This window comes from Brevibacterium sp. AGC70 (assembly GCF_057334195.1).
The window spans coordinates 26,495-125,339 of the sequence record NZ_JBHFIH010000006.1; the positions used below are offsets into that span (position 1 = coordinate 26,495).

A 98,845-nucleotide genomic window follows, 5' to 3' on the forward strand; every position below is an offset into this window, starting at 1 on the left:
GGGATATGTCGCCCGGGGCCCCCACGGCACCGTCACGACGGCAGCGGACCCGAGCGGCGACCAGCTGCTGCGGATCGCCGCCGGTGACAGGTCCGCTTTCGAAGAACTCTTTGTGGCACAATCACGCATACTCATGGCAGTGATCCTGCGGATTGTGAGAAGTCAGTCGCTCGCTGAGGAGGTGCTCCAGGAATGCTTCACCGAAGTGTGGACCCGGTGCTCCGGGTTCGACCCACAACGCGGGACAGGCAGAGCATGGCTGATCACGCTGGCTCGTCGGAGAGCCATCGACTGCGTCCGCAGTGTTCAGGCCCAACAGGATCGCGACTACGCCGACGGTCTGAAATCGTCGGCGGAAGAGGGCGAGCAGGTCGAACAGACGGTCATCGACAGATCCGAGTCGGAGAGAACCGCCACAGCGCTGAAGATACTTCCCCCGGACCAGGCACAACCCATCGTCATGGCCTTCTACCAAGGCCTGACCCACGCTGAGATTTCGGAGAATCTCAAGGTGCCCCTCGGCACCATCAAGTCACGAATCAGAGACGGAATGAAGAAGCTGCGAGAAGAGTTGGAGGTAAGCCGATGAGTGCCGATCGCGACTATCTGGCTGCCGGGCTGGCTCTGGGTGGACTCAGCGAAGCTGAGCTTGCCGAGGCCCAGGCTCTCGCAGACGCCGACGCTGAGTTCCGCTCCGAGGTCGCCGAGTATGAAGACACCATGGCGCTCATGGCCGAATCCGATGCAGAAGCGTCTGAATCCTCAGCCACAGATGCCCCTGAACCCATCAGTGCAGCCGCCCGGAATGCAATTCTCGCCATCCCGAACACACATGCTCAGGAGGATGCGGCCGCGAAACCACCGAGCCTGGAACAGGCTGGTTCTGAACAGCAGCAGACTCGGTCATCAGCACCGACTCAGCTCAACGCTCCGGCTCAACCCGCATCACAGGCAGACAATCAGTCGCACTCGGACGGGCCACCGCCTGCAGATCTGGCCGAGCGCCGTCGGAAACGCAGCGCCTGGGTGCCGATGGCTGCAGCCGCTGCCGCTGTCATCGTCGCCGCCGGTGTCGGAGTGAGTTCCTGGCAGAAGCAGAACGAGCTGGAAGACGAACTGGCAGCTGCTCAACAACAGCTCGACGACTCAGCTCGGCTCATGGAAGCCGGCGATCTGAAAACCAGCACGGCCGAGCTGCCCGAGGGCGGATCGGTCACTGTGGCTTCGTCCGAGAAGGAACAGCTCATTCGCCTCAGTCCTCGCGATGTCGAAGTCTCTCCTGCAGGAAAATCCCTGCAGATGTGGGTCATCGGCGATGAGGGCCCCGAGAGTGTGGGGCTGATGTCGAACGCACCGGTGACCATCGCCGATGAGCCTTTCGCCAAAGGAAGTCTGTTCGGCGTCACTGTGGAGCCCAAGGGCGGTTCGGACCAGCCGACCACCGATCCGATCGTGGCCATCGGCCTGTAGACAATGGCCATTGTTCAGATGTCTGGAGGCATCGGCTCTTCCTGAAGATCGGAAGGCTGGAACCTCAAAGCAACGGATGGGTCCGAGCGTGGTTGGTGACGCTCTCGAAGGCCTGTGCCACCTCGAGCACTCGCTTATCGGCGCCGACGGGGCCGATGATCTGCAGTCCCACCGGCAGCCCCGTTGAGGAGAATCCAGCCGGCACGCTGATCGCGGGGCATCCCGTTGCTGAGATCAGGCTGGTCGCGTAAACCCACGCCATGTAATCGCTGATCGGTTTGCCACTGAGGCTGTCCGGATAGTCGAGGTCGGCGGCGAAAGGTTCCACCTGACTTGTGGTCGTCACCAGCACGTCGTGGCGCGAGAAATAGTCCTGCATCGCCACCCACAGTCGAGCACGAGCGTCGTCAAGCGCGAAGAGATCGTCCACGCCCAAGTTCAACCCAGCTTGAATGTTGTCCCGGAGCGAATTTTTCATCTCGTGCGCATGGCCCTCAACGAGATGTCCATAGTTCTTAGCGAATTCGTAGGCCCTGGCCACGCGGAACACCTCGACAGCATCGTCGAGCGTTGGTGCTTCGTAACTCAGGTGGGCACCCAACCCGGTCAGCACAGGACCTGCTGCTCCGACGACCTCAGCTACCTCGTTTTCGACCTCGACCTGGCCACCCAGATTCGGCGCGAATCCGATCGCCCATCCCGACAAGTCCTTCCCCGAATCCAGCGTCGAGAACCCTCCCGACTCCACGCGCGCAGCTGGTCCCATGCGATCAGGTCCGCTGCAGAGGTCCATGAGCATGGCGATATCGGCAACCCTGCGAGCCATGAATCCCGCTTGGCTCAGCCACTCCCACGGGTTGTCTGGAGACACATGCGGTATCCAGCCGTTGGAAGGGCGCAGGCCCACGATATTGTTGAACCCAGCTGGCAGGCGCAGTGACCCGCCCGTATCCGAGCCGTCTCCCGCTGCCTGGACTCCGCAAGCAATCGCTGCCGCGGCGCCGCCGGACGAACCGGAGGCGGACAGAGCGGTGTCATAAGGGTTACGAGTCGTCCCGAACACAGGGTTGGTGGTGTGGGCGCCCGCCGCGAATTCAGGCACATTGGTTTTGCCTGTGCTGATCACGCCTGCCGACTTCAGTCTGGACACGATGAGGGCATCCCGGTTCGGCACGTTCTCAGCGAAGATCGGGGAGCCGAATGTCGTCCGCATCCCAGCCGTCTCGTGAGTGTCCTTATGCGTCATCGGGATGCCTGACAAGAGAGGAAGGTCCGAACCTCGGGCTCTGAGCTCGTCAACCTCCGTCGCCGAGGCGAGCGCACCGTCTGCATCGACTGTGATCACCGCGTTGACACGAGGATTGATCTCGTCAATGCGGAGTAGATGCGCCTCGACCAGTTCTCGAGAACTCAATTGACGTGTTGCAAGTGCATCCGCAAGTTCAGCGAGGGACATCCATCGGATGTCCGATTCAGCACCAAGCGACACTAGCGGCGTCCGGCCAACAGTCCGACGCAGACGCCGAGCAGGGCCGCACCGGCGCCCACGGCTGCGCCCACCAAGAATTCGCTGCCTCGCGCAGACGTTCCGAGCACTGACCCGGCAGGTTCAGCCACCGGCGTTGCCGGACCTGCAGGTGCTGCAAGACCAGCAGATGCTGCGGGCACTGCAAGGACTTCGGGAACATCGGCTGTGGCTGCAACCGCTGGCTCCTCGACTCCTTCGCGAATGGCCCGATCGATGTCTTTGAAGAATTTTGTGGCGATGCGTTTTGCCACGCCGGACAGCATTCGCTGGCCGACGCCGCCGATGGCTCCCCCCAGAACGGCATCGGCTTCCCAAGTGACCTCGGTACCACCGGCTTCGCCAGGTGCCAGCGCCACGGTGATATCGGCACCAATGGTCCCCGGCCCGCCAGAACCCTTGGCGGTGAGGACGAACGACGCCGGGGGCTGCTCTTGCGAGAACGCCACCGAGCCTTTGTAGGTGCCTTTGATCGCCGCCACACCCATGGTCAGAACCACTTGATAGGTCTGGTCGTCTACCGGAGTGAAGCCTTCGACTCCCGGAATGGTGGCCGCGAGGATCCGGGGGTCGTGGAACGCAGCATAAGCGGTGTCAGGATCGGCAGTCATCTGAGCTACGGAAGAGATGTGCATGTGGTGCAGTCCTTACTTGTGTCCGGGAGTGGATGGGGGTGCAGAATCGGCAGATCCGAGGCCTCCGGCTTTCAGTCCGGGTACTTCACCGGCCGCATGCTTATTCCGCAGTTCCCAGAGTGTGGAAGGATCGAGTGGCATGGCACGGATGGGGAAGCCTTCAGCGTCTTCGATGGCAGATGCGATTGTCGTGGCTGTCGGAATTGTTCCGGCCTCTCCTGCACCTTTGATGCCCAGGGGGTTGAGCGGGCTGGGGGTCTCCAGATGATCGGTCTCAACGTAGGGAATCTCAGACGCGAAGGGCATGAGGAAGTCCATGAAGGAAGCATTGAGCAGCTGCCCGTCCTCGTCGTAGGCCATCCGTTCGTAGAGCGCTCCTCCCACACCTTGGGCCACACCGCCATGGACTTGTCCTTCGACGACCATCGGGTTGATCATCGGCCCGCAGTCATGAACGACGCAGTAGCGAAGGATCGTGATGTCGGCAGTCTCAGGATCGGTTTCGACGATCGCGGCATGCATGCCGTTGGCCACGGTGGAGCGCAGCGGCGAGAAGAACTCCTGCTCTTCCAGTCCCGGCTGCTCGCCCGGCTTCACCGAGGGTTCTTCTGCGTTGGACTCCTTGGCGAACTGAGTTGCGGCCTTGGCGCTCTCGTCAAACGCGTATCGCAAGGGATTCGACAGAACAGACACCGCGGCCAAGGGCATGGCGGCACTGGGGTCGCCCTTGACGGAGATGATCCCATCAACGATCTCCAGATCCTCCGGATCAGCCTCCAGAGACTCGCCGGCAATCGTCAATGCCTTGGCCTTGACCTTCTGAGCCGTCAGGTGCAGGGCGTTGCCTGCCATCACGGCTCCCCGCGATCCCCAGGTCCCGACCGAGTACGGAAGTTTGCGGGTATCTCCTGTCGCCACATGCACGGTGTCGATGGGGACACCGAGAGCATCGGCGACGATCTGAGCGAATACAGTCGCATGCGCCTGTCCGTGGGTCGTCAGCCCAGTCCAGACGTTCACCCGTCCAGAGGACTCGACCTCGATATGACCACCTTCATAAGGACCGGCACCGGTGCTCTCCACATAGCATCCGATCCCCAGACCGACCTTGCGGCCCTCGGCTCTGGCCTGGTCCCGAAAGGCTTCGAATTCGTCCCAGCCGACGAGGGCCTTGAGCTTGTCGAGGGAGGTCACAAAGTCACCCGAGTCCAGACAGCCTTCCGCACCGTCTTGCATGGTCACTCCCATCGGATGGGGGAACTCACGGACGAAGTTGTTCAGACGTACCTGTGTGCGATCCATTCCAAGTTCGTCGGCGATGGCGTCGACGGTGCGCTCCATCATAAACACCGCATGGGCGCGACCGGCGCCTCGATAGGGAGTGACCATGACAGTGTTGGTGTACAGAGACCAGTATTCGACTCGATAGTTGGCGATGTTGTAGGGGCCCATGACATGCGTCGACGTGTTGAGCGGGACGATGACGCCGTAAGGAATGTAGGCCCCGTTGTCGTGCCAGAACTTCACATCCAGGCTGAGAATCCGACCGTCATCGTCGAACCCGACTTTCACACTCTGAGTCTGTGCTCTCTCATGCGCCGAGGAGATGAAATGTTCGCGCCGGTCCTCGGTCCATTTCACCGTCGTTCCAAGTGCCCTGGCGGCACACGCCACGGCCAGCTCTTCCGGCCAGGGGTGATTGATCTTGACTCCGAAGGCACCGCCGACATCGGGGGTGATGACTTCGACCCGAGTCAGGGGGATCTCCAGCCGCGCTGCCAACGCGGCTCTCAACCCGGTGCTGGTCTGGGTCGAGGAATGGACCTGGAGACTTTCGTCCTCCCGATTCCAGGCTGCGATGACGCCTTTGCCTTCCATCGGCATGCATGCGCTGCGCTCGAACTCCAGGTCAAGGTCGAGAGTATGTGGGGCCCGGTCCAACCCCGAAGCAACGTCCCCGACCTCTTGGACGTAGTGGGCTGCCACGTTGTCGTCCATTCCTGCGTGAACGATCCGCTGCCCCTCACGTGACTGTTCGACACCGACGATCGGGTCAAGGAACTCATAGTCGACCTCGATCCTCCCGGCCGCGTCTTCAGCGATATAGCGGTCGCGGGCGATGACCATGACGATCGGTTCGCCGACGAAGTTCACGTGGTCTGGGGCCAGGGCGTAACCGGTGTGAGGTGCCACGATGGATGGGTGGGGGATCAACATGGGCAGGCGATCTGCTGCCTGACCGGGCAGATCTTCGTGGGTCCAGACTGCGATGACACCTTCGACGTCGATGGCGCCCGTGACATCGATATCGACGATGTCAGCGTGGGCATGGGGGCTGCGCACGAAGGCCGCAGCCACGCTGCCGTTGGCCAGATCATCAAGATATCGACCATTGCCGGTGACCAGTCGGGGGTCTTCCCGACGTTTGATCTTCAGGCCGAACATACGTGTGGTCATTGAGACACTCCAGCATCTTCGTCGTCACAGCAGCCCTGGCCACATCCGCCACGCAGTTCGGCCGTACGCTGCACTGCCTTGACGATGTTCTGGTAGCCGGTGCACCGGCAGAGGTTGCCGGAGATCGCCTCCCGAGCCTCTTCTTCACTCGGGTGCGGGTTTTCGTTCACGAAAGCGTCGATGGTGGTGATGAATCCCGGAGTGCAGAAGCCGCATTGCAGCCCGTGGGAGTCGATGAAGGCCTGCTGCACGTCGGCAGGGTTTTCCGGATCGTCTCCGATTCCTTCAACAGTGGTGACTTCATGACTCTGTGCGCTGGCGGCAAAGATCAGACAGGACCGGATCGGATCGCCGTCGAGCTGCACCGTGCAGGCACCGCAGACCCCGTGTTCGCAGCCGACATGGGTACCGGTCAGCTCCAGGTCCTGACGCAGAACGTCGGAGAGAAGTTTGCGATCCGGCACATCGAGGACATGATCTTTGCCGTTGACGCTCAGCCGGATGGTCGATCTCGGTTCGGCTGCTGCCTCAGCAGCGCTCATCTGGGTCATCGTGCTTCCTTCTCCTTGCTTGTCACTGCTCACTGTCCACCGCTGAGGGCTGACGCACCACGAGCGCTGTTGGGCCTGCTCAATCGCTTGAGCAGGCGTCCGGCGAGGACTCCGGTGAGATGCCGGCGATAGTCGGCGCTGGCGTGGATGTCTCCCTCCGGGTCAATGAAATCCTTGATCGCCGAGGCGACGGCGTCGACGATCGTATCCACACGATCCACTGGGGTGCCGGCGACGATGTCGTCGAGTTCAATGATGTCCGGGGTGTCCGTGACTGACACGAATCCCGCCTTCAAGCCTGTGATCGTGGCCGTTGTGCCTGCAGCCCCGGAATTGGCTGAGTCGACATTGTCGACAAAGCCAGCTCGGTCGGATGCGCTGGCAATGTCAGCATCGTCGGTCGACATGATCAGTCCGACCCCGGCCAGCCCGTAGTCACCGCTGCGGCGCGCCAGTTCGTCGAATCCGGCCCTCTGTCCTGGTTGCAAGGAGGGGAAGATCGCCTCGGTGATGAGCTCCTCGGGTTCCAGACTGGTTTCCAAGGGACCGACGTTGAGTTCGTCTGCGGTGAGTGTGCGGGTTCCGGTCAGGCTCCTGACCTTCACGCGGCCACCCGTCAGCGCCAGAATCATCGGCATCTCACCGTTCGGGTCGGCATGTGCAATCGAGCCGACCGTGGTTCCCCGATTCCTTATGGCCGGGTGAGCGACGTGTCCGAGTGCTTCACCGAGAATCGGATTCGCGCAGGCGGCGCCCGGATCGCGCTCGAGTCGTCGGTGACTCACGAGCGCACCGACCGTAATCTCCGCCCCCGTTGCTGTGAGTCCGTCGAGCCCCTCGACGGCAGTGATGTCGATGAGGTTCTTCGGAGATGCCAGGCGCATATTGAGGACCGGAACCAGGCTCTGTCCCCCGGCGATGATCTTTCCATCTGATGCATGCGCTGCGAGCAGCTCCAGGGTGTCCTCAATGGTCTTCGGACGGTGAATCCTCAGAGGAGAAGGCTTCATTGTCTCAGTCACTCATCTTTCATTCTGCGGAGCTTGCGATCTTGTTCGAGGTCAGCGGTGACCCGGGCCCTCTGCCCTTCGCCTCCAATGTTGAGCCCAGCGCCATCAGCCGGATCATCCAGCAGCTCTTTCGGCGCCAGCCAACGCGCAACATGGTACATGACCAGCATCGATATCGTTCCCAGGGCAATTCCGGAGAGGACGAAGTCGTCAGTGAACTCCAGGCTGACGTCACCGATGGCGATGATCAGTCCAGCCGCGACCGGGACGATGTTGAGTGGGTTGGCGAAGTTGACTCGGTTCTCGATCCAGATCTTCGCACCCAGCATGCCGATCATTCCGTAGAGGACGACCGTGATGCCGCCGAGGACTCCGCCCGGAACCGATGATATGAGTGCACCGAACTTCGGTGAGAAGCCGAAGCAGATGGCAACAAGGGCAGCCACCCAGTAGGCAGCGGTGGAGTAGACGCGCGTGGCCGCCATCACTCCGATGTTCTCGGCATAGGTTGTCGTCGGTGAGCCTCCGACCGAGGTGGCGACGACAGCGGCGACACCGTCGCCGAGGACCGCGCGACCCATGTATTTGTCGAGCTTCTCACCGGTCATCTCCTCGACTGCTTTGACGTGTCCGGCGTTCTCTGCAACGAGGGCGATGATGCCCGGCAGCATGACGACGATCGCTGCCGCGTTGAAGACAGGAAGGTGAACTCCGACGACACCTGCAGCAGTGTCAGTCATGGGCGGGAAACCGATCCACGCGGCTGACTCGATGGCGGAGAAGTCCACGCGGAAGTGCGTGGTCACTTCTCCGGCTGCTGCGCTGAACGAGGTGATCTGACCGAATATCTTGTCGAAGAGCCAGGAGACTCCGTAGCCGAGGATGAGGCCGAGGAACACTGCGATGCGACCAAGGAACCCTCGCGCCCAGACGGAGAGGAAGACGATGAAGACCATGACGATGACCGCGACCCACTGGTCCTGGGGCCAGTAGGTGTTCGCGACGACCGGGGCCAGGTTGAAGCCGATGAGCATCACCACTCCGCCGGTGACGACGGGTGGGAGAACCTTGGTCAGCGCGGATGCCCCGATGTAGTGGATGAACACACCGACGAGAGCGAGGATGACGCCAGAGATCATGATCGCACCGGTCACCTCGGCGGGGGTGCCGCCCTGTGCGGTGACAGCGGTGACGCCTCCGACGAACGCGGCGGAGGTGCCCACGTAGCTGGGCACCTTGCCCTTGACGATGAGGAGGAAGATGATGGTGCCGAATCCCGACATCATGACGGCCAGCTGGGGGTTGAGCCCCATGATGATGGGGAAGACGAAGGTGGCCCCGAACATGGCTACCACGTGCTGAGCACCAAGGCCGATCGTTCGACCCCAGGTCAGACGTTCGCTGGGTTTGACGAACTCGCCTGGGGCGACGGTCTTGCCATCCCCGTGCAACGTCCATGAGAACATCGACATGTGTTTCTCCTCATCGTTGAGAAAGGCCCGGTGCAGACATTTCGACACGTGTGTTCCTGCAGCCGCCGGTCACGAAACATCTCGACTGACACCCCGACTCTATTGGGATGCTGAGGCACACATCACGTCAGATCCTGCCAAATATACCCAGGGCTCGTCGGCAGTCTTTGCTAAGGAAGCTTGACGATCTGCAAGGCCAAGGACAGCGAGAGGCGGAGGTTGGGATCTTCGGTGAACGGACCGACCATGTGTTCGAGCTTGGTGATCCGGTATCTCAGCGTGTTGTAGTGGAAGAACAGCGACCGTGCCGTTTCGGCCACATTGAGGTTGTGATCGAGCAGCGCCTGCAACGTGGTGCGCAGCCCTTCGTACTCTTCTTTGTCGTCTCCTGCCAGTGGGCCGAGGACCTCGCGCGCAAAGCTGCGCAGCTCTTCCTTCTTCGTCACCTGAAGGAGCAGCCGGTAGACACCTAGGGAGTCGTAGTGGCTGAGTCCCTGACCACGCTCGAGCTGGCGTCCGACCTCGAGTGCGCGCATCGCCTCCTGATAGGCCGCCGCCAGACCGGACACGTCTGCCGCGGGACGTGAGATACCGACCGAGAACTGTCTCCTGCCTCCCCCGCCATATCCGCGCACATCCGTGATGAAGGACTTCAGCCGTGCTGTGATGTCGTCCGCATTCTCTGCCGAGAGCAGCAGGATGACCTGATCTCCTGAACCGACGACCGCAGCAGCGGGATCGTCCTGGGACACGACTTTCGTCCAGGCGTCGGCGAAGAGGGACTGCATCGTCCGCTTGTTCTCAGCATCCGTCTGGTCCGCTTCCGAATCCACCTCGGCGACTGCAACATTGATGGGTCGGGCCAGGTCCCAGCCCAGCGAGTCGGCATGGGAGAGCACTCGGTCTGTGGAGGCAATATGGCCTCGCAGCACCTCGAGGACGAAGTCTGTGCGGTATTTGCTTTCGACCGCAGTGATCGCCTTCTCCCGGGTGATGACAAGCGCCGCGGCTGCGGCGGCCTGTTCTATGAGCCGGAACTCGGGAGCCTTGAGCACGCCTTCGCCGAAGGCAACGATGCGGCCCAGAGTCTTGTCTCCACCTTCGATGGTGCAGTTGCCCCACACAGATGTCCGGCCTGCGCGGGTCCGGCCGCTGCGTTCCAGGCCCGCGGGTTCGTCCTCAACTCGGAAACGGCCAGACTTGTCGAAGCAGACCAGGCTCACCAGATCCTCGTCGACCACTGATTCACCCTCGGTGAACATCGAATGAGTCCGCAGGCAGCGCACCCGACCGTCCAATGTGGTGACCGCGGCGGCCACACCAATCCGCTCTGCCACCATCTGACAGACGTCTTCGAGGTCGCCGTCGTTGATGACGACGTCGACGAGTTCCCGCATCGTCTGTTCCGTCTTCCGGATCAGTTCGGCCCGGCGATCAAGGTTGCCCGACAGCACTTCATGCATGATCTCGTCGAACCCGACACCGTCACCGAGGTGGATGATCGGCAAACCGATCCGGTTGGCCTCCGCGATAGCGGAGTCGGGAATCTCGGTGAGATATCGCCCCGGTTTGATGCAGACGGCGGACACGCCACTGCCCTCAAGAGTCGTCAGGAGCTGGGCGATCTCTTCGGGCCGGTCCCGCAGCGGATAGGCAGTGGTGAGGAGCAGTTCGCGGGGCTTCACCCAGGGAATGATGTCGGGGACTTCCATCACGTTGGTCAGTTCGACCAGGCGATCAAGCCCCTGTCCACCCGCAACGATCTCGCCGCTGCGCATACTCGGCAATCCCAGCACGTCACGTACGGACAGGCAGGCTGAAATCGAGACACTCTCATCGTCTGGCAAATTTTGATGCATATATAGGCCATCCTTGGCACCATTTGACATGCATTGACGATAGCAGGTCACGATAACCTGTCGAAATGAGGTCCATGTCACACACTCTTCCAGCAGCGGCTTCGCCTCTGCCGTTCCTGGACCCGGACGACGTCACCGCGCTGGAGTCGATTTTCGCGAGCTCACAAGAAGTGTCCTCATCAGAGGTGACCGTTGACGCAACGGTCATCGGACTGTTTCCGACCGGCTTCTACATCGGAGTCGATGCTCACCGGCGCGGGACACATGTACTTCCCGTGATGGGCCCGGATGCCCTGCAACTGCCGACAGGACTTCAGGTACCCCAGCTGACTGCGGACCACCTCGGCAGGCTTCGGCCTGAGATGCCGGCCACCGTCACCTTCTCGACGGCATCGGCCCACTCGAGAGTGGAACGGATCGAATCCGCGAATCTCAGGTGCGCAGCCGTCAGAACATGGCGTCCCAGCCGAATCGAGCCCCCGGATCTCAGCGATCCTCGACCATGTTCGCCTGGCGTGGTCGCCTCGGTCCAAGATCGCCTGAACCCGGGTCTCAGCGATCTTGCCCTCCGGTCGGTCAATCTCGTCCGGGCCCTGGAATCCGGTGTGGTTGCGGACGTCGACTCATTCGCCCACGCCCTCCTGGGCTACGGTCCCGGAAGCACCCCATCCGGTGATGACGCACTCTGCGGGATCGCCCTTGCCTTGCGCTGGACTTCGCAGTCAGCGCTCAGCTCGTGCCAGCACTCGCTGTTGGCCAGCAGTCTGTCCTACCTTGCACTCGAAGAGCGAACCACAGCCGTCTCTGCCTCACTTCTGCGTGCTGCTCTCGAGGGCTACTGCATTCCGGAGATCGAGCGCGCCATCGCCGACATCGCCCGACTGATCCGCGCCGAGAAGTTCTCCGGCAACGGCCACCGCACCACACCGCCGCTTCAAACGTTCGACGAGGCTCACGGTCTCGATGAGGTGTTAGCGAACATCAACCGGATCGGTCATCACTCCGGCCATGATCTTCTGACCGGATTCCTCGCGGTACTCACACCTGCTGCCGAACTCACTCTCGTTTCACCACTGGAAGGAACCATCCATGCCGACGACTCTTGATATCAGGTCAGGCCTCTACTACGACTCTGTGGCTCTCATGCAGGTCTCTGCGCAGGTCAAGGCCACCGAAGGTGTAGACGCGGCGCTCATCGGCATGGGCACCGAGCTCAATGTCGGGCTCATGCGCGATGCCGGTTTCGACATTCCCGATTCGGCTGCCCCCAACGATCTGGTCATCGCGATCAGCGCCAGCGACGAAGCTGCGCTCGCGTCCGGTCTCGCCGCCGTCGATGAAGCCTTCACCCGCATTGCCGACACCGCCGCACGCTCGCTGGGGCCAACGGGAGCGGAGCAGCCTCCCCTGACTGTCGAGTCAGCGGTCGGGCGCACCGGCTCCAACCTGGTCGTGGTCTCCGTGCCCGGCGACTATGCAGGCATCGAAACCATTGCCGCTCTGGATGCGGGCAACTCGGTGCTGCTCTTCAGCGACAACGTCGATGTCGACACCGAGGTCGCACTCAAGCACCGAGCCACCGAGGCGGGCCTCATCGTCATGGGCCCCGACTGCGGGACGGCCATCGTCGCCGGGGCCGGGCTCGGTTTCGCCAACGAGGTGAAGCCGGGCCGGATCGGGATCGTCGCCGCTTCGGGCACTGGTGCGCAGCAGGTCTCAACCCTGCTTGATGCCGCGGGGGCAGGGATCTCCCAGCTGATCGGCACCGGCGGACGCGATCTGGCACGCGAGGTCGGCGGACTCAGTGCCAAACAGGCGCTCAAGGCTCTGGCCGGCGACAAAGACACCGACCATGTCATCATCGTGTCGAAACCCGCCGACGCCGAGGTGGTCGCTGAGATAGAGGTGTTGGCAGCCGATCTGGGCATCGGTGTCAGTTGGGCTGTGCTCGGTCCCGAGCGCACCGATCTCACAGCAAGCGTCGAAACTGCTCTGGACAGCTGCGGCTTCAATGTCCCCACCTGGCCCTCCTGGGGAACGACCGGCTCCTCAGAGGACCTGCAGCAGGGACCTCTGGTGGGGCTGTTCTGCGGGGGCACCATGGCCGATGAAGCCATGCTCATCGCGGCCGAAACTCTGGGACCTATCACCTCGAACATCCCCCTCGGCGGGGCTGAGAAGATTGCCGGTGCCGAACTGCCCACGTCCGCGCACACGGTCATCGACTTCGGTGATGATGGGATGACTCAGGGTCGCGCCCACCCGATGATCGACCCCAGCCTCCGTCTCGGGGCCATCGCCGAGGCGGGAAACAGCGCTGGGGTCCTCCTCCTCGATCTGGTCCTCGGTCATGGAGCCCACGCGGCTCCAGCGGAAGGTCTCTCCGGAGCCATTTCCGCAGCTCGCTTGGCCGCAACACAGGCTGGACGGGAGTTGCCGGTCATCGTCAGCCTCATCGGCACCCAGTCTGATCCTCAGGACTTCTCTGCCACGGTCGGCTCGCTCGTTGGGGCCGGCGCTGAGGTCTACGTCTCGAATGCTCAGGCGACTCGGCGGGCGGTCTCCCTCATCGCCCCGCTCAACCAGGCCGAGTGCGACAACGCTCCTGCACAGTCAGGACCCTCTTCCCACGGGGCACCGGCGACGACGGAGGCAGCAGCGAACTCTGCGGCGACGAGCGATGCGTCGGCGAGGAGCGATGTGCCGGCGACGAAGCTGAGCGAGCTGCTCTCGGCCGAACCGAAAGTCGTCAGCGTCGGCCTGTCACTCTTCGCCGATGCGCTGCGCGCACAGGCCGTTCCCGTCGTCGAAGTACCGTGGCAGCCACCCGTCGGTGATGCGAACAGGCTCTTCTCCGTGATGAGCGACCCTCGTCGACTGGCCGCCAATGCCCAAGCGTTGGAGGCCATGCTCAATGCCGGTGCCCAGCTCGTCGGCCTACGGCCGGCCCGTGAATGTCTGGGCCTTGCCGAGAACGAGTTCCTGCATTCGGGACCTCCCCTGGAGTTTGAACGGGCCTCGGGCCCCATGCGCGGAGCATTGGCCGGCGCTGTGGTCTTCGAAGGGCTGACCGACACCCTCGAAGAGGCTGAAGCCGGGCTCGCCGATGGACGATTCAGCATGGCACCGTGTCATTCGAAGGATGCTGTCGGGCCGATGGCAGGAGTGATCAGCCCGTCGATGTGGATGTTCGAACTCATCGACCCTGTGTATGGCAATCGCGCCTACTGCTCCCTCAACGAGGGCTTGGGTAAGGTGCTGCGGTACGGTGCGAACAACGACGAGGTGCTTGACCGCCTGCACTGGATGCGCGACATCTTGGGACCCGTGCTCGCACAGGCGGTCGCCGCACACGGACCCATCGACACGAAGTACTATGTTTCGCAGATGTTGGCATCCGGCGATGAGGGCCACAATCGCAATCGCACGGCGACGCTGCTGTTCCTCCGAGATCTGATGCCGGATCTGCTGGCACTGGACTTCGCCACCGCTGACCTCGCCGAGGTGTGCAGTTTCCTGGGCGCCAATGACTACTTCGCGCTCAACCTGGTCATGCCGACCTGCAAACTGGCGATGGCTGCGGCGAAGGGCATTCCCGGATCCTCACTGGTCGTGACCATGGCTCGCAACGGCACCGATTTCGGCATCCAACTTTCAGGTACCGGCGACGAATGGTTCACCGGACCGGCCCAGGTCGCTGAGGGACTGTACCTGGGCGACTTCGGTCCAGAAGATGCCAATCCCGACATCGGAGACTCGGCGATCACAGAGACCGCCGGCATCGGAGGACTGGCCATGGCCGCGGCTCCGGCGGTGGTGCGTCTCGTCGGTGGCGATGTGGCCTTCGCGGTGGAGACGACGCGGAGAATGTACGAGATCACCGCTGGTGAGCACCCGATCCACCAGATTCCGATCCTCGAATTCCGCGGTGTTCCCAGCGGAATCGACCTGGTCAAGGTGCTGCGAACGAATGTGCTTCCGCAGATCAACACGGGCATGGCCGGTCGCATAGCCGGTGTCGGCCAAGTAGGTGCCGGACTCGTCAATCCTCCGATGGACTGCTTCACCAATGGTCTCGAGTCTCTGGGACGGTAGTTCGCTTCAGCCTCGGTCATCGAGCCCAGCGAGCATTCGCTGGGTCCGGTGACTACGAGTGAATAGGTCCGGTTGTCCTCCGCAGCGAACGGCCGGTTCCTTGGGCGAACTCAAGCAGCACCTCGGCGAAGATGGACACTGCAGTGGCCTCCGGCGAACGGGCCCCGAGATCGAGGCCGATCGGACCATGGATTCGATCGATCTCTGCAGCGCTCGCCCCCGCCAGTGACATAGCATCGACTCGCAGCTTGTGGGTGCGACGACTTCCCAACGCACCGATGTATCCGGCCACGGACCTTGCCGCTTCGAGGAGCACTGGAACGTCGAACTTCAGATCGTGGGTGAGCACTGCGATGACCGTGGAACCTTCGATTCGCCCGGCCCGGACCTCTTCGGCCAGGTATCGATGCGGCCACGAGACGATGACCTCGTCGGCATCGGGGAACCTCTCCGGAGTTGCGAAGATCGGTCGCGCATCGCACACCGTCACCTGATAGCCGAGGAATTTCCCGAGTTGAGACAAAGCCGCCGCATAGTCGATCGCCCCGAAGATGATGAGACGCGGAGGCGGATCCGAGGTGGTCACGAAGATCCGTGTTCCCGCGCCGAGGCGCATTCCAGTGGAGTCGTATTCACGCACTCCCGATCGGCCTTGGGTGATCATCGCCCCAGCATCGGTGGTGACGTGCTCATCGAGTCGCGGGTGCCCGAGAGTTCCACTCCGGCGCCACTCAGCTCCAGCCTTGGCTGCCGCACCATGTCGGCCGGCAGATGAGGGCACGCCAGCCGCGCCCTCTGCGGGTTCGATGAACAACATGCGACCCGTGTCATCAGCGTCAACGACACCCTCGGAAGCCACAGAGTCTTCGGCCGCCCGGCCGAACACCTCGTCGGCTGAAGTCTCACGGATCATCGGCAGTTCCAGGGCGAGCGCGGCCGGACGAGATTCCTCAAGCGCACGCATATAAGCAGCCAGCGGCACCGTCGTTGCCTCATTGACGACCGGGATCACCAGTGCCTCGATCTGCCCGCCGCAGGCAAGGCCCACAGCGTATGCCTCGTCGTCGCTGGTGCCGTAGTGCGACAGCCTGGCCTGACCTGTGGTCAGTACCTCGAGGGCGAGTTCGTGGACGGCGGATTCGACGCATCCCCCGGACAGACTGCCGACCGTCTGACCATCGGAGGCCACCGCCATCATCGCTCCGGCCGGGCGGGGTGCCGATGCCCAGGTTTCGACGACGATGGCTACTGAGAACCGGCGGCCGACCTGCAGCCAATTCAGCAGTGTCTGTTCCAGCTCAGCCATTCGTCATCGTCTCCTTCACTGCTCTCTGGCCCGCGCTTGCCGTATCCGGATGTCGGCTCAATCCATCCTTGCTCGTTCAACCCCGGCCCTGCCTCGCCGTATCCCGTCTCACGCTGGAGGCGATGTTCTCGGCCACTGCCTGCCAACCGTCAACGGTGGTGGCGGGAAGCATCACCTGCGCGTGTTCCTCAGCGATCCGCATACCCCGCACCTCCGGAGTGAAGCCGACACGTCCCGCACGAGGATTCACCCAGATGAATCGGTGGCTCAGTCTCCCCAGCCGTGCGCACGCGCGGAGCAGTTCGGAGCAGTCGCCCTGTTCCCAGCCATCGCTGATGAGGACGAGCACCGATCCGCGGATCGCCTCTCGATGTCCCCCGTTGAGCAGGGTGAGCAGTCCTTCGCCGAGGCGGGTCCCGCTGGCCAGGTCGGGAATCGCCTCCTGCGCCGCCAGCAGTTCACGGTCATTCAACGGTGCAGAGAAGTGATGGTCGACTCGAGTGAGACGAGTTCCCAGGGTAAAGCTTCGTGCCTTGAGTCTTGGCGTGGCTCGAGCCAGGAATCTGATGAGTGCCGGCAGCCATTGCTTCATCGAGGCTGATACGTCGACGATGATCGTGACGTCTCGATCGCGTTCTCGGCGGGTTGACCGCGGCAGACGCGAGAGTTCTTCCTGCCGAAGCAGGGTCCTCACGATCTGGTTCGCATCGATTCTTCCGAAACTGCTGCGCCTGTCTGCATACGCACTGCGACGTGGGTTGCGAAAAGACAGGCCATCGATCAGACGTACCGCCTCCGCCGCATGTTCTCCGTTGCCGAGGTCGGTGGTGCGCAGGACCTCGAGCCGGCTGGCGGCGGCTTGGAGCGCCATTGTCTGGTCTTCGACGTGATCCCATTTCGCCGAGTCACTCGACTCTTCGCTGGGCTCCGGAGTCGGGATCGACACCTCGTGAGGGCCCGGTGCCACTCGTTGTCGCCCGGTGAGGCCGAAATGCTGGTTGAAGAGGGCATCGTGGATCGGAATATGTTTCTGCTCCGTGCAGATCAATGACCGCGAGGCAGCACGAACCTGGGTTGGGTCCAACAGGTCGATGTGGGCAAGTGCGCTGGCCAGAGTCCGGATCCTGTCTGCACCGGCAGGCAGTCCATGCCGGCGCAGGCGTGAGCCGAAGCGCATCAGCTCGGCGGTCAGGTCGCTCATCACTGGTCGACCAGACTGTTCGAACTCAGACCGCTGAGATCATCGGCATCTTTGAGAACTGCGGAAATCGTCGACCGCACGGCTGCCTCGTCGAGTTCACTGATTCCCAGCGCCGCGAGCGCGCGGATCCAGTCGATGGTCTCCGAGGTTCCCGGAGGTTTGATCAGGGTCTGCGACCGCAGACGATTAGCAGCTCGCACTACGGCGGCCCGCAGCGCTTGGGAAGAAGCCGGGACATGATGAGCGAGTATTCTCTCCTCAGTCTGGGCATCAGGTTGGGAGAACCAGTGGTAGACGCAGCGGCGTTTGAGGGCGTCGTGAAGTTCACGTGTGCGGTTGGAGGTCAGGATCACCAAGGGCGGGGTCGGCGTGTGGATGGTGCCCAGCTCGGGAACTGTCACAGACCAATCTGAGAGGACCTCAAGCAGGAGAGCGTCGAATTCGTCGCCGGCACGGTCGATCTCATCGATGAGCAGCACAGGACGCCGAGGTTGAGCATCAGCTCCCTCGTTTCGTGAACTTTCGATCGCCTGGAGGATAGGTCGCCTGAGCAGGAACGGCAGGCTGTGGAGTTCATCGTCGAGGCGTGTGGCATCGAGCCGTTGGGCCGATGCCTTCGCCGCTACTTCGATGGTCCGGACGTGGAGAATCTGTTTGGCGAAGTCCCAGTCGTAGAGAGCATGGGTCGCGTCGAGTCCCTCGTGGCACTGCAGACGAATCAGTTCGGTGCCGTGGACTTTGGCCAGGGCCTTGGCCAGGCTGGTCTTACCGACTCCGGGCGCTCCTTCGCACAAGAGTGGCTTATCGAGTGCTCCCGCGAGGAAGCTTGCGGTGGCAAGGGAATCGTCGGCCATGTACCCCACGTCTCCCAGAGCCTTCGCCAGATCGAGGGCGCCGGTGTAGTCAGGCATGATCACTCATTCCGGTCGTGGGCAGAAGCAATCCTTGCGCTTGTGCATCTGCCGGAGTATCGACATCCCTGTTCCCCGTGACTCCAGGCGCCAACAGATCTCCGCACTCGATGTCGAGAACCTGACCCGACAAATCCCTGAACAGACTCCTCGCCCCTCTATCCTCGTGACAGGCCGCGATCGCCTCCGAGATCAGGTCCCTGCCGATCATCACAGGATGCCCGAGTTCCGCATTCCACATGCAGCGCGCCAAAACCTCGGTGCCGGAGTGCTCAAGCAAACGACGGTAGGCCTCGACAGGAGTCTCGGGAAGGTCGACCAAGGTCACGATGGCCGCTACGGCATCGGCGGCGACTGCCCGCAGGCCCACCTGCAGCGATGAGCCCATCCCCGCGGCAAAGTCAGGGTTCTCGACCACACGTGCGTTGGCCGGCACCAGGGGTCTCGCCACATCGACAGACGCCCCGAGAACCACGATGATCTCCAGCGAGTCCTCGGACTGCTGCACCTCGCCCCCAGCATGCGCTGCAGCCATCGTGTGCACATGGTGTTCGAGCAACGAGGTCCCCACACGCAGTCGCAGCAGCGCCTTGGGCACACCCATCCGACTGCCGCTGCCGGCCGCCAACACGATCATGCTGACCTTGCGCTTCATCGCCCTCACCATGGTTATCGATTCTAGGCGCGTTCTGCCAAGGTCGAACCTCGGGCAGCCACGGTCACACCGTCGTCAACAGGTGTGACCACGGTTCCGGAGCTGCCTGCCACAGCCTCGGGGAGATTGTCGAGAGCAGCGATGACACCCATCGGTCCACCCTCGTCGACGAAGTTGAGAACAGCATCGACCTTGGGACCCATCGAACCCGAGGCGAAGGTGCCTGTGTCCTTGAGCTCGCGCAACTGGGCGTTCGTGACTTTCGTGATGTCGCGAGCCTCGGGAGTGCCGAATCCCGCGACGGCACAGGGCACATCGGTGGCGATGATGAGCCGATCGGCCTTCACCGAGCGTGCCAGCTGCGCCGCACTGAGGTCCTTGTCGATGACTGCGGAGACTCCGTTGAATCCTTTCTCATCGGGGATGACTGGGATTCCGCCACCGCCTGCCGCGACCACGACCGCCCCGGAATTCGCCAGGAACTCGATCGTCGGGGTCTCGAGGATCCGCACCGGGCGAGGCGATGCCACAACCCGACGCCACCCTCTGCTGCCGAAGTCCTTCCATGTCTGCCCCAGCTCTTCCATCGCAGCCGCATAGTCCCGAGGCTGGTAGGAGCCGATCGGTTTGACCGGATCAGTGAAGGCCGTATCGTCAGGGTCGACGACGGTTCGGGTCACCAGTGCAACGACGCTCTTGGCAATCCCTCGAGAATTCAGCTCCTTCTCGATCCTGCTCACGATGGTGAAGCCGATGGTGCCCTGAGTCTGGGCCCCGCACCAGTCGAGGCTGACCGGGGGCAGCTCCGCGACGGCGAGCTCGTTCTTGCGCATGATGTTGCCGACCTGTGGCCCGTTCCCATGGGCGACGACGAGTTCGTGTCCGTCTTCGATGATATCGGCGAGATGGACGGCCGCCTGAGCGATGGCACGGCGCTGGCTCTCCGGTGACGCATCACCATCGGAGGAAGTCATCGCGTTGCCGCCAAGGGCGACGAGGACTCTCACAGCCAGTCCACCTCGGGTGCCCTGGCACCGTCACCAGCCAACTCGGCGTAGCCTGGCCCCCTGTCGAAGAAGGGTTCGTTGACTCCACGTTCGGTGAGCAGGCGTGCACGCAGCGACTCTGAAGCCGCCTCGTCGACGGTGGCGTTCTCGATTCCGTCCGGGCCCTCGGTGACGATGACACCATAGGACTCTTCGGCCGCTGCGATGCTCACCTTGCCCCACTGGACGTCGCGGACGACTTCAGCGAAGGGACGCTGGAGCGGGTCTCCCCAACCGCCGCCACCGGTTGTGCGGATCCGCACGACCTCGCCGGCGCTGATCGGCTCGTCATCGGCCAGCGCATCGATTTCGCGTTCGTTCGCTCCACCCGGGTCGATGGTGACCTGGAAGGGCTGACCGGCCTTACCGCCTTTGACTCCCCAGCAGGCAAGGATCGACCGGTCGGCGATCGACATGAAATGACCATCGCGCAACATCCTGATGTGCTTCTCGTAGCCGAGTCCGCCACGGTAACGACCAGCCCCGCCGGAGTCGACGGACAGGCCGAGGCGTTCAACGCGAAACGGGAACCTGGATTCTGTGAACTCTGTCGGCAGGTTCCGGGAATCGGGGACCACGTGGATCGTATCTTCACCGTCGGAGTAGTAGCGTCCACCGGAGCCGCCGCCGAGGACCTCACGCATGAGGTAATCGTTGCCGTCGCGGTCCTTGCCGTAGACGCCCGTGTAGCGGATGGTCTCCTGGTCGGCAGGCATCTGCCCGTCTACTGCCTTCGCCACCACGCCTGCCAGTACGCCGAGGAGGCGCAGGATGACGAAGGTGCGTGCGTTCGTGGGGCCTGGGAACTCGGGCGTAAGCAGGGTCCCCTTCTCTGGGAAACGCATCTCGATGAGGGGGACGATTCCCTCGTTGACGTCGAGTTCGCCCATGCGTTCGGGGCTGTCGGCGAGGTTGCGCAGGATCGGTGCCAACCACTTCTTGAGGAAGTTTCCGCCCACATAGTCACCACAGTGGTTGATCGGCCCTGCAGCTTGAGCCGCGGTGCCGGTGAAGTCGATGATGAGACGAGGACCGTCGTCGGGGCCGCCAGTTGAGGTCTTGGTCAGGGTGATCCTCTGTGTGTGCAGCATCGGGTCGGAGACTCCGTCGTGTTCGGCGTAGTCCTCCCATACGTACTGGCCATCGGGGATCTTCGACAGGATCTCGCGGCGGTAGATCTCCGTGGAGTTATCGAGGATGGTGTCGAAGGCAGCCTCGACGGTGTCGACTCCGTAGCGGGTGAACAGTTCGGTCAGGCGCCTGGCGCCCATAAGGCAGGCAGAGCATTCCGCATCGAGATCTGCCGAGAGCGAGTCGGGCATGCGTGAGTTGCGCGTCATGATGGCCAGTGCCGACCTGTTCGGCTTCCCCGCGTCCCAGAGTTTGATCGGGGGGATCATCAGGCCCTCTTCGAAGACGCTGGTAGCACCCGAGGGCATCGATCCGGGGCAGGCTCCGCCGATGTCATCGTGGTGGCCGAATGCCTGGACGAAGCAGACGACCTCACCGTTGGCGAAGACCGGCACGGTCACGCACATATCTGGAAGGTGGCCGATTCCGCCCTCGGAGGCGTAGACGTCGTTGTGGAAGAAGACATCGCCTTCCTGCATCTCCTCGATCGGGAAGTCGCGGACGATGGGATGGACGAGTGCCGAATATGAGCGACCTGTGAGCTTGCGCAGCTGCCGGTCATGGATTCCTGCTCGGAAATCGTGGGCGTCGCGGATCATCGGTGACCGTGAGGTTCGGGCAATCGCGGTCTCGACCTCCATTTCGACACTGGCCAAGGTGCCTTCGACGATCTCGACGATGATCGGGTCAACCGTCGAAGCCTTCTGCCTCGATGTCAGGCGGTTGCCATGTTCGTAAGCCGTTGGCAGACCTGCGGGGTTGATCGGGTCAGCGTTGATGTAGTCGGTCAGCGCCTGCCCTGTCAACGGAGTGAGGCTGAGCATCGACCCGGAGTCGGGTGCTGCGGTCTGGTCAGTGATCGTCATTTGCCTGCCTCCTGGCGTTTGCGGCGAGTGGTGATGATGTTGCCGCCGGCATCGATGCGAGCGGTGAATCCCGGGTGCAGCGGGAAGGTCGAGCCGAACTCTTCGACGATGGCCGGACCTTCCAGGGTGTCTCCGGCCAGGAGACTTTCACGCCAGTACACGGCGGTGTCGACGTATCCGTCCTCGGCGTCGAAGCACACTGGTCGCACAGCGGTCTGTGCACGTTCGGACTTATCCGGTGCGCCCTCGGCTGACGCGATGTGGCGAAGCTCCGGACGGGTGATCGGACCGATGCCTGAGACCCGGACATTGACCCATTCCACGTGCTGGTCCGACGCATCGGCGAAGTCATAGCCGTAGAGCTGCCTGTGCTCGGCGTGGAATGCCCGCGTCACCTCGTCGGCCCATTCTCGGGTGATCGTACCCGAAGGAGCGGGCACGCGGACCTCGAAGGCCTGACCGAAGTAACGGAGGTCGACGGAGCGGTCGAACTGATGGCGTTCTGGTGTGAATCCCTCGTTGATCAGGGCCTCGGTTGCCCGAGTCTGGAGACGGTCGAAGAGGCCGGCGACCTCAGCGATGTCCAGTCCGTCATCGCGTGCGACGTTCGTCTGAACATAGTCGTTCTTGACGTCGACGGTGAGGAGACCGAAGGCGGAGACGTTTCCCGGGTTAGGCGGAACGACGACGCCGGCAAGATCGAGGATGTCGACGAGCGTGCATGCCAGAAGCGAGCCGGAGCCGCCGAAGGTGGTGAGCATGAAGTCACGGACGTCGAGGCCACTCTGGACCGAGATCTGGCGCAGGGCGTTGGCTTGGTTCCAGGCGGAGATCTCGAGGATTCCAGTCGCGGCCTTCTCCGTGCTCAGGCCGAGCTTTGCGGCGATTTCGCTGATGCCGCGACCAGCGGCGTCCGCGTCGAGGGGGATCTCGCCGCCGAGGAGGTGGGGCGGGATCCGCCCGAGGAAGACGTGGGCATCGGTGATGGTCGGTTCCACGCCGCCGTTGCCGTAGCAGATGGGCCCCGGGTCGGCTCCTGCCGACTGAGGACCGACCTTGAGCTGTCCTTCGGCCGTGGTCCAGGCGATCGAGCCGCCGCCCGCACCGACGGTGACGACGTCGATCATGGGGATCTTGGAGGGGTAGACACCGACCGAGCCTTCGGTCGTCAGAGCAGGCTCTCCGTCGACGACAACCGTGACGTCCGTCGAGGTGCCACCGCCGTCGCAGGTCAGGACCTTGTCGAAACCGGCTTCCCGCGCGATGAGTCCGGCACCCAGTGCACCCGCGGCAGGGCCGGAGAGCACGGTGGTGATGGGCTGGTTGACGACTTCATCGGCGGAGAGCACGCCGCCGTTGGACTTCATGATGTAGAACGGCAGCTTGGCGTCCTTGTCGGTGCCGGTATAGGCGTCGAGGCGTTCATGGATGTTCTTGACGTACGTGGAGACTTTGGGTTTGACTGCGGCGTCAACCAAGGTCGTCATCGATCGTTCGTATTCGCGGTATTCGCGCAGCACTTCCGAACTCAGCGACACAATGACGTCGGGGTGCTCTTCGAGGAGGATCTCGCGCATCCTCTGCTCATGGGCGGGGTTCGCATAGGCGTGGAGGAAGTTGACTCCCAATGTGCCGATTCCCTGGTCCCGGAACCAGCGGGCGACCTTGCGTGCCTCGACTTCGTCGAAGGGACGCACTTCGTGGCCTTCGAAGTCCATGCGGCCGGTCACGGTCTTGACGAGGTCGGCGGGTACGATGCGATCGGGCTTGACCCAGAAATAGGAGTTTCCGTACCCGTCGGGTACTGCCTGTCGGGCGATTTCGAGCACGAATTCGTAGCCCTCGGTCGTGATGAAGCCGAGACGATCGAGCTTGCCCTCGAGCAGCTGGTTGGTAGCGACGGTGGTTCCATGGCTGACCGCGCTGATATCGGAGGCTGTGATCGTCGCGGCGTCCTGATCGGTGCCCAACATTTCGAGGACCTTGTCAATGCCGTTGATGAAGCCATCAGCGGGATTCGACGGTGTCGAGGGAGTCTTCGTCGTGGTGAGCTCACCGGTGGCTTCGTTGAAGGCCACCACATCTGTGAACGTTCCGCCGGTGTCGATACCGATACGGATTCGTGGGCTTTGAGTCGACATCAATGTCCTTCCCAGGTCTGATGACCCCAGGTCTGCTGAGCGTTTGAATCCATTTTTGCCGGTGACTCACATCACTCCACCGGCAAAAGATGCCAAACAACCAATGAGCCGTTGGTAAATGTCTCCAATTACGACAGCTCCGAGCGCAGCACCTCCTGAACAGATCGCGCGGGGCGGCCCAAGATGGCCTGCGCCGGAAGCGCTCCGCACGGCAGTCCGTGGTAGTCGTAGTAGGAGAACATCGCTGCCAACCATTCGATCTCGCGCAGGTCGAGACTCGTCCCAGACGTCGAGTCGGCGCCAGCGCTTCTGTGGGCGGCGACCCACTGCTGCGGAGTTGATGCTTCGATTTCAATCGCTCGACCCAGCACTTGCTCTGCGGCGGCGGCATAGTCGCGAACAGTCAGCTGCTGCGGGCCGCCGAGTTCATAGGTCGCCCCGATATGGAAGTCATCAAGCAACACGGCGGCCGCGATCTCGCCGAGGTCGGCGAGACTGATCAGTCCGAATCGGGTGTCGACGCTGTAGGGCACAGCAACGTGCGGATTCTGTCCTCGCAGGCCCGGCAGGAGATTGTCGATATATGCGCACGGCTGGAGAATCGACCACTGAAGTCCGCTCCGCCGCACCAGGTCCTCAGATGCAGCCTTGGCCACGTGGTGAGGCATGTCTGGAGCATAGGGTGCCGCCACCGAATGGTAGACGACTCGATCCACTCCTGCCTCGCGGCAGGCCCCGAGCAGTATGGAGATGAAATCACGCTCATCCGGATGAAGGTTCGGCGCCATGAGATAGGCGGCACGACAACCCTTCAGCGCCTCGACGGGGTTCATCATTTCGCCTCGCCCAATCGGAATGATGGGAACCGCTCGGTCCTTGAGCGCCGACGAAATTGCCCGGCCTGTCTTTCCTCGTGCGCCCACAACAGCGACAGATTCTCCTGTCGCCGGATCGATGGTTGTCCTTGTAGTCTCCGTCATAAACGCACTTCTTTCTGATCGATAATCTGCAGTTCGGGCGGCGCGGTGACGCCTGGCCCCGAACTTACACACGAGAGACATGCGCAGATACGGCGAATACTGCCAAACCCTCCAGCCACGCCTCCACCCCGCGCCGGATACGCCACGCCCCAGATCCACACAGCGGCGGATACCCCAACACGCCTCTGCTGTCTAAGCTGGAGGGATGGCAGAGAGTCCGACATCGCTGAGACCTACGCGCGGCGACGTATATCTGGTCATCGCCCTGGCCGCAGGTTCTGTAGTCTTCGCCATCCTGTATGTCACGACAGGCTACTGGCCGTTCAAGGCGCCGCTATGGGTTCTGTGCCTGGCTTCAGTGGCGGTGACAGTGCCCCTCATCTGGAGGCGGCGCTACCCCAGCCAAGTCGCCTGGACCCAGACCGCGATCTTCGTCGGCGCACAGATCGGCGGCGCCATGGAACCAGGGGTCACCCAGATCATCCTCTTCATGGGCGTGTACTCGATCGGTGCGTGGCAGAGCAATCGCCGGTCGGCTCTCGTCTCCAGGGCACTGTTGTGCACGGCCATCTTCATCTACCTTGTGGCCTCCGTGTTCTTCCAGTCCAACGGTCTCTCGGACATGACAGTCCTGCAGATCACCGCGAGCTTCGGCGTCAGCCTGCTGACGAATGTCGCCTATTTCGGCGGCGCCTGGCTCTTCGGCGACCGAGCCTGGAAGCAGCGCCTGATCCTCGACGATCTGCGCTCCGCCAACGCCGAGGTCCGCGCCCAGGAACAGCAGCTGACTCGTCAGGCTCTCGATCTTGAGCGGGTGCGCATCGCTCGTGAACTCCACGATGGCATCGCCCACCACATCACCGGCGTCGGCATCCACGCCGCAGCCGCCCGTCGCAGCCTCGAGAAGAATCCCGACAAGGCCCGAGAATCCCTCAAGACCATCGAATCCTCCACCCGAGAAACCGTCGATGAACTGCGTGCGCTCGTCTACACCCTCCGGGACACGGACGACGCGAGCACCGGTGAGCACAACACGAAGGGCAACCCCGGCCTCGGCGACATTCCCGAACTCGTCGACGCCTCACGTCGATCGGGACAGCAGGTCGACGTTGTCACGATCGGTGAGCCGAGACCGCTGACGCCGATCACGGAGATGTCGATCTACCGGGTGATCCAGGAGTCCCTGACCAACTGTCGTCGTTATGCGGGATCGCACGCGGAGGTGGATGTCCGCCTGCGGTACGGCACCAGCAATCTCGAAGTCGAGATCAGCGACACCCGGTCTCCCGGCGGGCTCCACGAGGAATCGCACCCCGACTCCGAACCTCCGGCGAAGCAACCGGGCCTGGGCCTCGGCATCATCGGCATGCGCGAACGGATGAGCGCCATGGGCGGCTCCCTCGAAGCCGGTCCGAAGTCCCGTGGCGGCTGGCTTGTACGGGCACAGATTCCCTACCCTCGGAACGTCGCCGAATCTGAGTCTGACCCCGAATCTGAGTCTGACCCCGCGGCCACGCCTACTACCCCCGAGACCGTCACCGATACCAGCGATCTCCAAACTGCCTCCTCCATCACCGACTCCACAGCAAAGGCCTGAACCGTGATCCGAGTCCTCCTCGTCGACGACCAGTCGATGGTCCGCACCGGCTTCCGCACGATCCTCGAGAGCGAGGACGGCATCGTTGTCGTCGGGGAGGCTGAAAACGGTCAGGTCGCGATCGACCGTGCGCTCGAGCTCGCGCCGGATGTGATCTGCATGGACGTCCAGATGCCTGTCATGGACGGGCTCGAATCCACCGCGGAGATCGTGCGCCGAGGAGCGGCCGGCGCTGTCCTCATGCTCACCACCTTCGACCGCGACGATTTCCTGTTCCAGGCGCTGGCCGCTGGTGCCAGCGGATTCCTGCTCAAGACCGCCGAGGCGGAGCAGCTCATCGACGCGGTCACCGCGCTGGCGGGCGGCGATGGGCTCCTGTCTCCCGAGGTGACCCGACGCGTCATCGAACGCTCCGTCCGCAGCACCGTCACCACCACCTCGGCAGCTCCCGAACTGGAACTCCTCACCGACCGGGAACTCGAGGTCCTCCACCTCGTGGCCAAGGGGCTGAGCAATTCCGAAATCGCAGGAACGCTCTTCGTCGGCGAGGCCACCGTCAAGACACATGTCTCCAACCTGCTGACCAAGCTCGACATCCGCGACCGCATCCACGTCGTCATCTTCGCCTACGAGAACGGACTCGTCGGGAGCTGAGAGGTCTCATTCCCAGTGTCAGACTTCTTCCCAGGGTCAGAATTCGACCTCCCCCACACTGCCGATGCCGAAATAGCCCGAACGACGGATTCGCATCGGCGCGGCACCGCATAGGTTTGAGTCATGATCACCTTGGACTCGATTTCACGCAGCTTCGGCGACAAGCAGGTTCTCCACGACCTGTCCTTCAGCATCGGCTCGGGCAGGATGACAGGATTCGTGGGCTCCAACGGATCCGGCAAGACGACGACCATGCGCATCATCCTCGGCGTACTCGCTGCCGACTCCGGTCGCATCACCGTCGACGGCGAAACCATCACCGCCGCACATCGCAGTGCGATCGGGTACATGCCCGAGGAGCGGGGCCTCTACCCGAAGATGCCGATCATCGATCAGCTCATCTACCTCGCGCGCTTCCACGGTCTCAGCCGCCATTCGGCCCGTCGTCGCGGACTGGAACTCCTCGAGCAGCTTGACCTGGGCGGCAGACCCAGCGACAACCTCGAGGCCGTCAGCCTGGGCAACCAGCAGAAGGTCCAGATCGCTGCCGCGCTCATCCACCGCCCGCGCGCCCTCGTGCTCGACGAGCCTTTCTCCGGACTCGACCCGGTCGCCGTCGAACGCACCCTCGAGGTCCTCAAGGATTTCGCCGACACCGGTGCGCCCGTCCTCTTCTCCAGCCACCAGCTCGACCTGGTCGAACGCCTCGTCGACGACCTCGTCATCATCGACGGCGGCCGGCTTGTTGCGGGCGGCACCGCCGATGAGCTGCGGCGTCAGCGCAGCACACCTGAGTGGATTCTGCAGACCGATTCGGACATGGGCTGGGTGCGCGAGATCCCCGACATCCGAGTCGTCGAATTCGACGGCAACTGGGTGCGCTTCGCCGCACCGAACGCCGATATCGCCGAGGCGGTCCTGCACCAGGCCATCACCGTGTCCTCAGTGAAGTCATTCGGCCCGCACGCCGTCGCTCTCAACCGACTCTTCCAGGAGGTCACGCAGGCATGAGCACCCAACAGGATTCGAACTCCGTCGACACGAGCTCTCCCGCCACGAACACCCCCAAGAAGTCCGGATTGGCGACGACAGCACAGACACAGCGTGCCAGCTTCACCACCGCCATCGGTCTCGTCATCGAACGAGAGGTCATGGTCCGCCTGAAGTCCAAGGCCTTCATGGTCTCGACGCTGCTGAGCATCGTCCTCTTCGGAACGCTCGTGGCAGTCTCCGGGTCACTGCCCTCACTGTTCTCCTCCACGGACAAGGTGGCGGTCACCTCGGCGGGAGCGCAGGCTGTCGAAGGAATCGACGGGATCGAACTCGTCTCCGTCGACAGCACGGATGAGGCGAAGACCATGGTGACATCCGAAGAGGTCGCGGCCGCCGTTGTCGAAGACCCTGCGTCCCCTGTCGGTGTCACCGTCATCGCCGAACGCTCCGCACCCGAGTCGCTGACCGGCGCTCTCAGTCAGGTGCCCACCGTTGAACTCCTCGACCCGCACGCTCCGGATCCGGGGCTCACGTACCTGATCGGGTTGGGCCTCGGGCTCGTGTTCTTCATGTCGGCGGTGACCTTCGGGACAACCATCGCCTCCTCGGTGGTGGAGGAGAAGCAGTCACGGATCGTGGAGATTCTGCTCGCCTCCACCTCGGCGAGGGTGCTGATGTTCGGCAAGGTTCTCGCGTGCTCGATCCTCGCCTTCGCACAGATAGGCCTGACTGCGCTCTCCGTCCTCCTCGGTGCCGCCATCAGCGGAAACGACCTGGTGCTCGGCAAGGTCACGGAACCGATCGGCTGGTTCATCCCGCTCTTCATCGTCGGCTTCGTCATGATCGCCTCCCTCTACGCCGCGGCCGCTTCGATGGTCTCCCGGACGGAGGACCTGGGCTCGACGTCCAGCCCGATCATGATGCTCATCTTCCTGCCCTATATGGCCGTCATCCTCTTCTCATCCAACGAGACGGTGATGGCGGTGATGTCATACATCCCCTTCTCCGCAGCGGTCGCGGTCCCGATGCGCGTCTTCCTCGGCACGATCGAATGGTGGGAGCCGCTGGTCTCCCTGCTCCTCCTCGCGGTCACCACGATCCTGGCTCTGCTGCTGGCGACCCGGATCTTCGAACGTTCCATTCTGCAGTCTGGCCCGAAGGTGTCGTGGAAGCAGGCACTGAGCAGGTCGAAGAAGTAGTTTCGGCAGGATCTGTGCCAGCCGGCACAGCAGACAGGAGGGAATATCTCGCAGCGACCGTCATATGGCGTCAGCCGTATCATTGCGTGCGCCGTCGCAGCGTCAGCGAACCGATGATGATCGCGCCGAGGATCCAGCATCCGATGAAGAGGATGCGCAGCCAGATGTAGCTGGAATCCTCATCGCCGCTCGCGACTGCCGTGAGCGCGTCGATCGCGTGTGAGAGCGGCAGCCAATCGCCGATGGTCTCGAGCACCTCGGGCAGCTGGTCACGGGGCAGGAAGATGCCGCCGAGGAGGATCTGGGGGAAAACGAGCGCCGGCATGAACTGCACAACCTGGAATTCGGTGCGGGCGAAGGCACTTGCGAGCAGTCCCAGAGACGTACCCAGCAGCGCATCAGCGATCGCGACAACGAAGAGCATCCATACGGATCCCTCGATCTCGAGACCGCATACCAGCGTGGCATAGGCGACGGCGACCGCAGTCTGGACCACAGCGAGGATCCCGAAGGCGAGTGTGTAGCCGAGGATGAAGTCTCCGCGGCCCAAGGGCATCGACAGCAGTCGCTCGAGCGTGCCGCTGCGGCGTTCGCGCAGAGTGGAGATGCTCGTGACGAGAAACATCACGATGAAGGGAAAGAGTGCGAGCATCGCCGGGCCGATTGTCGCGAATACCTCGGTCTCATCGAAGATCCAGGCCACGAGCCCGATGAGGAGGCTGGGTACGATGAGGAGCAGGGCAATGGTGCGCGGATCGTTGCGGATCTGAAGCAGCACGCGTCCGGCTGTGGCCAGGGTTCGCATCGGAATCATTGTGGGCCCTTCTTCCGCTGGGCACGACTCTTCCCGACGGTGAGCAGATGTGTGGGAGACCGACGTCTCGACCGCGAGGCACCCGGTCCAGCGTCGTGACTCTCGATGATCCGCAGAAACGCGTCTTCGGCCGTGTCGGCACCAGTGGTCGACAGAAGCTGTTCGGGGGTCGTATCCGCGATGAGATCGCCCTCACGCATGAGCAGGAGCCGATCGCAGCGAGTCGCCTCGTCCATCACGTGACTCGACACGAGGAGGGTCGTCCCATCCTCGGCGAGTCTGCGGAAGATGGCCCACAGATCCCCGCGCAGGACCGGGTCGAGGCCGACGGTCGGTTCATCGAGTACGAGCAGGTCCGGCGAGCCGAGCATCGCCGCAGCCAGTGAGACTCGGCTGGCCTGCCCACCGGAGAGGGTCCTGGCCAAACGGTCGGCCTGCCCTGACAGATCCGTGCGATCGATGACTCTTTCGACATCCGAACGGGGAGCGCCCTGAACGCGAGCGAAGTAGTGGAGGTTCTGCCGCACGGACAGATCCTCATAGATGCTGGCCTGCTGGGTCATGTAACCGACTCGATGCCGAAGCGATGCGCTCCCTGCGCTCTGACCGAAGACATTCACCGATCCGCCGGCCAGGACCTGTACCCCGACGACGGCCCGCATGAGAGTCGTCTTGCCGCTGCCGCTGGGTCCGAGCAGACCGACGATCGCGCCACCGGGCACCGTGAGGTCGAGGCAGTCGATGACCATCGTTGGACCCCGAGAAATTCGCAGACCGCGCGTCTCGATCGCGTTATTCATCATATGATGAATTAGACGCCTCCACCTCACTCCCGTCAAGGGCTGAACCCGAGCACTTATTGCCCCGAGTGAGACCGAGACAGGGTGCTCGCTACGAGCCCCTGTCACCCATCTGCGTTGTCAGCGCCCTGCCCGGAGTCCCTCGATATGACCCTGCACCGCAGGAACGACGTGAGCAATGACCTCCTCGATCGGGCTGGAGGCAAGGGGTTCGGCCATGACGACATGCCTGAGTATGAGCACCCCGGCTATCTGAGAAAGCACCATCGAGGCCCGCTGCTGCGCCGACACGGCCTCAATGCCCACATCCTCGAGGCGCTGGGCAATCGCGGACATGAGTTCGCGCAGGAGGAACTGACGGACGAGTTTTCCGGCCGCCGATCCGTTGACGACCGAGCGCAGAATCGTCACACCCACGGGTTTGACCTTCGGGTCCTCCCACGCGAGCAGCACCGTGCGGGCGATCGAAGCACCGAGCTCGGGAAGGGGAGCATCGAGGGCAGCAGCGATGATCTTGTCGGGCCGGACCGGGAGCTTGACGACGTCGGCGAAAAGGGCAGCTTTCGTATCGAAATAGTGGTGGACGAGCGCCGGATCGACTTCGGCGCGGCGGGCGATGCCGCGCATGCTCGCCGTCTCATATCCCTTTTCGGAGAATTCGGCGGCGGCCGCCTCGGCGATCATCGCCCGGGTGTCCCCGCTCTGCCCCTTCCGTGGACGCCCTCTGCGACGGGGCGCGGATTCTGGCTCGACCATGCTCCTCAGCTTAGCGGGGAGGACTCACAGCCAGCCATGATCACGGGCGATGCGCACGGCGTCGGCCCGGTTCCGCGCATCTGTCTTCCCGATCGCGGCCGAGAGCCGATTGCGCACGGTGCCTGGTGAGATGAACAATGTCGAGGCGATTTCCCCGACGCTGCCTCCCCCGGCCGCCACACGGAGGATCTCGGTCTCCCTCTCAGTCAGAGGAGACTGCCCGTGGACGGTCGATTCGACGATGAGCTCTGAGTCCACTACCTGCAGACCGGCCATGACCCGTCGGATTCCGTCAGCGAGTCGCTCGACGGGAGCGTCCTTGACCATGAACCCGCTCACCCCGGCATCGAGGGCTCGCCTCACCCACCCCGGCCGCCCGTAGGTCGTGACGATGACAACTCTGACCTGCGAAAACTCGGCGGCGAGCGCTGCAGCGACCTCGAGTCCGTCCAGGCCGGGCATATCGACGTCGAGCAGCGCCACGTCGGGAGCCCGGTGGCGAACTGCTGGCAGCACCTCATCACCACGTGCGCATTGGGCGATGACCTCGAATTCCGGCTCCATTCCGAGCAGCGCGGCGAGCGCCTCCCGGACCATGGTCTGGTCATCGGCAATCAGCAGCGTCGTCATCGTGGGCTCTGCTCCCTGTTCGCCTGGGTTGGGCTGGTCTCTCGTGCATCTGAGCTCTGGCCTTGGACGACGAGAACGAAACCGTCGTCGGTCTCCTCCGTCCTCACTGAGGCACCGACCGCCTTCGCTCGCTCCGCCAGTCCACGAAGGCCGGATCCTGCCCCCACCTCGGCGAGGTCGGTACGTCGGCCCGAAGCATCGTTGACGATGGTGAGTCGGTCGCGCTCAAGGGTCACGGTGCAGTGTCGGGCACGTGAATGCCGGAGGATGTTCGTGCTTCCCTCACGTACGCTCCAGGCAAAGAGCTCACGCAGCTCGGAATCGACCTCGTCCACCGAGGTTGGCGCTTCGACCTCGATCTCGGCGGCTCGAAGTGCCCTGGTGGCGGCGACGAGTTCCCCGGCCAGCGAAATCGTCCGCGTTCCCTGCACGGTCGTGCGCACATCCGCCAGCGCCCCACGGGCGAGCTGTTCGATCTCAGTGATGTGCTTGACCGCCTCCGGCTCGCCGGTGGCTTGGAGTTTCGCTGCCAGCTGGGCTTTGAGGGCGATGACGGTCAGCGAATGGCCGAGCACGTCGTGGACATCCTGAGACAGTCGCAGCCTCTCGGCCTCGCGTTCGAGACGACGGTTCTCCTCCTCGGCGGTTCGTGCCGCCCGCGCCCGGTCGCCGGCCACAAGTGCCATGACCATGGCGAACCCGGCTATCGAGATTCCGAAGGTGGTGCCGTATTCGTGAGTCCAGCCCGGCACCGTCCGCTGAGCGATCTCGGCGATGACGACCGTGGAGCAGGCCGCGACCACACCGGGCACCACCCGGCGCAGGGAGATGACGACGAGGACCGAAACGTAGGCAAGGAACGACAGTGCCTCTTCCCCGATGAGCGGCACGGCGACAGCCGCGATGAGCACCATGATGCCCAGCGCCGCATTGACGGTCATCGACTCCGCACGCGATCGCAATGAATGCGGTGCCTGAGCATGCCTGGCGAAAGCGCCGAGGCCGATACCGCTGACGACCATCGCCGAGTAGAACACCACGGCGAAGACTACCGTCAGAGCCAGCCCCCATACTCGGGAAGAGCCATTGAGGTTCCATGCCGCGGTGAGCGGGTAGCTGAGGAAGACGAGCCAGAAGACAGGGAAGATCCAGCGCAAGAATGAGATCGGCCTCGGTTCGACTTCAGAGCTCATCCAGCTTCTTCCTCCTCGCACTCCCTCGCAGCGTCGCGCTCACACCCGGGCGGTGTCCTCGCGCAGGGCCCACGCTGAACCGACGGTGAAGAGCACCAACCAGACGAGAACGTTGACGACTGCCCATTGATCGTATCCCCCGCCGAGGGGCGCGCGGGCGATTTCTCCCGCACCGTAGGCCGGAGTGAAACGGGCGATTGTCTGCAGTGTGTGGGGCCACACGTCGAGTGGGACGAAGAGACCGCCGATGAGGGAGAGCACTCCCAGGACCATGCTGGAGAGCTGGATGGCGTTCTCGGCTGGCAGCAGGTAGCCGAGCATGACTCCGAAGGCGGCGAACACCGAAGAGCCGAGGACGACGAGAACACCGCAGACCACCATGGTCCCCAAGGGTGCGCGAACACCGGTGAGCGCAGTCAGGACGAAGACCACGAGGACCGACAACGCGCCCAGGAACATCGAGACGAGCACCTTGGTGAGGATAGAGGCCGCCGGATGCAGCGGGGTCAGCGCCAGCTGGCGGCTCCACCCCAATGCCCGCTCGACCGCCACCTGCGCCCCGCCCGTGGTCGTGGCCACCATCGCCCCGTAGGTCGCCAGCGAGACCGAGATATAGAGCGCCGCGTCCGTATCTCCCAACATCTGGCCCCTGTTGGTCAGGCCGAAGATGAGATAGAAGACCGCGGGCATGACCATCGTGAAGATGACGGTGCGCCTGTTGCGCAGTTTGCGCACAAATTCGAGTCGCAGCAGGGTTGCGGAGAATCCGCCGAACTTCGGTGGGCGGCGCTGGTCGAGGGAGTTGAGGAATGTCGTCGCCGAGGCGACCGTCGGGCCGGTCATGTCATGCCCCTTTCGAGGTCAGGCTGATGAACGCGTCTTCGAGCGAGTGCGAGGAGATCTCCAGGTCTGTGCAGGCATTGTCGAACAGAGTGCGCGCGGCCCAATCGGAATCGGTGGTCCTCATCGTCAGGCGTCTGCCGTGCACCTCGACGGATTCGACCCCGGCCAGGCCGCCTAGCAGTGTCCGGAGGTCGGCGTCTCGGGAGGTCTCAGCGTCGTGGAGGGGCAGCGTGGCGCTGACCGTCTTCGCTGAGGCCATGGCCCGGATCTCGTGCGCGGGGCCGTCCGCGACGATTCGGCCCTTGGCAACAAGGATCACGCGATCGGCGAACTCGTCGGCCTCTTCGAGGTAGTGCGTGGCGAAGAGAATGGTACGTCCGTGCATGGCGTCGGCACGCATCTCATGCCAGAAGTCCCTGCGCCCGGTGACATCCATGCCCGTGGTCGGTTCGTCGAGGACGATCAGTGCCGGATCCGGCAGGAGTGCCATGGCGAACCGCAGTCGCTGCTTCTGCCCACCCGAGCACTTCTTGACCACGGAGTCGGCGATGGTGGTGATCCCGGCCCGTTCGAGGACGACATCGACGTCGAGTGAGGAGGCGAATACCGCAGAGGTGTACGCCACTGTCTCCCGCACCGTGAGGTCGTCGAGGAGCCCTCCGGTCTGCATCACAGAGCTGACCAGTCCACGACTGACCGCCCGCCGAGGCGACATCCCGAAGACCTCGACCGATCCCTCATCCGGTCGGGACAGTCCGAGCAGCATGTCGATCGTCGTCGTCTTGCCTGCCCCGTTGGGGCCGAGGAAAGCCACGACCTCACCCGGACGGATGCTCAGATCAATGTCGTCGACCGCGGTGAGGCTGCCGAAGCTCTTCGAGAGGTGGCTAAGCTCCATCGCCGGAGGCGATGGCACCTGCTCACTTCTGCTGCTGTGATTCGTCGTCTGTGTGCTCATGATTTCAGGCTAGAAGGAGCCAGTCGGGCATGATGATGCCATTTGTCACCGATGCGCAACCCTTGCCAAGGGCTCTCTGACGCCCAACGAATCTTGCGCACACCCGAGACACGTGATTTCGTTATTGACATGACCCTGCAGGAGCTGTCTCTGCCGCTGAAAACCGACCGTCTGCGCCTACGTGCGTATCGGGACTCCGACGCCGAGGCTCTGCTGCCCATCTACTCCCGCGAAGACGTCGCGCGATTCCTTCTCTGCGAGCCGTGGACTGCCGAGGTCGCACGGACCGAGGTATCCAAACGCATTCCGAGAACCGGCCTGGACACCGAGGCTCGCGCACTCGCACTGGTCATCGAAACCGCGGACGGGCTGGAGAGCATCGAAGGCTCGGTCGTCATCGGCGACATCGCGATCTGGTTCGACGGAGAGTCATCGGAGAAGGCCGAGATCGGCTGGGTTCTCAACCCGGCGGCGGGCGGGCACGGATTCGCCACCGAAGCCGCCATCGCCATGCTCAACGCCGCCTTTGCCCACGACGGTCTCCATCGAATCATCGCTCAGATGGATGCCAGAAACACCGCCTCGGCGAGGTTGGCCTCACGCATCGGCATGCGACAGGAGGCTCACCTGCGGCAGGACTGGTGGTCAAAGGGCGAATGGAGCGACACGCTCATCTTCGGCATGCTGCGCAGCGACCGGCAGCAGGTATGAGGGTTCGCCCTCGATACCGGCCCACGTCATGTGACCCGTGTGACGAAAGGTCTGGGAAACAATCCGAAAACCCGGTCAAAGGTTCACGAAACGGGCCTCTGTGTGGTCGGAACCACCTCGGCGGTGGCCATAGCGTGGTAATAGCGGTATCAGCAATCGTCGCATCGAAAGGTCCTCAGGGTTCCCATGTACAGGCAGTCGTCGAAATTGGCCAACGTCCTCTATGACATTCGGGGACCCGTCCTCGAAGAGGCCGAGGCGATGGAGGCCAAGGGCCACACCATCCTCAAGCTCAACATCGGCAACCCCGCCCCCTTCGGATTCGAAGCCCCCGAAGCGATCGTCCATGACATGGTCAAGCAGCTTCCCGTTGCACAGGGCTATTCCGATTCGCGCGGAATCCTCTCCGGGCGCCGGGCCGTGGTCCAGTACTACGAGACCCGCGGCATCCACAATCTGGACACCTCCGAGGTGTTCCTGGGCAACGGAGTCAGCGAACTCATCACCCTGTCCCTGCAGGCGCTGTGCAACCCCGGCGACGAGATCCTCGTTCCCAGCCCGGACTACCCCCTGTGGACGGCATCGGTCGCACTCTCCGGCGGCACGCCCAAGCACTACCTGTGCGACGAAGCCACCGCCTGGCAGCCCGATCTCGACGACCTCGAATCGAAGATCACCGAGAACACCCGCGGCATCGTCGTCATCAACCCGAACAATCCCACCGGCGCCGTCTATTCGCGTGAGACCCTGAAGAAGATCGTCGACATCGCACGTCGCCACGGCCTCATCATCTTCGCCGACGAGATCTACGAGAAGATCACCTACGACGATGTCGAAATGGTCAATATGGCCACGCTCACCGGCGACGATGTGCTGTGCCTGACCTACTCTGGTCTGTCGAAGGCCTACCGGATCGCCGGATACCGCGCCGGCTGGCTGGCCATCACCGGACCGCTGTCCGAGGCGAAGAGCTACCTCGAGGGGATCAAGCTCCTGGCTAATATGCGCATGTGTGCGAACGTTCCCGCTCAGCACGCGATCCAAGCTGCTCTGGGCGGCAAGCAGTCAATCGATGACCTCGTCCTGCCGCAGGGTCGCCTGGGTGCTCAGATGGACGTCGCCCACACGGGGCTGAACTCCATCGACGGCGTCTCTGCACATCGGGCCAGCGGAGCGCTCTACATGTTCGCAAAACTCGACGTCGAGAAGTTCGGGATCACCGACGACGAACAGTTCGCGCTCGATCTGCTGCGCGAGCAGAAGATCCTCGTCTCCCACGGCTCGGCCTTCAACTGGTCACGCCCGGACCACTTTCGGCTCGTCACCCTGCCCTCCGTCGAGGTGCTGGACGAATCGATCAACCGCCTCGGCGAGTTCCTCTCCGGGTACCAGCAGAAGGCGAGCAGCACCTGCGAACTGCCGACCGTCAAGGACATGTCCCCCGCAGCGGGGTGAAACTGCCGGGGCACGTAGTCTGGTGATCCGGGCTGAGATAATGGCCCCATGACGGAGCGCGCAGCAGGGCCAGAGACAGCAGCGGTGGATTCCGTCGCACGCGCGATCAGCCTGATCGCGCGGGGCAACTCCGTCGATCGCAGCTCGTTGGAATCAGAACTCGGGCGGCAGTCGGACCTCATCGACTCGCTGCTCGATCTGTCCACGACCATGGTTCGCTGGCGCCAGAAGGACCATGAACGCGCCGCCCTGCTCGAAAGCGCCTCTGAGCTCATCCAGGTCAGAGACACCAAGCGCCTTCTGCAGAAGCTCGTCGACAGAGCCAAGTCGCTGATCGGCTGCGACATCGCTTACCTCTCCGAATACAACCCCGAAACCGACGAGCTCAACGTCAGAGCCAGTCGCGGGGCGATCTCGCTCCAGCTCCCGGCGCTCCGGGTGCCACCGGGAGTCGGACTTGCGGGCCGGGTCGTCCGTGACCGAGCCGCCCACTGGACTTCGGACTACGACCTGACTCAGCTGCCTCATGAGCGGCGTGTGGACTCAGCGGTCAAGGCCGAAGGCATGGAGTCGCTCCTCGGAGTGCCGATGGTCGTCGACGGTGAAGTACTCGGTGCCCTGTTCGCGGCGAATCGCTACCCCCATGACTTCGGAGCAGATGAGATCACTCTGCTCTCCGCCCTGGCAGACCATGCCTCGGTGATTCTCAAGACCGCGCGACTCATGGGCGAACTCGCAGAGGCGGCAGCACTGTCAGCTGCCGCAGAAGAGCTGGCTGCGGCCAAGGCGAGCACCTTGCAGCGACTCGTCGAGGTCGAAGAGCAGCTGACCCAGTTGGTGCTGCAGGGCCACGGGGCACCAGCCGTCACCAACGTCATCTCCGAAACTCTCCGTGCCGAGGTGCTCATCGTCGACAGTTGGAGGCTGGACTCCCCCGATTTCCCAGCAGACGAGGGTTTCTTCGCCGAAGTCGACATGAGTCGAGAAGACATTCTCGCGGCGTTGGATACCAGTCGCCGCACCGGGCGGAGCATTCAGATTGCTCACGCCAAGCGACTCATCGCCGCTTCGGTGGCGTCGAACAGACGTCAGCACAGCGGACTGTTCGTGCGCTTCCATAACGACCCGAAAGACGGCGACCACAGCATCGTCGCTCAGGCCGCACAGTCCTTGGCCCTCATCCAGATGAACGAGCAGTCACGCGCCGACGCTGAGAACCGTGTGCGCGGCGAATTGGCCGTCGATCTGATCGCCGACACCAGAAGTCTGGACGAGCTGCGAGCGCGAGCGCGCTCCAGCAACTTCACCCTCCTCGGCCCTTGGCAGCTGATAGTGGTCCAAGCCGGCCCCAACGACTTCGACCGCATCGGCTCGTACTTGGCTCGGATCGAGCCGCGAATTCTCATGACCCAGCGCTCCCCAGGGCTGACAGTGCTGCTGCCCCGTTCGGCTCATCGAACCCGGACACAGCTGGAAGAGCTGCTCACAGCCTCAGAAGTCCTGCGCAACTGCCTGGTCGTCGTCTCCGACACCGGTTTTCAGCGTTCGGAGCTGCGCACCGCAGAGGACGAGCTGTGGTCGTGCGTGCGTGTCCTCAATTCGCTGTCGATCACCAGCGGCGTCGCACCCGCCGAGGACTTCGCTCCCTACACAGCCATGTTCGGCTCGGTCCCCGGACACGTCGGACAGTTCATGGAGCGCATGCTCGGCCCCCTCCGACGATGGGACCGGAGACAATCCGCCGATCTGGTCACCACACTGCGCACGTACTTCGAACACAGCAGCAGCATCAGCCGCACCGCCGCCGCTCTCTCGGTTCACGTCAACACCGTCAAGCTGCGCCTTGAGCGCATCGACGCGGTACTCGACATCGATTGGCGTGCACCCGAATATGCGTTCCGCCTCCACGTCGCACTCCGTCTGGATCAGCTCCAGCAGAAGGTCTGAATGCAGTCAGGCACGAGCCACCTGCCCTGGCCGATCCAGCCAGTGGCTGGAGACATCTATGGCCATAACGGCCATAGGTGATCGAGCCCAGAAGTGCTTGACTGAACTCTGCGCGGAATTGCTCTGCGCGAACGTTCTGACCGGCTCAGCTCGGCCGCTTTCGGCAGCCGCAGTCGGCAGATGCAGACTCGAAGAAGACTCGACAGGAGACACACAATGGCAGAGAACAGTCGTATCGCCGACTTCCGCAATATGTCGGTCAACGATCGTCGCACGGCAGTAGCCGAGGCAACCGGGCTCGACACCGAGGTGTTCGCCCAGATCGATGCGACTGCATTCGGCCCCGAACAGGCCGCGAACCTGAGTGAGAACGTCTTCGGCGTCTTCTCCCTGCCGTTGGGAGCCGCCACCAACTTCACGATCAACGGCACCGATGTCCTCGTACCCATGGCCACCGAAGAGGCTTCGGTCATCGCCGCTGCCAGCAACGCCGCCCGGATGGCGCGCCCCCAGGGTGGGTTCTTCACCAGCTCGACCCAGCCGATCATGCAGGCGCAGATCCAGCTCATCAATGTGGCAGACCCCCATGCCGCCCGGTCTCGCATCTTCGAACGCCAGGACGAGATCATCGACCTGGCCAATGCACAGGATCCGAAGCTCGTCGAGGTCGGCGGAGGCGTCAAGGGCCTCGATGTCCGCCTCGTCGAGGCGAAGTCGGCAACCTACGTCGTCGTCCACCTCCATGTCGACGTCCGCGACGCCATGGGCGCGAACGCGGTGAATACCATGGCAGAGGCCGTCTCAAGCAGTCTCGCGGCGATCGCCGAAGGTGACGCACTCCTGCGAATCCTGACGAACAAGGCCGATCTGCGTCTGAGCCGAGCACGCGCCGTCTTCGACAAGGAGCTGCTGGGAGGCGCCGAGGTCGTCGACAACATCCTCCATGCCTATGAGTTGGCCGCAGCCGACCCGTACCGCGCCGCCACACACAACAAAGGCATCATGAACGGCATCTCCGCCGTCGTCCTGGCCACCGGCAATGACACTCGCGCTGTAGAAGCCGGCGCCCATTCGCATGCCCTCATCGACGGTCGTTACACCTCACTGTCCACATTCGAGAAGAATGCCGAGGGCAACCTCGTGGGCAACCTCGAGATGCCGATGCCCGTCGGCCTCGTGGGTGGTGCCACGAAGGTCCACCCTGCGGCCCGAACCGCACTCCAGATCGCCGAGGTGAGCACGGCGAAGGATCTGGCCGAAATCATCGTCGCCGCAGGTCTGGCGCAGAATCTGGCGGCCCTGCGAGTCCTTGCCACCGAAGGTGTGCAGCGCGGCCACATGTCGCTGCATGCGAAGAACCTCGCCATGTCTGCCGGTGCCACCGCCGAGGAATCCAAGGCCATCGTGAAGAGGCTCATCGAAGAGAAGGCCTTCCGCTTCGACCGAGTTCAGGCCATCCTCGCCGAGCTTCGCTCAGGTGGATCGAAATGATGGACTCACTCCCTCAGGTGTTCACCCATGACACGCTGCCGACTCAGGTCAGGGTCTACGAGGTCAGCGCACGGGACGGCCTCCAGGCCGAATCAGTCACTCTGCCCGCCGAGACGCGTGCCCAGCTCATCTCCCGACTGGCAGGTGCCGGTCTGAGAACCATCGAAGCAGGCAGCTTCGTGTCTCCTCGGGCCGTTCCGCAGATGGCCGACACCCGCTCGGTTCTCGACGAGCTCGACCTCGACTCGGACATCTCCTATCCGGTCCTCGTACCCAACCGTCGCGGGCTCGACGATGCCAGGGCGGCTGGGGCCAAGGACGTCGCCGTCTTCGTCAGTGTCACTGAATCGTTCTCTCGGGCCAACCTCGGCGACAGCCTCGAGGTGACCACGGCACGCAACCTTGACGTGGCAGCGGCGGCCACCTCGGCGGGGATGCACGCCCGCGGGTATCTGTCCATGGTCTTCGGCGACCCCTGGGAAGGTCCAGTGGATCCGCAACGCGTGGTCACCGCGGCTGCGCAGCTGCTGGAGGCCGGCTGCTCGTCGATCTCGCTCGGAGATACGATCGGCACCGCGACACCTGGACACGTGACTGCTGTCCTGCAGGCACTGATCGAAAGCGGCGTCCCCGTCGACGCGATCGCGCTGCACACTCATAACACCTATGGCCAGGCGCTGGCCAACGTCTTCGCCGCCCTCCAACTCGGAGTGAGTGAATTCGACGCTTCTGCCGGAGGAGTCGGAGGCTGCCCGTTCGCGGGTTCGGCAACCGGAAATCTGGCAACCGAGGATCTCGTGTGGATGCTCAATGGCTTGGGAATCTCGACCGGAGTCGACATCCGCACAATCGCGGAGACGAACCAATGGCTCAGCCGGCAGCTCGACAAGCCACTGGCATCTGCCACATCCGCGGCCATCGTCAATCAGTAACACCACCACTCATCAACAGACAGTTCATCAACAGAAGGTAGGCGAAGATGCCACAGCTGCTCGAAGTCTGGAATGACACCGTCGACTCGAAACATCTCGTCGGCAGCATTGCCATCGGAATCGGGGTGGCGGTACCGGCATTCCTCATTTCCGACCACTTCTTCACGACCACCGGCGATCCGGAACTTGGGCATTCCTATGCCCTCCTGATCGGGATCGTGGGCTGCATCATCGGTGCCGTGATCTCCGGAATACTGTTCAAGCCCAAGCGAGTGATCACCGAATCAGAGGCTGACACGCGCAACAGGCAGGAAGTCATCGACGAAGTCGTCGAAGAGTACGGAGACCTGGGTGACCCCAGCGATCTCAAACCGGCAGTGCAGGAGGAGATCCGAGCGCTCGGGCTCTTCGACGCCCTGGTCGAGAATCATGAGAACCGAGCGAAGGGTGCACAGCTGTGAGCGCGGACCTCATCGAACCGATCCTGTGGGCAATCGGCATGGCCCTGCTGGCTGCAGTGCTCTTCACCGGAATCGGCCTCATCTCAGGCACCGACGAGACAGCGATCGTCGCACCCCTGGCACTGCTCGTCATCCTCATCGGTGTGCCGCCGGCCGGTGTCATCGCCTTCTTCCTCTCAGCGATCATCGCCAAGCACATCTCTCACGCCGTGCCCACGACACTGCTGGGGATACCCGGCGACACCACTGCAGTGCCGATGCTGCGCGAGGCACAGCTGCTGCGTTCTCTCGGAGTGCCCCATATCGCCCTGCAGAAGGCCATATCGGGTGGCGTCATCTCGGTGATCATCGCGATTCCGCTGTCGATTCTCTTCGCCCTGGTCCTCACTCCGTTCGCTGAGGCCATCGGTGCCGCAGCACCGTGGATCTTCATCGCGGCGGCCATACTCGTCGCGTATACCTCGAAGGGAAAGCTGGCGGCAGTTCTCGCTCTGATCCCCTTCGTCCTCATCATCGTCGGGCTGCAGGCGTTCATCCTCGAACAGAAGGAAGCGACGTTCACGACCTCCTTCTTCCTGGGCATCGCGACCGGCCCGCTCATCTACGATCTGTTCTCTGCCCTGTCCCCCGCAGGCCGTCGATCGATGACGCAGACAGGCAAGCGGGAATTCGATCTTGCTCCCGACGTCCGGCCCGCCGGTGGCCCAAAGCTGCCGAACCCATTCACGGTCCTGGACCGGCAGCAGTTGGCCTACACCAGCGGTTCGGCCGTCATCACCAGCGCAACCTTCGTCTTCTCACCCGTCGCCATGGCGGTGCTCATGGGTGAGATCGCCGGCAGCCGGATCAAGAACGGCTTCCATCGGCTGACAACGGTCGTGTCGGTGAGGAACGGAACCACCGAGTCGACCTATATCGCCGAGACCCTGATCCCGCTGATCGCCATCGGGCTTCCGCTCTCACCCATGGCCGCGGGCCCGGCCGCGCCCCTCTTCAACGCACCGCCTGTCTACACTCTTGATGCCAAGACGGGTGAGACGAACAACCTGCATGACCTGCTGTCGACCGGTGAGTTCGCGCTCTTCTCGATCATCGCCGCGGTCATCGCCGTTGCAGTCGCCTATCCGTTCGTGATGAGAAACGCCCACCGGGCTGCTACCTGGGTGATGAAATCAGTCTCCCACGAGGCGATCATCGCAGGCTTCGCCGCGCTCATCTGTGTCATCTGCCTATACGAAGGCGGGCTGCTCGCACTCGGTGTGACCATCACCGTGGGACTGGTCGGCGGCCTGTTCAATCGCATGATCGGCATGCACGCCGGCGTCCAGTTCATGGGCTACTACGTCGCCGTCCTCACCGTTCCGGCGGTCTTGGCGCTGTGACGCGCAAGGTCCGGAAACGTCACAGAAATTCATAGTCTAGTAATCCGATGGACTTAGTGGGTATTGTTGGCATCGATCGAATTGCTCAACAATCTTCGGCATGCTGAAAGGTCCCCACCATGCGCCAACTCATCGTCCTCGGGCTCGTCGGGCTCCTTGCCCAACTCATCGACGGCTCCCTCGGCATGGCCTATGGGGTGACGTCGACGACCCTGCTGCTCGCCGCCGGGATCGCCCCGGCAACCGCCTCGGCGGCGGTGCACTTCTCCGAGATCGGCACCTCGCTGGTCTCCGGGATCTCGCACCACAAGTTCGGCAATGTCGACTGGAAGACGGTCTCGATCCTCGCGGTACCCGGCTTCATCGGAGCCTTCGCCGGCGCCACGTTCCTCGCCGGCCTCAGCGGTGACGCGGCCACTCCGTGGATCTCGGGCATTCTGCTGCTCCTCGGCGTCTATGTGATCTGGCGATTCCTCGCCCTCGGCGGCCGCCGCCCCACCTTCAAGGGACGTCCGGGCCCGAAGCTCCTCGTCCCCGTCGGTCTCATCGGCGGTGCACTCGACTCCATCGGCGGAGGCGGCTGGGGGCCAGTCGGAACCACAACGCTCCTGTCGTCTGGCCGGCTCGAGCCGCGCAAGGTCGTCGGCTCGATCGACACCAGCGAATTCGTCGTCGCTGTCGGCGGCTCGCTCGGGTTCCTGTTTGCCCTCGGCTCCTCGGGCATCGAGTGGTCCATCGCAGCCGCCCTTCTGATCGGTGGAATCATCGCCGCCCCCTTCGCCGCCTGGCTGGTCAAGATCCTGCCTGCTCGGATCCTCGCCATCGCGGCAGGTGGAATCATCATCCTCACCAACGCACGCACCATCGCGCTGGCGCTCGGCGCTTCGACCGCCACCGTCTCGACAATCCTCATGGTGCTCGCTGCCGTCTGGGTCGCCCTCATCGTTCAGGCCGTAGGGAACGAGCGCAGGGCTCGGCGCGCAGAAGCCGCCCAGGCAGCCGAGGTCGAGGTCGGCGCGGCCAGCTGAAGCTGAACCCGCTGTTACTATGACGGCATGCGGGTCACCACGAAATCCGACTATGCGCTTCGCGCCCTGATCGAGATCGCCAACGTCAGCGACCGTGGCCCCATCAGCGCCGACGAACTGGGAAAGCGACAGGGCATCCCCAAGGGATTCCTCCAGGCTATCCTCGCCGACCTGCGCAGAGTCGAGATCGTGGCCTCCGTCCGCGGCAAGTCCGGGGGCTGGAAACTGACGAAGCCGGCGAGCGCCACCACCATCGCCGACGTCATCCGAGCCGTCGACGGCCCCCTGGTCTCGATCTACGGGCAGCGCCCGGAAGCCGTCGAGTACGACGATGCCGCCGAGTCACTTCAGCAGGTGTGGATCGCGGCCAGGTTCGCCCTGCGCGATGTCCTCGAACAGGTGACCATCGAGGCACTGGCCTCGAAGTCCCTTCCCGCCGAGGTGACCGAGAGGGTCGCGATCGAAGACGCCTGGCAGCCGCACTGAGCAGGCAAAACCGCAAAACGATCGTCACCGCCACTGCGCAGTGACGACCCCGACGTCGGCGACCACCTCGGCGATGGCGGCATTGTGGGCGGCGACGATCGGGTCATGCCGCGAGACCTTCTTACTCGACTCCGCCGTACGGGCACGGGACACGAGGAGCACGTCGCGGCGGCAGGCGTCCATCGGCATCGGGATGATCTCGACCGTCGGGTCCTCCGGCACCGAGGAATCAGGGATCACCGCGACCGCCAGCCCAGCGGCGATCATGCGGATGATCGCCGCATAGTCATCCATCCTCATTCCCACCCGGGGCTCGAACCCGGCAGCGATGCAGAACGACCTGACCACCTCGTCGATGGCGTCACCGGGATCGATGCTGAACGCCCAAGTCTGGAACACGAGTGAGGTGAGGTCGGGCATGCCGTGGGCGTCAAGGGCGATCGGGCCCACGGACTTCGGCACGCAGAGGAAGAGCTGCTCCGAATACAGGTGCCTCGCGGTCAGGGTCGAGGGAATCCAGGTTCTGTCGATGTCGGTGGAGACGAGCAGCGCCAGATCAAGGTCACCGGATTCCAGCCTGGCGACGAGCTTCGCATGCTCATCCATGGTCACATCGAGGGCAGCAGTGGTCGTCATATCCGCGGGCGCGGGAAGAACAGCGGCCATCTCATCAGGGGTCTGCCAGCGCGCACGCTTCTGCAGCTGGTTGTGCAGCTTTGGGATCACCCGGGCGCCGACCGTGGGGACGGCCCCGATGCGAACAGGGACTGCCTGATCTTCACGCCATAGAGCCACCTCGGCGCCGAGGCGATCGCACAGCCCCAGGATCTCGATGGCACGGGAGACGACGAGGCTGCCGACCACTGTGGGCTGGGATCCCCGAGGGCTCTTCTCGATCAAGGTCGACCCCAGAGCCTTCTCCAGATTGCGCAGGTGATGATTGACCGTCGGCTGGCTCCACCCCAGCGCGGCTGCCGCCGCTGCGACCGAGCCGGCCTCGGCGATCGCGCGCAGGGCCATGAGTCCACGGGTATCCAGGGTTTCCATTATCCTCTTACCTCGAGATCAATAGTGTGTATTCATCAGTTTAGGGAACTTGGTATTCTCCCGCCAAGGGCCCGTTGCCTAACCTGGAATCATGACCGTGCACCAAGACTCCCCCATGACATCCGCTTCAGATCATTCGGCATTCCCAGGAACCGCGAAGTCCTACGCGCCCTATGCCGATGCGCTGCAGGCGGCGGCCAAGCGTGACTCGCTGTTCCTGTCCACCCCCGGACACGGTGGCACCACCACGGGAATCTCCGCAGGTCAGGCCGAGTTCTTCGGCGAGCACACCCTCTCCCTGGACATCCCCCCGCTCTTCGACGGCATCGACCTTGGCGTCGACACCCCGAAGGACGAAGCACTGCATCTGGCAGCCGAGGCCTGGGGCGCACGGCGCACATGGTTCCTCACCAACGGCTCCTCGCAGGGCAATCGCATGGCAGCACTGGCGATCGGCACACTGGGCACGGGCGTCGTCACCCAGCGCAGCGCCCATTCGAGCTTCATCGACGGCATCGTGCTGGCCGGACTCAACCCCGGCTTCGTCTCTCCCAACGTCGATGAGGTCAACGGCATCGCCCACGGAGTCACCCCAGACTCGCTGCGCCATGCCATCACGGCCCATCCCGAGAAAGTCTCTGCCGTCTACCTGGTGACCCCCAGCTACTTCGGTGCGGTCGCCGACGTCAGCGCACTGGCTGAGGTTGCCCACGAAGCCGGCGCCGCCCTCATCATCGACGCCGCATGGGGCGCCCACTTCGGCTTCCATCCGGACCTGCCGGAATCTCCGGTCGCGCTGGGCGCCGACATCGTCATCATGAGCACCCACAAGCTCGCCGGCTCATTCACACAATCAGCTCTGCTCCACCTCGGCGACACCGAGTTCGCAGACAGACTCGAACCGGCCTTGGCCCGTGCCTTCATGATGACAGCCTCGACAAGCGAGAACGCCCACCTGATGGCATCGATCGACATCGCCCGCCGCGATCTCGTGAATTCCCACGATGCGATTGCCGATTCGCTGGACAATATCCGCCAGATCCGTGCCCGAATCGAGGGCTCAGAGCATTATCACCTGCTCTCCGGGGACTTCATGAACCATGCCGATGTCGTCGACATCGATCCTTTCCGACTGCCCATCGACATCACCTCGACGGGACTTGAGGGCCATGCCGTGCGCAAACGCCTGACCGAGGAATTCGACATCTTCGCCGAGATGGCGACGGCCACGACCATCGTCGCACTCATCGGCATCGGCAAGTCCCCCGACCTCAGCCGACTCTTCGACGCTCTGGATCGGATGCGCCTCGAACACGAGAATGACAGGCCCGCAGAAACCGTGGCGGCTTCGGCCGGGATCCCGGCGCTGCCGAGCCCCGGAAAGCTGGTTGCCCTGCCGCGTGATGCGTACTTCGCGGATTCCGAGCTCGTCCCCGCCGCCGAGGCTGTCGGCCGAACCAGCGTCAGCTCGCTGGCCGCGTACCCACCCGGAATCCCGAATGTCCTGCCCGGTGAGGAGATCACCGCGGAGACCGTCGAGTTCCTGCAGGCCGTGGCTGCGAGCCCGTCGGGACACGTCCGCGGCGGAGTCGATCCGAAACTGAGCACGTTCCGGGTACTCAAGGACTGACTTCCAGTCTGACGCTTCTCCATTGCCGTCAGATTGTCCATTGCCGTCAGATTGTCCATTGCCGTCAGCCGGTCCATTGCCCCGAAGCGGCCTGTTGCCTCTGGTCGGATCCGTTCATCGCCCCCATGAGACTGGTTGATTGTTCAAATAGCGATACTGAATGCAAAAAGCCGTCTTGTCGGCTACAGTCGCCGCTGAGGATAGATTCCACACAGATTGCTCTTCCCTTATTCTCACTGCTGGACCAGACGCAGTCTGCAATGACGAGCTGCAGACTGCATGACGCTACCGAATGATTCAGGACCGGATGGACGCGCACGCACATCAGCCAGGGGAAGAACTCGCCGATTTCACGGAGAGCGAGCTCCTCTCGCTCATCGAGGCCGGAACCGCCGGTGCCTATTCCGAGATCTACCGCCGCTACCGCGATGACGCTGTAGCACGAGCATCATCGTCCCTGCCCGATGCGACGGCAAGACAGGTCACAGATGATGCTTTCCTCAGTGTGCTCAGGTCCCTGCTCATCAGGTCCTCCGACACGACCAAGGGTCTGCGCTCGATGGTGGACGCCGAGATCGATGCACATCTCGCGAACCTGACGTCCACAGATCAGACGTCAGCGAGTGGTTCGGACACAGCAGCTCCAGAGGCTGCCCTCGTCTCACAGGCACTGTCGAACCTGCCCGACAACTGGCAGCGGATCCTATGGTTGCGCGAAGTCGAACGGCTCTCACCCGAGGCCGTTGCCGAGCAGCTGAATATCAAAGCATCGACAGTCGACAGGCTGGCCGGTCGCGCCCGTCAGGGCCTGCAGGACGAATGGCAGCAGGTCCGCCGGGCAGACAGCACAGCAACCGCCGATCACCGCGCCGCGCTCATTCCTGCGCTTCTGACCTCGCCGATCGTCATCGAGCGCCTCTCGGCCACCCTGGCACAGGCAATTCCAGAACCAACTCCCGCTGTTGCCGAAATGATTGCAGTCGAAGCGCCAGCTGGTGCGCAGCCCGACGCTGAAACCACGGTGGCCGAGGGTACAGACGTCGCAGGCGGAAGCGCCGGCGCCATTGACGAAGACACTGCCACTGCCGTCCTGCCCGATCCCGTCCCGGCAGGCACGGGCATCGGCAGCGCACCGGCACTCAAACCTGCCCCAGGGGCCGAAGCCAACTCGGCGACAGAGTCGGCGGACGAGGCAGATTCTGCACCCGAAGCCATCCCTGCGGCAGCCGGTTCCTCCGCGGCCGATGAGTCTGCCGTGGATTCAGATGCATCCGCTGAAACTGCGAACGCAACCGCTGGCGCTGCGGGCATTTCTGCTGATGCCGCGGGTGCAGCCGCAGACGATGCAAATACCGTCGAACCTGTGTCGCTCGCCGCGTTCGGCGCACAGTCAGCAGCCGCTGAGACCTCGGCCCTGACGCCTGCAGCAACTCGGTTCAGCATGCCGAAACCCGTTCTGATCCCTGTGGTCGCCGCGTGCGTCGGGCTCCTGGGAACGCTTGTCGGTGTGGCCATCGTGCCGCAGCAAACTGAGCAGACGGGGGTTCAATCCGGCAACGCAGGCACTGCAGTCTCACCAGAAGACTCCTCCTCGAAGGAAAATTCCTCTTCGAAGAAGGACGACAAGAACAGCAGCTCCCAGTCTCCGGATGACACGAACTCGGACAAGCAAAACCAAGAGTCGGGATCCGAGACATCGAAGGCATCTGACTCCGACAGGGACGAGGATGAGCAGTCATCCCGGACCCCAGGACACGATGAAAGCCGGTCGGACGACAGTCCATCGACCGAAGACAACCCCGGCGACACAGGCGACACAGGCGACAGCAACGATCGCCCGTCGGCAGAAGAACCAGACGAACCAAGCCCGTCGGATTCTGACAAGCCAGCCCCAGAGTCACCGTCAGAACCGACACCACCACCCTCCGACGACCCCGAAACACCGTCGGACCCACCGCCATCAGATGAGTCGCCTGAGGAGCCAAGCGAGGAACCGTCTGATGAGTCGCCTGAGGAGCCAAGCGAGGAACCGTCTGATGAGTCGCCTGAGGAGCCAAGCGAGGAACCGTCTGATGAGTCGCCTGAGGAGCCGTCCTCACCAGGCTCCGAAAACCCCACCCCCTGATCCGACACCGCACGGCACCTCGAACTGAGCACGGCCTCTTCGTCGAACTGAGCGCCGAACTCTGGGGCACTCCCCATTCCGATCGCACATCCACCTGAGCTGACTGCGCCTCGAATTGCAGCGACTGCCGACGCAGGCCCGATTCGCACGCCGGATACCCCGCTGCCGTAACCTGCCTCCAATAACCACAGGTTCACCTGAGGTAAATACCCCGGTCGCCGTCACCAGACCCACAGAATACTTACCCGAGGGACAACTCATCGTGATCTGTCTCACTAAAGTTGTTGACAGGAGTGTCTAATCGAGTAAAGATGTTCAGCATTGTCGAAAGCGATCGCCCCGCAACTCTCGAGTTCTTTGGGTGTCAGAAAATCGAATTGCATCTGAAACGAGGAACCACTGATGTCAGAAGGCCAAGCAAACCCGATTCTGGATGGGACGAAGCTGCCCCGCAGGGAGCGGAAAGCTCTCAAGAAGAAGCGCTTAGAGGCCGACCACTGCATCGTGATCGAGAAGAAATCCATTCGCACCGCAATCGGCGGCACCACGGTCGGCAACTTCATGGAATGGTTCGACTTCGGCGTCTACGGATACCTGGCCGTCACCATGACCACGGTCTTCACAGAAGGCATGGACAGGCAGATGGGCCTGCTCGTCACCCTGTTCGGCTTCGCGGTCTCCTTCCTCGTCCGTCCACTCGGCGGCATGGTCCTCGGCCCACTGGGTGACAAGATCGGGCGCCAGAAGGTCCTCTTCTTCACCATGGCCACCATGGCCACTGCCACTGCGCTCATCGGCGTCCTGCCCACCGCGGCCCAGATCGGCCTGTGGGTGATCATCCCTCTTTACCTGCTCAAGATGATCCAGGGATTCTCCACCGGCGGCGAATACGCCGGCGCGACCACCTACGTCTCCGAGTTCGCCCCGGACAAGTCGCGTGGATTCTGGGCTTCCTGGCTCGACGTCGGCTCCTACCTCGGCTTCGCTGCCGGTGCAGGCACCGTCGCCATCACCACCGTCATCTCGACGAGCATCGCAGGTGAGACCGCCATGGTCGACGGCGGCTGGAGGATCCCGTTCCTCATCGCAATCCCACTCGGCGCCGTCGCCATCTGGTTCCGGCTGAAGATCCCCGAGACGCCCAGCTTCGAAGCCTCCGTGGCCGAGGGCCTCGATGTGAAGGTCAAGAACGACAAATACGCTCGCCACGGCCTCATCGGCGTCGTCCGTCATTTCTGGAAAGAGATCCTCATCGGCATCGCCATCGTCGCCGGATCGCAGACGGTGGGCTACGCCCTCACCAGCTTCATGCCGACCTACCTCGAGGAGACGGTCAAGGTCTCGAACGTCCAAGCGGCAGTAGCCACCATTCCGGTGCTCGTCGTCATGTCACTGTGCCTGCCGCTGATCGGGCGCCTGTCCGACAAGATCGGCCGTAAGCGGGTCTTCCTCATTGCCGCGGGAATGACGATCGTACTGATGGTCCCGGCATTCGCGGTCATGCAGATCGGCCAGATGTGGGCCGTCATCGTCGCGCTGTTCATGGTCGCTGTGCCGGCCGGCTTCTACATCGCCTGCCTCGCATCGACGCTGCCGGCCCTGTTCCCGACGGCGTCGCGCTATGGCGCCATGGGTCTGACCTTCAACATCGGAGTCTCCCTGTTCGGCGGCACGACGCCGCTGTTCAGCCAGGCTCTCATCGATCTCACCGGGAACTCGTACATGCCGGCGTTCTACATCATGTTCTTCTCGGTCATCGCCTTCGCAGCGGTGCTCCTGATGAAGGAATCGGCGCACAGGCCGCTGCTCGGATCATTCCCGACTGTGGAAACTCACGAGGAGGCCGTTGAACTCGCGGCCGGCCAGGATGACAACCCGGATCTCGATCCGGACACCATGCCGATCCCGGTGGTGAAGGTATGATCCCGGATCGCGAAGGTGTGTTCCCGGTCATCTGCAGGCCCGACCGACTGCCCTGACCGACCAGCCTGACCAACAGCTCAGACCATCGCCGAGGCGGTCGTCCCCTGACCGGGGTCGGCCGCTTCGCCGTCTGTATCGCTTGGCCGGTGTTCGTCCGCGGCTAATCATCTGTCTCCATTCGTCCGCTGTCTCGCTCGGACTAGAGGTCCTCGGCCCGCCTGAAGTAGAAGAGGTTGTCAATGACCAGGGCCCGAGCCTCGGCGCAGCGGCCGGCCTCGATGAGCCCGACGAGGTCGACGATCTGCTGTGCCGATTCGGCATCGACGATGGCGGCGATCGGATGAGCCGCGAAGACACGCGACTGGTCGCGCAGCCGCAGACTGATGTCGGCCGCCCGGCGACCCAGACCGTGTTCGAGCAGATGCTCGTGAAAGAGACGATCGGCAGTCATGAAGCCGATCGTGTCTTCCTCAAGCGCCGCTGCCAGCGCCGCCTCGGCGTGCCGGCGAAGATCGCCGAGCGCGGACGCACTCGCTGCCGGATCCTCGCCGGCCCGGGCACACAGGGCTTCGACCGCGGGCCCCGCGAGCAGGGCCCTGATGCCGATGATCTCCTCCAAGTCCTCTCGCGTGACCGGCACTAGGCGGAAGCCGCGGTTCGGCACGGCTTCCACTGTCCCTTCGGCAACGAGAGACATCATGGCCTCTCGGACGGGGCTCAGAGACATACCCAGCTGCTTGGCCAATCCCGCGGCCGAATAGATCGTGTCCTCGGCGAGATCCCCGGTCGTGATCGCATGGCGGATGACGACGAGTGCGTGCTCCCTCAGCGTCGGGGCCGTCTCGGGACGAGCCGGGATCGATGTGTGAGTGCCCGATGCGTGACTGCCCGCCGCCGGGCGCTTCGCTTCAGGTGCTCCGGATTCGCTGGTGACCAAGATTCTCCTTCGATGACTATTGACAGCATAACCACGACGGCCCACGATTGAGTGAAGTAATCGGTTATCGACTACTCTCATGTCGATCACGTCGGGATGAGCTCGTCGACACCTCGGTGTGGTTCCTGCGAAGTGACCACTGTCGTTCCTGCGAAGAAGGAGGAACCATGTCCCACGATCCTCTGCTCCAGCCCTTCACCTTGGGCCCGGTGCAGCTCAAGAACCGCATCGTCTCCACCGCGCATGAGCCGGCCTATACCGAGCTCGGCATGCCCAAGGACCGCTACCGTCTCTACCACCGAGAAAAGGCCCGCGGCGGGGTGGGACTGACGATGACGGCCGGCTCGGCCATCGTGTCCAAGGACTCCCCCGCCGCCTTCGGCAATGTCGACCTCTCCACCGACGAGGTGATTCCCTGGTTGTCCGCCATCGCCGATGACTGCCACGCCGAGGGGGCCGCAGTGATGATCCAGCTGACCCACCTCGGCCCGCGCAACTCGAACTTCACCGCCGACTGGCTGCCGCTGATCTCCTCGAGCCGCCACCGCGAACCCACCCACCGGTCTTTCACCAAGGCCATGGAGGACTTCGACATCGAGCGGGTGGTCGAGGACTTCGCCGCCGCGACGGCGCGGGTCAAGGCGGCAGGATTCGACGGGTTGGAATTCCTCCACACCGGCCACCTCGTCGACTACTTCTTCGCCTCCCGCTTCAATGAGCGCGAGGATGAGTACAACGGTGACCTCGCGGCCCGGATGCGCTTCTCGCTCCAGATCATCGACGCGATGCGCGGCGCTTCGGAGGGACTCGCCCTCGGCGTGCGCATGTCAGTCCTCGAACAGATCGAGGACGGCATCACCGAAGAAGCCTCCATTGCGGTGCTCAAGGAGTATGCCGCCCATGGCGTCGACTTCCTCAACCTCAACGTCGGAAGCATCAGCTCCGACAAAGAACTCGCGGAAGCGATCCCGGGCATGGGCACCCCCTCGGCACCCTGGCTCGAGACCTGCCGTCGCATCCGCGAAGCGATCGACATCCCCGTTCTCCACGCCGCTCGGATCGCGGATGCACCCACGGCCCGGTTTGCGATCGAGGACGGCTGCGTCGACCTCGTGGGCATGACCCGGGCCCAGCTTGCCGACCCCTATCTGGTGAAGAAGATCGAGGAGAAGCGGGAGGATGACATCCGCCCGTGCGTGGGGGCGAACATGTGCCTCGACAGCATCTACACCTCAGGTGCTGCGACGTGCATCCACAATCCCGCCAGCGGGCGCGAAGCCGATCTGCCACAGGAGATCACCCGCGACGTCGAGTCCGGCCCCAAGCACGTCGTCATCGTCGGCGCCGGTCCCGCCGGCCTCGAAGCCGCACGCGTGGCTGCAGTGCGCGGGCATCGGGTCACCCTGCTGGAAGCCGACTCTGCGGTGGGCGGTCAGGTGAAGATCGCCGCTCGCTCCCAGCGCCGCCGTGACCTCATCGGCATCATCGACTGGCGTGAGCAGCAGTGCCGCAAGCACGGCGTCGACATCCGCGTGGATACCTTCGCCGAGGCGGACGAGATCCTCGCGCTCTCACCCGATGTCGTCATCGTCGCCACCGGAGGCGTCCCCGATGCCGGCTACCCCTTCCGCGAGGAGGGACCATCATTCGATGTCTGGGACGTCATGGATGACAACCTGCGCAATAAGTCCCGTGTCCTCGTCTTCGACGACCATGGCTTCTATCCGGCCCTCGACGCCGTCGAACACCTGGCCCGCAACGGTCAGGAAGTGACCTACGTCAGCCCCGAACGCACCATCGGCGTGGACGTCGGATCGATGAATTCCCCCGCTTATCTGCAGGTGTTCTCCGAATTCGGAGTCACGGTCCACCTCGGCGAGCGACTCGCGGCGAAGCCGACGATCAACGGCAAGCTGATCACCGCACGACTGCGCAATGACTACTCGGGCATCGAGACCGAGCTCGAGACCGACGCCGTGGTCGTCGATTTCGGAACCACACCCAACGATGATGTCTACTTCGATCTCAAACCGCATTCGAGCAATCACGGTGAGATCGACATCGATTCCTGGATCCACGGTCGCACCCAGCCGGATCGCGAAAGCGGAGCGATCCCACCCTCCACAGCAGGAGCTGCCTCCGCAGGCACCGCCGAGGCGAGCGCCCCCTTCGCGCTCTATCGGATCGGTGATGCCGTCGCCTCCCGTAATGTCCACGCCGCCGTACTCGAGGGCCTGCGCGTGGGAATGGGCCTCTAGGCAGATGAGCGGACAGGCCACGATCACCACGATCGACTATCACACCGGAGGGGAGCCTTTCCGGATCGTCGCCGATCCCCCTGTGGAGATCCCGGGTTCCACTGTGGCAGAGAAGCGAATGAACGCGATCGGCAGCGAGGCGATCGACGGACTGCGCCGACTGCTGGTCTTCGAGCCGCGTGGGCATGCCGATATGTACGGCGGATTCGTCACTGCCCCCGATGACGACGGTGCCGACTTCGGAGTCCTGTTCTGGCACAAGGACGGATTCTCCACTGCCTGCGGCCACGGGACGATCGCTTTGGGAACATGGGCAGTCGAATCCGGATTGGTGAGCGCTGCTGAATCGGGGGCCACCGATGTCGTCATCGACGTCCCGTCGGGCCGTGTCACCGCCACCGTCCACACCGGCCCCGACGGCGAAGTCACCTCGGTCGACTTCATCAACGTCGCCAGTCGAGTCATCGCATCCGACATCGAAATCGATATCAGCTGCGATGACGAGCCGCCGAAGACCACGATGGACGGAGGAGAGCCCAGCTCCGGTCGACAATCGATCAGCGTCGATCTCGCATGGGGAGGCGCGCTCTATGCCTGCCTGGACGCGGACCGAATCGGCCTCACCGTCGTGCCGGAGAATCTCAACGAACTCATCAGCCTCGGACGTCGGGTGAAGACGGCGTTGGCCGACCATCCGCTGTCACAGCATCGCAGCGACAGCAGACTGAACGGGGTCTACGGCACCATCATCGTCAATCGCCTCGGCCTAGGGTCAGGTGGTGAGCTCCACCAGCGGAACGTGACCGTCTTCGCCGACGGCCAGGTCGACCGCTCTCCTTGCGGGTCCGGGACGGCGGCGCGAATCGGCATTCTCCACGCCAGCGGCGAACTGGCAGCCGGCCAGACGCTGCTTCACGAGTCGATCATCGGCACTCGATTCCGAGCAAGTGTCCTCGACGAGGTGAAGGACGGCATCATCCCGATCATCGAGGCGAGCGCGCACAAGGTCTCCACCTGCACGTTCGTCGTCGATCCCCGCGATGAGCTGGTTCCGGGCTTCGTTCTGCGCTGAAAGAGCCCGACCCTCTGCTGTCGGAATAACAGCGACACTGCGCGTATGAACCTCTCGGCAAGCCCATCTGCCGGTAAAGTTCTTTCGGCGGAGTATTGTGAGCTGCGTCATATAAAGGTAGATTGAACATACCTTTACGCATCGATGGAGAGAGCGAACGTGGGCAAATACATCGCCAGGCGCATATTTCTCATGGTTCCCATCGTCCTCGGCGTTGCCACACTCTCGTTCGTACTCATGCAGCTCGCTCCCGGCGATCCTGCCGCTGCCTACCTCGGTGACAAAGCCACCCCGGAGGCGGTTGCCCAGCTGCGGCACGCATGGGGACTCGATCAGCCGTTCCTCATTCAGTACGTCCAGTTCCTCGGCGGACTGGTCATCGGCGATTTCGGCCCGTCATTCATCTTCCAGACCTCCGTGCTCGAGCTGCTCAAGCTGCGCATGCCTGCGACTCTGATGCTCATGCTGGTCTCGGTCATCTTCGCCCTCGCCATCTCCATCCCGATCTCGCTGTGGGTGGCAGCGACCAAGAGCCCAACCGCGGCGATCGTGTCCAGAATCTTCACCGCCACGGTCCAGGGGATGCCCGCATTCTTCGTGGGCACCCTGTTGATCTTGGTTCTCGGAGTGAATACGGGACTGTTCCCTGTCGGCGGATATGGGCGCAACCTCGGCGAGCATCTCTATTCTCTGGTGCTGCCTGGGATCGCGGTCGCACTCACAATCTGCCCCGTCCTCATCCGCAGCCTGACCGCGGCGCTCAACGACTCGTTGTCGGCCGAGTACACGAACTTCGCGATGTCCAAGGGCCTGAGCCGGTCGAAGACGGTGACGAACTATGCGTTCCGCAATGCCGGAATCACGGGGATCTCGATTCTCGGCATCCAGGTCGGGCATCTTGTCGGCGGTGCTCTCATCGTTGAGAACGTGTTCGCGATTCCGGGCGCCGGTTCACTGCTCATGCAGTCGGTGCTGGCCCGTGACTACAACGTCGTCCAGGCACTGACCGTCGTCTTCGGCGTGCTCGTCGTCCTCGTCTATCTGCTCACCGACATCATCTACAGCGTCGTCGATCCGCGCGTACGGTTGGGAGGCTGAGCATGTCCGTCGAACCTCTTGCGTCCCAGACCTCGCCCCAGGCCCGCTTCACGTTGCCGCTGCCGGCGTTCCTGCGGCGGCACAATCTGCAGCTGTGGATCGGCCTGGCCATCATGAGCATCATCATTGCGATCCTGGCGATCGGGCCGCTGTTCGTCACTGCCGATCCGAATCGGCAGGACCTCCTCAACGCCTTCGGCCCGTCCTCTCTCGCCCACCCTATGGGCACGGATCAGCTGGGTCGCGACATCCTCTCCCGCTTTCTCAACGGCGGACGAGTCGATCTCATGGTCGCCGTCATCGCCGTCATCGTGCCGTTCATCCTGGGCACCGCACTGGGAGCCTTGGCGGGATATTTCGGCAGGTGGGTCGACGTCGTCATCATGCGCCTGGCCGATATCGTCTCGGCCTTCCCCTTCTACGTCCTCGTCATCGTGCTCGTTTTCGTCATGGGCAACGGCATGGCCAGCATCTTCGTCGCCATCAGCCTCGTGTCCTGGGTCGCCTACGCCCGCATCGTCCGCGGTGAGGTCCTTGTGCTGCGTGAGGAGGAGTTCATCTCCGCCTGTCGCGCCAGCGGACTCTCGACTCCGCGCATTCTCGCCCGACATGTCGTCCCGAACACCGTCAGCCAGGGAATCATCTACGGAATGAGTGACATCGTCCTCAACATCGGCGTCGTCGTCACCCTCAGCTTCTTCGGCATGGGCATCGTCCCGCCGACAGCAGACTGGGGCCAGATGATGAATGACGGCCAACAGTACATGGGCACCGGCAACTACGGACTCATCCTCTGGCCCGGCTTCGCCGTCGTCCTCGTATCCCTGGCGTTGGCGCTCATCGGTGACGGCCTGACCAACATCCTGAAGCCGAAGAGGTGAACCATATGAGTCCCGAACCCGCGACGCCCCAGCCCAGTCAGTCACAGCCCGGGCAGGCCCAGCCACTGCTCGAGGTCGACTCGCTCACCGTCGACATCGACGGGGAGGTCGGCAAACACCGGATCCTCGACGATGTCTCGATCACCCTTGAGCCCGGAGAGCCGATGGGCCTCGTCGGCGAATCGGGGTCAGGGAAGTCGATGACCCTGCGTACGATTCTCGGAATGCTGCCGCCGGCGGCCACTGTCGTCGACGGGGAAGTCAGATTCCGGGGGAGGAACATCCTGACCTCGGGCAGCGGCCGACGCTACGACCAGAAGGTGCGCGGCACCGGAATCTCGATGGTGTTCCAGGAGCCGGCGATCGCGCTCAATCCCGTGATGAAGGTCGGACGCCAGATCACCGATGCCATCGCCGAGCGCAAGGGCCTGTCGAAGCGTGCGTCTCATGACCTCGCGATCGAGCTCATGGACCGAGTCGGCATTGCGAACCCGGAACGTCGTGTCTCGGACTACCCGTTCCAACTCTCCGGGGGCATGCGACAGCGCGTGATGATCGCGGCCGCTCTCGCGCAGGAGCCGGAGATACTCCTCTGCGACGAACCCACGACCGCATTAGATGTCACGATCCAGGCTCAGGTGCTCGATCTGTTTCGCACGATGCAGCAGGAGAAGGGTCTGGGTCTGCTCTACGTCACCCATGATCTAGCCGTCGTCGCGCAGCTGTGCACGAGCATCAGCGTGATGAAGAGCGGAAAGATCATCGAGCACGGGAATCTGCAGAGAATCTTCGACGAGCCGCAGGAGGACTACACACGCAGACTCCTGTCAGCGACTCCTCGTATCGACGATGGAGTACAGCTGGAGAGGGCGACATGACCACACGACTGCTGGCACAGGGCGACGACGACTCCCGCCCAGGCACAGGTTCCCGGCCGGTCTCACCATCAGGTTCCGGGCCGGTCTCACCTTCGGGTTCCGGGCTCAGAGCCGAGAACATCACCGTGACCTTCGGTCGGGGGGAGCGAGCATTCACCGCCGTCGATGACGTGAGCATCGACGTCGCCCCGGGTGAGATCGTCGGCCTGGTCGGAGAGTCAGGCTCCGGAAAGTCCACGGTCTCCCGCGTCATCTGCGGTCTGCAGCGCGATTATTCGGGCACAGTCTCCTTCAACGGCCAGGAGCTCGAGTCGAAACGCAGCGCGAAGCAGTGGCGGGTCGTCCAGATGGTGTTCCAGGATCCCTTCGCCTCCCTTGATCCCCGGTACACGGTGCGCAGCACCCTGTCCGAGGTGATCAGGCACCATAAGCTCGCCTCGGGAGCAGCCCTGAAGCGCAGGTGCGCCGAACTCATGGACATGGTGCGCCTGCCGGTCGAATTCCTCGACCGGACTCCCACCGCCATGTCCGGCGGTCAGCGCCAACGCGTGGCCATCGCCCGAGCACTCGCGGTCCAGCCCGAGGTGATCGTGGCCGACGAGGCGGTGTCCGCCCTTGATGTCAGCGTGCAGGCAGAGATCATCGCTCTCTTCGCTCGGCTGCGTGAAGAGCTGGGACTGTCGATCCTCTTCATCTCCCATGACCTGGCGGTGGTGAAGAGCCTGTGCGAACGTGTCTGCGTCATCCACAACGGAGTCCTCGTCGAGAGCAGTTCGACAGCCGAGATCTTCCACAACCCTCGTGAGGACTACACGAAGACCCTGCTCCACGCCATCCCCCGGTTCGACAGTGCCTTCCTCGATCGGAGTCCGAAACGGCGAACCACCTCGGCGAGCGAAGGAGGCCGGTGATGTTCGGCAAGCGCACGTCCAGATTCCTCGCCGTCGTCGCCACGTCGCTGCTGATCCTCACCGGCTGCGGATCGGGCAATGAGGAGGCGCCTGCCAACGGGGGCGACCTCATCTTCGCTCGCGGCAAGGACGCCACCACCCTGCTGCCGCCGACCACGACGCAGAATGCCGATATCTGGACTCTGCAGCAGGTGTACGAGACGCTGACGCTGAACAAACCCGATGGGACCGGAGTCGTTCCGGGTCTCGCGACGGACTGGAAGGAGTCGAAGGACAAGCTCTCGTGGACGTTCGATCTGCGTGAGAACGTGACGTTCCACAGCGGCAAGGAGCTCACGGCCGATGACGTCGTCTTCTCACTCAACTACGCGCGGGACGCAAGCGACGACGCCAATCTCTGGGCCGGGGAATTCGCCCTCATCGACGACGTCAAGAAGGTCGACGACTCCACGGTCAAGATCGAGCTGTCCAAACCATGGGGACCGCTGCCCAGCTATATGGCGCTGTTCGCCGCCGCGATCTACCCGAAGGACTTCGGCGGTCACGATGCCGAATACATGGCGACTCATGCCGACGGCACGGGACCCTTCAAGGTCGATTCCTGGTCGAAGGGGCAGAGCCTCAAGCTCGTGCGCAACGACGACTACTGGGAAGAGGATGTGCCGAATCTGCACTCGGTGACGTTCAATGTGGTCTCCGAGGACAACACCCGAAGACTCCAGCTCCAGGGCGGTCAGGCCCACATCGATGAGGAGCCTGCCCCCTTGAGCATGAGCACCATGGACCGGTCACAGGATGTCTCGGCCACCGCCTTCGAATCGACGAAGATCCTATACTTCAATCTCAACAACACCGTCAAGGGTCTCGACGACCCGAAGGTGCGCCGGGCGATGTCCTATGCGGTCGACCGGAAGTCCGTCGTCGATGTCGTCTATGCCGGCTACGCGGATCCGGCAAGCTCCTTCATCTCCCCTGGTCTGACGGGCCATGCCGAGGGCATCACCGGCGGCGAGTACACCATGGACAAGGCCAAGAAGCTCATGGCCGAATCCGACCACGCGGAAGGGCTGGAGATCACCATCCAGATCCCTTCCGGCGTGGCCGACCGCGAACTGCTGGCACAGATCGCCCAGCAGTCCTGGCAGGACCTCGGGATCACGGTCCATGTGCAGAAACTCGACGATGCGACCCTGGTGACCAACCGCACCAACGGCGACTTCGAAGTCCAGGTCGGCTATGCCACCTCCGACGTCTCCGACACCTCGCAGATGATCAACTTCCTCGCAGTCACCGACGACTCCGGCATCCGCTCCGGTTACGGCGATCCCGACGTCGAGAAATGGTCGACGCAGGCTCTGGCCGAACCCGATCCGGACAAGCAGAACGAGCTCTACGCGAAGATCCAGCAGAAGGTCGCCGACGACGCCCCGATCATCCCGGTCGCCTACCAGAAAGCGCTGTACGGAATCAGCAGCGACGTCGTCGACTTCAAACCCTATGTGCTGGGAACCTACGGGCTGCGGGAGACCAAGCTCACGCAGTAGATCTCGCAACCGCGGGCTGAGAACTCAGTGCTCGAGGATGATCTTTCCGGTCGTCGCCCGGGATTCGAGTGCCGTGAAGGCCTCGGCCACTTCGGCGATGGAATAGCGGGCGCCGATGCTCACCTTGAGGTCTCCGCTGCGGATCCACGCGAAGATCTCATCTGTACGGCCGCGGATCTCATCTGCGGTGCGGACGTGGTCGGCGACGGTGGGGCGGGTGAGGAAGAGCGAGCCCGAGGTGTTGAGCGTGTTGACGTCGACCGGATCGACCGGGCCGCTGGCGTTGCCGACGACGACGATCGTGCCCCGGGTGCGCACGGCCTTGAGATCATCGTCGAAGGTGGTCTTGCCGACGCCGTCATAGATGACGGTGGCGCCGATACCGTCGGTGACCTCCAGGGTCTTATCGGCGAAGTCCTCGTAGCCGAAGACATGGCTCGCTCCGTTCGCTCGGGCGATCTCGGCCTTCTCCTCTGAAGATGTCGTGCCGATCACCGTCGCGCCCTTGAGCACGGCAACCTGAGTGAGCAGCTGGCCGAGACCCCCGGCCGCCGCGTGGACCACAACGACGTCGCCCGAGGTCACTGGATGCGTGTCCGTGGTCAGGTAATGTGCGGTGATGCCCTGCATGAGAGCAGCCACCCCGGTCTCATCGTCGATGTCATCGGGGATCGGAACCGCTTTGGCCGCCTGGACGAGGGCGAACTGCGAGAAGCTTCCCTGCCCACCAGCCATCCAGCCCACGCGCGTTCCGACCTCGAAACCCGTGACACCGTCGCCGGTGGACACGACCCGACCGACCCCTTCGACTCCGGCTCGAAAGGGCGTGGGCAGAGCCGCACGGCGCTGGACGACATCGAGGAAGTTGACCCCCGAGACACTCAGTTCGACGAGGATCTGGCCCTCGGCGGGTACCAGTTCCTCGTTGTCCACCTGCGCGTAAGCCTCTGGACCACCATGCTGCTCAACCTTGATGAATGTCATCTTCGCCCCCTTGAAGTCGATGTCTGGGTCTACTCGCGGAGCTTTCGTCCGCATACATATCCGGACTATAGTCCGTGTATGAGCGAGCATACCGGAACGCAGTCCGCTTTTGGAAGAGCCCTTCTTCCCATGGCGACTCCAGAGCAGCCGCTGCGCGCCGACGCACAGCGGAATCGACGTCGAATCCTCGACTCTGCCACGCAGCTCCTGGCTGATGAGGGCGTCGGTGGACTGACCATGGACGAGCTGGCGAAGCGGGCTCAGGTCGGCAAGGGCACGCTGTACCGGAATTTCACCGACAAAGCGGGAATCGCCTCGGCGCTGCTCGACGATCGCGTCCGAGACATGCACTCGCGGATGCTGCAGGGGCCACCTCCGCTGGGGCCGGGCGCACCGGGCGACGAGCGCCTGGCAGCCTTCACCGAGGCTTATATGAGACATATCTCGGGCAACCTCGACCTCGTCCTCCTCACCGAGGCATCAAGCCCCCGGGGACGCTTCGACAGAGTGGGCTACCCTTTCTGGCGTCGACACGTCGAAATCCTCGTCGCCGAGGTGTGCAGAGAAGACCACGCCGAGGATGCACGACTGCACGCCGAGGCGGTCATGTCCGTACTCTCGGCCGCTCAGTTGGAGCAGTGGATCCGCATTGAGGGTCACGACCTCGACGAGCTCATTCCCCGAGTGCAGATGATCGTCGTTGGCATCGCCGTCGGCTGAGTTCAGTCACCGCTCCACAACGAGGTCACTCAAAGGCGTCGAACAGCAGGGCAGAAACTTTCCGGCCGCGATCTCCTTGGGGCGGATGCCTCCTGCGTGGTTCATCCTGACCTCGCCGCTGACCAGGACTGACTTGCAGGTTCCACACATCCCCTCTTCGCATGAAGACGGGAAGACCATACCGGCCTCGACTGCTGCATCGAGAACCGTGGTCTCAGGATCGCATTCGACGTGCTTGCCGCTGCTCGTGAAGTCGATGCCGAATCTCCTCAGCGGAGACGAGCCGCACACGGGCGGTGGACCAACAGCCTCCGCTACCCGCCCCGGGGCTGCTCCGGTCGACGCCTCGGCTTCGGCGAACTGGGCCCGCTTGGCCAGGCGTTCGGCTGGAGAGGTCGCGAAGACGAAGGACTCCTCATGCACCCGGCTCCCCAGCACTCCGAGCTCGTCGAGCATCACTCGGACTGCGGCCATGTAATCGGCAGGACCGCAGACAAAGGTCTCACGATCTGCCAAGTCGGGAACCACCTCGGCGAGGGCCTCGCGGGTGATGCGACCACGGCGACCGGCCCACACCTCAGCAGCGGAGTCTCTCGAGCACATCGTCACCACACTCACGCCGGGGACCTCGGCCAGCTGCTCGAGTTCGGGCCGGAAGATGATGTCGGCCGGGGTCGCCGCGTTGTGGATGAGCACGATGTCGGTCGGAGCACCGGCAGACCGCGCCAACAGGGACCTCACCATCGACATGATCGGGGAGAGACCCGAGCCGCCGGAGACGAACAGGTGCTTCGCGGCCGGGTGGAAACTGGTGCTGAACAGACCGTACGGACCGTCGACGTGGACACGGTCGCCGACCTTGAGCACGTCGTGCAGGTAGGTCGAGACCGCGCCGCCGTCGACGCGTTTGACGGTGAGGGTGAATGTGTTCGTCCCGAATGGCACCGAGGCAATCGAATAGCAGCGCTCACATTCGAGTTCGGGGATGCGCACTGTCACGTACTGTCCGGGTTCGAAGTCGATCCGAGCCATCCAGGGCGCGAAGAGCTCGAAGCTTCTGACGTTGTGCGTGACATCGGTGATGGACACGCATTCGACCATCCCGGTCAGTTCCGCATCGGCTTCGGGTGCTGCCGCAGCATAGCCGGGGGACGTTGCATCGTAGCCGGGGGCTGCCGAGTCAAAGCCGGCGTTCAGTGTCTCCTGGTAGATCGTCATCAGCTCTGCCCTCCCTGGCCAGCCTGCTGCACGTCGGTCTGCGCCCTGTGGGCCTGCAGCCGTTCGATGTACCACGTGCAGAATTCTTCGAGGTCGCTCTCCGTGGGCGCATAGGGTCCCGGAACGTAGGCAGGTGACGAAATCCCGCGGTGGGCCTTCGCACACAGCGCCGCATCCTGCTCGTTCGTCTTCACCCACACGGTCGTGAGGTTCTCAACGTCATAGTCGACGCCTTCGACCGCATCCTCATGGACCAGCCAGGTCGAGCGCACCCGCGTGGTGTCGGGCCCCAGGGGAATGAGGGAGAAGGTGACCGCGTGGTCGCCCATGAAGTGGAACCAAGCGTTGGGCTGAGTGTGCATGGATAGTCGCCCAAGCTCAGGGGTATCGAGTTCACCGAGGAGTTTCGCCGAGGCGGCCCCGCCGTCCATCGTGTACGACTCCCCCTTGCCGTCGAGAGCCGCCCGTTCGATGCGGAAGCCGGTGGCTCGGCCGCTGAGCTCTGCGATGAGCTGCGTGGGGAGGTTGTTGCGTTCGCTGTTGACCCGCAGTCTCTCCTCGGCGTCGAGGTAGCGCTGGTAGGCGGGCTTGAGCCGTTTGGGGATCTCCTCCGGGGCGTAGCCATAGGTTGGGAAGAAGGTGCAGGTCAGCTCCGGGTGCCCGGCCTCGCAGTGATAGCACTCGCGGTTGTTCTCCATGACGAGCTTCCAGTTGGCGTGCTCGATGAGATCGACCTGGGCGGCGACCTTGGTCTTGTTCAGGGCGTGCGGTTGGATGTAGGGCGAGATCCGCTCGGCCACCTCGGCGAAGTCCTCCGGAGGATTGTGCGCCAGGCAGATGAAGACCAGGCCAGCGACGACGCGGACGTTGACCGAGCGCAGGGAGAAGCAGGTCCGGTCGAAGCCGGGAGCCTGGACACCTGCGGACATGAGGGCGCCCTCGGGTGAGTAGGTCCACTGGTGGTAGCTGCAGACGATGTTGCCCACGGACCCGTTGGTCTCGGACAGGAGGCGAGCGCCTCTGTGGCGGCAGACGTTGTGGTGGGCGCGGATCTCCTCGTCGTCATCGCGGATGATGATGACCGAATAGTCGCCGATGTCGATGGTGACGAAATCGCCGGGCTCGGGCACCTCGGCAGCTGCCGCTGCGAAGATCCATGTCGCGGCGAATACCGCGTCGATGTCCCTGCGATAGAACTCATCGGAGAGATAGAAGGGGGCCTCAAGACAGTAGCCGGGTCGACGCTCGTCGATGAGCCTGTCTGGATTGTCTGTTCTGGGATCGACTTCGGGTGCCAAAGTCATCGGTGTCACCGCCTCGCTGCGATTGCTGTTGCCTAAGGCCAGTGTCCGCCGGAAAACCTGCGAAGAAAAGCGAATCTTTTTCCACTGGATCGTGCAACAATATTGCATGATCGATCAGCGTCTCCAGGTGCTCCGAGTGCTCTCCGAGGTCGGAACTCTCACCGAGGCCGCGCACCGCCTCGGCTATACCCCTTCCGCCGTGTCTCATCAGCTGCGATCCCTGTCCAAGGACCTCGGTCTGCACATCCTCGAACAGCGCGGAAGAGGCCTCATCCTGACCCCTGTGGGCCAGCTCCTCCTTGAGCGGACGCAGGAGCTCTTCACCCGGTGGGAGGAGATTCGCGGCGAACTCGCCGAGGCCGATGCGGGCAGCCCCATGCAGCAGAGGCGACTGCGCCTGTGCGGCTTCTCGACGGCTGCGGCGGCGCTGCTGCCACCGACTGCGGAGAAGGTGAGCGAACTTTTCCCCGATTCTCAGGTCACCATCATCGAGGCCGAGCCCGAGGAGTGCTTCGAACTCCTCGTCACCGAGCAGGCCGATATCGCCGTCGTCGTGGCCACGGACCCGCTGCCGCCGCGCAGCGACATCCGGTTCGAGCAGAATGCGCTGGTCAGCGACCGGCTCGACCTCCTCGTCCGCAGCGATCACCGCTTGGCCACACGCTCGGCGGTGTCACTGAGTGAGGCTGCTGAGGAGAGTTGGATCCTCGACCGCCCGGGTTCGCCCTACTACCGGCTGGTGCGAACAGCCTGCGCGGCAGCTGGCTTCTTCCCCGAGAACGCCCATCAGTCGCGGGAGTGGGAGACCGGGGCGGCACTGGTCTCTGCCGGATTGGGGGTGGCGCTCATCCCCCGCCTGGCCAGACTGCCCGAGGGCTACGATGTGGCCCGCGTACCCTTGCGCGGAGATCCGGTACCTTCCCGGAAGATCCTCACCGGGGTACGCAGCGGGTCCGCGGGCCAGCCGATCATCGCCGCCGCGCTCGAGATCCTCCACGAGGTCGCAGCCTCGGTGGCTCACCGCGGGGTGTGAACCTCACCGGTACATCGGCCACCCCATGGCCGCGTGCCTGATGCGACGACGCTTCTTCGCGGTGCGGACCGCGAGGACGATTCCCGTGACGAGAGCCGCCAGTGACACCACGCCCACGATGACTGCGGTGATGACGAAACCAGAGGCGAAGTCATTGAAGGCATCGACGTTGCCGCCACCACCGAACAGGAACAGCACGCCGGGAATCATGATGATTCCGATCGCCAGCAGCACACCGAGGGCTCCCGCCACAATGAGCAGAATCCCCGGAACCACCGAGGGCAGCCGCGGCATGGGGTACTGCGGAGCGGCGTGCGGGGACACCGGCTGCTGCGGCACCGGCTGCTGCGGCATTCCGAAATTCTGCTGAGCCATCGTCACATTCGCCCCTCGCCCTCAACCGGCTGACCACCAGTCTTCGACCGTTGACCACTGTCGCTCTCCATCGTAGACGCGCCTCGATGCTGGACGCGCGTGCTCATGTGATGAGCTGGTGACGCGCTCACCCGGACTTTCGCATCCTGAAGAGCATTCACACGCCGACTAAGGGTGGCATAAGGTCGATTGCAAGAAGCCAGCCCCAGGCCCAATCACGAAGGATGTGCACACCGATGGACGAAGTGAAGAACCTCGATGCCGAAGCCGTCTTCGCCGCACTCTCCCCTGCCGAGGCGGTCGCCGCCCTGCGTGCTGCGTTGGCGAGCGATTTCGACCCCGCCGATGACATCCCGCGCACGATCACCGATATCTCCGCCGGGAACATGATCTTCATGCCCTCGGAGATCGGCGATTGGGTCGGGGTCAAACTCGCCGGCGTCTCCGTCGGCAATCCCGAACGCGGCCTCCCCCGAATCATGGCCCAGTACCTCATGTACGACAGCGCGACCCTCGAGCTGCGAACCGTCATCGATGGTGCAGCGCTGACGACCCTGCGCACCCCGGCGGTCTCCGTCGCTGCGATCGAACCTGCCCTGACCAGGTTCACTCAGCCGGTCAAAGTCGTGGTCTTCGGCGCCGGCCCGCAGGGTGTGGGGCATGTCGACACGATCGCCGATGTCCTCGATGTCGAGCTCGCCGATGTCGCCTTCGTCGTCCGCTCCCCCGATCAGGTCACCTCCGATGTCCATGACCGCGGCAGGGTGCTCGAAGCGCAGACCGCCGAGGTGGACTCAGCACTGCGCGCCGCCGACATCATCGTCACCGCCACCACCGCGAGCGAACCCCTGTTCTCATCAGACCTGGTCAGACCCGGTGCTGTGGTCATGGCGTGCGGATCCCACGATCCCCATTCGCGTGAGCTGCCAGCTGAGCTCTTCACCTCGGCGATGGTCGTGGTCGAAGACCTCAGCACAGTGCTGCGGGAGGGCGGGGACGTCGTCCTCGCGATCTCCGATGGGGCGCTGGATGCGGATTCGCTCGTGACGATGAAGCGCTTCAGCAACGGCGAAGTCAGCGCGAAGGCGGGTCAGACGGTCATCTTCAAGGGCTCCGGCATGTCGTGGGAGGACCTGGCTGTGGCCACGGAACTGGCAGGCAAAGCATGAGTACGTCTGCCGAAGGGGCCGGAGGATCCACCAGCGCTTCAGGGTCCACCAGCGCTGCCGGACCCACTGGGCCAGCAGGGAAAACGGGCGAACTTCGCCGCAGCATCGGACTGACCGAACTCGTCTTCATCGGCCTCGTGTTCATCGGGCCGGCGGCTGCGGTCGGCGTCTTCGGCACGCTCGACGCGAACTCGGGCGGTGCCGTTGCACTCGTCTATATCGTGGCCACGATCGTCATGTCGTTCACTGCGGTCAGCTATATGCGGATGTCGCGGGAGATTCCGCGGGCAGGAACGGTCTTCGCCTACGCCTCGGCGGGGATCGGTCCGCGTGCGGGATTCACCGCCGGATGGATGATCCTCCTCGACTACCTGTTCATTCCGTCCGTGGCGTATCTGTTCACAGGCATCGCTCTGAATTCGATCTTTCCGAGCATTTCCGTGTGGCTGTTCACCGGCATCGCCGTCATTCTCACCACCGGCCTCAACCTTGCCGGCGTGAAGATCGCCTCGCGGGTGATCACGCTCGTGGTGGTCATCGAAGTGCTCGTGCTCGGGTTGGTCCTCGTTCTCGGCGTCATCTATCTGGCAGCCAACGGGCCCAGCCGAGATTGGCTGTCCCCGCTCACGGGAGTGGGCGCGTTCTCGATCACCGCGGTCCTGGCCGCGGTGTCGGTGGCTGTTCTGTCCTATCTCGGCTTCGATTCTCTGGCGACATTCGCCGAGGAGGCCAAGGGCGGGCCGAAGATCGTCGGACGCGCCACCTTGGTGTGCCTGGTTCTGGCCGGCGTCTTCTTCGTGGCGCAGACCTGGGTGGGCAGTCTGCTCTCGCCGGTGTCTCCTGCCGAGCTGCAGGCCAACCCTGAGCTGGAGGGCGCAGCGTACTACGATGCCGTCGATGCCACTCTCGGAACCTGGGTGCACTGGCTGCTGGCCTTGGCCAAGGCAGTCGGTGCGGCGTTCTCCGCCATGATCGGACAGGCCGCCGGTTCACGCATACTGATGGACATGGGCCGCAACGGCCAGGTGCCGAAGTTCCTTGGTCAGGTGTCGCCGCGGACCGGTGTTCCGTGGAAGGGCATCCTCGTCGCGGCCGCCGGCAACGTCATCGTCGCCGGCTGGGCCACGACCCGCGCGGACGGTCTCGACCAACTCACGTCCATCGTCAACGTCGGCGCTCTGAGCGCGTTCATCTTCGTACAGGCCTCAGTGGTCGGCTACTTCCTCGTCAAACGCCAGGGTTCCGAGACTCCGAGCTGGTTCACACATGGGGCGATTCCGATCATCGGCGCCGTCCTGCTCGCCATCGTCCTCGTCAGCGCGAATCCCCTCGCCCTGATCATCGGTGCGGTGTGGCTGGCCATCGGTATCGTCGTGTACCTGGTGCGCAACCACCGACGCGTCTGACTGCGCACACGGGCCCGGCTGCTGGTCGGGGTCTGACTGCCGGGACCAGCTTCGACCGGACAGGGTCACGGTCAGGCTGGGTCACAGTCAGGCTGGGTCACGGTCGCTCAGGGCAACGGTCAGTCTTGGAGCCGGGTTGTGCCATCAATCCCACCTGAGGTGTTGAGCTGCTTGGCATAGCAGTAGTCGGCGCCAAGACCGTGCGATGAGCACCAGGACAGTGCCTCCTCCGGATCGTCGTATCCGATTCCCACGACCGTGACCCAGAAGTCGTCTTCTTTGAAGCTGGCGAAATCACCAGACCACACCAGCTGCACGCGAGGGAACTCCTCCCGCAGCCCTTGGTGTTCGGCGAGGATGTCCTTTTCCTTCCAGGTCTTCCCCTCGGCCTCAAGACCCAGCTTCTTCGAACTCAGCTGCGGCACCCATTTCCCGTTGAGGTCAGCCTTGACGCTGGGTCTGTCTTTTTCGATCAGCTGCTCAAGTGCCTTCGCCGGGTCATCCGACAGGGCTGGTGATTCCGAGGGATCGGGACTCTCTGAGGGACCTTGGCTTGATGAGGCCTCGCTTCCCGGGCTCTTCGCCTCCGATGAGGCGGGTGCGGCGACCGTGTCACCGTCAGAGCCCTTGCCGAACAGAGTCGCTGCGCCCCATCCGATTCCGAGAGCGACAACGACGATGAGAACCACGCCCATCGCGATAAGCCCTCTCCGACTGCGGGACTTCCCAGCCGGTGCGGCGGCATCAGGCCCTTGCGCATAGTGGGCATTGGAGTTCTGTGACGGTGCCTGTTGGTGGTGTGGGTACTGCTGGTGCTGTGGATGCTGTTGATACTGGCCATGTGGGGCCTGGGCCGAAGCGGATTCGCTCTGCGGGCGCTTCGGCCTGGGGTACGGGGACGCGGTGGGAGCCACAGGAGGCCCTTCGCCCCAACCATTGCTGACACGCTCTTCCGGCTGACCCCAGCCAGTATCGGGCTGTTGGTTCCAGCCCGTTTCCGACTGCTGATTCCACCCTGTGTTGGGCTGGCGCTGCGGAGGGTTCGCCCCGTGTCCTTGCTGACCGTCGCCGTTCCACGCAGGGTCGCGGCCGCTCCCGGGTGGAGGTGGATTCTCACTCATCAGCGGCTCTCGATCCTTCTTTGCGAAATGAGTCCTTTAGGACAACTTCCATGGTTTCACAAGCCTAATATAGGATTGCCACTACAAAATGAATATGCAGTCGCATATTGGCTTATATCCAAATACACACCCCTCGCCTGCATCGAAGCAGACCCACTCGGATGAAGGACCACTCATGAGCGACTCATCTCACGCCGCCAAAGACAACGGAGCCGCAGAAGAGTCGGACAGCACTGCCGTTGACGAGCCGGACAGCACTAACTCAGAAGAGCCGAAGATCACAGAGACTTCACCCGCCGCGAAGAGGCCCGAGCCCTCCCCTTCTGCGGCGTCTGGTTCGGAGACTCACTTTCCTGCAGCCGGGCTTGACTCGGACAACGACGATCCGGACTCCACAGCGCGGTTCGCGCCTGGCTGGAACCAGAGCAACCAGCAGCAGTCCCACCTCTATGACTCAGAACCGCAGACGCAATCCCCATCCCGATTTCCAGAAATGGGATCACCCCACCCGAGCCAGCACTCCCCAGCCTCTAGCCAGGGCTCGCCAGTCTCTAGCCAGGGCTCGCCATATCCTGCGTACGACGCTCCCTATGGGCAGCAGCATCCCAAGCCGAACTCGTACTACTCTCACTCGGGCAGTCAGTCGAATGGGCGCCCGGGAAGCCAACCGAGTGGATACTCCGCCAGCCAACCGGGTGGGCACATGGGCAACCAGCCCGGCGGCCACCTCGGCGGTCAGCCGCAAGGAGTTCCCTATCCTCAGCCTCCCCAATACCCTCAGCCTCAGATGTCTCCATCGGCGGCGAAGTACCTGTCTGCGTTGAGCCAGGGAGCCACATGGCGCAGCGCCCTGATCCCGCCTGGGCTGGCCCTGCTGGCTGGAATCATCGTCTCGATCATCGTCTCGGCGCTGCTCACCTCGATGAGCGACTTCACCACTCTCGCTGAAGAGACCGGTTCCAACACCGACGGAATCAGCTACGCGCTGCCCTTCGTCCTGCTGGCAATGTCACTGTTCGGTTCGGCTGTATTCCGCTTCAACGTGCAGGCCGGAGACATGGGTCAGGCGTCGGGCAGCCTCTTCGCCTCGGGAGCACCGCTGCTCATCACCATCATCGTCATCGGTGTGCTGTGGTGGTTCACGAAGCGCAGCGAGCTCAAATCGCCGTCACCCAATCGCGGCGTCACCTGGATCCGCATCGGGATCACGACCTTGTCGATGGCTTTCGTTCTGCTTCTTCTCGAACTGATCTTTGCGGCGCGCTTCTCCATCACAGAAAGCGGCGGGGTGGTCGATCTCGAGTTCTCCGCCGTGACCGTCCGTTCGTTCTTCCTGCCGCTGCTCACCGTCCTCATCACCAGCGTCTGCGCAAGGATCGCCGGGCACTTCAAGGGCAGCGAGGCCATCGGTGCTCCCTTCCTGCGGTGGCTCGTCCCGCCCATTCTCGTGACGTGGACCCACCTCATCGTCGCCACCCTTGCCCTATCGATCGTCGCAGTCTTCATCATTCCGCTGTCCTTTGACATGCCCTGGCAGACGATTCCAGCGCTCTTCATCAATGTGGGCCTGATCCTCACCATGCTTGTCCACCTCGGCGGAGTCAGCGCCTCGGCTCAGGGAGACATGATGGGCTTCGACTCCGGCGGGTTCTCGGAGTCACTGACCATCTTCAGCCGCGAGGCACCCGGGCAACTGTGGATCGGGCTGCTGGCGGTCGTGGCCGCCGTCCTTGTCGCAACCCTTGTCGCCACCGTGACTCGCCGTCCCTATTGGACAGTCGCCGGCGAGGACAAGGCGCAATGGTCCACTGCGTGGAAGATTCCGTTGGCGTTCTGCGCTATCTGGGGATTGCTCTCCGTGCTGGCCGTCCCCCTCCGCATCCATCTGGAGGGGTCAGCCGCGGCTGCGTCGATGTTCGATGGCTTCGGCACCGCCCGCGCTGGTGTCGGCCCTCTGGCCTGGTCGTTCCTCCTCTTCGCCCTCTGGGGCGTTGTCATCGAGGTTCTATCGAGGACCCTCGGCCCGCGGCTTGTCCTGACCGTTCCGGCCCTCGCGAAATTCTTCGCTGGACGGGCCGTCCACCCACACTGGGGTCAGGCGCTGGGTATGAGCGAACCACGCCATCCCCTCATCCATCCAGACGCCGTCGCTGGCCCTGGTGCCGGAGCCGGTACGACAGCTGCCGGCGCTGGTGCCGTTGCTGCTGCCGGTACCGGGGCCGCTGCTTCGGCCTACCCAAGCGTCCCGCAGTCAGGGCCCTCAGCGCACGCGGAACCTGGCGCGTATCCACCTCCAGGGGAACCTAGCGCGTATCCACCTGCAGGTGCCACCTATCCGATGCCCGCTCCCCCGAACGGCGCCTATGCCGGGCCCGGCTCGCCCCCGCCTCCGGGAACCGCACCTGCCCAACCCTTCAACAAGAAGAAGGCGACTCTGGTCGGCGTGATCAGCGGCTCGGCCGTACTCGCGATCGTCGCGGCACTCATCGTCGTCACGCAGGTCAACGGGAACACCTTCAGTCCTGAGGCCGCCGTAGAGAAGTATTTCTCCGAACTCTCCGATGGCGATGCCGAGGGCGCGCTGAAGATGGCCGATGTCGACGTGCCCACAGAGCAGCGGCAGCTGCTGACGAACGACGTCCTTGGCGCCGCAAAGGCCCTGCCGAAGGACGTCACCGTCGAAGATGCCGATGTCAACGGGAACTCGGCGACAGTGACCGCGACCTACGACGTCGGAGGAAGCAAGGGCACGACAAACTTCTCTCTGCATAAGGCGGGCAAGAAGGCCTTGTTCTTCGACGACTGGAGGCTGCAGGCGCCCGAGCTCTTCTACCTCTCCGTCGAGACTCCCGGTCTGAGCAAGGTCAAGATCAACGGAATCGATATCGAGACCAGCGAATCCGGCATCGCCCTTCCCGCTTTCCCGGGAATGTACACCATCGGACTCTCTGAAGAGACCGAACTGGTATCTGCAGACGAGATCGAGGCCCGAGCATTCTTCGCCGAGGAAGGCGACATGGAAGGGTACGAGCCTGCGCTGCTCGCGGCCCAGCCCACCGATGCCTTCCGCACCGAGGTGAACAAGCAGATCAAGACTCTCATCGACAGCTGCGCCAAGAAGACCGTCGCACAGCCCGATGGCTGCCCCTTCGGCTCCTACAGCGCAGAGAGCTACGACGCGACGAACATCAAATGGTCGATCTCCTCGTATCCGACGGCCAGCGTGGGCAATCCGTCGGGCGAAGGCTACTTCGACCCCGAGGAATCCACCGGGCCCAACGGCGGCCCCGCCTGGCCGATCTCAACAGAGACGACAGGTGAGGCGTTTGTGACGGGAAAGTACGACTCGTTCTTCGATGAATCAGACACCTTTGACGACACGGTGACGTTCTCGGTCGACGGCACCGCCGAAATCGTCGACGGCAAGGTCGTGATCAACGTCGAGGGTGACCCGTACGGCTTCTGATCAAGGCCGGGTCGCTCTGCTCGGGGCTGGATTGCTCTGCTCAGGGCTGAGTCGCTCCGGTCAGGGCTGGATCGTCAACAGCAGGTTCAGCCCCTCAGCCACATAGTGTTCGCGCTCCTCGCTGGGTACCATGGCCCCGCCGGTCACCCAGACCAGGTGAGTGGCATCGGCATAGCGCGGCCCCTCGCCGAGGTGGCCGATCGTTCGCCACGGAACGGTCAGTCCCGCCGTCGCCGAAGGCTCGACATCGAGTCCTTCGGTCTGGTGGAGCACACCGACGCCTGCCTTGATGACCTCGTCGGAGACCGTGGCGAATCCGGAGATCAGAGGGCTGATCACCGGTCCGATGAAACGTGAAGGTCGTGCCACGGCCAGGCCGTCGGCGGCTGTGGCCCCGCTGAGGCCGATGTCCTGGACGCAGATCTCGCTGTGCAGACCGGTACGAACGCCGAGGAACATGGCAGGTGCTTGGCTCGGCTCCACGAAGATGCAGTGCACATCGTCACCGAAGACACTCTTGAGCCCATAGGTCACTCCACCCGGTCCGCCGCCGATTCCGCACGGTAAGTACACGACGAGAGGGTGTTCAGCGTCGACTGTCACGTGTGCGGCTTCGAACTGGTCTCTGAGACGCAGGGCGGCCACCGAGTACCCGGCGAAGAGACTCCGTGAGTCTTCGTCGTCGACGAAGTGAGTGCGCGGTGCCCCTTCGGCGGACGCTCTGCCTGCCGACACTGCTTCGACGAAGTCTCCGGAGTGCTCGATGACATCGACACCATGACTGCGCAAGAGCTCCTTCTTCCACCCTCGAGCGTCGGCCGACATGTGCACCGAGGCGGCGAAGCCGAGTGCCGCACTGAGAATGCCGATCGACAGTCCCAGGTTTCCGGTGGAACCGACGACGATCCGGTGAGTTCCGGCGAGCGCGCGAAACTCCTCGGCGCTGTAGGTGGCGGGATCGTTCGGGTTCAGTCCGTGGCCGGCGGCGACCACCTCGGCGTATTCGAGGACCTCGTGGAAACCTCCACGCGCTTTGATCGATCCGCTGATCGGAAGAGCATCGTCGCGTTTGAGCCACAGTCTGCCGGGCAGTTCGACACCGAGGCGCTCGTTGAGATCCGCCTGCGCAGCGTCGGCAGGAACCAAGGGGGACTCAATAATTCCATTCGCGTCGGCGGTCTCCGGGAACGTTTCGGCGAACCACGGCGCGAACCGTTCGAAGCGCTGGGCGGCTCGATTCATAACGATCGGGTCTACACCGGCTTGGTGTTCCACTCCAGCTTCGTAGTTCGCTGCCATATTCTGCAGAACGTCGGCACTGGGATCGAGGTCGCTGCGCAACCAGAAAGTCGATTCACCAGCAGCCAGGGACCGGACTACCGGGTCGGCAGCATCGAAATCGACCCCAGGCTGCGGCTGAGACTGAGGTTGCGGTTGATGCTGTGATTGAGGGTACATGTCGGCAGACTCCGATTCGCGTTTGTGTGGTCCGTTTCAGTGCTGGGCGGCAATATACTTTCCCGCTCTTCGACCCATCCATTGGCCATTCTCGACTACGTGCTCGCCAGAAACGAGAACTTCGTCAATTCCCAATGGTGCCAGCGTCGGCTGAGTGAACGTGGCGTTGTCGACCACAGTCGCGGGGTCGAAGAGAACAAGGTCGGCCACATGGCCAACCCTGATACGACCGCGGTTGACCAAACCGAATACATCCGCTGGCAACGCGGTCATCTTCCGTACCGCATCTGCGAGAGAGATGACGGACTGCTGGCGCACATAGTGGTCAAGGACGCGTGGAAACGACCCATACCCACGAGGATGCGGTCTTCCACCAGTACCCACAGGAAGGCCATCGGTCCCTATCATCGTAAGTGGATGGCGCAGCGCCGTCTCCACGTCGGATTCATTCATCGCGTGCACAATCATCGTCGCTTTCAGATTCTCCTCGCGAAGTATGGACGCAACGGTAGAAACCGGGTCGAGCCGGAGGCTGTGCGACAGGGATTCGATGGACTGACCTTCAAATCGGTGCGACCCGGTGCTCGCGATGACGACGTTGTCCCAGCCGGCCTGCAGTCCGTAATTCTCAAACGTCGATTGAGGGTCACCGATCTGTCGGCTCGCCGCCTGCACAAGTTCGGGTGAGTTCAGTCGGTCCAGCAGAACGCGCGATCCGCCATCATGCATCCACGGGGGCAACAGCGCTGCCAGCATCGTGCTGGCAGCCGTGTAAGGATAGATATCTTGAGTGACACGCACACCCTGAACTCGGTTGGAGTCGATCTCGGCAAGCACCTCGGCGAGCTTTCCGGGCTGTCGTCGATCGGCCATCTTCAGATGCGAAATGTGGCACTTGGTGCCCGCAGACTCGGCGATGGCAAGAGTCTCGCGCACACTTTCAGACAGGTATCGGCTCTCATTGCGCATGTGGCTCGCGTAGACGGCGTTCGGAGGCAGTCGTTTCGCCAAGCGGGTGATCTCCTCCGAACTGCTGAATACCCCCGGGGGATAGATCAACCCAGTGGACAGACCGGCAACACCCATCTCGAGTGCCTCGTCGACCAAGCGCTCCATCGTCCCCATCTCAGCCTTTGAGGGATCTCGGTCTTCTGCCCCCATCGCGGCGACTCGGATTGTGTTGTGCCCGATCAGCGACGCGAAATTCGTCACGAATTCGCCCTCTTCGAGGGCACCTACATAACTGGGATAATCGCTCCAAGTACATTCCTGAGGCGGAAATATTCTCTCAACCAGCGAATTGAAATCGTCCGAGTGAAGTTCGTTGATGGGTGCCATGCTGAAGCCGCAATTGCCGTTGACCTCGGTTGTCACTCCCTGCAGAATCTTTGATGTGTCATCCTCTGTCCGGAGTGGAGAGTGATCCGCGTGGGCGTGAGTATCGATGAATCCTGGCGCCAGCATCCGACCATCAGCATTGACACGGTGTTCACCCAGCCGGGCGCCCAGAGTTCCGGCGCGCGCGATATGAGCGATCGTCTTGCCTTCGATGAGAACGTCTTTCGGCTCTGTCGATAGGTTCTCTCCGTCGGCGAGAAATGCGTTGGTGATGAGTGTTCGCATGTTCAGATCTCCCCGAGCTTTTTGACTTCACGATTCATTGCACGCGGCAGGACGGCCAGTCCCACCACAGAAATCACGAGCAGGCCGACCATTGTGAGGAGTCCACCCTGAGTGCTGCCGGTTGCTTCCTTGACCAACCCCATGATCGTGGGGGCAACGAACCCGCCCAGGATTCCGACAGTATTGATGAAGGCGATTCCACCTGCAGCAGCCGTTCCGCCGAAATGCTGTGCAGGCACGGCCCAGAAGACCGTGTATGCACCCCAGACTGCGGCAATCGCGACGATGAGCGCGATGAACGACACCCCGAAATTGGATGCCGTGTAGGCAGCGACCGTGAGTCCGAGGATCGCGATGATCGTGGGCACGATACTGTGCCAAGTCCGCTCGCCGAATCGATCGGAGCTACGAGTCAGAATGATCATCACAGGGATGGTAACGAGATACGGAATCGATGATAGGAGGCCGTTGGAGAAGGTGTCGGTGATGCCGTTCTCCAACAGGATCGTCGGCAGCCAGAAGCTGACCGCATAGATCCCGCACATGATTCCAAAATAGGCGACCGCCATGATGTAGACAGTCGGGTTCTTCAACGCCACCAGGAAGCTGCTCGTGTGCTGCGAGGACTGGCTCCGCGACAGTTGGTCTCGTATGATCTGACGCTCGCCGTCGTTGAGCCACTTGGCCTGTTCGGGTCGATCGACCATGAACAGCCAAAAGATCGCTCCCAGCAGAACACACGGCAGACCTTGGACGAGGAACATCCACTGCCACCCTGAAAGCCCGCCCAGGTTGTCTGTCACTGCAATGATCATGGCCGATCCAGCTGACCCAATGATCGCCCCGATTGGCCCCGCAAGCATGTAGATGCCCATCACCGAAGCCATCTTCCGAGCGGGGTACCAATACGTCAGATAGAGAATGATCCCCGGAGCGAACCCGGCCTCGAAGATGCCTAGCAGAATGCGAATGACATAGAACATCGCTTCGTTCGTCACGAAGAGCATGGATGCCGAGGTTATTCCCCACAGCACCATAATTCGGGTAATGGTCTTGCGAGCGCCGACCCTATTCATGAGCAGATTGCTTGGGATCTCGAGGCTGGCATAAGCGAGGAAGAACAGGCCTGCGCCGATTCCGAAGACAGCCTCGGTCAGTCCAGGTATTTCGGCTTGCATATGCAGCTTCGCATACCCGATATTCACCCGATCGAGATATGCGAATGTGTAGCAGATCAGCAGGAAGGGCAGAAGACGACGGTTGATCTTCTTGAATACAGCGACTTCCTTGTCGCTGGCAATCCCATTCGTGGCGGCGGTGCCTGTGTTCGACATGGATTCTCCTCTCAACACTGATGACACAGTAGTGTTGAGTCATTACGATTGATCAAATCGTTGGAAATCGCTATTTTGATGCATCTGTTTGAAGCTAGAAGCCAACTGCAGGAGAGGACTTGCTCAGATGGCCGGTCCCACTGTCGATGCCGTGGATCTCGATATCACCGATGCCCTGCAGATTGATCCGCGAGTGCCATGGACGGTGATCGGCGAACTGGTTGAGCGATCCGAAGTCTCAGTTTCGCGACGCTGGCGGAGTCTGAACGAAAAGGGACTCGCGTGGACCGGAATCGCCTTGCACCCGGCGGCGTCACAAGGAGCATTCATCGAGATGGGCTGCTGGTCGGACAAATTTCAGCCGCTGATCGACCAGCTCGTCGAACACCCTGATGTCATCACAGTCGGTTCGACGACCGGCGACTTCAACCTGTACTGCATTGTCATCGGAGTTTCTCTGGAGGGAGTTCTCAATCGCATCGATCAAGGACTCCCAGAACTTCGGCTGTGCGAACGAGTTCGGATCAATCTCTTTCATCAGATTGCAGGAGGAGTCGACTGGAGGCAGGGCATCATCGACGTGGAATCGTGGCGTCGCAAAGGCGGCTCGCGATCGATTGCAGTCAAAGAACTTCAACGTGTACGAAATTCTGCGAGTGAGTCGCCTGTGGCCCCGTCCGTCCGTTTTCGGCGCCTCTTCCTCGAATTGGGAGCCGACGCAAGGAGACCGCTGAAAGAGGTGGCACAAGCTCTGGAGACGACTGCGCCGGTCGTCAAGCGGATGATCAGCAGACTCGTCGATGAGCGGCAGATCGTCTTTCGCTGCGATATCGCCAGGCCGGTCTTCGACTTTCCCATCGCAATGGTTCTTTCGTTGAAGACCGCCCCGGAGCATGCTGAACAACTCGCATTTCGCATAGGCGCCTGGAAGGAGACCCGGTTCTGCGCCTCGGTCGCCAGCACTGCCAATCTCATCGTTGTTGCAGGGTTGAGAGACCTGATCGACGGGGACAATTTCATGTCGAAGTTGACGGATCTCGAGCATCCTGTTGATGTTGTCCAGCGCGCGATCAACACCCACACTTTCAAGGTCTATGGGCGTCTGCTCGACGACACCGGAAAGTCGCTCCGTCACATTTCGGTCGACCCCTGGGCTGCTGAATATTTGTCGACCCCTGGGCTGCTGGATATTTAGAGGCAAAGTCGGTTCAACACTGACTCGCCAACGTCTCAGCAGCGTTCCTACAAGCATTCTGACTGGCTGTTTCGCCGAATCGGATAGAGCGAACCGTGATGCCTCAATCGAGAATGCCTCCGATGCGCACTCCCCCCTGGAAGCTGAACATTCCCGGCCCTCGCCCAAGTGCGGGCACGGTCTGCAACTTCGACAAACTCAGTCCTTGTGGACGTCCTTAGCACTCTCCAACACATCCGCGAGCTCGCCGAGCCACTGCGTGTATCCGTCGTAGGTGTAGGCACGTTTGTCATCCCAGGTGCCGAGTTGCTTGTGTTTGACCGGGAGCAGGCTCTTGAAGATGGGGTTGTCCTCGTAGTCGGTCGATGCATCGTGGATGAGCATGACGTCTGCCGGATAATCGCTGATCTTCTCCCAGGAGACTTCGGCCCAACTGGTATCCGCTCCTGACTCCGGACCGACGAGGTTCAGGCCGTCATCGGTGAGCATCTTCGCGACTCCCAGCTTCTTGGCTGTGTAGTTGATCTCGGCGCTGAAGTTCGCGAGCAGCACGGTCAGCCAGTCCTTGTCTGCGGTGATGTCGCGGATTCTCTGGCGAGCGGCCTCGAACTGCTTGCGCTGCCGAGCAATCTCTCCGGTTTCGGTGTCTTTTCCGAGCGCACGGGCGATCGCGGCATACTGGGCGAACATGTCATCCGGCGTTCCTCCGTCGAGCTTGACCGGCACAAATGGAACGAGCTTCGCCACTTGGTCGTTGAGCTTGTCGTCCCACCATGTCCACCCATCGCCTTTGTCGTTGCCATAGGCGATGATGACATCGGGATTCGTCGCCGCGAGAGCTTCGAGATCGAACTCCATATCAGTGCCGACGATCTCCACACCCGTCTGGTCGAACGACTTCCCCGGGGACTCATCCTGGCCGAACCCATAGACGGCTACCGGTTTGATCCCGTACGGGGCAAGTGCGGCTGCGGAGTAGAAATCCATGGCAATTCGTTCAACCGAGTGGTCCAACTCAATGGTGAGTCCGTCATAGCCCTCCGGGCTGTAGGAGAAACCTTTCGCCCCGGTTGCCGTTGCGGCTTCGCTCTCGGGGCTGCCGCATGCAACTAGGGCAAATGGGGCGAGTACGGACAATGCGAGCAACTGGCGGCGGCGCATGGATGACCTTCCGGTATTCGTCTGTGTTGGGATCGTTGGAATCGATTGAGGATTGGATCAATATTCACTTGGGCTGCTCACCGCCGACTCACTTCCCTGAAGGCGCCGACCTAGTTACTTGAAGGCGCTGTTCAGCGACGGCGCTTGAGCACATATTTCAGCCTCGGCACGAGGCTGATGACCTCGTATGGCGCGCAGCCGATCTTCACCGAATTGCGCGCTCTGGACCCGTCGAGAACACGTTAGCACCATTTGGACAGGCTATCCTTACTAACTTGGCGTAGACTGGTCTATGAACGTTGCACCACATCGCCTGCAGGAAGAATCTTTCGGCAGGCGACCGTACCGAGTTCCTCACCACGACGAGGGCACAAGGAGCACCTGTGTCACAAGCACCCATCACCGCCTTCGACGCCACCGTCGTCGGCGTCGAAGATCTCAGCCCGATTTTCCGTCGCGTCACATTCGGCGGGGAGGGTCTCAGAGACTTCGGATGCAGCGGCCACCCGCGTGATCTGCGATTCAAACTCATCATCCCCTCGGCCGGAGAAACGAAGCCGAAGTTCGATCTTCTTCGCTTCCTCGACGAGCAGGACCCCGATTCCGGCGTGTCCTGGTATCAGGCATGGCTGCAGCTCAACCCGGATGAACGCGGTCAGATGCGCACCTACACGGTGCGCGAATGGCGCGAAGAGGCGCGCGAACTCGTCGTCGACATGGTCCGCCACACCGACGATCAGGGCCACTCTGGGCCTGCTGCCGCCTGGGCACAGAACGCCCAAGTCGGTCACAGACTGCACGTCATCGGTCCTTCGCGCCACGCCGAAGGGCCCACGGCCGGAATCGAGTTCGCGCCGGCGGGTGCTGACACAATCCTCCTTGCAGGTGACGAGACTGCGATACCCGCGATCGCTTCGATCCTCGAATCACTCAAAGGCTCCGAGATACAGGGCAAGGCGATCCTCGAGGTCCCGACCGCCGAGGATGCTCTTGAGCTGGAGGCTCCCTCCGGGTTCGAGATCCAGTGGCTTCCCCGCGGCAGCGCTGACCATGGCCAGCTGCTCGAGACGGCCGTCCGTGACGCCGTCCGCGTTGAGAACCGAGTCCTCGCTGGGGTGGGTGCGGGAGCCTCCGGTACGGCACCCATTGACCTCGACGAGGTCAACATCGACGAACAGATCCTGTGGGACGTCCCGGCTGCACTCACGCAGGCCGCTCAGAGCAGTTCCAGTGGCACCGAAAAGCAAGCCCGCCCGTTCTACGCCTGGATCGCGGGTGAGGCTGGACCGGTCAAACGCCTGCGTCGCTATCTTGTCCAGGAGGTCGGAGTCGATCGTCATCAGATTGCCTTCATGGGCTATTGGCGTCAGGGCAAAGCCGAGGGCTGATCAATCCCGCCTAGTTATTCGGATTCAGGCGACTCCAAACGGCTCCAAGCGGCAACAGGCGGCTCGCTTGGAGACAGTTCAACTGCGCCCCGTTCGCTTCGAGGACTCGCTCTTCGACGACGATCGCAACATCTGCGGAACAATGGCGAAGGCCGCACCGAAGAGGCACAACGTTCCACCGAGTGCAGCCAGCAGCGGTGGAACTTCGCCGAGGACCAACCAGGCAAGTACGACGACGATCGCAGGAACGAGCAGACTCGAAGAACTGAGCACACCGGCGGGCAGGAAGCGGATCGCATATCCCCACAGGTTGAAGGCGATCGCGGTCGGCACAACGCCGAGATAGATGACCTGCAAGGTGATATTCATCGGCGCATCGGCCACCTCGGTGATGAGATCAGGTGTGAAGACAAGGCAGGCAATCGTTCCTGCCATAATCCCCGCCCAGGTGACCGTCACAGAATCGCCCCGGGACAGGAAGTGCTTCTGAAGCAGGACGCTGGCGGCATAGAGGATTGCGGCCGCAAGGCTCAGGAGCAGGCCGCCAATCGTGACAATGCCGGAGAAGCTGGCGATCGTGATCAGCACGATCCCCGCCAAGGACACCGCGATTCCTAGGACGAGTTTCCAGGGGAGACCCTCGCCGAGAAACAAGCCTGCGAATATCGCCACGATGAGCGGGGCGATATTGACGATCATTGCCGCAGTGCCAGCGTCGATCGACCGCTCCGCAGCGTTGAGAATAACCGTGTAGCCGGCGAACCACGCAACTCCCCAGATGAGCGTGATCGCCCACGCCTTCGTCGATGTCGGGAACTTCGGCCGGCGGAAGAGCATCCATGCGGAGAGCACGACGACAGCGGCGCTCATGCGCAGCAATGACAATGGTCCGGGCGTGTAGTGATCGGCCGCATCACGGATGACGACGAACGAGGAAGCCCAGAAGACCATGGTCAGCAGTGCCGCGATCCACGGCAGGATCCGTGGAGAAGACGCTGAACCCGTGGGCGGCGTCGCTCCGCTCGCTTTCTCTGCAGTCGCAGTCGGCACAGTCGCCGCAGTCAACGAAGTCGTCGCAGTCGCGACCCTCGGCTCGACCGCCGAGGGCGTATTGCCTGGGAAGTCCGATTCGGATGACGAGTCCGTGCTGGTGGGCACGGCTGACTGCATCGACGGGCAATTTCCGGAAGCTGAGTTGTCCTTCATGCCTACGATTATTCTGTCGGCGACCGTCAAAGAAAAGCGCACACCATTGCACATCTGTACAGAATTCTCGTACATTAGATGGATGACCAACGTCGTCCAGTTGCAATCATTCAAGTCAGTCGCGACTACCGGTTCGGTGCGATCAGCGGCACTGCACCTCGGTATGTCTCCTTCGGCTGTCAGCCATCACCTCAAGCTTCTCGAACAGGACACTGGCCTGAGTCTCTTTCAAAGACAAGGTCGGGGCCTGTGCCTGACCGACACCGGATCTGCCATCATGGGCGAGGTCGACGGCGTGCTCGAGTCATCAAGCCGACTGCAGCAACGCATCACGGATCTGAAGGACAGTCGAGTCAACCGACTTTCAATCAGCTACTTCAGCAGCGCTGGAAACCGATGGATGCCGGAGCTGGTACTCTTCCTCGAGCACAAGCACCCGCATACTGCCGTCCAACTGAGCCTGGCGGAGGGCCAGTGGCATGAATCTCGATCCGATATTCAGATCGTCATCACAGAGACCCGGGAACCTGCACTGCCGCCTCAGGTCAATTGCAGCTTCCTGTTGGAAGATCCGTATGTCGTCGCAGTTCCCGAGGGGCACGAGCTCGCAACTCGCAGTGAGGTATCCCTGACCGAGCTCGAGAGACTTCCCTGGATCGACAACGAACAAGGCGATGGCCCGTGCCGTACGATCCTTTTCGACGCCTGCGCCAGGGCCGGGATTCGAGTGCAGTTCAAACATGAGGCGCACACCTTCGTCGCCGCACTCCACATGGTCAGCCGCGGGTTGGGAATCACGCTTCTCCCCCGCCTCGGCATCGATCAGCTTCCCGAAGGGGTGGTTATCGTTCCCCTGGCGGCGCCCGAACCGATCCGTTATGTCCACGCCATCAGCGACCCGGATCATCCTCAACAGGATGCTATCAGCGATGCGCTCACGGCCCTCCGTGAACTTGCAAGCAGTGACGCCGTCGCACTGGCGTGAATTCGAATTAACCAGTCCGATGACTACCAGCGGATCACCCAGAAATTCTGCAGACTCGCCTCTCTCGCAGCCCGACGAAATTCGGTATACAGCTTAGTAACTACGTGGCATCCCAAGAACGTGCGAGCCAAGATAATTGAGCACCATTTCCTGACTCACTGGCGCAATCTTCATCAAACGAACCTCACGCAGGTACCGACCCACATGGTATTCCTCGGAATAACCCATTCCACCGTGGACCTGAACAGCACGATCCGCTGCGTCAACACCCGCCTCAGCACAGAGGTATTTCGCAGTATTCGCTTCACGCCCGCTGGACAGCCCTTGGTCATAGGTCCACGTGGCTTTCCTTAGGGCAAGCTCGGCAGCGTCAAGTTTCGCCAAGGAATCTGCCAAGGGGAACTGAATCCCCTGGTTCATCCCGATCGGCCGGTCGAAGACGACTCGCTCATTTGCATATTTGACCGCCTTAGCGAGCGAAGCACGACCGATCCCCAGAGCCTCGGCCGCAATAAGCATTCGCTCCGGATTGAGCCCATCCAGAAGGTACTTGAATCCCTTCCCCTCTTCACCCACTCGATGCGAGTCCGGGATGACGAGATCCTCGATGACAAGTTCGTTGGAGGACACAGCATTGCGCCCGATCTTCCTGATCGGATTGATCTGAACATGGTCTCTATCCAGATCGGTGAAGAATAGTGTCATGCCGTCCGTCGGCTTCGCGACGTCCTCCCGTCTCGTTGTGCGCGCCAACAAGAGAATCTTGTCTGATTCCATGGCTTTCGAAATCCAGACCTTGCGACCCGACACGACGTACTCGTCCCCACGTCGCTTCGCGAAGGTGGTCACCCTGGTCGTATCAAGCCCCGCATCAGGCTCCGTCACACCGAAGCACACATGTATCTTGCCCTCAGCGATCTGAGGCAGATTGGACCTTTTGAGTTCCTCGCTGCCGTGCTTGATTACTGGATGCAGACCGAAGATCGTCATATGTATTGAACTTGCCGCATTCATCGCACCTCCAGCAGCAGCAACTGACTCCAGCAGCAGCGTCGCTTCAGTGATACCGAGGCCGTGCCCGCCGTACTCGGTCGGCGTCGTCAACCCGAGCCACCCCTTTTCCGCCAACAGATTGTAGAACTCGGTCGGAAACTCATGGTTGGCATCCTTATCAGCCCAGTACTCGTCGTCGAAACGGCCGACGATCTCCTGGGCGGCTTCGCGCACCATCAACTGATCATCGGTCAAGGCGAAATCCGCCATCGTCATCTCCTCGATTAGTTCGCTGCCATACAGTCGGGCAAGTCGACGTATGCGATTGCTGCGTGCGAATCGTGCTCGGCGCCTAGATTCGAACTTCTCATCCGGGCCTCCGCGCATTTCGTGGCGCATTGTGCTCCACTACGTATTATTTGGTAGGACCAATATAGAATGTAGCCGAGGACCCCGTCAGACACAAGAGAGACTCTATGAACACGACCGAGACATCCAGATTCGTCGCCGAGCTACGGTCACGAATTCTCGAAGGCACCCTGCCCGCGGGGACCAGGCTCGACGCAGAACGCGAGCTCGCTGTGCACTACGAACTCAGCCGCAGCACAATCCGCGCTGGTCTACAGGCGTTAGCCTCCGAAGGGATGATCCAGAGAAAGATCGGCAGAAACGGCGGCAGCTTCGTCACCACCCCGAAAGGGGACTCAATAACGAGCTCTCTACAGCTGGTCATCGGTACCGGAGGAATCGCGGAACGTGATCTGATGGAAACTCGACTAGCCATTGAGCCTCACTGCGCCGAACTCGCTGCAACCCGGATGAGCAGGGAGGAACTGGACAAGCTCTCGGCAATCCAATCAAAGATGACCGCGGCAATTCGCCCAGTGGGCAACCCAACCGACCGACCAGCGTTCCTGCGGGCCAATGCAGACTTCCATCTTCATATAGCCCTGGGAAGCCACAATCAGGCCCTATCCGCAATCCTCAAAGGACTCATCGGCCCCATCGAAGCGCTCACCGACGACCCCCACCTTCTCGGACCAGGTCAACTTCGGGAACTAGTACAAGCCCATGAGCACATCTTCTCTGCTGTGAAGTCCCGTGACGGCCTCCGCGCAGCAGACGCAATGCGCAAGCACCTACGGGCTCACATCCAACTATCCTCCGAGCGCTGAAACCACTGACCACCCGAATACCAGCCGGCGAGAATACCCTTGTTGGCTGGTCGCTTTTCGTCTACAGTGTTCGTTTATACGTACGTCTAGTGCGCATATACCAATGGAGGTGTAATGAAGTCACGTACGCGGGCCATAGCGGCACTGTTATCCGTCGTCATTCTTGCGTCAACGGCACTGAGCGCTTGTGCCCCGGCAGGAACTACGGAGAAGACAACCCTGTCACTGGCCGACAGCTATGCGCCCACCCATATTTTCGCGGACTCCGGGGTCAGCGTCTTCATGGACGAAGTCTCACACCGAGGCACCGGATCTGACGGCGATTCAAAGGAGACGGCGGACTTCTCGTATTACCCGGCAGGACAAATGGGAACTCCGCGAGACCTGGTGTCTCTCAACCGATCGGGAGTTCTTGACATCACACCCGCCTCGGCGGCATATCTCTCTGATCAGCTTCCGTTGTCCAGTGTCTCCGATCTGCCAGGTATGGTTGAGGATTCCTGCGTGGGCGCACAAGCACTCTTCGACATGATGTCCCCTGGAGGAATCCTCTACGAAGAGGAATATGCGCCGCGCGGCTTGCGTCCTCTCTGGGTCTCTGTGCTCCCCAGCTACGAGATTCTGACGGTCAGCCGCCAGATCAATTCTCCTTCGGATCTCCGCGGGCTCAACATCAGAACTTCCGGCGGAGCGCTCGACGCGACACTCTCTGACCTCGGCGCGGCAGCCGTCAGCATGCCTGCATCAGAAGCGTATGAAGCGCTGTCCCGGAAAACTGTTGACGGCGTAGCTTTCCCCTTCATCAGCGTGCTTCCATACAAGTTGCAGGAGGTTCTCGGCCACTCGACGACGGGGCTGAACATCGGTGCATTCGCGATCCCCTATGTCATCAGCGAGGAAACATGGACCGATCTTGACCCTGCTCTACAGAATCGAATCGAAAAAGCTGGCCACGATGCACAGAACAGCTTGTGCCGGGCGGTGAATAGCAAGACTCCGGCAGCAATCGACACGATCACAGAGGACGGGGTCGACTTCAATAGACCGCATGCACAAGGAATGAAGGAGTTCGAAGACAAGCTGGCGCCTGTGCGCAAGCAGTGGGCCGAGAACATGGATTCGATCGGCAAGCCGGGTTCACAGGTGCTCTCCGACTACGAAGCCCTCATCGCGCGATACGAAGGGAACTCGAAATGAATCGTGACCACAGCTCGGCGATGCAGAGGACGATCAACACAATCAAGGTCATCAGCGTGACACTTGCCGGTGTGGCGATCGTAGCCATGGCACTGGTCATGCTGACCGAAACCTTGATGCGCTATGTCTTCACCAATCCTCTTGGCTGGAATATCAGCGCAGTTGAGCGGATCTTCATGCCCATGTCCGTCTTCCTTGCGCTGCCGTGGCTATATCTGACCGCGGGGCACGTCACTGCGGAGCTCATCTACGACAGGCTTCCGGTCGCATGGCGCACTGGTGCCCGAATCATCGGTCATCTACTACTCCTCCTCATTGCTGCGGCGCTTACCTACGGAGGAATGGTGACGGTTGTCGATTCTTTCACTCTCGGCGATGCCCCGCCACCGGGTTCAAGCGAGATTCCGATTCCGACATGGATATGGCAGCTAAGCCAGCCAGTGGGCACCGCGGCCCTGTTCGTTGTCGCTATCCTCGACACCCCCAACGTCATTTCAGATTCACCATCAACCAATGCCCCCGCCGCCGAGGGTGAAGAATCATGATCGCCATCACTATCAGTGTCATTCTCCTGGTTCTCATCCTCAGCAAGGTCCCTATTCCTTTCGCGATCCTCGGCGCTGCTGGTATCGGTCTGCTGTGGTTGGGCGGTGGCGAGAACCTCATCGGAGTCTTCGAAGTCATACCTATGAGCTCAGTCGGCAGCAATTCACTCGCTGCGATCCCGCTCTTCATCCTCATGGCCCATCTCGTTCTCAAGAGTGGGGTCTTGGACACCCTGTTCAATTCGGCGAGCACACTGATCGGCCGTTTTCGCGGAGGAACCGGTATCGCAGCAGTGCTGGCGGGCGCAGGATTCGCAGCGGTGTCTGGATCTTCAACAGCCGCGGCCGCCACACTTGCCCACACTTCTACAGGAACAATGCTCAAGCAGGGGTACAGTGCCAGACTTGCCAGTGGAACGGTCGCAAGCGCAGGCACACTTGCCGCGATGATTCCGCCGAGTATCCTGCTGGTCTTCTACGCCATCACCGCTGAAACCAGCGTCGGCAAGACCCTGCTCGCAGGCGTCGTCCCCGGCATACTCATGAGCTTGGGACTGGCAATCACAGTCTGGGTGATGGGTCTGCGTGGGCATGCTCCCGCAACCGATCCCACTTCATGGAAGGCCAAGCTCGTGGCCTTGAAGGGTCTACTGCCGATCGCCTTCCTCTTCGCCGTGGTCGTAGGAACGGTCTTTCTCGGGATCGCCACCGCCACCGAAGCCGCAGCCCTCGGATGCTTAGGCGGGTTCCTCCTCATGGTGTGGATGAAGACAGCAACCTGGTCAAACCTGAAGTCCGCTGTTGTGGGCAGTGTCTCCAGCAGTGCGATGATTCTCTCCATCGTCTTCGCGGCACATGTGTTCGGGATCTTCCTTACACAAACTCAGGTCGCTCCGACAGTTGTGGAATTTGTCCAGGGTCTAGCGATCGCCCCGATCCTCATCATCGTCATCTTTGCTTTCATATATCTAGTGCTCGGTTTCTTCATGGACCAGATGGCAATCATCGCTCTGACAGTTCCGGTGACGCTTCCAGTCGTCGAAGCACTCGGCTTCGACCCGATTTGGTTCGGCGTGATCGTCATTCTTCTTGCAGAGATCGGGCTGATCACACCGCCCTTGGGACTCAACGCGTTTGTTGTGTCTCGCGCAGCTGGACTCAGAGTCGAGACCGTTTTCATGGGCTCGGTTCCCTTCATCATCGCAATGCTCATCGTCACGACTCTGATATTCGTGTTTCCCGATCTGTCATTGTTTCTGACAACAAGCGTGAAATGAGGATATAGCCAGTGAACAACGCTCCAACTCGATCAACTCCGGAGACGTCTGATCAGTCAGCATCTAGCGGCCCTGTCTTGGACGGTTTGAAGGTTCTTGAATTGGGAACGGTCATCATGGCGCCGTATGCAGGAAAGATTCTTACCGATCTTGGTGCCACAGTGATCAAAGCCGAGCAACCGGGCGGGGACATCGGCAGAAGAATCGGCCTTGGCGGGGGCTCCGGAGATAGCGTGTTGTCAATGAACCTCAATGCTTCAAAGCACAGTATTGAGATAGATGCCGGAGCCGAATCAGATCAGCCGGTCCTCGAACACCTGATCAGTTGGTCGGATGTCATCATCACCAATCTGCTTCCTCGTCGACGTCGTCGCTACGGGCTGAATTGGGAGAATGTCCGACGACTGAACCCTCGAGCTATTCTTTGCACGGCACAAGGTTTCTCGTCTCATACCGACATGGGAGATCGACCAGCCTATGACGACATCATCCAAGCAGGGTCTGGTGTCGCAGATACATACCGCTTGCGGGATGGAAGGCCAAGCTATTCTCCCTATGTCGTGGCCGACAAAGTCTGCGGAATGACCATGGTCCAAGCTGTCTTGGCGGCTCTATTCAAGACGCAGGCGAGCGGAAAGGGCACGTGGGTCGATGTTCCGATGGTCGAAACAATGGCGGCGTTCACGTTGGTCGAACACCTTGGTGGCCAGACTTACTCCCCGCCCCGCGGAGATGTCGGATGGTCGCGTGTGCTCTCCCCCGAACACAGGCCGCACCAGGCTCTCGACGGCTTCATGTGTGTAATGCCCTATACAGATAAGAACTGGTCTGATTTCTGCAAGATAATCGACCGGCCCGACTATCTGAACCACCCAGATCTACTTTCCAATCAAGCAAGAACTCGTAACCCGCGAGTCTATGAGTCTGTTCTCGCCGAGTATGCCGCGACACGTACGTGTACGCAGATCCGGGAAGAATGCGAACCCTACTCAATCCCTGTTCAAAAGGTCATGAGGGTCGAGGACATACCAACTGACGAATATCTGGGGGCCTCGTCAATGTTCTCGCGTGCTTCACATTCAAAGGAAGGCGACTTCGTCCACGTAGGATCACCACTCACTTTCGTCGACTATCCACGCCCCCCGGTAAAAGAGACATCGGCAATCGATGCTGATCGCGCCGAGGTGTTCAAAATGATCGGCTACTCGAATTGACTCTGTACGCTGTTTCTCACACCACTATCCGGTAAGAGAGAGTCCATGACATCGACACATCGTACGGTGAATCGTATTGTTCGAATTCTTGAGTCGGTCGCCCGATCGGGAGCCACAGCAGTGAGCCTGGCGACTCTCGCACGTGAGCTCGAAGCTCCCAAGAGCAGCGTCTACGGTTTCGTCAGAGGATTATGTGCGGAAGGATATCTCGATGAAGTCCACGACGGCTACGTCCTCGGCACCGGCGTCGCGCATGTCCTCGGTCCAGCAGAGAACTCGGTTGTGCTGCTCATTGAGGATGTACTTGAAGAGATATCCGCTCGTACTGGTGAGACCGTGACCGTTGCTGTTCGTGTTGCCAGTTCCGTTGTCTACGTTCACAGTCTGCCCGCCGACTATGAAGTCTGCTATGTCCCGCAACTCAAGGTCAGGCGCCCCCTCTTACCGACCTCTTCAGGGAAGCTGTTTTTCGCATTGCAACCAAAACCCGGAGACGAGGAACTGCTCGCTGGCTTCGAGCCCGACCAACGGTCCAATTTGCAGGCAGAACTGCCTGGAATCAGGTCCTCCGGAACCGCGCTCAATCGTGGAGAGACCGTACCCGACGTGGCCGCTACCGCAGTAGGAGTATTCGTCGATTCGGTGCTCACTGCAGCGATCACAATCGCTGGCCCAATCACCCGAACTGAACCACACCTCCAACACTACGGAGATATTGCGCGTGAGCTGCTCAACGGTGCGGGATTCGGACAACCTTAAACCTATGATCGTCTAATTCCACATTAAGTACGACCAGACAGCTGCTGCCTAGAAGATCAGCCGAAGCCGGATTCCTCTCTAGACCTTCGCTCTGCCTTCCCAGGGGAATTCTTCTTCACCACAAAGCCACTCGACAATATCCGACCTCCAACGGAGCGAAGACCACATGTCTCGTGACTGCGGAGCTCACCCCAGCTCACTCATTCGTTGAAGAGTGTGTCGATGACTTCCTCAGCCACGAACCTCGCATGCAATATCGGTCGCCTAGCCGGATCAACCGATGCCGGAGGCACCCACGCCGGCCTACCGTCTTTGAGCATCACCGTCTCCCACTCCGACCGATCCAACAAATGATGATGAGCAGAACAACTCAACATCATGTTATTAACATCCGTCTTGCCCTGCTGCGCCCACTCGACAATATGGTGGGCATCGCACCACCCCGGCGGAGCATCACAACCGGGGAACGTACACCCCTGATCACGAGCAGTGAGAACCGCGATCTGTTTGGCATTCGCGAACCGATTCTCCGTGACCACCTGCATCGTCTTCGCCTTGTGTGAGACGAGCTCGAAGAACACCGCCCCGTTCAAACCATGACGAACCAGCTCGCTCATCGGGACCGGATTCTCAGTCCCCGTCACCCCAACACCAGTCCCGGTGGCAAGATCCTCAGCCTTCGCCGTGACCACCAGAGCATATGGCGAGCCTTGACCGGTCCGCGTCATATCAATGCGCCCGATCAAAGTCACAAAGCGTTCATAGATCCACTCCTGAGCAGACAATCGCTGCACCGTCATATCAACGAGCGTCCCGTCTTCGAGGACACCAGACTCCGTACCGGTCCCACCGACACTTGAACTGTCCAAAACGCTCGTCGCGACCGTGGTTCTCGCCGTCAGCAACCCATTGAGGACACCACCGGTAACCGGGTCCAAGAGACCACAGATCTCCCAATCACCATTGCCACGCGCATGCATCGTGACCTTGTACATGGTCCGATCCGTGGCATCTAGTGGCTCTTGACCATCGGGATCCACATGGGCCAGGATCCGTGCGAAGATCGCCATCAGGTCATGGACCCGCACACTCGGGGCCTTGTCCACGAGAGTCGCTTCAGCATAATCACGATCATCCTGACTGACCCACGTGGGCAGCTTCTTCAAACAGTCTTTGATGACTCTGGCCTGATCGGCTGAGAGTCTGCCCTCGTTGAAGGCATCAGCGACCCTGGGGAACAGGGGTGGCTGCGCCTGCCCGGTGAGAGTGACTCTTCCGCCAAGGCTTTTGGCCATATCGGTACGCCGGTTAGCCTCCCGGCTGGTGATGTTCAACCTGTCTTGGATGAGGGCCTTCGTCGTCTTCGCCCCGTAATCAGACGGTGTTCCGACTCGTTCACACACGGCCAGAGCCAGAGTAGACAACGCCTCGTTGACCCGGCCCAGGGCCTCGAGCCCGTCGATGAGTGTGATCGCATCTGCTGGCCCCATCGGACGGTCGAAGGTCCGCAGCCCGTCTTTGAGTCCACTGAGCGCGGTGAGACTGGTCGTGACTTCGGGAGCGAACCGCGACAGATCCGCCCACTCCTGGCTCGAGAGCAGAGGATGAGGACTCGGGCTGCTGGGACCGCGGGTACTGCCATCGCCACCCACCGGACCGGTGTCCTGGGTGGTCTGAGTGTTCTCGGTGATCTGAGTGCTCTGGGTGGCCTGGGTGGCCCCCGAGACTCCAGCTTTCGAAACACTTGTCTCCGAAACACTGGCTTCCGAACCACTTGTTTCCAAAGCGCTGGCGGCCGGCTCGACGTCCTCGCTCGCCTGACCGCGATCATTCGACTCACGTGGATCATCCGTGGGTACGGCTGCGAGGGATTCGAATTTGCCCGCGAGTGGGTGGCCGGTGAGGTCGAGGTTGGAGTCTTTGAGCTGGTCGAACAGTGACTGTTGTCCCCATGTCGACGACGACGGCTTTCCCACAGAAGACAAAGCATCAGTCGTATCTTTCCCCGCCACAGCATCATCGGGTCCGGGGCGTGGGTCACGCTCTTCTGGGTGTCCTGGGGTGCGGTCGGGGGTGAGAGTCATGGTGTTGAAGTCCATTCGCCAACATCGTTGTTGCTCTTCTCTCAATTATACATTCATTTCACCTCTTTGCACCTTTAGTTTCGATTTATCTTCGATCATTATTTGACTATCGTATTCACTGTTGACTCAAAAACCAGACAGGACCCGCAACACCCCAGGTCAGAGAGTAAAACCACAATCGGTCGAAGTATTATCGCGGCCACACGGTCGCTTCCGACTTGGGTGGGCGGGTGATGGCTGCAACTGCGCCCGCTCACTAAAACCATCAATGCCACTGCCAGCACCCCCATCCAGGATTGACGATTTCACCGGCATGACCGGCGAAACTTCCTGCTCCTGCTTCCAAAAAAATGGACGAAGATCTCGTGGGCAAACGTACATAAGGAACCGAGTGCGGCACGCAGGCCACTTCTTGCAAGGTGGCCCTATCTTTCTCTTCTACCCGGGTGGAAAATGGAGACATGAATTCGATACGGGCGTGAGGAGGCCGTCATGGATCTGCTTATTCTGTTTGTCATCGGGGTGTGCTTCGCCACGATTGTTTTCTTCGTCGGACGAATTGCCTGTCCGAGGCACGACCGCGTGCCCCTGATGGAAGTCGACCATGTTCTCCTGTGGACCACTCTGCGTCGCGGATGGCACGCAATGGGTTCGTTGGGTCCCACGGCCCCGGGCAGAAACGGACCGTCAGGAAACCACCCAGCCTGATCTGACTTAACGGGATTGCCGATGCCTGCTAACCGGAAGTCGACGCGCGACACCCCGCACCCGGAACCCCACAGCTTTGCAATGTGTCTTCCTCAACGAAGCCGGACCCGAGCCGACGCCCTGGAACCGCCGCCTTGCTCTTAGGAGTTACGTCGCTCTTGGTCCTCATCGGCGTCGCTTTCTGGTTCTGGTTCAACGCACCCGACCAGGTGCTCAGCTCTGCGGCACGAACACTCCGGCGTCCCAGTCCTGCAGCGCATGCGCCGAGGCCCAGAAGTGAAGCTCGTACACACAGGCCTGTTCGAAGGTGGCACGCATCTGTGCGGCCACCTCGGCGGGGGCATTGGTGAGTTCCTGTTCAAGCAATTGGACAGCCTGCCGGGTCGATTCGTCGAACTCGGGTGAGTCATAGGTCTGCACCCAGGTCCGGTACGGGTGGTCCGCGCTCATCGTTCCTGCCCGCTCGACGAGCACCTTGCCCATGTGCGCGTACACCCAGAAGCACGGGAGCACTCCGGCCACACCTTCGCCGTAGGAGCGGCTGGCGGCCGTGGCGACGAGGTAGGACACATATCCCATGGTCGTCGGTGAGGCTCGGAATCCGGCCCCGCTGTTGACCAGGTCCTCGTGGGCTGCGGCCAGACGGGAATCGGCGAGCAGCTCTCCGTGCATCTCCTCTTCCACCGAGATCGCTTCGGCTGCGGAGCTGGCCCAGAATCGTGATTCATCACGGTCGTTGGCGCGCGCAGCGAGGAACGACATCGCCTTGGCATAGCCGGTGAGGTAGATGCCGTCCTGGATGATGTAGTTCGTGAACGCCTTCACGTCCAAGCTGCCGTCGGCCAGCTGGCCGAGGAAAGGCAGCCTCTCGATCTCCTCAACTATTGGCCGCACTCGGTCCCACAGCTGAGTGGTCTGTGGCCCTGCGGAAAAGTCTGTCGTCATTGATATCTCCCATGTTCAAGGGACCACAGCGGTCCCGAAGCGACATTGTGCGGTTCCCGGATGGCAAGCTGATCTGGGTGTGCAGCTGGTTGTTCTACCGGCGGACGATGTCGACCTGGTGGTCGACGGGACCGTGTGCGCCCTTCGGATCCAGGCTGACCTGCCAGCTCGCAGCGGACTCCAGCGCCCGAGCCAGATAGTTCAGGGCATTGTCGACGGCTTCGTGGAGCAGATCCGAGCCCACCTCGTCAACTGCACGTTCACGTTTGAGCACAGCCACCTCGGCGGTGATCGCGGCCGACAATGTGCACCCGGTGCCGTGGGTGTTCGGGGTCGCCACTCGCGGGTGGGTGAACTCGGTGACCGTGCCTTCGGCGGTGACGAGAACGTCAGCGACGTCACCCTCGATCGCGTGCCCGCCTTTGAGCAGCACCGCGCGAGGCCCACGGTCGACAAGTTGTCTGGCCTGGGCCAACATCTCCTGCGGATTCTGCGCCACCGGCTCATCGTCACCGATCAGCAGCGCCGCCTCGGGCAGGTTCGGGGTGATGAGGTCGGAGACCGGCAGCAGGTGGTCACGGACCGCGGCCACGGCATCGACCTCGAGGAGGCGGTGCCCGGAGGTCGCGACCATGACCGGGTCCACGGTGTAGAAGCCCAGCTGGTTTTGGGCCGCTCGCGCGACGACGAGTTCCACGAGGGACCGTGAGCCGAGCATCCCCGATTTTGTGGCGTCGACGGGCATATCGTCCAGGACGCTGTCGAGCTGATCCGAGACGAAATCATCGTCGATTCCGTAGACCCGCGAGACGCCGTGCGTGTTCTGCGCGACCAGTGCCGTGATGGCCGTGGTGCCCAGCACCCCGCGTGCCGTGAAAGTCTTGAGGTCGGCGTGGATGCCGGCTCCCCCGCTGGGGTCGGTGCCGGCGATGGACAGTGCGATGGGTGGACGCGTGGTCATCGCGCTGCCTCCGTACGTCCGTCACCGAACTCCGCGAGCAGTTCCTCGGCTGCAGCACGCGGATCCTCGGCACGGCAGATGGCAGAGACCACGCAGATCCCCACCAGTCCCCGGCCGCGCAGTTCGGAGGCACGAGCAGTGCTGATTCCTCCGATGGCGACCGCCGGAAGTCCTGCTTCACTCACCAGTTCGCCGAGGCGGTCCGGCCCGATCCCATCGGGTGCATCGGACTTCGTCGTGGTGTCGTAGACAGGTCCGATTCCGACGAGGTCGACAACACCGGAGTCCCGAGCGGCCGCGAATTCGGTGCTGTTGGCCGCCGAGAGCCCGATGAGCGGTTCGGAGCCGATGAGTTCGCGCACTTGTTCGACCGGAGTGTCCGACTGACCGACGTGGATGTGGACGCGCGAACCTTCGCCAAGGAGGCGCTGGGCGACGGCGACGCGGTCGTTGAGGACGACGGGCACCCAGCGGTCCGTGCCTGCCGAAGCGGAGTCGACGCTCGCACTGTCGGCCACCGCGCTGTCGACGGCAGCGATGACTTCGCGGGTCAACGTATAGAACGCATCGTCGTCGATGTCCTTGTCCCTGACCTGCACGATCCCCACTCCCCCGGCCACGGCTTCGCGGACTGTGTCGGCAACGCTGCGTCCGGCTTCTCGGCACTGGGCCGAGTCTGTGACGAGGTAGAGCCGAGTATCGATTCCGGCCAGGCGGGCGTCGATTCCGGCCAGGCGGGAATCCACCTCGGGAATTGAGGGACTCATGACTGTGCTCCGTCGATCACGTCGGCCTCGATTCTGTCTGCAGCGGCCGTGCCTACTTCGGCCGTACCTACTTCGACGTGGAGTCCAGCCAGCTCCTCGCCCGATACCGTGTGCAGCGCGTCAAGGAAGTTCACGGAGAAGCTGCCGGGTCCGCGTGCTCCCTCAGCGGCAGCTTCACCAGCAATCTTGAAGTGAGCGTGGGCGGCAACGACGGCCTCGAACCTCGCCGAGGCGGTCGTTGCGTCCACGAGGTAGGCGGCGGTGACTGCGCCGAGAGAGCACCCTGTGCCGATGACCAGTGGCATATAGGAGTGCCCCCCGTTGAGACGGACGACACGATCGGCGCCGTCGATGTGAGCGACGATTGCGTCCCTTGGTCCTGAGACGGCAACGATCGCACCGGTCGACCGGGCCAGTGCGGCCGCGGCGGGAATCACCGCATCAACTTCGTCTGTGGAATCCACACCTCGACCGCCCAAACCCATGCCGGCCAGGGCTGCGATCTCTGAGGCGTTTCCGCGGATGGCTGTGGGTGAAGAGTTCGCTGCCCGGCGGATTCGAGTGGTGCGGAAGTCGACGGCTCCGATGCTCACCGGGTCCAGCACCCATGGCTTGGAGTCTTCGTTGGCTGCGTCGATGGCGGCGTCGGCGGCGAGGAACTGCTGGTTCGTCGCGGTGCCGAAGTTGACCAGCAGTCCACTGGCGATACGGGTGAACTGTGCGGAATCGGCGTCGTGGTCGAGCATCGCCGGAGCGGCGCCGATGGCCAGGAGCACGTTGGCACTGAATTGCTGCACAACTGTGTTCGTGATGCATTGGATGAGTGGATTGTTCGCACGCAGTCGTGCATTGGCAGAACGCAGGTCGAAGTCAACCATGACGATCCCTTCGCTAGTATGGCCCAGATCAGGTTCGATGGGTGTTCTCTCAGCCTCACGCGAATGGCGTCAGGCACCCCATGTCATTGCCCACGACTGTATCAGTTCAGTCCCAGCACCGCCGATGCCGGCGCCCGAGGAGTGCCGAAGCGGCGCCCCCGGGAGCGCCGGGCTGGAACCTCGGCCCCACCTCGGCGAGGGACAGGTTTCATCGACAGCAGAGCTGAGCCTCGAGAGCAGACTCCAGGGAG

81 protein-coding genes and 1 riboswitch are annotated in these 98,845 nt (G+C 62.3%); of the genes, 41 read left to right on the forward strand and 40 right to left on the reverse strand.

Going from position 1 to position 98,845, the window contains the following annotated elements:
• The coding region (locus tag ACE03M_RS04160) for a sigma-70 family RNA polymerase sigma factor (RefSeq protein ID WP_485932846.1) at positions 1 to 589 on the forward strand (589 nt) is incomplete at its 5' end.
• Positions 586 to 1,470, forward strand: a complete 885-nt coding sequence (locus tag ACE03M_RS04165) for an anti-sigma factor (protein ID WP_485932847.1) — start codon at positions 586 to 588, stop codon at positions 1,468 to 1,470. The genes ACE03M_RS04160 and ACE03M_RS04165, both read left to right, overlap by 4 nt.
• A gap of 64 nt (positions 1,471 to 1,534) precedes the next feature.
• Here the strand turns inward: ACE03M_RS04165 and ACE03M_RS04170 are convergent, their stop codons facing one another.
• The 7 genes from ACE03M_RS04170 to ACE03M_RS04200 form a co-directional block, all read right to left on the reverse strand.
• Positions 1,535 to 2,926: an amidase gene (locus ACE03M_RS04170; protein ID WP_485932848.1), complete on the reverse strand. Its 1,392-nt coding sequence runs from the start codon at positions 2,924 to 2,926 to the stop codon at positions 1,535 to 1,537.
• 32 nt (positions 2,927 to 2,958) lie between these two features.
• Positions 2,959 to 3,630 carry an SRPBCC family protein gene (locus tag ACE03M_RS04175; protein ID WP_485932849.1) on the reverse strand — a complete coding sequence of 224 codons (672 nt, stop codon included), beginning with the start codon at positions 3,628 to 3,630 and terminating at the stop codon, positions 2,959 to 2,961.
• Positions 3,631 to 3,642: 12 nt separating this feature from the next.
• Positions 3,643 to 6,087 (reverse strand): aerobic carbon-monoxide dehydrogenase large subunit, encoded by a 2,445-nt coding sequence (gene cutA / locus ACE03M_RS04180; RefSeq protein WP_485932850.1) that lies wholly within the window; start codon positions 6,085 to 6,087, stop codon positions 3,643 to 3,645.
• Positions 6,084 to 6,638, reverse strand: a complete 555-nt coding sequence (locus ACE03M_RS04185; RefSeq protein WP_260848255.1) for a (2Fe-2S)-binding protein — start codon at positions 6,636 to 6,638, stop codon at positions 6,084 to 6,086. The genes cutA and ACE03M_RS04185 overlap by 4 nt, the downstream gene beginning before the upstream one ends.
• Before the next feature lie 29 nt (positions 6,639 to 6,667).
• A complete protein-coding gene (locus ACE03M_RS04190; protein ID WP_485932851.1) occupies positions 6,668 to 7,660 on the reverse strand; it encodes an FAD binding domain-containing protein in 993 nt (330 codons plus the stop codon).
• Entirely contained in the window at positions 7,657 to 9,120 is a 1,464-nt protein-coding gene (locus tag ACE03M_RS04195; RefSeq protein WP_485932852.1) for a uracil-xanthine permease family protein, read from the reverse strand. Before ACE03M_RS04195 ends, ACE03M_RS04190 begins: the two co-directional genes overlap by 4 nt.
• A 170-nt stretch (positions 9,121 to 9,290) precedes the next feature.
• Complete coding sequence (locus ACE03M_RS04200; protein WP_485932853.1) at positions 9,291 to 10,979, reverse strand: PucR family transcriptional regulator; 1,689 nt, start codon at positions 10,977 to 10,979, stop codon at positions 9,291 to 9,293.
• A gap of 74 nt (positions 10,980 to 11,053) precedes the next feature.
• On the opposite strand from ACE03M_RS04200, the gene ACE03M_RS04205 reads away from it, so the two are divergent.
• Positions 11,054 to 12,085 carry an oxamate carbamoyltransferase subunit AllH family protein gene (locus ACE03M_RS04205; RefSeq protein WP_485932854.1) on the forward strand — a complete coding sequence of 344 codons (1,032 nt, stop codon included), beginning with the start codon at positions 11,054 to 11,056 and terminating at the stop codon, positions 12,083 to 12,085.
• Positions 12,069 to 15,074 (forward strand): bifunctional FdrA/YlbE family protein, encoded by a 3,006-nt coding sequence (locus tag ACE03M_RS04210; protein WP_485932855.1) that lies wholly within the window; start codon positions 12,069 to 12,071, stop codon positions 15,072 to 15,074. Before ACE03M_RS04205 ends, ACE03M_RS04210 begins: the two co-directional genes overlap by 17 nt.
• Positions 15,075 to 15,126: 52 nt before the next feature.
• Here the strand turns inward: ACE03M_RS04210 and ACE03M_RS04215 are convergent, their stop codons facing one another.
• From ACE03M_RS04215 to ACE03M_RS04250, 8 genes are all read right to left on the reverse strand, one after another.
• Positions 15,127 to 16,380 carry an XdhC family protein gene (locus tag ACE03M_RS04215; protein ID WP_485932856.1) on the reverse strand — a complete coding sequence of 418 codons (1,254 nt, stop codon included), beginning with the start codon at positions 16,378 to 16,380 and terminating at the stop codon, positions 15,127 to 15,129.
• Between the two features lie 76 nt (positions 16,381 to 16,456).
• A complete protein-coding gene (locus ACE03M_RS04220; protein WP_485932857.1) occupies positions 16,457 to 17,581 on the reverse strand; it encodes a VWA domain-containing protein in 1,125 nt (374 codons plus the stop codon).
• The gene (locus ACE03M_RS04225) at positions 17,581 to 18,492 is read right to left on the reverse strand and encodes an AAA family ATPase (protein WP_485932858.1); all 912 of its coding nucleotides are present in this window, start codon (positions 18,490 to 18,492) and stop codon (positions 17,581 to 17,583) included. The genes ACE03M_RS04220 and ACE03M_RS04225 overlap by 1 nt, the downstream gene beginning before the upstream one ends.
• On the reverse strand, positions 18,485 to 19,159 hold the full coding sequence (locus tag ACE03M_RS04230) for a nucleotidyltransferase family protein (RefSeq protein WP_485932859.1): 675 nt from the start codon (positions 19,157 to 19,159) through the stop codon (positions 18,485 to 18,487). The genes ACE03M_RS04225 and ACE03M_RS04230 overlap by 8 nt, the downstream gene beginning before the upstream one ends.
• An 11-nt stretch (positions 19,160 to 19,170) precedes the next feature.
• Positions 19,171 to 20,154 carry a carbamate kinase gene (locus tag ACE03M_RS04235; protein WP_143923984.1) on the reverse strand — a complete coding sequence of 328 codons (984 nt, stop codon included), beginning with the start codon at positions 20,152 to 20,154 and terminating at the stop codon, positions 19,171 to 19,173.
• The gene (locus ACE03M_RS04240) at positions 20,151 to 22,190 is read right to left on the reverse strand and encodes a hydantoinase B/oxoprolinase family protein (RefSeq protein WP_260848256.1); all 2,040 of its coding nucleotides are present in this window, start codon (positions 22,188 to 22,190) and stop codon (positions 20,151 to 20,153) included. The genes ACE03M_RS04235 and ACE03M_RS04240 overlap by 4 nt, the downstream gene beginning before the upstream one ends.
• Positions 22,187 to 24,331, reverse strand: a complete 2,145-nt coding sequence (locus tag ACE03M_RS04245) for a hydantoinase/oxoprolinase family protein (protein WP_485932860.1) — start codon at positions 24,329 to 24,331, stop codon at positions 22,187 to 22,189. The genes ACE03M_RS04240 and ACE03M_RS04245 overlap by 4 nt, the downstream gene beginning before the upstream one ends.
• A gap of 128 nt (positions 24,332 to 24,459) precedes the next feature.
• Positions 24,460 to 25,311 (reverse strand): SDR family oxidoreductase, encoded by an 852-nt coding sequence (locus ACE03M_RS04250; protein ID WP_143923986.1) that lies wholly within the window; start codon positions 25,309 to 25,311, stop codon positions 24,460 to 24,462.
• A gap of 205 nt (positions 25,312 to 25,516) precedes the next feature.
• On the opposite strand from ACE03M_RS04250, the gene ACE03M_RS04255 reads away from it, so the two are divergent.
• The 4 genes from ACE03M_RS04255 to ACE03M_RS04270 all read left to right on the forward strand — a co-directional run bounded on the left by ACE03M_RS04255 (position 25,517) and on the right by ACE03M_RS04270 (position 29,754).
• Positions 25,517 to 26,908, forward strand: coding sequence for a sensor histidine kinase (locus ACE03M_RS04255; protein WP_485932861.1), 1,392 nt, complete (start codon positions 25,517 to 25,519; stop codon positions 26,906 to 26,908).
• 3 nt (positions 26,909 to 26,911) lie between these two features.
• Positions 26,912 to 27,562, forward strand: a complete 651-nt coding sequence (locus ACE03M_RS04260; RefSeq protein ID WP_101557467.1) for a response regulator — start codon at positions 26,912 to 26,914, stop codon at positions 27,560 to 27,562.
• A 123-nt stretch (positions 27,563 to 27,685) separates the two neighbouring features.
• The gene (locus ACE03M_RS04265; protein WP_143923988.1) at positions 27,686 to 28,573 is read left to right on the forward strand and encodes an ABC transporter ATP-binding protein; all 888 of its coding nucleotides are present in this window, start codon (positions 27,686 to 27,688) and stop codon (positions 28,571 to 28,573) included.
• A complete protein-coding gene (locus tag ACE03M_RS04270) occupies positions 28,570 to 29,754 on the forward strand; it encodes an ABC transporter permease (RefSeq protein WP_485932862.1) in 1,185 nt (394 codons plus the stop codon). The genes ACE03M_RS04265 and ACE03M_RS04270 overlap by 4 nt, the downstream gene beginning before the upstream one ends.
• Positions 29,755 to 29,833: 79 nt before the next feature.
• Here ACE03M_RS04270 and ACE03M_RS04275 read toward each other — a convergent pair whose 3' ends face one another.
• From ACE03M_RS04275 to ACE03M_RS04305, 7 genes are all read right to left on the reverse strand, one after another.
• Positions 29,834 to 30,568, reverse strand: a complete 735-nt coding sequence (locus ACE03M_RS04275; RefSeq protein ID WP_485932863.1) for an ABC transporter permease — start codon at positions 30,566 to 30,568, stop codon at positions 29,834 to 29,836.
• Positions 30,565 to 31,371 carry an ABC transporter ATP-binding protein gene (locus tag ACE03M_RS04280; RefSeq protein WP_143923991.1) on the reverse strand — a complete coding sequence of 269 codons (807 nt, stop codon included), beginning with the start codon at positions 31,369 to 31,371 and terminating at the stop codon, positions 30,565 to 30,567. Before ACE03M_RS04280 ends, ACE03M_RS04275 begins: the two co-directional genes overlap by 4 nt.
• A gap of 117 nt (positions 31,372 to 31,488) precedes the next feature.
• The gene (locus tag ACE03M_RS04285; protein ID WP_143923992.1) at positions 31,489 to 32,124 is read right to left on the reverse strand and encodes a TetR/AcrR family transcriptional regulator; all 636 of its coding nucleotides are present in this window, start codon (positions 32,122 to 32,124) and stop codon (positions 31,489 to 31,491) included.
• Between the two features lie 24 nt (positions 32,125 to 32,148).
• On the reverse strand, positions 32,149 to 32,754 hold the full coding sequence (locus ACE03M_RS04290) for a response regulator transcription factor (protein ID WP_143923993.1): 606 nt from the start codon (positions 32,752 to 32,754) through the stop codon (positions 32,149 to 32,151).
• Positions 32,751 to 33,947, reverse strand: a complete 1,197-nt coding sequence (locus tag ACE03M_RS04295; RefSeq protein WP_143923994.1) for a sensor histidine kinase — start codon at positions 33,945 to 33,947, stop codon at positions 32,751 to 32,753. Before ACE03M_RS04295 ends, ACE03M_RS04290 begins: the two co-directional genes overlap by 4 nt.
• Before the next feature lie 39 nt (positions 33,948 to 33,986).
• Positions 33,987 to 34,790, reverse strand: coding sequence for an ABC transporter permease (locus ACE03M_RS04300; RefSeq protein WP_143923995.1), 804 nt, complete (start codon positions 34,788 to 34,790; stop codon positions 33,987 to 33,989).
• 1 nt (position 34,791) lies between these two features.
• Entirely contained in the window at positions 34,792 to 35,748 is a 957-nt protein-coding gene (locus tag ACE03M_RS04305; protein WP_143923996.1) for an ABC transporter ATP-binding protein, read from the reverse strand.
• Positions 35,749 to 35,877: 129 nt separating this feature from the next.
• Here ACE03M_RS04305 and ACE03M_RS04310 point away from each other — a divergent pair, with 129 nt between their 5' ends.
• The 9 genes from ACE03M_RS04310 to ACE03M_RS04350 all read left to right on the forward strand — a co-directional run bounded on the left by ACE03M_RS04310 (position 35,878) and on the right by ACE03M_RS04350 (position 45,641).
• The gene (locus ACE03M_RS04310; protein WP_186293194.1) at positions 35,878 to 36,459 is read left to right on the forward strand and encodes a GNAT family N-acetyltransferase; all 582 of its coding nucleotides are present in this window, start codon (positions 35,878 to 35,880) and stop codon (positions 36,457 to 36,459) included.
• A 186-nt stretch (positions 36,460 to 36,645) separates the two neighbouring features.
• Positions 36,646 to 37,914, forward strand: coding sequence for a pyridoxal phosphate-dependent aminotransferase (locus tag ACE03M_RS04315; protein ID WP_143923997.1), 1,269 nt, complete (start codon positions 36,646 to 36,648; stop codon positions 37,912 to 37,914).
• A 48-nt stretch (positions 37,915 to 37,962) separates the two neighbouring features.
• Positions 37,963 to 39,861 carry a helix-turn-helix domain-containing protein gene (locus tag ACE03M_RS04320; RefSeq protein ID WP_485932864.1) on the forward strand — a complete coding sequence of 633 codons (1,899 nt, stop codon included), beginning with the start codon at positions 37,963 to 37,965 and terminating at the stop codon, positions 39,859 to 39,861.
• A 180-nt stretch (positions 39,862 to 40,041) separates the two neighbouring features.
• Positions 40,042 to 41,352 (forward strand): hydroxymethylglutaryl-CoA reductase, degradative, encoded by a 1,311-nt coding sequence (locus ACE03M_RS04325; protein WP_143923999.1) that lies wholly within the window; start codon positions 40,042 to 40,044, stop codon positions 41,350 to 41,352.
• Complete coding sequence (locus tag ACE03M_RS04330) at positions 41,349 to 42,284, forward strand: hydroxymethylglutaryl-CoA lyase (protein ID WP_485932865.1); 936 nt, start codon at positions 41,349 to 41,351, stop codon at positions 42,282 to 42,284. The genes ACE03M_RS04325 and ACE03M_RS04330 overlap by 4 nt, the downstream gene beginning before the upstream one ends.
• Positions 42,285 to 42,331: 47 nt before the next feature.
• A complete protein-coding gene (locus ACE03M_RS04335; RefSeq protein ID WP_143924000.1) occupies positions 42,332 to 42,745 on the forward strand; it encodes a hypothetical protein in 414 nt (137 codons plus the stop codon).
• Positions 42,742 to 44,127, forward strand: coding sequence for a tripartite tricarboxylate transporter permease (locus ACE03M_RS04340; protein ID WP_485932866.1), 1,386 nt, complete (start codon positions 42,742 to 42,744; stop codon positions 44,125 to 44,127). The genes ACE03M_RS04335 and ACE03M_RS04340 overlap by 4 nt, the downstream gene beginning before the upstream one ends.
• 119 nt (positions 44,128 to 44,246) lie before the next feature.
• The gene (locus ACE03M_RS04345) at positions 44,247 to 45,155 is read left to right on the forward strand and encodes a sulfite exporter TauE/SafE family protein (protein WP_143924002.1); all 909 of its coding nucleotides are present in this window, start codon (positions 44,247 to 44,249) and stop codon (positions 45,153 to 45,155) included.
• 27 nt (positions 45,156 to 45,182) lie between these two features.
• Complete coding sequence (locus tag ACE03M_RS04350) at positions 45,183 to 45,641, forward strand: RrF2 family transcriptional regulator (RefSeq protein ID WP_485932867.1); 459 nt, start codon at positions 45,183 to 45,185, stop codon at positions 45,639 to 45,641.
• Between the two features lie 24 nt (positions 45,642 to 45,665).
• Here the strand turns inward: ACE03M_RS04350 and ACE03M_RS04355 are convergent, their stop codons facing one another.
• Entirely contained in the window at positions 45,666 to 46,688 is a 1,023-nt protein-coding gene (locus ACE03M_RS04355; RefSeq protein ID WP_143924004.1) for a LysR family transcriptional regulator, read from the reverse strand.
• A gap of 91 nt (positions 46,689 to 46,779) precedes the next feature.
• Between ACE03M_RS04355 and ACE03M_RS04360 the strand changes: the two genes are divergently transcribed.
• The 3 genes from ACE03M_RS04360 to ACE03M_RS04370 all read left to right on the forward strand — a co-directional run bounded on the left by ACE03M_RS04360 (position 46,780) and on the right by ACE03M_RS04370 (position 52,366).
• On the forward strand, positions 46,780 to 48,318 hold the full coding sequence (locus tag ACE03M_RS04360; protein ID WP_485932868.1) for an aminotransferase class I/II-fold pyridoxal phosphate-dependent enzyme: 1,539 nt from the start codon (positions 46,780 to 46,782) through the stop codon (positions 48,316 to 48,318).
• A gap of 307 nt (positions 48,319 to 48,625) precedes the next feature.
• Positions 48,626 to 50,443, forward strand: coding sequence for an RNA polymerase sigma factor (locus ACE03M_RS04365; RefSeq protein WP_485932869.1), 1,818 nt, complete (start codon positions 48,626 to 48,628; stop codon positions 50,441 to 50,443).
• Between the two features lie 402 nt (positions 50,444 to 50,845).
• Positions 50,846 to 52,366 (forward strand): MFS transporter, encoded by a 1,521-nt coding sequence (locus tag ACE03M_RS04370; RefSeq protein WP_485932870.1) that lies wholly within the window; start codon positions 50,846 to 50,848, stop codon positions 52,364 to 52,366.
• Positions 52,367 to 52,565: 199 nt separating this feature from the next.
• Here ACE03M_RS04370 and ACE03M_RS04375 read toward each other — a convergent pair whose 3' ends face one another.
• Positions 52,566 to 53,303, reverse strand: a complete 738-nt coding sequence (locus tag ACE03M_RS04375; RefSeq protein ID WP_485932871.1) for a GntR family transcriptional regulator — start codon at positions 53,301 to 53,303, stop codon at positions 52,566 to 52,568.
• 167 nt (positions 53,304 to 53,470) lie between these two features.
• On the opposite strand from ACE03M_RS04375, the gene ACE03M_RS04380 reads away from it, so the two are divergent.
• The 7 genes from ACE03M_RS04380 (at position 53,471) to ACE03M_RS04410 (ending at position 61,945) form a co-directional block, all read left to right on the forward strand.
• On the forward strand, positions 53,471 to 55,561 hold the full coding sequence (locus tag ACE03M_RS04380; protein ID WP_485932872.1) for an oxidoreductase: 2,091 nt from the start codon (positions 53,471 to 53,473) through the stop codon (positions 55,559 to 55,561).
• 4 nt (positions 55,562 to 55,565) lie between these two features.
• A complete protein-coding gene (locus ACE03M_RS04385; protein WP_143924009.1) occupies positions 55,566 to 56,633 on the forward strand; it encodes a proline racemase family protein in 1,068 nt (355 codons plus the stop codon).
• Between the two features lie 159 nt (positions 56,634 to 56,792).
• Entirely contained in the window at positions 56,793 to 57,731 is a 939-nt protein-coding gene (locus tag ACE03M_RS04390; protein WP_485932873.1) for an ABC transporter permease, read from the forward strand.
• 2 nt (positions 57,732 to 57,733) lie between these two features.
• Complete coding sequence (locus tag ACE03M_RS04395; protein ID WP_485932874.1) at positions 57,734 to 58,612, forward strand: ABC transporter permease; 879 nt, start codon at positions 57,734 to 57,736, stop codon at positions 58,610 to 58,612.
• A 5-nt stretch (positions 58,613 to 58,617) separates the two neighbouring features.
• The gene (locus ACE03M_RS04400) at positions 58,618 to 59,490 is read left to right on the forward strand and encodes an ABC transporter ATP-binding protein (RefSeq protein WP_485932875.1); all 873 of its coding nucleotides are present in this window, start codon (positions 58,618 to 58,620) and stop codon (positions 59,488 to 59,490) included.
• Positions 59,487 to 60,401, forward strand: a complete 915-nt coding sequence (locus ACE03M_RS04405; RefSeq protein WP_485932876.1) for an ABC transporter ATP-binding protein — start codon at positions 59,487 to 59,489, stop codon at positions 60,399 to 60,401. Before ACE03M_RS04400 ends, ACE03M_RS04405 begins: the two co-directional genes overlap by 4 nt.
• Positions 60,401 to 61,945, forward strand: a complete 1,545-nt coding sequence (locus ACE03M_RS04410) for an ABC transporter substrate-binding protein (protein ID WP_485932877.1) — start codon at positions 60,401 to 60,403, stop codon at positions 61,943 to 61,945. Before ACE03M_RS04405 ends, ACE03M_RS04410 begins: the two co-directional genes overlap by 1 nt.
• 24 nt (positions 61,946 to 61,969) lie before the next feature.
• Here ACE03M_RS04410 and ACE03M_RS04415 read toward each other — a convergent pair whose 3' ends face one another.
• Positions 61,970 to 62,929 (reverse strand): quinone oxidoreductase family protein, encoded by a 960-nt coding sequence (locus tag ACE03M_RS04415; RefSeq protein WP_485932878.1) that lies wholly within the window; start codon positions 62,927 to 62,929, stop codon positions 61,970 to 61,972.
• Positions 62,930 to 63,007: 78 nt separating this feature from the next.
• Here ACE03M_RS04415 and ACE03M_RS04420 point away from each other — a divergent pair, with 78 nt between their 5' ends.
• Complete coding sequence (locus ACE03M_RS04420) at positions 63,008 to 63,649, forward strand: TetR/AcrR family transcriptional regulator (protein WP_485932879.1); 642 nt, start codon at positions 63,008 to 63,010, stop codon at positions 63,647 to 63,649.
• A gap of 6 nt (positions 63,650 to 63,655) precedes the next feature.
• Here the strand turns inward: ACE03M_RS04420 and ACE03M_RS04425 are convergent, their stop codons facing one another.
• Both ACE03M_RS04425 and ACE03M_RS04430 read right to left on the reverse strand, forming a co-directional pair.
• Entirely contained in the window at positions 63,656 to 64,867 is a 1,212-nt protein-coding gene (locus ACE03M_RS04425; RefSeq protein WP_485932880.1) for an FAD-binding oxidoreductase, read from the reverse strand.
• The gene (locus ACE03M_RS04430; RefSeq protein ID WP_485932881.1) at positions 64,867 to 66,171 is read right to left on the reverse strand and encodes an aromatic ring-hydroxylating oxygenase subunit alpha; all 1,305 of its coding nucleotides are present in this window, start codon (positions 66,169 to 66,171) and stop codon (positions 64,867 to 64,869) included. The genes ACE03M_RS04425 and ACE03M_RS04430 overlap by 1 nt, the downstream gene beginning before the upstream one ends.
• A gap of 106 nt (positions 66,172 to 66,277) precedes the next feature.
• On the opposite strand from ACE03M_RS04430, the gene ACE03M_RS04435 reads away from it, so the two are divergent.
• Positions 66,278 to 67,204, forward strand: a complete 927-nt coding sequence (locus ACE03M_RS04435) for a LysR family transcriptional regulator (RefSeq protein ID WP_485932882.1) — start codon at positions 66,278 to 66,280, stop codon at positions 67,202 to 67,204.
• A gap of 3 nt (positions 67,205 to 67,207) precedes the next feature.
• Here ACE03M_RS04435 and ACE03M_RS04440 read toward each other — a convergent pair whose 3' ends face one another.
• On the reverse strand, positions 67,208 to 67,579 hold the full coding sequence (locus ACE03M_RS04440; protein WP_485932883.1) for a hypothetical protein: 372 nt from the start codon (positions 67,577 to 67,579) through the stop codon (positions 67,208 to 67,210).
• A 236-nt stretch (positions 67,580 to 67,815) separates the two neighbouring features.
• Between ACE03M_RS04440 and ACE03M_RS04445 the strand changes: the two genes are divergently transcribed.
• Both ACE03M_RS04445 and ACE03M_RS04450 read left to right on the forward strand, forming a co-directional pair.
• Entirely contained in the window at positions 67,816 to 68,748 is a 933-nt protein-coding gene (locus tag ACE03M_RS04445) for an ornithine cyclodeaminase family protein (RefSeq protein ID WP_143924020.1), read from the forward strand.
• Positions 68,745 to 70,154 carry an APC family permease gene (locus tag ACE03M_RS04450; protein WP_485932884.1) on the forward strand — a complete coding sequence of 470 codons (1,410 nt, stop codon included), beginning with the start codon at positions 68,745 to 68,747 and terminating at the stop codon, positions 70,152 to 70,154. Before ACE03M_RS04445 ends, ACE03M_RS04450 begins: the two co-directional genes overlap by 4 nt.
• Positions 70,155 to 70,273: 119 nt before the next feature.
• Here the strand turns inward: ACE03M_RS04450 and ACE03M_RS04455 are convergent, their stop codons facing one another.
• Positions 70,274 to 71,275 carry a hypothetical protein gene (locus ACE03M_RS04455; RefSeq protein ID WP_485932885.1) on the reverse strand — a complete coding sequence of 334 codons (1,002 nt, stop codon included), beginning with the start codon at positions 71,273 to 71,275 and terminating at the stop codon, positions 70,274 to 70,276.
• 703 nt (positions 71,276 to 71,978) lie between these two features.
• On the opposite strand from ACE03M_RS04455, the gene ACE03M_RS04460 reads away from it, so the two are divergent.
• On the forward strand, positions 71,979 to 74,741 hold the full coding sequence (locus ACE03M_RS04460; RefSeq protein ID WP_485932886.1) for a zinc ribbon domain-containing protein: 2,763 nt from the start codon (positions 71,979 to 71,981) through the stop codon (positions 74,739 to 74,741).
• Positions 74,742 to 74,801: 60 nt separating this feature from the next.
• On the opposite strand, the gene dsdA is transcribed toward ACE03M_RS04460, so the two are convergent.
• The 3 genes from dsdA to ACE03M_RS04475 are packed head-to-tail and all read right to left on the reverse strand — an operon-like array spanning position 74,802 to position 79,156.
• A complete protein-coding gene (gene dsdA, locus ACE03M_RS04465; RefSeq protein ID WP_485932887.1) occupies positions 74,802 to 76,199 on the reverse strand; it encodes a D-serine ammonia-lyase in 1,398 nt (465 codons plus the stop codon).
• A 36-nt stretch (positions 76,200 to 76,235) separates the two neighbouring features.
• Complete coding sequence (locus ACE03M_RS04470) at positions 76,236 to 77,822, reverse strand: N-acyl-D-amino-acid deacylase family protein (RefSeq protein ID WP_485932888.1); 1,587 nt, start codon at positions 77,820 to 77,822, stop codon at positions 76,236 to 76,238.
• 2 nt (positions 77,823 to 77,824) lie between these two features.
• Entirely contained in the window at positions 77,825 to 79,156 is a 1,332-nt protein-coding gene (locus ACE03M_RS04475) for an MFS transporter (RefSeq protein WP_485932889.1), read from the reverse strand.
• Between the two features lie 739 nt (positions 79,157 to 79,895).
• Between ACE03M_RS04475 and ACE03M_RS04480 the strand changes: the two genes are divergently transcribed.
• On the forward strand, positions 79,896 to 80,351 hold the full coding sequence (locus ACE03M_RS04480; RefSeq protein WP_485932890.1) for a hypothetical protein: 456 nt from the start codon (positions 79,896 to 79,898) through the stop codon (positions 80,349 to 80,351).
• Between the two features lie 198 nt (positions 80,352 to 80,549).
• On the opposite strand, the gene ACE03M_RS04485 is transcribed toward ACE03M_RS04480, so the two are convergent.
• Positions 80,550 to 81,512 carry an ABC transporter substrate-binding protein gene (locus ACE03M_RS04485; protein ID WP_143924026.1) on the reverse strand — a complete coding sequence of 321 codons (963 nt, stop codon included), beginning with the start codon at positions 81,510 to 81,512 and terminating at the stop codon, positions 80,550 to 80,552.
• Positions 81,513 to 81,895: 383 nt separating this feature from the next.
• On the opposite strand from ACE03M_RS04485, the gene ACE03M_RS04490 reads away from it, so the two are divergent.
• Positions 81,896 to 82,900, forward strand: coding sequence for a siderophore-interacting protein (locus ACE03M_RS04490; RefSeq protein ID WP_485932891.1), 1,005 nt, complete (start codon positions 81,896 to 81,898; stop codon positions 82,898 to 82,900).
• Between the two features lie 78 nt (positions 82,901 to 82,978).
• Here the strand turns inward: ACE03M_RS04490 and ACE03M_RS04495 are convergent, their stop codons facing one another.
• Positions 82,979 to 83,851 (reverse strand): DMT family transporter, encoded by an 873-nt coding sequence (locus tag ACE03M_RS04495; RefSeq protein ID WP_485932892.1) that lies wholly within the window; start codon positions 83,849 to 83,851, stop codon positions 82,979 to 82,981.
• Here ACE03M_RS04495 and ACE03M_RS04500 point away from each other — a divergent pair.
• Positions 83,820 to 85,091, forward strand: coding sequence for a LysR family transcriptional regulator (locus ACE03M_RS04500; protein ID WP_485932893.1), 1,272 nt, complete (start codon positions 83,820 to 83,822; stop codon positions 85,089 to 85,091). The genes ACE03M_RS04495 and ACE03M_RS04500 overlap by 32 nt on opposite strands.
• A gap of 93 nt (positions 85,092 to 85,184) precedes the next feature.
• Here ACE03M_RS04500 and ACE03M_RS04505 read toward each other — a convergent pair whose 3' ends face one another.
• Positions 85,185 to 86,354: an acyl-CoA dehydrogenase family protein gene (locus ACE03M_RS04505; protein ID WP_143924030.1), complete on the reverse strand. Its 1,170-nt coding sequence runs from the start codon at positions 86,352 to 86,354 to the stop codon at positions 85,185 to 85,187.
• Positions 86,355 to 86,560: 206 nt separating this feature from the next.
• Between ACE03M_RS04505 and ACE03M_RS04510 the strand changes: the two genes are divergently transcribed.
• From ACE03M_RS04510 to ACE03M_RS04535, 6 genes are all read left to right on the forward strand, one after another.
• A complete protein-coding gene (locus tag ACE03M_RS04510; protein ID WP_485932894.1) occupies positions 86,561 to 87,259 on the forward strand; it encodes a FadR/GntR family transcriptional regulator in 699 nt (232 codons plus the stop codon).
• Positions 87,260 to 87,373: 114 nt separating this feature from the next.
• Complete coding sequence (locus ACE03M_RS04515) at positions 87,374 to 88,456, forward strand: TRAP transporter substrate-binding protein (protein WP_485932895.1); 1,083 nt, start codon at positions 87,374 to 87,376, stop codon at positions 88,454 to 88,456.
• Positions 88,457 to 88,476: 20 nt separating this feature from the next.
• Positions 88,477 to 89,001 carry a TRAP transporter small permease gene (locus ACE03M_RS04520; protein WP_485932896.1) on the forward strand — a complete coding sequence of 175 codons (525 nt, stop codon included), beginning with the start codon at positions 88,477 to 88,479 and terminating at the stop codon, positions 88,999 to 89,001.
• Positions 88,998 to 90,278, forward strand: coding sequence for a TRAP transporter large permease (locus ACE03M_RS04525; protein WP_485932897.1), 1,281 nt, complete (start codon positions 88,998 to 89,000; stop codon positions 90,276 to 90,278). Before ACE03M_RS04520 ends, ACE03M_RS04525 begins: the two co-directional genes overlap by 4 nt.
• Before the next feature lie 77 nt (positions 90,279 to 90,355).
• The gene (locus ACE03M_RS04530; protein WP_485932898.1) at positions 90,356 to 91,492 is read left to right on the forward strand and encodes a CaiB/BaiF CoA transferase family protein; all 1,137 of its coding nucleotides are present in this window, start codon (positions 90,356 to 90,358) and stop codon (positions 91,490 to 91,492) included.
• Positions 91,493 to 91,537: 45 nt separating this feature from the next.
• Positions 91,538 to 92,251: an IclR family transcriptional regulator gene (locus tag ACE03M_RS04535; protein ID WP_143924035.1), complete on the forward strand. Its 714-nt coding sequence runs from the start codon at positions 91,538 to 91,540 to the stop codon at positions 92,249 to 92,251.
• A 200-nt stretch (positions 92,252 to 92,451) separates the two neighbouring features.
• On the opposite strand, the gene ACE03M_RS04540 is transcribed toward ACE03M_RS04535, so the two are convergent.
• From ACE03M_RS04540 to thiM, 5 genes are all read right to left on the reverse strand, one after another.
• Positions 92,452 to 94,335, reverse strand: coding sequence for an HNH endonuclease signature motif containing protein (locus tag ACE03M_RS04540; protein ID WP_485932899.1), 1,884 nt, complete (start codon positions 94,333 to 94,335; stop codon positions 92,452 to 92,454).
• Positions 94,336 to 95,256: 921 nt separating this feature from the next.
• Positions 95,257 to 95,988, reverse strand: a complete 732-nt coding sequence (locus ACE03M_RS04545; protein ID WP_485932900.1) for a TenA family protein — start codon at positions 95,986 to 95,988, stop codon at positions 95,257 to 95,259.
• A 94-nt stretch (positions 95,989 to 96,082) separates the two neighbouring features.
• Positions 96,083 to 96,949, reverse strand: a complete 867-nt coding sequence (gene thiD, locus ACE03M_RS04550) for a bifunctional hydroxymethylpyrimidine kinase/phosphomethylpyrimidine kinase (protein WP_485932901.1) — start codon at positions 96,947 to 96,949, stop codon at positions 96,083 to 96,085.
• Positions 96,946 to 97,716 (reverse strand): thiamine phosphate synthase, encoded by a 771-nt coding sequence (gene thiE / locus ACE03M_RS04555; RefSeq protein ID WP_485932902.1) that lies wholly within the window; start codon positions 97,714 to 97,716, stop codon positions 96,946 to 96,948. The genes thiD and thiE overlap by 4 nt, the downstream gene beginning before the upstream one ends.
• A complete protein-coding gene (thiM, locus tag ACE03M_RS04560) occupies positions 97,713 to 98,594 on the reverse strand; it encodes a hydroxyethylthiazole kinase (protein WP_485932903.1) in 882 nt (293 codons plus the stop codon). The genes thiE and thiM overlap by 4 nt, the downstream gene beginning before the upstream one ends.
• Positions 98,582 to 98,685: riboswitch (TPP riboswitch) on the reverse strand. Its footprint overlaps the gene before it by 13 nt.
• Positions 98,686 to 98,845 lie beyond the last annotated feature (160 nt).

Excerpts from the sequence above, each read along its gene's own strand:
- ACE03M_RS04325 (WP_143923999.1), top strand. The coding sequence starts at position 40,042 with ATGCAGACTCGAAGAAGACTCGACAGGAGACACACAATGGCAGAGAAC.
- ACE03M_RS04305 (WP_143923996.1), bottom strand. The coding sequence starts at position 35,748 with ATGAGCACACAGACGACGAATCACAGCAGCAGAAGTGAGCAGGTGCCA.
- ACE03M_RS04185 (WP_260848255.1), bottom strand. The coding sequence starts at position 6,638 with ATGACCCAGATGAGCGCTGCTGAGGCAGCAGCCGAACCGAGATCGACC.
- ACE03M_RS04205 (WP_485932854.1), top strand. The coding sequence starts at position 11,054 with ATGTCACACACTCTTCCAGCAGCGGCTTCGCCTCTGCCGTTCCTGGAC.
- ACE03M_RS04220 (WP_485932857.1), bottom strand. The coding sequence starts at position 17,581 with ATGAGCGACCTGACCGCCGAGCTGATGCGCTTCGGCTCACGCCTGCGC.
- ACE03M_RS04280 (WP_143923991.1), bottom strand. The coding sequence starts at position 31,371 with ATGATGAATAACGCGATCGAGACGCGCGGTCTGCGAATTTCTCGGGGT.
- ACE03M_RS04495 (WP_485932892.1), bottom strand. The coding sequence starts at position 83,851 with ATGGTCTTCTGGGCTTCCTCGTTCGTCGTCATCCGTGATGCGGCCGAT.
- ACE03M_RS04200 (WP_485932853.1), bottom strand. The coding sequence starts at position 10,979 with ATGCATCAAAATTTGCCAGACGATGAGAGTGTCTCGATTTCAGCCTGC.
- ACE03M_RS04300 (WP_143923995.1), bottom strand. The coding sequence starts at position 34,790 with ATGACCGGCCCGACGGTCGCCTCGGCGACGACATTCCTCAACTCCCTC.
- ACE03M_RS04230 (WP_485932859.1), bottom strand. The coding sequence starts at position 19,159 with ATGGTGAGGGCGATGAAGCGCAAGGTCAGCATGATCGTGTTGGCGGCC.
- ACE03M_RS04410 (WP_485932877.1), top strand. The coding sequence starts at position 60,401 with ATGTTCGGCAAGCGCACGTCCAGATTCCTCGCCGTCGTCGCCACGTCG.
- ACE03M_RS04295 (WP_143923994.1), bottom strand. The coding sequence starts at position 33,947 with ATGAGCTCTGAAGTCGAACCGAGGCCGATCTCATTCTTGCGCTGGATC.
- ACE03M_RS04165 (WP_485932847.1), top strand. The coding sequence starts at position 586 with ATGAGTGCCGATCGCGACTATCTGGCTGCCGGGCTGGCTCTGGGTGGA.
- ACE03M_RS04420 (WP_485932879.1), top strand. The coding sequence starts at position 63,008 with ATGAGCGAGCATACCGGAACGCAGTCCGCTTTTGGAAGAGCCCTTCTT.
- ACE03M_RS04245 (WP_485932860.1), bottom strand. The coding sequence starts at position 24,331 with ATGTCGACTCAAAGCCCACGAATCCGTATCGGTATCGACACCGGCGGA.
- ACE03M_RS04380 (WP_485932872.1), top strand. The coding sequence starts at position 53,471 with ATGTCCCACGATCCTCTGCTCCAGCCCTTCACCTTGGGCCCGGTGCAG.
- ACE03M_RS04460 (WP_485932886.1), top strand. The coding sequence starts at position 71,979 with ATGGGCAACCAGCCCGGCGGCCACCTCGGCGGTCAGCCGCAAGGAGTT.
- ACE03M_RS04240 (WP_260848256.1), bottom strand. The coding sequence starts at position 22,190 with ATGACGATCACTGACCAGACCGCAGCACCCGACTCCGGGTCGATGCTC.
- ACE03M_RS04435 (WP_485932882.1), top strand. The coding sequence starts at position 66,278 with ATGATCGATCAGCGTCTCCAGGTGCTCCGAGTGCTCTCCGAGGTCGGA.
- ACE03M_RS04250 (WP_143923986.1), bottom strand. The coding sequence starts at position 25,311 with ATGACGGAGACTACAAGGACAACCATCGATCCGGCGACAGGAGAATCT.
- ACE03M_RS04475 (WP_485932889.1), bottom strand. The coding sequence starts at position 79,156 with ATGTCGAACACAGGCACCGCCGCCACGAATGGGATTGCCAGCGACAAG.
- ACE03M_RS04290 (WP_143923993.1), bottom strand. The coding sequence starts at position 32,754 with ATGACGACGCTGCTGATTGCCGATGACCAGACCATGGTCCGGGAGGCG.
- ACE03M_RS04405 (WP_485932876.1), top strand. The coding sequence starts at position 59,487 with ATGACCACACGACTGCTGGCACAGGGCGACGACGACTCCCGCCCAGGC.
- thiD (WP_485932901.1), bottom strand. The coding sequence starts at position 96,949 with ATGACCACGCGTCCACCCATCGCACTGTCCATCGCCGGCACCGACCCC.
- ACE03M_RS04445 (WP_143924020.1), top strand. The coding sequence starts at position 67,816 with ATGGACGAAGTGAAGAACCTCGATGCCGAAGCCGTCTTCGCCGCACTC.
- ACE03M_RS04505 (WP_143924030.1), bottom strand. The coding sequence starts at position 86,354 with ATGGCGGATTTCGCCTTGACCGATGATCAGTTGATGGTGCGCGAAGCC.
- ACE03M_RS04545 (WP_485932900.1), bottom strand. The coding sequence starts at position 95,988 with ATGACGACAGACTTTTCCGCAGGGCCACAGACCACTCAGCTGTGGGAC.
- ACE03M_RS04285 (WP_143923992.1), bottom strand. The coding sequence starts at position 32,124 with ATGGTCGAGCCAGAATCCGCGCCCCGTCGCAGAGGGCGTCCACGGAAG.
- ACE03M_RS04395 (WP_485932874.1), top strand. The coding sequence starts at position 57,734 with ATGTCCGTCGAACCTCTTGCGTCCCAGACCTCGCCCCAGGCCCGCTTC.
- ACE03M_RS04385 (WP_143924009.1), top strand. The coding sequence starts at position 55,566 with ATGAGCGGACAGGCCACGATCACCACGATCGACTATCACACCGGAGGG.
- ACE03M_RS04170 (WP_485932848.1), bottom strand. The coding sequence starts at position 2,926 with ATGTCCCTCGCTGAACTTGCGGATGCACTTGCAACACGTCAATTGAGT.
- ACE03M_RS04310 (WP_186293194.1), top strand. The coding sequence starts at position 35,878 with ATGACCCTGCAGGAGCTGTCTCTGCCGCTGAAAACCGACCGTCTGCGC.
- ACE03M_RS04510 (WP_485932894.1), top strand. The coding sequence starts at position 86,561 with ATGAACACGACCGAGACATCCAGATTCGTCGCCGAGCTACGGTCACGA.
- ACE03M_RS04345 (WP_143924002.1), top strand. The coding sequence starts at position 44,247 with ATGCGCCAACTCATCGTCCTCGGGCTCGTCGGGCTCCTTGCCCAACTC.
- ACE03M_RS04525 (WP_485932897.1), top strand. The coding sequence starts at position 88,998 with ATGATCGCCATCACTATCAGTGTCATTCTCCTGGTTCTCATCCTCAGC.
- ACE03M_RS04500 (WP_485932893.1), top strand. The coding sequence starts at position 83,820 with ATGACGACGAACGAGGAAGCCCAGAAGACCATGGTCAGCAGTGCCGCG.
- cutA (WP_485932850.1), bottom strand. The coding sequence starts at position 6,087 with ATGACCACACGTATGTTCGGCCTGAAGATCAAACGTCGGGAAGACCCC.
- ACE03M_RS04515 (WP_485932895.1), top strand. The coding sequence starts at position 87,374 with ATGAAGTCACGTACGCGGGCCATAGCGGCACTGTTATCCGTCGTCATT.
- ACE03M_RS04275 (WP_485932863.1), bottom strand. The coding sequence starts at position 30,568 with ATGATTCCGATGCGAACCCTGGCCACAGCCGGACGCGTGCTGCTTCAG.
- thiM (WP_485932903.1), bottom strand. The coding sequence starts at position 98,594 with ATGGTTGACTTCGACCTGCGTTCTGCCAATGCACGACTGCGTGCGAAC.
- ACE03M_RS04450 (WP_485932884.1), top strand. The coding sequence starts at position 68,745 with ATGAGTACGTCTGCCGAAGGGGCCGGAGGATCCACCAGCGCTTCAGGG.
- ACE03M_RS04415 (WP_485932878.1), bottom strand. The coding sequence starts at position 62,929 with ATGACATTCATCAAGGTTGAGCAGCATGGTGGTCCAGAGGCTTACGCG.
- ACE03M_RS04350 (WP_485932867.1), top strand. The coding sequence starts at position 45,183 with ATGCGGGTCACCACGAAATCCGACTATGCGCTTCGCGCCCTGATCGAG.
- ACE03M_RS04520 (WP_485932896.1), top strand. The coding sequence starts at position 88,477 with ATGCAGAGGACGATCAACACAATCAAGGTCATCAGCGTGACACTTGCC.
- ACE03M_RS04535 (WP_143924035.1), top strand. The coding sequence starts at position 91,538 with ATGACATCGACACATCGTACGGTGAATCGTATTGTTCGAATTCTTGAG.
- ACE03M_RS04270 (WP_485932862.1), top strand. The coding sequence starts at position 28,570 with ATGAGCACCCAACAGGATTCGAACTCCGTCGACACGAGCTCTCCCGCC.
- ACE03M_RS04370 (WP_485932870.1), top strand. The coding sequence starts at position 50,846 with ATGTCAGAAGGCCAAGCAAACCCGATTCTGGATGGGACGAAGCTGCCC.
- ACE03M_RS04430 (WP_485932881.1), bottom strand. The coding sequence starts at position 66,171 with ATGACTTTGGCACCCGAAGTCGATCCCAGAACAGACAATCCAGACAGG.
- ACE03M_RS04215 (WP_485932856.1), bottom strand. The coding sequence starts at position 16,380 with ATGGCTGAGCTGGAACAGACACTGCTGAATTGGCTGCAGGTCGGCCGC.
- ACE03M_RS04320 (WP_485932864.1), top strand. The coding sequence starts at position 37,963 with ATGACGGAGCGCGCAGCAGGGCCAGAGACAGCAGCGGTGGATTCCGTC.
- ACE03M_RS04455 (WP_485932885.1), bottom strand. The coding sequence starts at position 71,275 with ATGAGTGAGAATCCACCTCCACCCGGGAGCGGCCGCGACCCTGCGTGG.
- ACE03M_RS04425 (WP_485932880.1), bottom strand. The coding sequence starts at position 64,867 with ATGACGATCTACCAGGAGACACTGAACGCCGGCTTTGACTCGGCAGCC.
- thiE (WP_485932902.1), bottom strand. The coding sequence starts at position 97,716 with ATGAGTCCCTCAATTCCCGAGGTGGATTCCCGCCTGGCCGGAATCGAC.
- ACE03M_RS04540 (WP_485932899.1), bottom strand. The coding sequence starts at position 94,335 with ATGACTCTCACCCCCGACCGCACCCCAGGACACCCAGAAGAGCGTGAC.
- ACE03M_RS04365 (WP_485932869.1), top strand. The coding sequence starts at position 48,626 with ATGGACGCGCACGCACATCAGCCAGGGGAAGAACTCGCCGATTTCACG.
- ACE03M_RS04470 (WP_485932888.1), bottom strand. The coding sequence starts at position 77,822 with ATGCGAACACTCATCACCAACGCATTTCTCGCCGACGGAGAGAACCTA.
- ACE03M_RS04330 (WP_485932865.1), top strand. The coding sequence starts at position 41,349 with ATGATGGACTCACTCCCTCAGGTGTTCACCCATGACACGCTGCCGACT.
- ACE03M_RS04335 (WP_143924000.1), top strand. The coding sequence starts at position 42,332 with ATGCCACAGCTGCTCGAAGTCTGGAATGACACCGTCGACTCGAAACAT.
- ACE03M_RS04210 (WP_485932855.1), top strand. The coding sequence starts at position 12,069 with ATGCCGACGACTCTTGATATCAGGTCAGGCCTCTACTACGACTCTGTG.
- ACE03M_RS04485 (WP_143924026.1), bottom strand. The coding sequence starts at position 81,512 with ATGCGCCGCCGCCAGTTGCTCGCATTGTCCGTACTCGCCCCATTTGCC.
- ACE03M_RS04440 (WP_485932883.1), bottom strand. The coding sequence starts at position 67,579 with ATGGCTCAGCAGAATTTCGGAATGCCGCAGCAGCCGGTGCCGCAGCAG.
- ACE03M_RS04360 (WP_485932868.1), top strand. The coding sequence starts at position 46,780 with ATGACCGTGCACCAAGACTCCCCCATGACATCCGCTTCAGATCATTCG.
- ACE03M_RS04400 (WP_485932875.1), top strand. The coding sequence starts at position 58,618 with ATGAGTCCCGAACCCGCGACGCCCCAGCCCAGTCAGTCACAGCCCGGG.
- ACE03M_RS04175 (WP_485932849.1), bottom strand. The coding sequence starts at position 3,630 with ATGCACATCTCTTCCGTAGCTCAGATGACTGCCGATCCTGACACCGCT.
- ACE03M_RS04355 (WP_143924004.1), bottom strand. The coding sequence starts at position 46,688 with ATGGAAACCCTGGATACCCGTGGACTCATGGCCCTGCGCGCGATCGCC.
- ACE03M_RS04315 (WP_143923997.1), top strand. The coding sequence starts at position 36,646 with ATGTACAGGCAGTCGTCGAAATTGGCCAACGTCCTCTATGACATTCGG.
- ACE03M_RS04255 (WP_485932861.1), top strand. The coding sequence starts at position 25,517 with ATGGCAGAGAGTCCGACATCGCTGAGACCTACGCGCGGCGACGTATAT.
- ACE03M_RS04225 (WP_485932858.1), bottom strand. The coding sequence starts at position 18,492 with ATGCCTGACTACACCGGCGCCCTCGATCTGGCGAAGGCTCTGGGAGAC.
- ACE03M_RS04265 (WP_143923988.1), top strand. The coding sequence starts at position 27,686 with ATGATCACCTTGGACTCGATTTCACGCAGCTTCGGCGACAAGCAGGTT.
- ACE03M_RS04195 (WP_485932852.1), bottom strand. The coding sequence starts at position 9,120 with ATGTCGATGTTCTCATGGACGTTGCACGGGGATGGCAAGACCGTCGCC.
- dsdA (WP_485932887.1), bottom strand. The coding sequence starts at position 76,199 with ATGTACCCTCAATCACAGCATCAACCGCAACCTCAGTCTCAGCCGCAG.